Origin of the sequence: Rhizobium sp. SG2393, assembly GCF_042610495.1 — a bacterium.
In the GTDB taxonomy this organism is placed as follows: Bacteria; Pseudomonadota; Alphaproteobacteria; order Rhizobiales; family Rhizobiaceae; genus RU20A.
The window spans coordinates 565,325-678,290 of the sequence record NZ_JBHGAP010000001.1 but is presented as its reverse complement, the minus strand read 5'-3'; the positions used below and the strand labels follow the sequence as shown (position 1 = coordinate 678,290).

At 63.9% G+C, this 112,966-nt stretch carries 108 protein-coding genes, 2 tRNA genes and 1 riboswitch (2 of these 111 cut by a window edge); of the genes, 74 read left to right on the top strand and 36 right to left on the bottom strand.

All coding sequences use genetic code 11. From position 1 onward, the window contains the following. Positions 1–999: the 3' portion of a chloride channel protein gene (locus tag ACED18_RS03245; protein ID WP_377288940.1), read on the top strand. The gene continues 789 nt to the left of window position 1, outside the view; 999 of the gene's 1,788 nt are visible here — the last part of the coding sequence; the start codon falls outside the window, past its left edge; the stop codon is at positions 997–999. Between the two features lie 285 nt (positions 1,000–1,284). Beyond that, a complete protein-coding gene (locus ACED18_RS03240; RefSeq protein ID WP_377288938.1) occupies positions 1,285–1,785 on the top strand; it encodes a DUF4864 domain-containing protein in 501 nt (166 codons plus the stop codon). Between the two features lie 9 nt (positions 1,786–1,794). On the opposite strand, the gene ACED18_RS03235 is transcribed toward ACED18_RS03240, so the two are convergent. Beyond that, positions 1,795–3,018: a D-alanyl-D-alanine carboxypeptidase family protein gene (locus ACED18_RS03235; RefSeq protein ID WP_377288936.1), complete on the bottom strand. Its 1,224-nt coding sequence runs from the start codon at positions 3,016–3,018 to the stop codon at positions 1,795–1,797. A 122-nt stretch (positions 3,019–3,140) separates the two neighbouring features. After that, entirely contained in the window at positions 3,141–4,226 is a 1,086-nt protein-coding gene (locus tag ACED18_RS03230; RefSeq protein ID WP_377291003.1) for a septal ring lytic transglycosylase RlpA family protein, read from the bottom strand. A gap of 255 nt (positions 4,227–4,481) precedes the next feature. Here ACED18_RS03230 and ACED18_RS03225 point away from each other — a divergent pair. From ACED18_RS03225 to ACED18_RS03155, 15 genes are all read left to right on the top strand, one after another. Continuing rightward, a tRNA-Ser gene (locus tag ACED18_RS03225) sits at positions 4,482–4,571 on the top strand. A 228-nt stretch (positions 4,572–4,799) separates the two neighbouring features. Continuing rightward, positions 4,800–5,102, top strand: coding sequence for a hypothetical protein (locus tag ACED18_RS03220; protein WP_377288934.1), 303 nt, complete (start codon positions 4,800–4,802; stop codon positions 5,100–5,102). Beyond that, positions 5,099–5,698, top strand: a complete 600-nt coding sequence (locus tag ACED18_RS03215; protein WP_377288932.1) for an ANTAR domain-containing response regulator — start codon at positions 5,099–5,101, stop codon at positions 5,696–5,698. Before ACED18_RS03220 ends, ACED18_RS03215 begins: the two co-directional genes overlap by 4 nt. A 34-nt stretch (positions 5,699–5,732) precedes the next feature. Further along, positions 5,733–6,995 carry a CmpA/NrtA family ABC transporter substrate-binding protein gene (locus ACED18_RS03210; RefSeq protein WP_377288930.1) on the top strand — a complete coding sequence of 421 codons (1,263 nt, stop codon included), beginning with the start codon at positions 5,733–5,735 and terminating at the stop codon, positions 6,993–6,995. Positions 6,996–7,345: 350 nt separating this feature from the next. Further along, positions 7,346–8,644, top strand: a complete 1,299-nt coding sequence (locus tag ACED18_RS03205; RefSeq protein WP_377288928.1) for a CmpA/NrtA family ABC transporter substrate-binding protein — start codon at positions 7,346–7,348, stop codon at positions 8,642–8,644. Between the two features lie 90 nt (positions 8,645–8,734). Continuing rightward, positions 8,735–9,637, top strand: a complete 903-nt coding sequence (gene ntrB / locus ACED18_RS03200; RefSeq protein ID WP_377288926.1) for a nitrate ABC transporter permease — start codon at positions 8,735–8,737, stop codon at positions 9,635–9,637. A 13-nt stretch (positions 9,638–9,650) separates the two neighbouring features. After that, on the top strand, positions 9,651–10,448 hold the full coding sequence (locus tag ACED18_RS03195; protein ID WP_377288924.1) for an ABC transporter ATP-binding protein: 798 nt from the start codon (positions 9,651–9,653) through the stop codon (positions 10,446–10,448). Positions 10,449–10,461: 13 nt separating this feature from the next. Further along, the gene (locus tag ACED18_RS03190) at positions 10,462–10,896 is read left to right on the top strand and encodes a globin family protein (protein WP_377288922.1); all 435 of its coding nucleotides are present in this window, start codon (positions 10,462–10,464) and stop codon (positions 10,894–10,896) included. Continuing rightward, positions 10,893–13,343: a nitrite reductase large subunit NirB gene (gene nirB / locus ACED18_RS03185; RefSeq protein ID WP_377288920.1), complete on the top strand. Its 2,451-nt coding sequence runs from the start codon at positions 10,893–10,895 to the stop codon at positions 13,341–13,343. The genes ACED18_RS03190 and nirB overlap by 4 nt, the downstream gene beginning before the upstream one ends. Before the next feature lie 4 nt (positions 13,344–13,347). Further along, positions 13,348–13,686, top strand: a complete 339-nt coding sequence (gene nirD, locus ACED18_RS03180) for a nitrite reductase small subunit NirD (RefSeq protein ID WP_377288918.1) — start codon at positions 13,348–13,350, stop codon at positions 13,684–13,686. A gap of 224 nt (positions 13,687–13,910) precedes the next feature. Then, complete coding sequence (locus ACED18_RS03175) at positions 13,911–16,568, top strand: molybdopterin-dependent oxidoreductase (protein ID WP_377288916.1); 2,658 nt, start codon at positions 13,911–13,913, stop codon at positions 16,566–16,568. Continuing rightward, positions 16,540–18,015 (top strand): siroheme synthase CysG, encoded by a 1,476-nt coding sequence (gene cysG, locus ACED18_RS03170; protein ID WP_377288914.1) that lies wholly within the window; start codon positions 16,540–16,542, stop codon positions 18,013–18,015. The genes ACED18_RS03175 and cysG overlap by 29 nt, the downstream gene beginning before the upstream one ends. A 201-nt stretch (positions 18,016–18,216) precedes the next feature. Beyond that, positions 18,217–18,579 (top strand): hypothetical protein, encoded by a 363-nt coding sequence (locus tag ACED18_RS03165; RefSeq protein WP_377291001.1) that lies wholly within the window; start codon positions 18,217–18,219, stop codon positions 18,577–18,579. A 438-nt stretch (positions 18,580–19,017) separates the two neighbouring features. After that, positions 19,018–21,615, top strand: a complete 2,598-nt coding sequence (mprF, locus tag ACED18_RS03160) for a bifunctional lysylphosphatidylglycerol flippase/synthetase MprF (protein ID WP_377288912.1) — start codon at positions 19,018–19,020, stop codon at positions 21,613–21,615. 8 nt (positions 21,616–21,623) lie between these two features. Continuing rightward, positions 21,624–23,012, top strand: coding sequence for a virulence factor family protein (locus ACED18_RS03155; RefSeq protein WP_377288910.1), 1,389 nt, complete (start codon positions 21,624–21,626; stop codon positions 23,010–23,012). A gap of 92 nt (positions 23,013–23,104) precedes the next feature. Here the strand turns inward: ACED18_RS03155 and ACED18_RS03150 are convergent, their stop codons facing one another. Continuing rightward, positions 23,105–23,446 (bottom strand): hypothetical protein, encoded by a 342-nt coding sequence (locus tag ACED18_RS03150; protein WP_377288908.1) that lies wholly within the window; start codon positions 23,444–23,446, stop codon positions 23,105–23,107. Positions 23,447–23,606: 160 nt separating this feature from the next. Here ACED18_RS03150 and ACED18_RS03145 point away from each other — a divergent pair, with 160 nt between their 5' ends. The 6 genes from ACED18_RS03145 (at position 23,607) to gcvP (ending at position 31,000) form a co-directional block, all read left to right on the top strand. Then, positions 23,607–23,951 carry a BON domain-containing protein gene (locus tag ACED18_RS03145; RefSeq protein ID WP_377288906.1) on the top strand — a complete coding sequence of 115 codons (345 nt, stop codon included), beginning with the start codon at positions 23,607–23,609 and terminating at the stop codon, positions 23,949–23,951. Positions 23,952–24,056: 105 nt separating this feature from the next. Then, positions 24,057–25,370: a hypothetical protein gene (locus tag ACED18_RS03140; protein WP_377288904.1), complete on the top strand. Its 1,314-nt coding sequence runs from the start codon at positions 24,057–24,059 to the stop codon at positions 25,368–25,370. A gap of 12 nt (positions 25,371–25,382) precedes the next feature. Next, the gene (locus ACED18_RS03135) at positions 25,383–26,183 is read left to right on the top strand and encodes a hypothetical protein (RefSeq protein ID WP_377288902.1); all 801 of its coding nucleotides are present in this window, start codon (positions 25,383–25,385) and stop codon (positions 26,181–26,183) included. 129 nt (positions 26,184–26,312) lie between these two features. Then, a riboswitch (glycine riboswitch) is annotated at positions 26,313–26,414 on the top strand. A 141-nt stretch (positions 26,415–26,555) separates the two neighbouring features. Then, positions 26,556–27,695, top strand: a complete 1,140-nt coding sequence (gene gcvT, locus ACED18_RS03130; protein WP_377288900.1) for a glycine cleavage system aminomethyltransferase GcvT — start codon at positions 26,556–26,558, stop codon at positions 27,693–27,695. A 72-nt stretch (positions 27,696–27,767) separates the two neighbouring features. Continuing rightward, entirely contained in the window at positions 27,768–28,130 is a 363-nt protein-coding gene (gcvH, locus tag ACED18_RS03125; protein WP_377288898.1) for a glycine cleavage system protein GcvH, read from the top strand. Next, positions 28,130–31,000 carry an aminomethyl-transferring glycine dehydrogenase gene (gcvP, locus tag ACED18_RS03120; RefSeq protein WP_377288896.1) on the top strand — a complete coding sequence of 957 codons (2,871 nt, stop codon included), beginning with the start codon at positions 28,130–28,132 and terminating at the stop codon, positions 30,998–31,000. The genes gcvH and gcvP overlap by 1 nt, the downstream gene beginning before the upstream one ends. Positions 31,001–31,066: 66 nt before the next feature. Here the strand turns inward: gcvP and ACED18_RS03115 are convergent, their stop codons facing one another. The 10 genes from ACED18_RS03115 to ACED18_RS03070 form a co-directional block, all read right to left on the bottom strand. Next, the gene (locus ACED18_RS03115; protein WP_377288894.1) at positions 31,067–32,935 is read right to left on the bottom strand and encodes a PAS domain S-box protein; all 1,869 of its coding nucleotides are present in this window, start codon (positions 32,933–32,935) and stop codon (positions 31,067–31,069) included. Between the two features lie 158 nt (positions 32,936–33,093). After that, on the bottom strand, positions 33,094–33,492 hold the full coding sequence (gene sufA, locus ACED18_RS03110) for a Fe-S cluster assembly scaffold SufA (RefSeq protein WP_377288892.1): 399 nt from the start codon (positions 33,490–33,492) through the stop codon (positions 33,094–33,096). Positions 33,493–33,627: 135 nt separating this feature from the next. Further along, a complete protein-coding gene (locus tag ACED18_RS03105) occupies positions 33,628–34,008 on the bottom strand; it encodes an SUF system Fe-S cluster assembly protein (protein WP_377288890.1) in 381 nt (126 codons plus the stop codon). A gap of 10 nt (positions 34,009–34,018) precedes the next feature. After that, positions 34,019–35,278, bottom strand: coding sequence for a cysteine desulfurase (locus tag ACED18_RS03100; protein WP_377288888.1), 1,260 nt, complete (start codon positions 35,276–35,278; stop codon positions 34,019–34,021). Between the two features lie 109 nt (positions 35,279–35,387). Then, the gene (gene sufD / locus ACED18_RS03095) at positions 35,388–36,665 is read right to left on the bottom strand and encodes a Fe-S cluster assembly protein SufD (RefSeq protein WP_377288886.1); all 1,278 of its coding nucleotides are present in this window, start codon (positions 36,663–36,665) and stop codon (positions 35,388–35,390) included. Between the two features lie 24 nt (positions 36,666–36,689). Next, positions 36,690–37,445, bottom strand: a complete 756-nt coding sequence (gene sufC, locus ACED18_RS03090; protein WP_377288884.1) for a Fe-S cluster assembly ATPase SufC — start codon at positions 37,443–37,445, stop codon at positions 36,690–36,692. Positions 37,446–37,519: 74 nt separating this feature from the next. Continuing rightward, positions 37,520–37,933, bottom strand: a complete 414-nt coding sequence (locus ACED18_RS03085; RefSeq protein WP_377288882.1) for a HEPN domain-containing protein — start codon at positions 37,931–37,933, stop codon at positions 37,520–37,522. Then, positions 37,930–38,313, bottom strand: a complete 384-nt coding sequence (locus tag ACED18_RS03080; RefSeq protein ID WP_377288880.1) for a nucleotidyltransferase domain-containing protein — start codon at positions 38,311–38,313, stop codon at positions 37,930–37,932. Before ACED18_RS03080 ends, ACED18_RS03085 begins: the two co-directional genes overlap by 4 nt. After that, positions 38,313–39,782, bottom strand: a complete 1,470-nt coding sequence (gene sufB, locus ACED18_RS03075; protein ID WP_377288878.1) for a Fe-S cluster assembly protein SufB — start codon at positions 39,780–39,782, stop codon at positions 38,313–38,315. Before sufB ends, ACED18_RS03080 begins: the two co-directional genes overlap by 1 nt. A 146-nt stretch (positions 39,783–39,928) precedes the next feature. After that, a complete protein-coding gene (locus tag ACED18_RS03070) occupies positions 39,929–41,095 on the bottom strand; it encodes a cysteine desulfurase family protein (protein WP_377288876.1) in 1,167 nt (388 codons plus the stop codon). 235 nt (positions 41,096–41,330) lie between these two features. On the opposite strand from ACED18_RS03070, the gene ACED18_RS03065 reads away from it, so the two are divergent. Both ACED18_RS03065 and ACED18_RS03060 read left to right on the top strand, forming a co-directional pair. Further along, complete coding sequence (locus tag ACED18_RS03065; protein WP_377288874.1) at positions 41,331–42,008, top strand: alpha/beta hydrolase; 678 nt, start codon at positions 41,331–41,333, stop codon at positions 42,006–42,008. Positions 42,009–42,042: 34 nt separating this feature from the next. Next, a complete protein-coding gene (locus ACED18_RS03060; protein ID WP_377288872.1) occupies positions 42,043–42,900 on the top strand; it encodes an urea carboxylase-associated family protein in 858 nt (285 codons plus the stop codon). Here ACED18_RS03060 and ACED18_RS03055 read toward each other — a convergent pair whose 3' ends face one another. Beyond that, entirely contained in the window at positions 42,901–44,031 is a 1,131-nt protein-coding gene (locus ACED18_RS03055; protein ID WP_377288870.1) for an anhydro-N-acetylmuramic acid kinase, read from the bottom strand. A gap of 107 nt (positions 44,032–44,138) precedes the next feature. Here ACED18_RS03055 and tyrS point away from each other — a divergent pair, with 107 nt between their 5' ends. After that, positions 44,139–45,395, top strand: a complete 1,257-nt coding sequence (tyrS, locus tag ACED18_RS03050; RefSeq protein ID WP_377288868.1) for a tyrosine--tRNA ligase — start codon at positions 44,139–44,141, stop codon at positions 45,393–45,395. Positions 45,396–45,458: 63 nt separating this feature from the next. Here the strand turns inward: tyrS and ACED18_RS03045 are convergent, their stop codons facing one another. Continuing rightward, a complete protein-coding gene (locus ACED18_RS03045) occupies positions 45,459–48,872 on the bottom strand; it encodes a DUF3971 domain-containing protein (protein ID WP_377288866.1) in 3,414 nt (1,137 codons plus the stop codon). Between the two features lie 252 nt (positions 48,873–49,124). Here ACED18_RS03045 and bcp point away from each other — a divergent pair, with 252 nt between their 5' ends. From bcp to ACED18_RS03020, 5 genes are all read left to right on the top strand, one after another. Then, on the top strand, positions 49,125–49,595 hold the full coding sequence (gene bcp / locus ACED18_RS03040; RefSeq protein ID WP_377288864.1) for a thioredoxin-dependent thiol peroxidase: 471 nt from the start codon (positions 49,125–49,127) through the stop codon (positions 49,593–49,595). A 4-nt stretch (positions 49,596–49,599) separates the two neighbouring features. Further along, on the top strand, positions 49,600–50,466 hold the full coding sequence (locus ACED18_RS03035) for a ferritin-like domain-containing protein (protein WP_377288862.1): 867 nt from the start codon (positions 49,600–49,602) through the stop codon (positions 50,464–50,466). Positions 50,467–50,579: 113 nt separating this feature from the next. Continuing rightward, complete coding sequence (locus tag ACED18_RS03030; protein WP_377288860.1) at positions 50,580–51,986, top strand: M23 family metallopeptidase; 1,407 nt, start codon at positions 50,580–50,582, stop codon at positions 51,984–51,986. Positions 51,987–52,258: 272 nt separating this feature from the next. Beyond that, on the top strand, positions 52,259–53,791 hold the full coding sequence (locus ACED18_RS03025; RefSeq protein WP_377288858.1) for a DEAD/DEAH box helicase: 1,533 nt from the start codon (positions 52,259–52,261) through the stop codon (positions 53,789–53,791). A 13-nt stretch (positions 53,792–53,804) separates the two neighbouring features. Continuing rightward, positions 53,805–54,233 carry an NUDIX domain-containing protein gene (locus ACED18_RS03020; RefSeq protein WP_377288856.1) on the top strand — a complete coding sequence of 143 codons (429 nt, stop codon included), beginning with the start codon at positions 53,805–53,807 and terminating at the stop codon, positions 54,231–54,233. Here ACED18_RS03020 and ACED18_RS03015 read toward each other — a convergent pair. After that, positions 54,195–54,569, bottom strand: coding sequence for a TfoX/Sxy family protein (locus ACED18_RS03015; RefSeq protein WP_377288854.1), 375 nt, complete (start codon positions 54,567–54,569; stop codon positions 54,195–54,197). The two genes, ACED18_RS03020 and ACED18_RS03015, sit on opposite strands and share 39 nt — an antisense overlap. A gap of 144 nt (positions 54,570–54,713) precedes the next feature. Continuing rightward, positions 54,714–55,163, bottom strand: a complete 450-nt coding sequence (locus tag ACED18_RS03010; RefSeq protein WP_377290999.1) for a flavin reductase family protein — start codon at positions 55,161–55,163, stop codon at positions 54,714–54,716. Positions 55,164–55,426: 263 nt separating this feature from the next. On the opposite strand from ACED18_RS03010, the gene ACED18_RS03005 reads away from it, so the two are divergent. The 7 genes from ACED18_RS03005 (at position 55,427) to ACED18_RS02975 (ending at position 60,914) form a co-directional block, all read left to right on the top strand. Further along, positions 55,427–56,443, top strand: a complete 1,017-nt coding sequence (locus ACED18_RS03005; RefSeq protein WP_377288852.1) for an ABC transporter substrate-binding protein — start codon at positions 55,427–55,429, stop codon at positions 56,441–56,443. Positions 56,444–56,517: 74 nt separating this feature from the next. Then, complete coding sequence (rpe, locus tag ACED18_RS03000; RefSeq protein WP_377288850.1) at positions 56,518–57,195, top strand: ribulose-phosphate 3-epimerase; 678 nt, start codon at positions 56,518–56,520, stop codon at positions 57,193–57,195. After that, entirely contained in the window at positions 57,192–57,935 is a 744-nt protein-coding gene (locus ACED18_RS02995; protein WP_377288848.1) for a DUF2259 domain-containing protein, read from the top strand. The genes rpe and ACED18_RS02995 overlap by 4 nt, the downstream gene beginning before the upstream one ends. A 119-nt stretch (positions 57,936–58,054) precedes the next feature. Then, positions 58,055–58,468, top strand: coding sequence for a hypothetical protein (locus ACED18_RS02990; RefSeq protein ID WP_377288846.1), 414 nt, complete (start codon positions 58,055–58,057; stop codon positions 58,466–58,468). Positions 58,469–58,559: 91 nt separating this feature from the next. After that, positions 58,560–59,861, top strand: coding sequence for an adenylosuccinate lyase (gene purB, locus ACED18_RS02985; RefSeq protein ID WP_377288844.1), 1,302 nt, complete (start codon positions 58,560–58,562; stop codon positions 59,859–59,861). Positions 59,862–59,991: 130 nt separating this feature from the next. Continuing rightward, positions 59,992–60,297, top strand: a complete 306-nt coding sequence (locus tag ACED18_RS02980) for a PilZ domain-containing protein (protein WP_377288842.1) — start codon at positions 59,992–59,994, stop codon at positions 60,295–60,297. Between the two features lie 62 nt (positions 60,298–60,359). Then, on the top strand, positions 60,360–60,914 hold the full coding sequence (locus ACED18_RS02975) for an RBBP9/YdeN family alpha/beta hydrolase (protein WP_377288840.1): 555 nt from the start codon (positions 60,360–60,362) through the stop codon (positions 60,912–60,914). Between the two features lie 15 nt (positions 60,915–60,929). Here the strand turns inward: ACED18_RS02975 and ACED18_RS02970 are convergent, their stop codons facing one another. After that, entirely contained in the window at positions 60,930–61,244 is a 315-nt protein-coding gene (locus tag ACED18_RS02970) for a DUF1476 domain-containing protein (RefSeq protein ID WP_377288838.1), read from the bottom strand. Positions 61,245–61,514: 270 nt separating this feature from the next. Here ACED18_RS02970 and purC point away from each other — a divergent pair, with 270 nt between their 5' ends. The 5 genes from purC to ACED18_RS02945 all read left to right on the top strand — a co-directional run bounded on the left by purC (position 61,515) and on the right by ACED18_RS02945 (position 64,109). Then, on the top strand, positions 61,515–62,279 hold the full coding sequence (gene purC / locus ACED18_RS02965) for a phosphoribosylaminoimidazolesuccinocarboxamide synthase (RefSeq protein WP_149737086.1): 765 nt from the start codon (positions 61,515–61,517) through the stop codon (positions 62,277–62,279). Positions 62,280–62,296: 17 nt separating this feature from the next. Next, the gene (purS, locus tag ACED18_RS02960) at positions 62,297–62,539 is read left to right on the top strand and encodes a phosphoribosylformylglycinamidine synthase subunit PurS (RefSeq protein WP_377288835.1); all 243 of its coding nucleotides are present in this window, start codon (positions 62,297–62,299) and stop codon (positions 62,537–62,539) included. Between the two features lie 70 nt (positions 62,540–62,609). Beyond that, positions 62,610–62,867 carry a hypothetical protein gene (locus ACED18_RS02955; RefSeq protein WP_377288833.1) on the top strand — a complete coding sequence of 86 codons (258 nt, stop codon included), beginning with the start codon at positions 62,610–62,612 and terminating at the stop codon, positions 62,865–62,867. Then, positions 62,864–63,535, top strand: a complete 672-nt coding sequence (purQ, locus tag ACED18_RS02950; protein WP_377288831.1) for a phosphoribosylformylglycinamidine synthase subunit PurQ — start codon at positions 62,864–62,866, stop codon at positions 63,533–63,535. Before ACED18_RS02955 ends, purQ begins: the two co-directional genes overlap by 4 nt. Before the next feature lie 211 nt (positions 63,536–63,746). Continuing rightward, entirely contained in the window at positions 63,747–64,109 is a 363-nt protein-coding gene (locus ACED18_RS02945; protein WP_377288829.1) for a hypothetical protein, read from the top strand. Here the strand turns inward: ACED18_RS02945 and ACED18_RS02940 are convergent. Further along, positions 64,075–64,320: a DUF1127 domain-containing protein gene (locus tag ACED18_RS02940; protein WP_377288827.1), complete on the bottom strand. Its 246-nt coding sequence runs from the start codon at positions 64,318–64,320 to the stop codon at positions 64,075–64,077. The two genes, ACED18_RS02945 and ACED18_RS02940, sit on opposite strands and share 35 nt — an antisense overlap. Before the next feature lie 172 nt (positions 64,321–64,492). Between ACED18_RS02940 and ACED18_RS02935 the strand changes: the two genes are divergently transcribed. The 9 genes from ACED18_RS02935 (at position 64,493) to ACED18_RS02895 (ending at position 73,815) form a co-directional block, all read left to right on the top strand. After that, positions 64,493–65,911, top strand: coding sequence for a PLP-dependent aminotransferase family protein (locus tag ACED18_RS02935; protein WP_377288825.1), 1,419 nt, complete (start codon positions 64,493–64,495; stop codon positions 65,909–65,911). Positions 65,912–65,999: 88 nt separating this feature from the next. Next, a complete protein-coding gene (locus tag ACED18_RS02930; protein WP_377288823.1) occupies positions 66,000–67,004 on the top strand; it encodes a tetratricopeptide repeat protein in 1,005 nt (334 codons plus the stop codon). A 141-nt stretch (positions 67,005–67,145) separates the two neighbouring features. Then, complete coding sequence (locus ACED18_RS02925) at positions 67,146–68,294, top strand: hypothetical protein (RefSeq protein ID WP_377288821.1); 1,149 nt, start codon at positions 67,146–67,148, stop codon at positions 68,292–68,294. A gap of 113 nt (positions 68,295–68,407) precedes the next feature. Next, on the top strand, positions 68,408–70,642 hold the full coding sequence (gene purL / locus ACED18_RS02920) for a phosphoribosylformylglycinamidine synthase subunit PurL (RefSeq protein ID WP_377288819.1): 2,235 nt from the start codon (positions 68,408–68,410) through the stop codon (positions 70,640–70,642). A 168-nt stretch (positions 70,643–70,810) separates the two neighbouring features. Next, positions 70,811–71,053 carry a BolA/IbaG family iron-sulfur metabolism protein gene (locus ACED18_RS02915; protein WP_149737077.1) on the top strand — a complete coding sequence of 81 codons (243 nt, stop codon included), beginning with the start codon at positions 70,811–70,813 and terminating at the stop codon, positions 71,051–71,053. A 5-nt stretch (positions 71,054–71,058) separates the two neighbouring features. Next, complete coding sequence (locus tag ACED18_RS02910) at positions 71,059–71,316, top strand: hypothetical protein (RefSeq protein WP_377288817.1); 258 nt, start codon at positions 71,059–71,061, stop codon at positions 71,314–71,316. Between the two features lie 136 nt (positions 71,317–71,452). Further along, positions 71,453–71,896, top strand: coding sequence for a hypothetical protein (locus ACED18_RS02905; RefSeq protein ID WP_377288815.1), 444 nt, complete (start codon positions 71,453–71,455; stop codon positions 71,894–71,896). Between the two features lie 179 nt (positions 71,897–72,075). Next, positions 72,076–72,411: a Grx4 family monothiol glutaredoxin gene (grxD, locus tag ACED18_RS02900; protein ID WP_149737074.1), complete on the top strand. Its 336-nt coding sequence runs from the start codon at positions 72,076–72,078 to the stop codon at positions 72,409–72,411. A 198-nt stretch (positions 72,412–72,609) separates the two neighbouring features. Beyond that, complete coding sequence (locus tag ACED18_RS02895) at positions 72,610–73,815, top strand: multidrug effflux MFS transporter (RefSeq protein WP_377290997.1); 1,206 nt, start codon at positions 72,610–72,612, stop codon at positions 73,813–73,815. A gap of 79 nt (positions 73,816–73,894) precedes the next feature. Here ACED18_RS02895 and ACED18_RS02890 read toward each other — a convergent pair whose 3' ends face one another. From ACED18_RS02890 to ACED18_RS02855, 8 genes are all read right to left on the bottom strand, one after another. After that, positions 73,895–74,719: an inositol monophosphatase family protein gene (locus ACED18_RS02890; RefSeq protein WP_377288812.1), complete on the bottom strand. Its 825-nt coding sequence runs from the start codon at positions 74,717–74,719 to the stop codon at positions 73,895–73,897. Next, positions 74,716–75,594, bottom strand: a complete 879-nt coding sequence (gene ttcA / locus ACED18_RS02885) for a tRNA 2-thiocytidine(32) synthetase TtcA (RefSeq protein WP_377288810.1) — start codon at positions 75,592–75,594, stop codon at positions 74,716–74,718. Before ttcA ends, ACED18_RS02890 begins: the two co-directional genes overlap by 4 nt. Before the next feature lie 128 nt (positions 75,595–75,722). Next, entirely contained in the window at positions 75,723–76,673 is a 951-nt protein-coding gene (locus ACED18_RS02880) for a glutaminase (RefSeq protein WP_377288808.1), read from the bottom strand. A gap of 120 nt (positions 76,674–76,793) precedes the next feature. Further along, entirely contained in the window at positions 76,794–77,411 is a 618-nt protein-coding gene (rpsD, locus tag ACED18_RS02875; protein WP_377288806.1) for a 30S ribosomal protein S4, read from the bottom strand. Between the two features lie 285 nt (positions 77,412–77,696). Next, positions 77,697–79,199, bottom strand: a complete 1,503-nt coding sequence (locus ACED18_RS02870; RefSeq protein WP_377288804.1) for a helicase HerA domain-containing protein — start codon at positions 79,197–79,199, stop codon at positions 77,697–77,699. Positions 79,200–79,322: 123 nt separating this feature from the next. Further along, on the bottom strand, positions 79,323–80,138 hold the full coding sequence (murI, locus tag ACED18_RS02865; RefSeq protein WP_377288802.1) for a glutamate racemase: 816 nt from the start codon (positions 80,136–80,138) through the stop codon (positions 79,323–79,325). Then, entirely contained in the window at positions 80,131–80,979 is an 849-nt protein-coding gene (locus ACED18_RS02860) for an RNA methyltransferase (protein ID WP_377288800.1), read from the bottom strand. Before ACED18_RS02860 ends, murI begins: the two co-directional genes overlap by 8 nt. Positions 80,980–81,189: 210 nt before the next feature. Next, a complete protein-coding gene (locus tag ACED18_RS02855; protein WP_377288798.1) occupies positions 81,190–81,756 on the bottom strand; it encodes a hypothetical protein in 567 nt (188 codons plus the stop codon). A 320-nt stretch (positions 81,757–82,076) separates the two neighbouring features. Between ACED18_RS02855 and ACED18_RS02850 the strand changes: the two genes are divergently transcribed. Beyond that, entirely contained in the window at positions 82,077–83,291 is a 1,215-nt protein-coding gene (locus ACED18_RS02850; protein ID WP_377288796.1) for an NADP-dependent isocitrate dehydrogenase, read from the top strand. A 688-nt stretch (positions 83,292–83,979) separates the two neighbouring features. Further along, entirely contained in the window at positions 83,980–87,774 is a 3,795-nt protein-coding gene (locus tag ACED18_RS02845; protein ID WP_377288794.1) for a vitamin B12-dependent ribonucleotide reductase, read from the top strand. A gap of 98 nt (positions 87,775–87,872) precedes the next feature. On the opposite strand, the gene ACED18_RS02840 is transcribed toward ACED18_RS02845, so the two are convergent. After that, on the bottom strand, positions 87,873–88,259 hold the full coding sequence (locus ACED18_RS02840; protein WP_377288792.1) for a GFA family protein: 387 nt from the start codon (positions 88,257–88,259) through the stop codon (positions 87,873–87,875). 215 nt (positions 88,260–88,474) lie between these two features. On the opposite strand from ACED18_RS02840, the gene gpt reads away from it, so the two are divergent. Both gpt and ACED18_RS02830 read left to right on the top strand, forming a co-directional pair. Beyond that, positions 88,475–88,972: a xanthine phosphoribosyltransferase gene (gene gpt, locus ACED18_RS02835; protein ID WP_377288790.1), complete on the top strand. Its 498-nt coding sequence runs from the start codon at positions 88,475–88,477 to the stop codon at positions 88,970–88,972. 59 nt (positions 88,973–89,031) lie between these two features. Beyond that, complete coding sequence (locus ACED18_RS02830) at positions 89,032–89,679, top strand: hypothetical protein (protein WP_377288788.1); 648 nt, start codon at positions 89,032–89,034, stop codon at positions 89,677–89,679. Positions 89,680–89,834: 155 nt separating this feature from the next. Here ACED18_RS02830 and ACED18_RS02825 read toward each other — a convergent pair. Beyond that, positions 89,835–89,919: transfer RNA gene (locus ACED18_RS02825), tRNA-Leu, on the bottom strand. A gap of 194 nt (positions 89,920–90,113) precedes the next feature. Here ACED18_RS02825 and lipB point away from each other — a divergent pair. The 8 genes from lipB (at position 90,114) to fghA (ending at position 95,428) form a co-directional block, all read left to right on the top strand. Further along, the gene (lipB, locus tag ACED18_RS02820; protein ID WP_377288786.1) at positions 90,114–90,827 is read left to right on the top strand and encodes a lipoyl(octanoyl) transferase LipB; all 714 of its coding nucleotides are present in this window, start codon (positions 90,114–90,116) and stop codon (positions 90,825–90,827) included. A gap of 179 nt (positions 90,828–91,006) precedes the next feature. Further along, positions 91,007–91,450 carry a helix-turn-helix domain-containing protein gene (locus tag ACED18_RS02815; RefSeq protein ID WP_377288784.1) on the top strand — a complete coding sequence of 148 codons (444 nt, stop codon included), beginning with the start codon at positions 91,007–91,009 and terminating at the stop codon, positions 91,448–91,450. A 202-nt stretch (positions 91,451–91,652) separates the two neighbouring features. Then, positions 91,653–92,780, top strand: a complete 1,128-nt coding sequence (locus tag ACED18_RS02810; protein WP_377288782.1) for an S-(hydroxymethyl)glutathione dehydrogenase/class III alcohol dehydrogenase — start codon at positions 91,653–91,655, stop codon at positions 92,778–92,780. Then, positions 92,777–93,241, top strand: coding sequence for a GNAT family N-acetyltransferase (locus ACED18_RS02805; protein ID WP_377288780.1), 465 nt, complete (start codon positions 92,777–92,779; stop codon positions 93,239–93,241). Before ACED18_RS02810 ends, ACED18_RS02805 begins: the two co-directional genes overlap by 4 nt. After that, positions 93,238–93,453 (top strand): type II toxin-antitoxin system RelE/ParE family toxin, encoded by a 216-nt coding sequence (locus tag ACED18_RS02800; protein WP_377288778.1) that lies wholly within the window; start codon positions 93,238–93,240, stop codon positions 93,451–93,453. Before ACED18_RS02805 ends, ACED18_RS02800 begins: the two co-directional genes overlap by 4 nt. 3 nt (positions 93,454–93,456) lie before the next feature. Continuing rightward, positions 93,457–93,903: a YaiI/YqxD family protein gene (locus ACED18_RS02795; protein ID WP_377288776.1), complete on the top strand. Its 447-nt coding sequence runs from the start codon at positions 93,457–93,459 to the stop codon at positions 93,901–93,903. Then, the gene (locus ACED18_RS02790) at positions 93,900–94,565 is read left to right on the top strand and encodes a DUF1345 domain-containing protein (protein ID WP_377288774.1); all 666 of its coding nucleotides are present in this window, start codon (positions 93,900–93,902) and stop codon (positions 94,563–94,565) included. Before ACED18_RS02795 ends, ACED18_RS02790 begins: the two co-directional genes overlap by 4 nt. Positions 94,566–94,594: 29 nt before the next feature. Beyond that, positions 94,595–95,428 carry an S-formylglutathione hydrolase gene (fghA, locus tag ACED18_RS02785; RefSeq protein WP_377288772.1) on the top strand — a complete coding sequence of 278 codons (834 nt, stop codon included), beginning with the start codon at positions 94,595–94,597 and terminating at the stop codon, positions 95,426–95,428. A 128-nt stretch (positions 95,429–95,556) separates the two neighbouring features. On the opposite strand, the gene ACED18_RS02780 is transcribed toward fghA, so the two are convergent. Next, positions 95,557–95,877: a DUF1883 domain-containing protein gene (locus ACED18_RS02780; RefSeq protein WP_377288770.1), complete on the bottom strand. Its 321-nt coding sequence runs from the start codon at positions 95,875–95,877 to the stop codon at positions 95,557–95,559. Positions 95,878–96,049: 172 nt separating this feature from the next. Between ACED18_RS02780 and crcB the strand changes: the two genes are divergently transcribed. From crcB to ACED18_RS02760, 4 genes are all read left to right on the top strand, one after another. Then, entirely contained in the window at positions 96,050–96,427 is a 378-nt protein-coding gene (gene crcB / locus ACED18_RS02775) for a fluoride efflux transporter CrcB (protein ID WP_377288768.1), read from the top strand. A 73-nt stretch (positions 96,428–96,500) separates the two neighbouring features. Beyond that, positions 96,501–97,496, top strand: a complete 996-nt coding sequence (locus tag ACED18_RS02770; protein WP_377288766.1) for an RluA family pseudouridine synthase — start codon at positions 96,501–96,503, stop codon at positions 97,494–97,496. Then, positions 97,493–98,158: an HAD-IA family hydrolase gene (locus ACED18_RS02765; RefSeq protein WP_377288764.1), complete on the top strand. Its 666-nt coding sequence runs from the start codon at positions 97,493–97,495 to the stop codon at positions 98,156–98,158. Before ACED18_RS02770 ends, ACED18_RS02765 begins: the two co-directional genes overlap by 4 nt. Further along, the gene (locus ACED18_RS02760) at positions 98,151–98,936 is read left to right on the top strand and encodes an ATP12 family chaperone protein (RefSeq protein WP_377288762.1); all 786 of its coding nucleotides are present in this window, start codon (positions 98,151–98,153) and stop codon (positions 98,934–98,936) included. The genes ACED18_RS02765 and ACED18_RS02760 overlap by 8 nt, the downstream gene beginning before the upstream one ends. Positions 98,937–98,963: 27 nt before the next feature. On the opposite strand, the gene ACED18_RS02755 is transcribed toward ACED18_RS02760, so the two are convergent. The 3 genes from ACED18_RS02755 to ACED18_RS02745 form a co-directional block, all read right to left on the bottom strand. Beyond that, entirely contained in the window at positions 98,964–100,274 is a 1,311-nt protein-coding gene (locus tag ACED18_RS02755) for a replication-associated recombination protein A (protein WP_377288760.1), read from the bottom strand. Further along, positions 100,271–101,563, bottom strand: a complete 1,293-nt coding sequence (locus tag ACED18_RS02750) for a DegQ family serine endoprotease (RefSeq protein ID WP_377290995.1) — start codon at positions 101,561–101,563, stop codon at positions 100,271–100,273. The genes ACED18_RS02755 and ACED18_RS02750 overlap by 4 nt, the downstream gene beginning before the upstream one ends. A 606-nt stretch (positions 101,564–102,169) precedes the next feature. Next, positions 102,170–102,712: a single-stranded DNA-binding protein gene (locus tag ACED18_RS02745; RefSeq protein ID WP_377288758.1), complete on the bottom strand. Its 543-nt coding sequence runs from the start codon at positions 102,710–102,712 to the stop codon at positions 102,170–102,172. Positions 102,713–103,019: 307 nt separating this feature from the next. Between ACED18_RS02745 and uvrA the strand changes: the two genes are divergently transcribed. After that, positions 103,020–105,941, top strand: a complete 2,922-nt coding sequence (gene uvrA, locus ACED18_RS02740; RefSeq protein WP_377288756.1) for an excinuclease ABC subunit UvrA — start codon at positions 103,020–103,022, stop codon at positions 105,939–105,941. 10 nt (positions 105,942–105,951) lie between these two features. Beyond that, on the top strand, positions 105,952–106,767 hold the full coding sequence (locus ACED18_RS02735) for a DUF72 domain-containing protein (RefSeq protein WP_377288754.1): 816 nt from the start codon (positions 105,952–105,954) through the stop codon (positions 106,765–106,767). Between the two features lie 29 nt (positions 106,768–106,796). On the opposite strand, the gene ACED18_RS02730 is transcribed toward ACED18_RS02735, so the two are convergent. Continuing rightward, a complete protein-coding gene (locus tag ACED18_RS02730; protein WP_377288752.1) occupies positions 106,797–108,278 on the bottom strand; it encodes an NAD(P)H-hydrate dehydratase in 1,482 nt (493 codons plus the stop codon). A 394-nt stretch (positions 108,279–108,672) separates the two neighbouring features. On the opposite strand from ACED18_RS02730, the gene ACED18_RS02725 reads away from it, so the two are divergent. From ACED18_RS02725 to ACED18_RS02715, 3 genes are all read left to right on the top strand, one after another. Further along, positions 108,673–109,011: a P-II family nitrogen regulator gene (locus tag ACED18_RS02725; RefSeq protein ID WP_038542987.1), complete on the top strand. Its 339-nt coding sequence runs from the start codon at positions 108,673–108,675 to the stop codon at positions 109,009–109,011. A gap of 68 nt (positions 109,012–109,079) precedes the next feature. Further along, positions 109,080–110,489, top strand: coding sequence for a type I glutamate--ammonia ligase (gene glnA, locus ACED18_RS02720; protein WP_377288749.1), 1,410 nt, complete (start codon positions 109,080–109,082; stop codon positions 110,487–110,489). A 154-nt stretch (positions 110,490–110,643) separates the two neighbouring features. Continuing rightward, positions 110,644–111,651, top strand: coding sequence for a bile acid:sodium symporter family protein (locus ACED18_RS02715; protein ID WP_377288747.1), 1,008 nt, complete (start codon positions 110,644–110,646; stop codon positions 111,649–111,651). A gap of 22 nt (positions 111,652–111,673) precedes the next feature. On the opposite strand, the gene ACED18_RS02710 is transcribed toward ACED18_RS02715, so the two are convergent. Beyond that, positions 111,674–112,417: a hypothetical protein gene (locus ACED18_RS02710; protein ID WP_377288745.1), complete on the bottom strand. Its 744-nt coding sequence runs from the start codon at positions 112,415–112,417 to the stop codon at positions 111,674–111,676. Positions 112,418–112,535: 118 nt separating this feature from the next. Between ACED18_RS02710 and hspQ the strand changes: the two genes are divergently transcribed. Then, the gene (gene hspQ / locus ACED18_RS02705) at positions 112,536–112,865 is read left to right on the top strand and encodes a heat shock protein HspQ (RefSeq protein ID WP_377288743.1); all 330 of its coding nucleotides are present in this window, start codon (positions 112,536–112,538) and stop codon (positions 112,863–112,865) included. 81 nt (positions 112,866–112,946) lie between these two features. Here the strand turns inward: hspQ and ACED18_RS02700 are convergent, their stop codons facing one another. Continuing rightward, on the bottom strand, positions 112,947–112,966 hold the 3' end of the coding sequence (locus tag ACED18_RS02700; RefSeq protein ID WP_377288741.1) for an invasion associated locus B family protein. Its footprint extends 610 nt past the window's final position; the window shows 20 of its 630 coding nt (coding positions 611–630); the start codon falls outside the window, past its right edge; it ends in the stop codon at positions 112,947–112,949.

Sequence of the window (112,966 nt, the reverse complement as noted above, 5' to 3'; positions counted from 1 at the left end):
ATGCAGGCCGTGTCCTCGGTCGAAGCACTTGCGCGCCGCAGCCGGCTGCCCACGGCTGTGCGTCCCGCCCTTGGCGGCCTCGTGGTCGGTCTTCTGGCGCTGATCTCGCCGCAGGTTCTGTCGGCCGGCCACGGCGCGCTGCACATCAACATGGAAGCCTCCGTCGGCGTTGCCACGCTTTCCGGGCTGCTGCTGCTCAAGGCCACCGCCAGCGCCGTTTCCCTTGGCTCTGGTTTTCGCGGCGGCCTGTTTTTCGCATCACTGCTGATGGGCGCGCTGATCGGCAAGATCTTCGCACTGATGCTCGGCGCGCTCGATCCGGCGCTTTTCCTGCCGGTCCAGGTCTATGCCGTCATCGGCATGAGCGCCTTTGCCGCCGCTGTCATCGGCGGCCCGCTTGCCATGACCTTCCTGGCGCTCGAAATGACCGGTGATTTCGAGATCACGCTGCTGGTGCTCGCCGCCGTCATCGCGGCCTCGCTTCTGGTGCGCATCACCTTCGGCTATTCCTTTGCCACATGGCGCTTCCATCTGCGTGGCGAAACGATCCGCAGCGCCCATGATGTCGGCTGGGTGCGCGACCTGACCGTCAGCCGCCTGATGCGCGCCGATGTCCGCACGGCAGAGCGCAATCTCGACCTCGAAACCTTCCGCACGCTGTATCCTCTCGGCTCGACCCAGCGCGTCGTCATCGTCGACACGGACGGCCGTTACGCCGGCCTGATCCATGTCCCGGAAGTCTATACCGACCTGACCGACCGCCCGGACACCAATCCGTCGCTCGACCGCTTCATCAGCCACACCGACGATCTGCTTCTGCCCGGCATGAACATCAAACAGGCCGCCGCGCTCTTCGAGGAAGGCCAGAGCGAAGCACTCGTCGTCGTCAACAACCTGATCGACCGCAAGCCGATCGGCTTGCTCACCGAAAGCCACACGCTGCGCCGCTACAGCGAAGAACTCGAACAACGCCGCCGGGAGGTGTCGGGCGAGATGTGACGATGCGCCGGGCGACGACGGTTCGAGGCTCAAACGGGCGTGAAAGCCGGCGGCGGGGCCAGCAAGCCGATATCAACCAGTTCCATAATCTATATTATCTGATTTTTGGATTTGGCTGGGTACATTCTATTTTCAAGTGCGACATGCAAATGCGTTCAATGGCGTGACTTGGGTACAGCGCGCCCGTTGCAGATGCTGCAGTCTCGCCTCCTGATCCATCCCGACGCTGGCTGCGTACCGTTGATACCCGCGTCTGCTTCGGACGCGCCCTGTCGCGAGGTTTTCATGCACCTGTCCCGGCATTCTCGTCTACCGCACCATGCCCGCGCCGTCACCATCGCGCGATCGGTCGCTAACCGTCACAGCCTCATCCTGCTCGTCACCGGCGTCCTCCTGACGCTGCTGGCGCTTATCTACACCCCGCGCGCCTTCGCCGGTCCCGTCGAGGACGGCCAGAAGATCATTGCCGCACAGGTCCAGGCCTTCCTCGATGACGATGCCGAGACGGCCTATGGCTTTGCCTCGCCGGCGATCCGGACGCTCTATCCGGACAAGGACCGCTTCTTCGCCATGGTCAAGCGCGGCTACGGCCCAGTCTACCGGCCGGACAATTTCAGCTTCGGCCGCTCCAAGGTCGATGGCGACAGCATCGTTCAGGAAGTGCTGATCAAGGGCCCAGACGGCAAGGACTGGACGGCGCTCTACCAGTTGCTGCGCCAGCCGGATGGCAGCCTGAAGATCAACGGCGTGCAGATGCTGACGGGTGTTGCCGGCGCGCCGATCTGACCGCGCATCCTACAGCCAGAACAGCACCAGTTCCTTCAACGCATCGAAGGAACGGTCCGTCAGTGTTCCCGAAGCAATGTCGGCGCTGGTCTTCAGCGGCACGGAGCGCAGTTCGGTGTCCCCGAGGAAGACCTTGAGATCACCGACGGGCTGGCCCGCCTTGACGGGTGCCGAGAGCGGCCAGCGGTAGACGACGCGGCCCGACAGCCGCTCCGTCGTCTCGTGCGGCACGAGCACTTCCACCGGACCGTCGGTGACGAGCGGCACCGTACCCGTCGCGCCACCATAGACGGAGGCTTCTGCGACCGTCTCGCCGGCCTTGAAGAGCAGGCGCTTCGCAAAGGCCGAGAGCGACCATTCCAACAGGCGTTTGGCCTCCTCCACCCGCTCCTTCTCGCTTGCCAGACCGCCGATCGCCAGATTGACGCGCCGGCCGTCGCGCGCCACGGAAACGACGGCGGAAAAGCCGTAACCTTCGGCAAAGCCCATGGCGAGGCCGTCCACGCCGGGTACGGCAGAGATCAGCGCATTCTTGTTGCGCTGGCGGATCTTGTTCCACTCGAAATCGGCGAGTGCATAAAACGGATAGCGGTCCGGATAGGTCGTCTGCAGATGCGCGGCGAGGCTGACCAGATCACGTGGGCTGATGCGGTTGCCGGGGTCTTGCGGGTTGGTTGGCAAGCCGGTCGGATTGGCAAAGGCCGCACTCTTCAGGCCGAGCGTCCCTGCCCGCGCCATCATCTTCGCTGCAAAGGCCGCCTCGCCCGCCGGCCCGCCCGTCCCCGTCATGCCCTCGGCAAGGATCAGGCAGGCATCGTTGGCGAGATCGACGGTCATGCCCTTCAGGAGATCGAGAACCGGCACCTCGGATTTCAGCGCCGCGAACATTGTCGCCGTGCCGGCCGGCGCACCACCCGTGCGCCAGGCGTGTTCCGAGACCCTGTAGGCGGTCGTCTCGCTGATTTCGCCCCGCTTCAGGGCATCGAAGACCACCTCGGCCGTCATCAGCTTGGTGAGCGAGGCCGGCGGCAGCGGCTGGTCGGCATTCAGCGAAAACAGCACCGTGCCGGTCTCGGCATCCACCATGTGGACCGCCTTGGCCTTGGTCTCGATACCGGCGGCGCGGGCTGGCGACAGGCCCGCCATCAGCGCTGCCGGCGGCACGAGGCCCAGCGCTGCAAAACGCGAAAGCCCGAGCAGGCGGCGGCGGGAAACGGGGAAATCGTCTGTCATCGGGCAAGGCTTTCCGGCGGCCGGCCGCTCAAAGCGGCATGGCACCTGATCATCGTGACCGATTCATCGGCGCTTGGCGAGGGTCTGGGCGCCCTCGCCCATTCGGCTGGCCGTTGCGGCCGTTACCGCGCCGCGCGCTTGGCATAGGCGCGGATAGCGTCTTCGGTCAGCGGCTTCTCCTTGCCGAGCACGAGAGCAAAGGGCGAATCCCCCTCGCCCACCTGCACTTCCATATAGGCAGAGGCGTAGGAGACGCCGGCGCCATTGCCCGGCCGTTCGCGCGGGATCGGGCCGATCGCCGGCAGCGCGGCAAAGCCGTCCGCGCCGGAGAAGACGGCGTTCGGGAATGTTGCTCCGCCGGTCTCGGCGAGTGCCGTGACCGGCACGCCGCTTTCCAGATTGGACTTCTTCGGAATGGTCAGCGTTCCCAGATTGCCGGCGGATGCGTCGCGCGCCACCTTCGCCTGGATGGCGGCCGGCTCGTTGGAGGCGACCATCACGCCGCTGGCAATCTGACCCTCGGGATTGATGCCGGGAACGCGGCTGCCCTTCGGCACGTAGGAGGCCATCAGATAGGGCATGTCGTTGCCCTCGAGCGGTGCGCGGCCGATATAATCGACGCGCACTTTGGCCGAGCCCTTGCGCTTCATGTCCAGCAGATCGGCAGTCTTGGAGGAGACGTCGATGATGCGGCCGTATTCATACGGTCCACGATCATTCACCCGCACGATAACCGATGTACCATTCTCCGTGTTGGTGACACGGGCGTAGCTCGGCAGCGGGAAGGTCGGATGGGCAGCGGAGAGATGATACTTGTCGTAGACTTCGCCATTGGCCGTCAGGCGGCCGTGGAAGGCGGAGCCGTACCAGGAGGACATGCCGACCTTGCTGTAGCCCGGCTCTTCCTTCGGCGTGTACCACTTTCCCTTGACCATGTAGGGCTTGCCGGTCTGGAAACGGCCGCCGCCCTTCGGGATGTTCTTGCCGTCGGCAACGCGCGGGCTGGCCTTCACGCCGTAGACGGATTCAGCGAAGTATTCCTTCGGGCGCTGTTTCTTGTCGGTTTGCGCCGTTTCGGTCGTCTTGCAGGCTGCAAGGCCCACGCAGAGAATGGCGAGCGTGCCGAGCTTCACACCCGCCGCCGCGGAAAAGCCGAGCCGTGCCGTGAACCGAAGCGCCGCAACCTGCGCATCCGTCGTCGTCATCATCTGTCCCATCGAAGTCCCGTCATCCGCCAAGGCGGGCCATTCATCGCGCGAAATCCCCGTCGCATCGATGAACCTGCCGCCGCAAGTCATGGCCAATACGTTCATGACAGGAACGTGGCGGAAATGCGAAGCAAGGTTGTGCCGGAACGGAACAGTTTGGCGACATGGTTAACGCTTGGTTTCCAGCGCTTTTTCACCGCCCTCGCCCGCCCCACCTTGCCAACGGCTCCGCTTCACGCAATAAGGCTTCTCACCGGATGGGTGGCCGAGCGGTTTAAGGCACCGGTCTTGAAAACCGGCGTGCGTGAGAGCGTACCGTGGGTTCGAATCCCACCCCATCCGCCAGCTTTCGTTATAAATTATTGTTTTCATTTTATTTCTTATAAATTCCGGCTCTGCGTCGCTGTGGTCGCTTCCGGCCACGATGTTCTCCGCGCCGCGTGCTGTCGAGCCGGCAGCCCAGCGCATGCCGATCGCCTGGAGAAGACCTTGAGACGGCCGAGCGCCGATTTTGTCGGCATGAACCGGCACAGGAATTGCGTCTCTCCTGCTGCAAGAAAGCAGGAGACATCCTTGGAAGACCGCACATTTCTTCTCTGCATCGTGCTGGGGCTGAGCTGGAAAGATTTTAGCGCGACCTGGCGCTTGGCCGATTCCATGGCTCCCTCGGCCACAATCCGGATGACGATCGCGTCGGCTCTCTTTCTCACGTCCGTCGGTCTGATGTTCACGATTGCCGATCTGTGGATCGGTCTGGCGACAGCTTTCCTGGGTACGATGCTTGCACTTCTTGCCTGGCAGCGGATGGGCTCGAACATTGCGCTTCTCACAGCCGCCGCGTCCTTTGCGGTCTATCTTGATGGTATGACGTCTTGAGCAACCAGAAAGCGTCAACAGATCTCTCCATTCTTGTCATCGATGAAAACGCGATACGCGCGTCGATCATTGAAGAAGGGCTCAACGACGCGGGCCATCTCCATGTCCGGGTGATCCATGAGATGCAGGGCGTTGCGCGTCTGATCGAGACGATGGATCCTGATGTCATCATCATCGACATCGAAAACCCGAACCGCGACATGATGGAGCATATGTTTCAACTCAGCCGGTCGGTGTCGCGACCTATCGCCATGTTCGTCGACCGGTCCGACTCCGCTGCCATCGAAGCTGCGGTGGATGCCGGCGTATCGGCCTACGTGGTCGATGGCCTGAAGAAAGAGCGGATCAAGCCTATCCTCGACATGGCCGTCAGCCGGTTCAACGCTTTCAGCCGGCTGCAACGCGAACTGGCCGAGGCGCGCAACGCGCTCGAGGAACGGAAGGTCATTGAACGGGCAAAGGGCATTCTCATGAAAATGCGCGGGCTCAGCGAAGAGCAGGCCTTTGCCCTGCTTCGCCAGACGGCGATGAACGAAAAGAAGAAGCTGGCGGATATCGCCCAGAGCGTTGTCACCGCAGCGGGATTGCTGCTGTGACGGGAGCGCCGGACGACAGGGGCTGGAGAGAAGAATGATGACCCTATCGATTGGTCGCGACGCGCTGAAAACCCCGGCTACGGTGCGCGATCGCGAACAGAAAACACTCCGCGCCGGCTTCATCCCGCTCATGGATGCCTCAATTCTGATCGTTGCAGCCGAACTAGGCTTTGCCGATCAGGAAGGCCTGACGCTGGATCTGGTGCGCGACGTGTCCTGGGCCAATGTGCGCGACCGGCTCGCCTTCCGCCAGTTCGACATCGCCCACATGCTCTCGCCGATGCCTGTGGCGTCCATGCTGGGGCTCGGGTCCAACCCGTCGCCGACGGTGGCGCCCTTCTCGCTCGGGCGCGGCGGCAATGCGATCACGCTGTCGGCGCGGATCTTCGAGCACATGCAGGCCCTGACGGGGCTTGCCGACGATGCCGGCGCGCTTGCCACGGCCGAAGCGCTCGCCGCCGTGCTCGCCGACCGGAAGGCACGCGGCGAGATGCCGCCGACCCTTGGCATGACCTATCCGTTTTCCTCGCACAATTACGAGTTCCGCTACTGGCTGGCGGCCGGCGGCATCGATCCGGACCGCGACGTGAAGCTCGTCGTCGTGCCCCCGCCGCTGACCTCGGATGCGCTGGCGGCCGGCGCCATCGATGGCTTCTGCGTCGGCGCGCCCTGGAACATGATCGCCTCCGAGCGCGGCACGGGCCGCATCGTCGCGGCCAAGCAGGACATCTGGCCGCTGGCGCCGGAAAAGGTGATCGGCATGCGCCCGGAATGGGCCGAGGCCAATGCCGGGACCGTTTCGCGGCTGATCGTGGCGCTGGACCGGGCGGCCCGCTGGTGCGACGATCCGGCTCACCGCGACGATCTCGCCGAAATCCTGAGCGCCCCGCGCTTCATCGCCGCTCCCCGCGACATCATCCGCCGGGTGCTCGACGGCGAATTCTCGCTCGATGCCCGGGGCACGAAACGGCACATTCCGGACTATTTCCTCTTCCACCGCGGCGCGGCCAACTATCCCCGCCCGAACCAGGCGCTGTGGATCTACAGCCAGATGATGCGCTGGGGCCAGGCGCCCTTCGGTGAGGCGCATGTCGCTGAGGCCACCGCTGCCTTCCGGCCGGATCTCTACACGGCCGCCCTCGGGCCGGAGGCCGGGCTGCCCGGACCGGAAGAGGCCGCCGCCCTCGACACCTTCATGGACGGTCGGCGCTTCGATCCCTCCGATCTCGCCGCCTATGTGGCCGGTTTTCCCGTCCGCTCGCCGGCCTTGGCGGGCATGGGCACCGATGAGGGCTGATTCCGTGCACTGCACAAAAGTGCGGCATCTGCGCGTGAGATAAGGCTGCGGAAGAAGCAGATCGCAAGACGCCGTGGCCGCACCCCGAGCGCGTGGAGGGCCGAAAGACGCATTCTTTCAAGGGCGGACGAGCGTTTTTTCAAACTGGCACGCCGCTTGCTTATTCTATCTCGTCCGCGGTCAACGGCGATCGCAGGACGGATGAGCGCCCATGGTGGCGCAGATAACCATCAGACACCGACGTCGCAGGCTTGTTTGCTGCCCGGCTCCTCCCGCCCGGCTCCAGCAGATCGGCACGCGGCGTTTTTTGTTTCCGGATCTCCGTCGAACGCCAGAGGGACCAAAGCACCATGACGAAGAACACAGGAATGCACATCACCCGCCGCCAGATCCTCAAGGTCAGCTCCGCTGCCGCTGTCATCAGCGCCGCACGGCTTGCCCTCCCCTCCGGCGCCTTCGCCGCCGGCAGCGGCCCGGAAGTGAGCGGGGTCAAGCTCGGCTTCATCGCGCTGACCGACGCCGCCCCGCTTGTCATCGCCAAGGAGAAGGGCCTGTTCGAAAAGCACGGCCTGCCGGATGTCGAGGTGCTGAAGCAGGCCTCCTGGGGCGCCACGCGCGACAATCTCGTGCTCGGCGGTGCTGCCAACGGCATCGATGGCGCGCATATCCTCACCCCCATGCCCTACCTCATCTCGACCGGCAAGGTGACGCAGAACAACGTGCCTGTGCCGATCTCCATCGTCGCGCGGCTCAACCTCGACAGCCAGGGCATTTCCGTTGCGAAGGAATATGCCGAAACCGGCGTTCAGATCGACGCCTCGAAGCTGAAGGAGGCCTTCGCGGCCAAGAAGGCGGCGGGCAACGAGATCAAGGTCGCCATGACCTTCCCCGGCGGCACCCACGACCTCTGGATCCGCTACTGGCTGGCCGCCGGCGGCATCGATCCCGACAAGGACGTTTCCACCATCGTCGTGCCGCCGCCGCAGATGGTCGCGAACATGAAGGTCGGCAACATGGACGCCTTCTGCGTCGGCGAGCCGTGGAACGAGCAGCTCGTCAACCAGGGCATCGGCTTCACCGCCTGCACGACCGGCGAACTGTGGAAGGGCCATCCCGAAAAGGCGCTGGGACTGCGCGCCGACTGGATCGAGAAGAACCCGAACGCCGCCAAGGCGCTGATGATGGCCGTGATGGAGGCCCAGATGTGGGCCGACAGCATGGACAACAAGGAGGAACTCGCCACCATCCTCGGCAAGCGCCAGTGGTTCAACGTGCCGCCGAAGGATGTGGCGGGCCGCCTCAAGGGCACTATCAACTACGGCAACGGCCGCGTGGCGGAAAACACAGGGCTTGAGATGAAGTTCTGGAAGGATCACGCCTCCTACCCCTTCAAGAGCCATGACGCCTGGTTCCTGACCGAGAATGTCCGCTGGGGCAAGTTCGCTCCCGACACCGATATCAAGGGCCTCGTCGACAAGGTGAACCGCGAGGACATCTGGCGCGCCGCCGCCAGCGATCTGGGCGTGGCCGCCGCCGACATCCCGGGCTCGACCTCGCGTGGCGTCGAGACCTTCTTCGACGGCAAGGTCTTCGATCCCGCCAATCCGCAGGCCTATCTCGACAGCCTCACGATCAAGGCAGCCGCCTGAGGCCACTCTGCCCCCGCCATGCCGGCGGGGTCAGAGACCCGTTTCGCGACCAGAACCGCCAGCGTCCGACCGCTCGAAAAGGACCAACCCATGACCGCAACCGCCCGCAAGAGCATCACCGAGGCGCCCCTGGCCGCCGTCCCCGCCAAAGGTGGCGGCACCGTCGTGCAGATGGCACGGCGCCCGCATGCCCGCCGCACCCTCTCCGGCATCGGCCGGTATCTCCTGCGCACCGTCCTGCCGCCGCTGGTGGTGCTGGTGGCACTTCTCGGCATCTGGCAGGCCCTCTGTTCGGGGCCGGGGGCCACGCTGCCGCCGCCCTCCCAGGTCTTCACCGACAGCTATGACCTGATCGCCTATCCCTTCTTCGACAACGGCTCGCAGGATATCGGTCTCGCCTGGCGGGTGCTGGTCTCGCTGGAGCGCGTGGCGATCGGCTTCGGTCTGGCCGCGGTGGCCGGCGTCCTGCTCGGCGCGGTCGTCGGCCAGTCCGTCTGGGCCATGCGCGGCCTCGACCCGATCTTCCAGATCCTGCGCACCGTTCCTCCGCTGGCCTGGCTGCCGCTGTCGCTGGCCGCCTTCCAGAACAGCAACCCCTCCGCCGTCTTCGTGATCTTCATCACCTCGATCTGGCCGGTCATCATCAACACCGCCGTCGGCGTGCGCAACATTCCCGAGGACTACCGCAACATCGCCCGCGTGCTGCGCCTCAATCCGCTGGAATTCTTCATCCGCATCATGGTGCCGGCCGCCGCCCCCTACATCTTCACCGGGCTTCGCATCGGGGTCGGCCTCTCCTGGCTCGCCATCGTCGCGGCCGAGATGCTGACGGGCGGCGTGGGCATCGGCTTCTTCATCTGGGACGCCTGGAACTCCTCGCGCCTCTCCGACATCATCGTGGCGCTCGCCTATATCGGCGTGACCGGCTTCGTCCTCGACAAGCTCGTCGCCCTCCTGGGCAGCGTCGTCACCCGCGGCACGGCCCGCAACTGAGGAGACGACAGTCATGACCGCCTATCTGAAGATCGACCACGTCGACAAGAGCTTCGAACGCGCCGGAGTGAAGACCGAGGTGCTGAAGGATGTGACGCTCACCATCGGCAAGGGAGAATTCGTCTCCATCATCGGCCATTCCGGCTGCGGCAAATCCACCCTGCTCAACCTGATCTCCGGCCTCACGCGCGTGTCGTCCGGCGCCGTTCTCCTCGAAAACCAGGAGGTCAACGCCCCCGGGCCCGAACGCGCCGTGGTGTTCCAGAACCACTCGCTGCTGCCCTGGCTCACCGTCTACGAAAACGTCAACCTCGCCGTATCCAAGGTCTGTGCGGGCAGGAAGAGCAAAGCCGAGAAGCATGACTGGGTGATGCGCAATCTGGACCTCGTGCAGATGGCCCACGCCCGCGACAAGCGCCCTGCCGAAATCTCCGGCGGCATGAAGCAGCGTGTCGGCATTGCCCGCGCGCTTGCCATGGAGCCGAAGATCCTGCTGCTGGACGAGCCCTTCGGCGCGCTCGATGCGCTGACCCGCGCCCATCTTCAGGACGCGGTGATGGAAATCCATGCGCGTCTCGGCAACACGATGATCATGATCACCCATGATGTGGACGAGGCCGTGCTGCTCTCCGACCGCATCGTGATGATGACCAATGGCCCGGCCGCCCGCATCGGCGAGGTTCTCGATGTGCCGATCCCGCGTCCGCGCGACCGCATCGCCCTTTCCGCCGACCGCACCTACCTGAAATCCCGCGAGGCCGTGCTGAAGTTCCTCTACGAACGCCACCGCTTCGTCGAAGCAGCAGAATGAGAGGAAGCCGACCATGACACCCACCGATATCGATCTCGTCCAGTCTTCCTTCGCGAAGGTCCTGCCCATCAAGGAAACGGCCGCCGAACTCTTCTACGGCAGGCTTTTTGACATCGCACCCGAGGTGAAGCCCCTCTTCAAGGGCGACATGAAGGAGCAGGGCCGCAAGCTGATGATGACGCTCGGCGTCGTCATCAACGGCCTCAAGGACATTCCGAGCATCGTGCCCGCCGCCGAAGCGCTGGCCGTGAAGCACAATGCCTATGGCGTGCAGCCCGCCCATTACGAGGTCGTGGGTGCGGCCCTTCTCTGGACGCTGGAACAGGGTCTCGGGCCCGATTTCACCCCGCAGACCAGGGAGGCATGGACGAGCGCCTACACAACGCTGTCCGGCGTGATGATCGCCGCGAGCACGCGCAGCCTGAACGGGACGGAGCAGACGGCATGACGCAGAAACTCGTCATCATCGGCAACGGCATGGCCCCCGGCCGCATGCTCGAGCACCTCTTCGAGCAGGCCCCCGGCCTCTACGATGTCACGATCTTCAACGCCGAGCCGCGCGTCAACTATGACCGCATCATGCTCTCGCCGGTGCTCTCGGGCGAAAAGACCTTCGAGGACATCATCATCCATGGCGATGGCTGGTACATCGACAACAATGTGACCCTCTACAAGGGCCACCGTATCGTTGCCATCGACCGCCGCGCCCGCACCGTCACCTCCGACCACGGCGTGACGGAAAGCTACGACAAGCTGGTGATCGCCACCGGCTCGGTTCCCTTCATCATCCCGGTTCCGGGCAAGGAGCTGCCCGGCGTCATCACCTATCGCGACCTCGATGATGTGGACGCCATGCTGCTCGCCGCCCAGTCGCGCGAGAAGGCCGTGGTCATCGGCGGCGGCCTGCTGGGTCTGGAAGCCGCCGCAGGCCTTGCGCTGCGCGGCATGGATGTGACCGTGCTGCATGTCATGCCGACGCTGATGGAGCGACAGCTCGATCCCGCCGCCGGTTATCTCCTGCAAAAGGCCGTCGAGGAACGCGGCATCAAGGTCATCACCAAGGCCAATACCAAGCGCATCATCGGCACGGATCGCGTCGAGGGCATCGAACTCGATAACGGCACGATCATCCCGGCGACGCTGGTCGTCATGGCCGTCGGCATCCGGCCGAATGCCGGGCTTGCCAAGGATGCCGGCCTTGCGGTCAATCGCGGCATTGTGGTCGATGCCGGCATGCAGACCTCCGACGGCGATATCCTCGCGGTCGGCGAATGCGCCGAAGTCGACGGCATGGTCTATGGTCTCGTCGCGCCGCTCTATGAGATGGCCCGCGTGGCCGCCGCCCATCTTGCCGGCGACACCAAACCCGCCTTCGTCCACTCCGACACGCCGACCAAGCTGAAGGTCACGGGCATCAACCTCTTCTCGCTCGGTGATTTTGCCGATGGCGACGACCGCGAGGAGATCGTGCTGCGCGATGCCACTGCCGGCATCTACAAGCGCGTCGTCATCAAGGACAATCGCATCATCGGCACGGTTCTCTATGGCGAGACCTCCGATGGGGCCTGGTTCAACGACCTGAAGAAGAAGGGTACCGACATTTCCGCCATGCGCGACACGCTGATCTTCGGCCAGTCGTTCCAGGGGGGCGCTCCCCTGGACCCTATGGCGGCCGTTGCAGCCTTGCCGGATGATGCGGAAATCTGCGGCTGCAACGGCGTGTGCAAGGGCAAGATCACCTCGACCATCACGGCCAAGGGCCTGACGACGCTCGACGGCGTGCGCGCCCATACCAAGGCGTCCGCCTCCTGCGGCTCCTGCACCGGCCTTGTCGAGCAGCTGATGTCGCTGACGCTCGGCGATGCCTATAACCCCGCCGCCGTCACGCCCATGTGCACCTGCACCGAACTCGGTCACGACGACGTGCGCCGCCTGATCAAGGCCAAGGGGCTGAAATCCATTCCCGCCGTCATGCAGGAACTGGAATGGAAGACCTCCTGCGGCTGCGCCAAATGCCGCCCGGCGCTCAACTATTACCTCGTCTGTGACTGGCCGGACGAATATGCCGACGACTACCAGTCGCGTTTCATCAACGAGCGCGTCCACGCCAATATCCAGAAGGACGGCACCTATTCGGTCGTGCCGCGCATGTGGGGCGGCGTGACGAACTCCGCGGAACTGCGCGCCATCGCCGATGTGGTCGACAAGTTCGAAATCCCAATGGTCAAGGTCACGGGCGGCCAGCGCATCGACCTGCTGGGCGTCGAGAAGGAAGACCTGCCCGCCGTCTGGGCCGATCTCGGCAAGGCCGGCTTCATCTCAGGGCAAGCCTATGCCAAGGGCCTGCGCACCGTGAAGACCTGCGTCGGCTCCGACTGGTGCCGCTTCGGCACGCAGGATTCGACCGGGCTCGGCATCCGCATCGAGAAGTTCATGTGGGGCTCGTGGACACCGGCCAAGCTCAAGCTCGCCGTCTCCGGATGCCCGCGCAACTGCGCGGAGGCGACCTGCAAGGACATCGGCGTCATCTGCGTGGATTCCGGCTTCGAAATCCACTTTGCCGGCGCCGCCGGCCTCGACATCAAGGGCACGGATGTTCTGGGTCTCGTCAAGACCGAGGACGAGGCGCTAGAGCATATCGTGGCGCTGACGCAGATGTATCGCGAGCAGGGCCGCTATCTGGAACGCATCTACAAGTGGGCCAAACGCATCGGCCATGACGAGATCCGCCGGCAGATCATGGAGGATGGCGACAAGCGCCGCGCCTATTACGAGCGCTTCGTCTTCAGCCAGACATTCGCCCAGGTCGATCCCTGGTCGGAGCGCGTCTCCGGCAAGGACAAGCACGAGTTCAAGCCGATGGCCACCGTCGGCTTCCCTCAGGCAGCGGAGTGAGACCATGAGCACCAACTGGATCGCCATCGGCCATATCGACGACATTCCGTTGCGCGGCGCGCGCTGCGTGAAGACGCCGGAGGGTAGGATCGCCGTCTTCCGCACCGCCGAAAACGAGGTCTTCGCCATCGAGGACCAGTGCCCGCACAAGGGCGGACCGCTGAGCCAGGGCATCGTCCACGGCAAGGCCGTAACCTGCCCGCTGCACAACTTCGTCATCTCGCTGGAAACCGGCAAGGCGCTCGGCGCCGACGAGGGCGAGGTGCGGACGATCCAAGTGCGCAATGTCGATGGGCAGCTTTCGATTGCGCTTGAGGCCGCGGCTCTGGTTGCGGCGGAGTAAGGTGATGGCAGCCTTTGGCGTACCCCCCTCTGTCCTGCCGGACATCTCCCCCGCAAGGGGGGAGATCGGATGGAGCGCGCTCCGCGTTCCCTCGTCAACGAACAAGCCTTTGGCGTCTACCGTCATGGCCGGGCGAGGCAGCCGCTCCGGTTCAATCTCCCCCCTTGTGGGGGAGATGCCTGGCAAGGCAGAGGGGGGTGCCTCCTCCCAGATGGGAAGAGACGATGCCCGCTGAAACCCGCACCAACTGCCCCTATTGCGGCGTCGGCTGCGGGGTGATTGCCCGCGTCGGGGACGACGGCGCCGTCAGCGTCAGGGGCGACCCGGATCATCCGGCCAATTTCGGCCGTCTCTGCTCCAAGGGCTCGGCGCTCGCCGAAACGCTCGACATGGAGGGGAGGCTGCTCGCGCCGCAGGTGAACGGGCAGGCGACAGACTGGGACGACGCGCTCGATCTCGTGGCGCAACGTTTCCGCGAGACGATTGCAGAACACGGACCGGATTCGGTCGCCTTCTACGTGTCCGGACAGTTGCTGACGGAGGACTATTACGTCGCCAACAAGCTGATGAAAGGCTTCATCGGCTCGGCCAATATCGACACGAATTCGCGGCTGTGCATGGCCTCCTCGGTGGCCGGTCACCGGCGCGCCTTCGGCTCCGACACGGTTCCCGGCTGCTATGAGGATCTGGAGCTGGCCGATCTCGTGGTGCTGACCGGCTCCAACATGGCCTGGTGCCATCCGGTGCTCTACCAGCGGCTGGTCGCCGCCAAGGCCGCGCGGCCGGGCCTCCGAGTGGTCGTCATCGATCCGCGCCGCACCGCCACCGCCGACATCGCCGACCTCCATCTGCCCGTCCGCCCGGATGGCGACGTCGCGCTTTTCAACGGCCTCTTCGCGCATCTCGCCGAGACAAACCGGATCGACCAGACATTCGTCGGGAAACACACGGCCGGCCTTGGCGATGCGCTGGTGGCGGCCGGCCGGCTCGACATGGTGGCCCTTGCCGAGGCCACCGGCCTTTCCGGCATGCTGCTGCGGCAGTTCTTCCGCCTCTTTGCCGAGACCGAGCGGGTGGTCACCTGCTACAGCCAGGGCGTCAACCAGTCGGCCGCCGGCACCGACAAGGTCAATGCCATCCTCAATTGCCACCTTGCCACCGGCCGCATCGGCCGGCCCGGCATGGGGCCTTTCTCGCTGACGGGCCAGCCGAACGCCATGGGCGGACGCGAGGTCGGCGGTCTCGCCAACATGCTCGCCGCCCATATGGCGATCGAGAACCCCGTGCACCGTGATCGCGTGCAGCGCTTCTGGAAGGCGCCGGCCATGGCCGGCAAGCCGGGCCTCAAGGCGGTCGAGATGTTTGAGGCCGTGGCGGACGGGCGCATCAAGGCCATCTGGATCATGTCCACCAACCCGGTCGTCTCCATGCCGGAGGCCGACAAGGTGCGCGCGGCACTCGCCGGCTGTCCCTTCGTCGTCGTCTCCGACATGCAGGCCGATACCGATACGGCGCGGCTCGCCCATGTGCTGCTGCCCGCTGCCGGCTGGGGAGAGAAATCCGGCACCGTCACCAATTCCGAACGGCGCATCTCGCGCCAGCGCCCCTTTCTTCCGGCCCCCGGCGTGGCGCGGCCCGACTGGTGGCATCTTGCCGAGGTCGGCCGGCGCATGGGATTTTCGGCGGCCTTCGACTATGCCGGCCCGGCCGCCATCTTCGCCGAACATGCGGCCCTCTCGGCCTTCGAAAACGACGGCGAGCGCAGCTTCGACATCGGCGCGCATGCCACGATCGACGCAGACGGCTATGATGCGCTTGCCCCCTTCCAGTGGCCGCAGCCGGAAGGCGCGCCGCCCGCAGACAGGCTCTTTGCCCGCGGCGGTTTCCAGACCGGCGACGGCAGGGCGCGCGTCGTGCCGGTCAGGGCAGCCCCGGCCCCGGTCCGCGATGCCGCAGCCCCCTTCACGCTCAACACCGGCCGCATCCGCGACCACTGGCACACCATGACCCGCACGGCAAAGTCGGCGCGGCTGTCGGCCCACATCGCCGAACCCTTCTGCGAGATCCACCCGAAGGACGCCCGCGCCGCCGGCATTGCCGATGCCGATCTCGTGCGGGTTTCGAATGGCGCCGGGACCGCGATCTTCGTGCGCGCGCTGCTGAGCGAACGGCAGGCGCCGGGCTCGGTCTTCGTGCCCATGCACTGGACGGGCGAGACCGCGCCGAGCGCCCGCGTCGATACATTGGTTGCCGCTGTCACCGATCCGGTGTCCGGCCAGCCGGCGCTCAAACATGCCCGTGTCGCCGTCGCCCGTTACCCCGCATCCGTCCACGGCTTCCTCGTCTGCGCCGGCAAGCCCGCCGATCTGCCCTTCGCCTACTGGGCGATCGCCCGAACCGAGGCCGGCCACCGGCTGGAATTTGCCGGCGCGATGCCGGAGGGCGGCTGGGAGAACTGGCTGCGGCTGAGCCTCGGGCTCGGCACGGGCCTGGCGGTCACGGCCTATGCCGACCGCCAGACTGGCGATCATCGCCTTCTCGTCTTTGACGGCGACCGACTGGCGGCCGCCCTCTTCGTCGCGCAGGCGCCGGTGCCGGTGTCGCGGCAATGGGCGGCGGACCAGCTTGCCCGCTCCCATGCCGATCCGTTCGCCCGCAGCCGTCTCATCGCCGGGCGTCCCGCCATGGACCAGCCGGACAAGGGCGCCATCGTCTGCGCCTGCTTCTCGGTCGGCATCAACGAGATCGCCGCCGCCGTCCGGGGTGGCTGCCACTCGGTCGAAGCGGTCGGCACCTGCCTGAATGCCGGCACCAATTGCGGCTCCTGCCGCCCCGAAATCCGGAGGATTGTCGATGCGACCCATCTCCTTGCTGCCGAATGATACACCGGCGCGCATTGCGCCGCTCGCCAAGCTGCCGGTGTTCTGGAACCTTTCAGGGCAGCGCGTCGTGCTGGCCGGCGGCTCGGACGGCGCGGCCTGGAAGGCGGAGCTGCTGATTGCCTGTGGTGCGGCCGTCGATCTCTACTGCCCGCCCGAGGAAATGGGCGAGGCCATGGCGGAGCTGGTTGCCCGGCAGGCGCTGACGCACCATCCGCATCCCTGGCACATTGGCAGCTTCCGCCATGCGGCGCTGGCGCTCGCCGATTGCGAGACCGAGGACGAGGCCCGCGCCTTCTTCTGCGCGGCGCGCGGGGCCGGTGTGCCGGTCAACGTCATCGACAAGCCGGCCTTCTGCCAGTTCCAGTTCGGCGCCATCGTCAATCGTTCGCCGGTGGTCGTCTCGATTTCGACCGATGGCGCCGCGCCGATCCTCGCCCAGGCCATCCGACGGCGGATTGAGACCCTGCTGCCGCCGGCGCTTCAGCAATGGGCAGCGCTGGCGCAGACGCTGCGCGAGGCCGTCAATGCCCGCCTGTCTCCGGGGCTGGCCCGTCGCCGCTTCTGGGAGCGCTTCGTGGACCGCAGCCTTTCGACCGGCAACGCCCCGGATGCGGCCGATGCGGCCGCGCTCATGGCCGACACCGAGGAGCGCGGGGAGACGCCACCGGCTGGCTCCGTCACGCTGGTCGGCGCCGGGCCGGGAGATGCCGAACTGCTGACGCTGAAGGCCATGCGGGCGCTGCAGGCAGCCGATGTCATCCTTTTCGACGACCTCGTCTCCGCCGAGGTGCTGGAACTCGCGCGCCGCGAGGCGAAACGGTTCCTCGTCGGCAAGCGCGGCGGTCGCGAAAGCTGCCGGCAGGAAGACATCAACGACATGATGGTGCGCTTCGCCAAGGCCGGCAAACGCGTGGTTCGCCTGAAATCGGGAGATCCGATGATCTTCGGGCGCGCGGGGGAGGAAATCGCCCGGCTCGAAAGCGAGGGCATTGCCGTGGATGTCGTTCCCGGCATCACCTCTGCCTCTGCCATGGCGTCCGCGCTGAAGACATCGCTGACCAACCGCGACCATGCCCAGCAGGTGCGCTTCGTCACGGGCCACTCCCGACACCATGAGCTCCCGGAAACCGTTGACTGGGCCTCGCTCGCAGGCCCCAACCAGACCTCGGTGTTCTACATGGGCGGACGCATGGCGGGGCAGATCGAAAAGAGGCTGAAGGAGAACGGCATGGAGCCTCACACACCCGTTGTCGTGGTCTCCTCCGTCAGCCGCCCGCAGGAACGCCGCTGGGCCGGTCCACTGGCCAGCCTCTCGGAAGCGGTGGCCAGGATCGGCGTGGACGAACCGGTTCTGATTGGCGTCGGTTCCGTTTTCGGCAGGGCGGCCCAAGCCGGGGCGCCGGCTTGTGATCGCGCTTGCGCCGATCGGAAGTCCGGCCTGGCCTGACGATGTACGTATATCCCTTCGAGGAACACATGCGCCTTTGCCAATCACCGGGATCCTGATGGCGTCCTGAAGCGGCTGGCGCACGTGGTGGTTCAGGTTCAACCTCGTTCTGTCCGCTATCGGCTCATTGCCTATCCCCGCAAACGCGCTACAGTTCTCCTCGCAAGACTGAAGCTTTGGGAGGAGCGTTTCATGAGACGGATGTGGCCGGATGCGTTTGCTGAGCTGCTGGATAGCGCCGAGGAGGTGGAGCTTCATATACCGCCAATGGCAAGGGATGGTGCACCTGCGGGCAAGGCGGTGAGCCGGAAGGCGCTGAAGGCACGGATCACGGAAGCGGACTTCGAGAAGATCTGGCCGCTGGCTGAGGCGCGTTATCGCCTCGGCGGACGCTTTGCCGGCAAGGCGATCACGCTGATCGCCAACAATCCGCACTACCAGGCCTGGCATCCCTCCGATGGCGGCAGCGTCGAGAGCCGGTCGGACGCAGGCCACGCCTTCACGACGCGCTATGTGATCGTGCACTTCCTTCTCGATGACGTCCGCGAGACGGTCGACGCCTGAGAGGCAGGAATGACGGCAATACGCCCTGCCCTGCGGCAGGGCGGCGACATCACCGAATCACGAGGACGGCGCACGGGATCGCCCGCAAACCGCGCGGCGCCCGCCAAACAGATGCCGTATGCGCATCGTCAGGTCCGATCCGCTCGTCATTGCGGCCTGTTCCGGCCTGTCCCACAACCTGTCGATTTATTAATTTGCGTAGATGTCGGCCTTGGAGTAGGCGTCTCTCACGCTAGTTTCACGCTTCCGTGATCTTATGGAAGCGTAGGGGTCGGCCTGTCCTTTGGCAGACGGCTCCCGCGTCGATGATGTGGTAACCGCCGTGAGAGGCATTCTTGATGGATCGTTGATGCGACCGGCAGGCCTCGCCTGCCCTTCCCGGGTCCGTACCGATCCCGTCCACCCCAGGTTTTTCGTCCGAACTCCCGGAGATCGTCCATGACGACCGAGCAACGGTCCGATGTTGTAGCCGCCAGTGACGGCTGGCGACAGATTTTCCTCACCTATCGCGTCTACTTCACCGCAGCCGCCATCGTGGCGGTCACGGGGCTTATGGCTTTTGCACTCTACCGGCTGACGGAGGAGGTCCGCTATCAGGATGTGGTCGCGGCGCTCTCAGACACGTCCTGGGCCGATATTGGCGCGGCGATGTTTTTCACCGGCCTCAGCTTTCTCTGCCTCATCATGTACGACACAAATGCGCTCGATTATGTCGGGCGCAAGAAGTCCTTCGCCTCCGTTGCGGTCACCGCGTTCACGGCCTATGCGGTCGGCAATACGGTTGGCTTCGGGCCGCTCAGCGGCGGGGCGATCCGGCTTCGCGCCTATAGCCGGCTCGGCCTGACACCCGGCGAGATCGCCCGGGTCATCGGCTTCGTGACACTCTCCTTCGGGCTTGGCCTGCTGGTCGTCAGCGCGCTGGCGACGCTTGCCGTGGCGCCGCGCGTCGCCGGCATTCTCGGCATCGACCCCGTGTGGCTGCGCGTCATTGCTGGCGGCATCATCGCTATCGTGACCATCGTTTTCTGGCTCGGCCGCGAGGGACGCAGCGTCAAGCTCGGCAAGATGCGGCTGCGCCTGCCCGACAGCCGGACGGCCTCACGCCAGTTCCTCGTTTCCGCCGCCGATATCGCGGCTTCGGCCTCGGTGCTCTATGTGCTGCTGCCGGAAACCCACGTCGGTTGGCCGACATTCCTCGCCATCTACGCAACTGCCATCGGGTTCGGCGTGCTGAGCCACGTTCCCGCCGGTCTTGGCGTTTTCGAGGCGGTGATGATGGCAGGCCTGTCGCAGGCGATCAGCCTCGACCAGCTGCTCGGCGGCCTCGTGCTCTATCGCCTCGTCTATTACGTGCTGCCGCTTTTGGTGTCCGTCGTGCTGCTGCTGGTGACAGAAATGCGGGCACTGGCCGGACGGCCGGGTGTGGCGGAAACGGCGGCCGTGGCCGGGCGCCTCGCGCCGACGCTGATCTCAACGCTGGCCTTCATTCTCGGCGCCATGCTGATCTTCTCGAGCGTGGTGCCCTCCACAGACCTGACGCTTGACCTGCTCTCGTCCTACCTGCCGCTGCCGATCGTCGAGAGCGCGCATTTCCTCTCCAGCATCGTCGGCCTCGTCCTGCTCGTCACCGCGCGTGGCCTCAGCCAGCGTGTGGATGTCGCGTGGTGGGTCGCAGTCGTCGCGTCGGCGGCTGCCCTTTTCATGGCGCTCCTGAAGGCCGTTGCCGTGGTGGAGGCCGTGGCGCTGGCGCTTTTGCTCCTCGCGCTCTTCGTCAACAGCAAGGAATATACCCGCCGTGCGGCGCTGCGTCCGCAGACGCTCGGACCGCTCTGGGCCGCATCGATCGGGGTGATCCTGATCTCGGCGCTGGTCGTGCTGCTCTTCATCTACCGCGACACGGAATATACCCATCGCCTGTGGTGGCAGTTCACCTTCGAGGATGACGCGCCGCGCGGCCTGCGTGCGCTTCTCGGCGTGACGCTGGGCGCCGCTGCGCTGACGGCCTACGGCCTCTTGCGGCCGGCCCATATCCGCACGGCGCCGGCCGAGCCGGATGATCTCGGCAAGGCTGTCGATATCGCAATCACGCAGGATTTCGCCGATGCCAATCTGGTGCGCATGGGCGACAAGCACCTGATGTTCTCCGCTTCCGGCAAGAGCTTCATCATGTACGGCATCCATGGCCGCTCCTGGATCGCGCTGATGGATCCGGTCGGCGTGGAAGCGGAATTCCCCGAACTCGTCTGGCAGTTCGTGGAAACGGCACGCGGCTATGGCGGGCGTGCCGCCTTCTACCAGATCTCGCCGTCGCTTCTGTCGTGCTGCGCCGATACGGGGCTTCGCGCCTTCAAGCTCGGCGAACTCGCCATGATCGACCTGCCGACCTTCGAGCTCAAGGGCGGGCGGTTTGCGACGCTGCGCCAGTCGCATGCCCGCGGCCTGCGCGACGGCCTTACCTTCACCGTCGTGCAGCCCGAAGAGCTGGAGCCGATCCTGCCGCAGCTGAAGGCGGTCTCCGATAGCTGGCTGGATCATCACCAGGCACGCGAAAAGACCTTCTCGCTCGGCGCCTTCGACGAGGACTATGTCCGCGCCCAGCCGGTCGCCGTCGTCTGGCTGGAGGGCAAGATCACGGCTTTCGCGACCTTGATGGTGACGAACACCAAGGCGGAGGCCACGGTGGACCTCATGCGCTTCGCGCCAGAAGCCCCCAAGGGCACGATGGATTTCCTGTTCGTCAGCATCCTCGACCATCTGAAGCAGGTCGGCTACCAGCGCTTCAACCTCGGCATGGCGCCGCTTTCCGGCATGGCAAGGCGCGAGGCGGCACCGGTGTGGGACCGCATCGGCGGCCTGCTCTTCGAGCACGGCGAGCGCTTCTACAACTTCAAAGGCCTGCGCGCCTTCAAATCCAAATTTCACCCTCGCTGGGAACCGCGCTATCTTGCTGTGGCGAACGGCGCGGGCGCTGCGCTTGCATTGATGGACGTGACCTTCCTGATCGGCGGTGGCGTCAAGGGAGTGATTTCGAAATGAGGACGTGCATGCTTTCGACGACCGCAACGGCTTTTGCCGCTGCTCTTCTTTCCGGCCTTTCCCTTTTGCCCGCCGCTGCCGGCGCACAGGATACGGCTCAACCGCGCTACGACACCGGCATGATTCCCGGCGATCACATCATGCTGCCGTCCGAGCCCCCCGTGGCCAACGTCGTGCTGATCTCCGACGGGGACGGGTGGAACGAGGCCGAGCAGAAGGAAGCCGAAGCCCTTCTGGAAAAGAACGTTGCCGTCATTGGCATCGACTTCCAGGAATATCTCAAGGCGCTGAAGGCCGATGACGGCGATTGCGTCTACATGATCTCGGATGTCGAATCGCTTGTCCACCAGGTGCAGCGCGTCGGAAAGGCCGAGAAGCTGACGCCGCCGATCGTCGCGGGCATCGGCGAAGGTGGTGCGCTGGCGCTTGCCATGATCGCCCAGAGCCCGGAGGCCACGATCGGCGAAGCCATCGCGGTCGATCCGCTGGCCGGCATTCCGCTGACCAACAAGGATCTCTGCACGCCGGCTGAGAAGACACCGGCCGGCGATCGCGTCATGTACGGCCTGACGGATGGCGACCTCCCCGCCCCGGTGACGGTGCTCTTCACCCCCAAGGCGAGCGCAGACGGCAAGGCGCATGTCGCGGCGATCGTCAAGGATCACCCCGACGTCGTGACGCGCGACAGCGACGACGATGCGATGACGACGCTGGATCAGGCGCTTGATGACAGCATCAATGCCGAGAACCAGACCGAGGATCCGCTCGGCCTGCCGCTCAGCATCCTCGAAGCCAAGCCGACCATGGACACGATGGCGATCATCTATTCCGGTGATGGCGGCTGGCGCGACCTCGACCGCGAGGTTGGCGGCGCGCTGCAGGATCGCGGCATTCCGGTGGTGGGCGTCGATTCGCTGCGCTACTTCTGGTCCGAGCGCAAGCCGCAGGAGACCGCGGACGATCTCACCCGCATCATCGATACCTACCGCAAGCACTGGCGCGTCAAGAATGTTCTTCTGATCGGCTATTCCTTCGGGGCCGACGTTCTACCGGCGACCTACAATCTGCTGCCCGCCGACGACAAGGCCCATGTCGTCCAGCTGTCGCTGCTCGCCTTCTCGAAGGAGGTCGACTACGTGATTTCGGTGGAAGGCTGGCTGGGCGTTGCCGGCGAAGGCAAGGGCGGCAATTCGCTCGACGATATCGCCAAGATCGACCCGAAGCGCATCCAGTGCATCTACGGCACGGACGAGGACGATGATCCCTGCCCCACACTCAAGGACAAGGGCATCGAGACGCTGGGCATCGAGGGCGGTCACCATTTCGACGAGGATTACGAAGCGCTGGCCGACAAGATCGTCGCGTCACTGAAGACCCGCCTGCCCGCCGGCAAGTAATCCGGTTGGTGCCGAACATGAAAAAGGCCGGCGTCGCGCATGCGCGATGCCGGCCTTCGCATCGGCGGGCCCCAGCCCTCCGGCGCAACCTCTTACTTCAGGTGGATCGTGTAGGTGCCGAGCTGGCACAGATCCTGGGAATCCTCGAGATCGTCGATCTTGGAATCTTCCGTGAACTCAAAGCGCATGTCGTACTTGCAGACCGAGCGGCCGTCGGCGATGGTGATTTCCATCGTCTCGCCGGGAGCGACGACCTTGTCGCCGAAAATGTCTTCTTCCCAGTCATCGACGCCAACCGGCGACGAGTAGAAGCGCTCGAGGGTGCCGGGCGTATCGTTGACGATCTTGAATACGAGGTCTTCGGCCTTGGCAGCCGACATGGAAGCGAGCAGGGCCGCGGCGAGTGCAGCGGCCGACAGCAGGGTCTTGCGCATTGGTGTAATCTCTCCCGAAGTCCGATAGTGGACAGACATGGGATAGCAGAGCCTAATAAAGGCGCAATCGCCCTTTCCGGACATATTTGATCGCTCCCAAATTTGGGCGATGAAGTTTGACCCTTTATTTTTTCCATTCATTTCAGAACCTTAACGGCAGATGAACAAAATCGCCTTTCGCGGGTTGTTCGGCTTTGATCCGTCAACCAGGAGAACTGCCATGGTGTTCAAGCCGGACCTCTATAAGGGCGAAAGACCGGAGCGAATTTTTGCCGAAGGCGCGGCCGATCTGGAGCGGGCCGTCGCGAATGCGATTGCCGTGACAGGTGGCCTCCAGGCCGACCAGATCACCGTGACGGAAGCCGAGGGGCGCATCGTGCTCAGCGGCAGCGTTGAAACGCACGCCGAATCCGACCGTGCGGAATCAGCGGCAATCGGTGCGGCGCGCGGTATGGCCATCGAGAACCGGCTGGTCGTCGAGGGACCGGAGCCCCTCGCCGGCTGAGCCAAGCGGCCTGTCCCGACCCCCGCTCCTCCCCAAGCCTTCATTTCGCCGGTATCGTCCACGATCTGTTAACCTTCTGAACAAACAGACTGGGAGATCGACCGCATGGCGCTTGGCGCGGCACACAGGCTTCAGGACGGGATTGCCGCCGTCGAGACCATGACACGCTTCGCGCTCGCCGTCCTTTCGGTCGCTTCGGGCGTCTATACCTATCTCGGTGTGCGCAGCATTCTGGATGGCTCAGCCACGGCAGTGTTCTTCGCGGCGGTGATCTATTCGACCGCCGTCTCGGTCGCGATCTATGCCTTCTGGAGCTACATGGCGCGGTTCTATCCGCATGTGACCAGCGCGACGGGTCGCACCGCCATGCTTGGCGTCATGGCGCTTGGCTGCGCCATGATCATCGCCATGTCGAGCTGGCTGAATGCGGCAGCACTTGCAGGCTCGGCAGCGCTGGAGCAGCATCTCGCGGAAACCATCGAGGATTACACGCAGGATCTGGACCAAGCGCACCAGAACGCACTGGCAGCCCAAAGCCTGCTCCCGGATATCCAGCGCGCCAGCGAGCGCTTCTCGCGCCTTGCCCAGCAGGAGCAGGAAACCGGGGCACTCACTGGAACGACCGGTTCCGGCTCCGTGGTGCAGCTTCTCTCGCAGATGGCCGCGCAGCTCAAGGAACTGGAAAACGGCATCACCGCGTCGCGGGAACGGGTGACCACGCTCTTTGATGACGGGCGCAAGCATCTGGCCACGATGCGCGGTCTCGTCTCCGCTCCCGGCGCCATCGAGCCGCGTGCCGACACCTTCGCAACCGAAGCCGTGGCGCTCTCCGGCGTCATTGCCTCGCTGGAGCAGACATCCATTGCCGCGTCGGTCAAACGCGCCGCCGACGACCTCTCGCTCGGCTTCATCGCGCCTGTAGCGAGCGGCGCGGAAGCAGGCCTTGCGCAGCGGCAGGATCAGGTGATGGAGACGATCCGCACCTCCGTCACCTCGCAGTCCAAGGTACTCTCGGCGGCCGCCGACGAGATTCTCGCACGCAAGCCGGTCGCAGAACGCCGATTCGTGCCGCTATCATCTGCCGAAGCAGTGTTGCGCTATGCCTCGGACTTCATTCCAAGCTGGGCAGGCGCCATTTCCATCGACCTCTTGCCGGCCGTGCTGGTCTTCATGCTTGCCATCGTTCATTCCGCCTTGCGCCGTCAGGAGGATGCCCTGCCGCTGGCCGAACGCATCACCGCTGCCGAGCTGATCGAGGCGCTGCGTGTCAGTCGTGCGGTCACAGCCGGCATGCCTGATCATGCCGAGCGCATGGAAGCGGCACTGGAGGCCGCGACCGACAGCGTTGACGACGCGCCTGCCAATGTCACCAGCCTCGACCTTGCCGGCAAGACCCCGCGCAAGGGACCGCCGGCCTGACGGAGAGACGCCATGGGTCTCAGCGACAGCCTGAAGCGCACCGGCCGGTTCCTCGTCTCCACCGACGACGGCACCTTGATGCGGCATGCCTTTACCGCCGTCCTGTCGGTGGCGGCCATCCTCGTGGTGCTCGACTACCGCGACCTCGTGCTGGAAGCCGATGTGCCGGGCGCTGCGCAGCCGGGTGCCGCCCCGTCCCTGCCCGTGCTTCCGCCCGCGCTGACCGAGGGCAAGCCGGAAGGCGCGCCTGCGGAAATCAAGACGGCCGAGGCCGTGCTTCGAGCGCCGATGCGTTTCGATCTCCAGCCGGGTGGCACGCTTCTGGCCGAAGGCACGATCGACAGCGGCGCGGCAGCGCGCTTTGCGGCCGAGGTCGAGGCGCGCGGCGAGTATGTGAAGACCGTCGTTCTGTCCTCGCCGGGTGGTTCCGTTGCCGATGCGCTGGAGATTTCGAAGCTCATCCGCGACAAGGGCCTCGCCACGGAAGTGAAGGCTGGTGCGCTCTGCGCCTCCTCCTGCCCGCTCGTGCTGGCCGGCGGCGTCAGGCGCAGCGTGGAGGATGGCGCCATTGTCGGCGTCCACCAGATCTATGACGGATCCGGCCGGGAAGGCCGCGCCCCGACGGGGGCCGAGGCAATGGCGACGACGCAGGTAACGACGGCCCGAATCGGCCGTCACCTGCAATCGATGGGCGTGAAGCCCGATCTCTGGCTTCTCGGTCTCGAAACGCCGCCGGACCGCCTGCATTACCTGACGGCGAAGGAAATGACAGAGACGCAGCTCGTGACCCCGCCAGTCCGCCGCAAATCCTGACCTGCCGGCATCTCTCTTCGATTGCGGCAGTCCACGGGCGCCTCCGCACGCGTGTTGTTGACAGCGACTTTTATCTGTTCAGGCGCGACATCCCCTCTTGCCAAACGGCAGGGGAGCCCGTTATCTGCTCTCATCTTGTTGGGAGAAGTCGGGTCGATCGAAAGGTTCACGCCCGGTGCCGAAGGAGCAACCGCCCCGGAAACTCTCAGGCGAAAGGACCAACAAGATGCCGAAAGGACTCTGGAGAGAAGCATCCGCTCGCCGAAGGGATAACAATCTCAGGCAAAGGGACAGAGGGGGCTCACGGCATGCGGACATTCGTCCCCTGCCCGTCATGAGCCGGCGCGTGGCGCCACAACCTGGAGGCAGACCGTGGACACAGCATCCACCCTGTTGACGACCCCGCTTCACGATCTTCACCTGTCTCTCGGTGCCCGCATGGTGCCCTTCGCCGGCTATTCCATGCCGGTCCAGTATCCGGACGGCATCCTGAAGGAACACCTGCACACCCGCGCCGCCGCCGGTCTCTTCGATGTCTCGCATATGGGACAGGTCACGCTCGTGCCGAAATCTGGCCGGGTCGAGGATGCGGCGCTGGCGCTCGAACGCCTCGTTCCCGTCGATGTGCTCGGCATACAGCCGGGCCGGCAGCGCTACGGGCTCTTCACCAATGAGACCGGAGGCATCCTCGACGACCTCATGATCGTCAATCGCGGCGACCATCTCTTCCTCGTCGTCAATGCCTCCCGAAAGCACGAGGACGTGGCCCATATGCGCGCCGCCCTTGCCGACGTGTGCGACATCACGCTGATCGAGGATCGCGCCCTGATCGCGCTTCAGGGGCCGAAGGCGGAAGCCGGACTGGCCGCCCTCTGGCCCGAGGCGGCCGGGATGCGCTTCATGGATGCCCGGCCTGCAACGATTGACGGTGCGGACTGTTTCGTCACCCGCTCGGGCTATTCCGGCGAGGATGGCTACGAGATCTCCGTCCCTGCCGGCGCTGCGGAAAGCCTTGCGCGTGCTCTCCTCGCCCAGGCAGACGTCCAGCCGGTCGGGCTCGGTGCCCGTGACTCGCTGCGCCTCGAAGCCGGCCTCTGCCTCTACGGCAACGATATCGACGAGGGCATCAGCCCCGTCGAGGCCTCGCTGGAATGGGCGATGCAGAAAGTCCGCCGCACCGGCGGTGCGCGGGCCGGCGGCTTTCCCGGCGCAACGCGCATCCTCGCCGAACTCGATCAGGGCGCCGTCCGTCGCCGTGTCGGCCTGAAACCCGAGGGTCGCGCTCCGGTGCGCGGCGGCGTCGCACTCTTTGCAGACGCCGAGGGACAACAGCCGGTGGGCACTGTCACCTCCGGCGGCTTTGGACCGAGCGTCGACTGGCCCGTCGCCATGGGCCTCGTGGACAGCGCCCATGCCGCAGTCGGCTCGCCGCTCTTTGCCGAGGTGCGCGGCAAGTATCTGCCGGTCACCGTCGCCGCCCTGCCCTTCGTTCCGGCGCGCTTCAAGCGCTGAGCCCTGAATACCGCCGTTTTTCCACCCTGTCAGCGACTGACGCTACAATTTCCAGATCAAAGGAATAATCCCATGCTGAAATTCACCCCCGATCACGAATGGCTCCAGATCGACGGCGATATCGCCACCGTCGGCATCACTACCCACGCGGCCGCGCAGCTCGGCGATCTCGTTTTCGTGGAGCTGCCGGAGGCCGGCGCCAGCTTCGGCAAGGGCGACAGTGCCGCGACCGTCGAATCCGTAAAGGCGGCATCGGATGTCTATTCGCCCGTGGCCGGCGAGATCGTCGCGGTCAACGATGCCATCGTTTCCGATCCTTCGCTTGTAAATTCCGATCCGCAGGGTGCAGCCTGGTTCTTCAAGATCAAGCTTGCCGACACGTCCGAGCTCGACGGCCTGCTGGACGAAGCCGCCTATCAGGAGCTCGTCGCCTGATGTCGCTGCCGGTCGATTTCACCTTTACCGATTACAAGCCCTACGACTTTGCCAACCGCCGCCACATCGGACCCTCGCCGGCCGAAATGGACGAGATGCTGAAGGTCGTGGGCTATCCGAGCCTCGATGCGCTGATCGACGATACCGTGCCTGCCTCCATCCGCCAGACCGTGCCGCTGGCCTGGGGGCCTGCCATGACGGAACGCGAGGCGCTCGACAAGCTGCGCGAAACGGCCAACCGGAACCAGAAGCTCGTGTCCCTCATCGGCATGGGCTACTACGGCACGATCACGCCGCCGGTCATCCAGCGCAACATTCTGGAAAACCCCGCCTGGTATACGGCCTACACGCCCTACCAGCCGGAGATCAGCCAGGGCCGTCTGGAAGCGCTTCTGAACTACCAGACGATGGTTTGCGACCTCACGGGTCTCGACGTCGCGAATGCCTCGCTTCTTGACGAGGCGACGGCTGCTGCCGAAGCGATGGCGATGGCGGAGCGCGTTTCGAAGTCGAAAGCGAAGACGTTCTTCGTGGACGAGAACTGCCATCCGCAGACCATTGCTCTCATCATGACCCGCGCCGAGCCGCTCGGCTGGACGGTGACGATTGGCAATCCCTTCGCCGACCTCGATCCGGTCGATGTTTTCGGTGCCATCTTCCAGTACCCCGGCACCTATGGGCATGTTCACGACTTCACCGGCCTGATCGCCCGCCTCCACCAGACCGGGGCCATCGCCATCGTCGCGGCCGATCCGCTGGCGCTGGCGCTCCTGAAATCGCCGGGCGAAATGGGCGCCGATATCGCCATCGGCTCCACCCAGCGCTTCGGCGTGCCGGTCGGCTACGGCGGCCCGCACGCGGCCTACATGGCGGTCAAGGACGCGCACAAGCGCTCCATGCCCGGCCGCCTCGTCGGCGTCTCCGTCGATGCCCGCGGCAACCGCGCCTACCGCCTGTCTCTGCAGACCCGCGAGCAGCATATCCGTCGCGAGAAGGCCACCTCCAACATCTGCACGGCCCAGGTACTGCTGGCCGTGATGGCCTCAATGTATGCCGTCTTCCATGGCCCCAAGGGAATCAAGGCGATAGCGCAAAGTGTTCACAAAAAGACCGTGCGCCTTGCGATGGGACTTGAAAAACTCGGCTACCGCGTTGAACCGGAAGCATTTTTCGACACCATCACCGTCGATGTCGGCAAGCTTCAGGGCATCATCCTGAAAACCGCGGTGGCCGAAGGCGTCAACCTGCGCAAGATCGGGGACGACAGGATCGGGATTTCTCTTGATGAACGCTCGCGCCCGGTCACGCTGGAGGCCGTCTGGCGGGCATTTGGCGGAGACTTCGAGGTCTCGGCCTTCGATCCGGAATACAGACTTCCGGAAAATCTCCTAAGAACAACGGATTACCTGACGCACCCGATCTTCCACATGAACCGCGCGGAAAGCGAGATGACCCGCTACATCCGCCGGCTTGCGGACCGCGATCTGGCGCTTGACCGGGCCATGATCCCGCTCGGCTCCTGCACCATGAAGCTTAATGCGACCGCCGAGATGCTGCCGATCACCTGGCCGGAATTCTCGGAGATCCATCCCTTCGCGCCTGCCGATCAGGCCGAGGGTTACCGCCACATGATCCAGGACCTCGCCGACAAGCTCTGCCAGGTCACCGGCTACGACGCTGTCTCCATGCAGCCCAATTCCGGCGCCCAGGGCGAATATGCGGGGCTCCTGACCATCCGCGCCTACCACGAGGCCCGTGGCGAGGCGCATCGCACCGTCTGCCTCATACCGACCTCCGCGCACGGCACCAACCCGGCCTCGGCCCAGATGGCCGGCATGACAGTGGTTGTGGTGAAGGTCAGCGAGAACGGCGACATCGATATGGATGATTTCCGTTCCAAGGCAGAGGCTTATGCCGACAAGCTCTCGTGCTGCATGATCACCTACCCGTCTACTCACGGCGTGTTCGAAGAGAATGTCCGCGAGATCTGCGAAATCGTTCACACCCATGGCGGCCAGGTCTATATGGACGGCGCCAACATGAACGCCATGGTCGGCCTCGCTCGCCCCGGCGACATCGGCTCCGACGTCTCGCACCTCAACCTCCACAAGACCTTCTGCATCCCGCATGGCGGGGGCGGTCCCGGCATGGGTCCGATCGGCGTCAAGGCGCATCTGGCCCCCTACCTTCCGGGCCACCCGCAGGTGCCAGGTCTCGGCGGCACGGGCGCTGTCTCGGCCGCGCCCTTCGGTTCCGCGTCGATCCTGCCGATCTCCTGGAGCTACTGCCTGATGATGGGCGGCGAAGGGCTGACGCAGGCGACGAAGGTGGCGATCCTCAACGCCAACTACATCGCGGCCCGTCTGAAGGGTGCCTTCGACGTGCTCTATACGTCGTCCAAGGGACGCGTGGCACACGAGTGCATCATCGACACGCGTCCGCTGGCGGCAAGCGCTGGCGTCACCGTGGACGATGTCGCCAAGCGCCTCATCGACAGCGGCTTCCATGCGCCGACCATGAGCTGGCCGGTGGCCGGCACGCTGATGATCGAGCCGACCGAGAGCGAGACCAAGGCGGAGCTCGACCGCTTCTGCGAGGCCATGCTGTCGATCCGCGAGGAGGCACGCGCCATCGAGGAAGGCCGTATGGACCGGGAGAACAACCCGCTGAAGAATGCCCCGCACACGGTCGAGGATCTCGTCGGCGAATGGAACCGACCCTATAGCCGCGAACAGGCCTGCTTCCCGCCCGGCGCCTTCCGGGTGGACAAGTACTGGTCGTCGGTCAACCGCGTCGACAATGTCTATGGAGACCGCAATCTCGTCTGCACCTGCCCTCCGGTGGAGGACTATGCAGAGGCGGCCGAGTAACGGCGGCAAGCAGGCGTCACGCCTCTGAAAATGGTGATGGCCGGGCGTTACATCCGGCCATTCCTCTTACCAGGCACAGCTTCCTTCCGCGCCGGTGGCGTCCGCCGGCAGCGGCGTCGCGTCGGCCTCGGGCGGGAACGTCACCACGAAACGCGCGCCCTCCCGGTAGCTCGTATCAAGGCGGATCGTGCCGCCATGGCTTTCGACGATCCTCTTGGCAATTGCCAGACCGATGCCCGTGCCCTTGTAGACGCTCTCATCGCGATGCAGGCGCTGGAAGAGATCGAAGATCCGCTTCTCGTGGGCAGGCTCGATGCCGATCCCCTCATCCTCCACCACAAGCGTGGAGAACAGCGCATGGCTGCTGCCATAGATGCGGACAACCGGCTGGCGGTCTGGGCGACGATACTTCAGCGCGTTGCCAATGAGGTTCTGCGCCAGCCGCTTCAGGAGTTCCTGATCGCCACTTATCGACGGCAGGCGACCGACCTCGATGCGGGCACCCGTCTCGGAGACCGTCGTTTCCATCAGCGCCATGACATCGCGCACCACGCCGTGCAGGTCCACACAGTGATGCTTGGTGATGCGATGGGCGATCTGGGCATATTCCAGAAGATTCTGGATCAGCCGCTGCATGCGCTCGGCGCTCTGCCGGATGTTGCCGGCATAGAAGGCCAGTTCGCCATGCCTGCCGTCTGCGAGATCTTCCACGAGCATCTCGGAGAAGCTTGCGATGTGGCGCAGCGGCGCCTTGAGGTCGTGGGCCACCGTCGCGGCAAAGAGGCTGAGAGCTTCGTTACGGCGCTTGAACTCCGTCACGTCGCGCCCCACAGCGACGAATTCCGTCGGCTCGTTCTCGCCAAGGACGGCCACGAAGGTCCATTCGACAACGCATACGCTGCCATCCGCCTGCGGATGGACCGCTTCGTAGCTGGCACGGAGCCTGTCGGCAGACAGCCCCTCCAGCGTCCGCCGAAGGATGTCGCGGCGCTCCTCTACAACAAGCTCCAGAATGTTGCGCCCGACATTGTCCTCGATCGGCCGATTGAAGAAACGCGCATAGCCGTCGTTGACGAACAGCACCGTGAGATCCCGCGAAATGCGGCAGACCATCTCGGGTAGGTTTTGCAGGAGCGTCAGATATTCCCGTTCGCGCCGCTCGACCGCCGTCAAGGCGGCCTGAACCTCCGTTACGTCCACGCGCAGCGCAACGGTGCTGCCATCGGGCATGCGGCGGTCCACGCAGCGCCAGAGGCGGCCATCGGCATAGCGCAGGATCTTGAACGGCGACGACACCAGCCGCAACGTCGCCAAGCGGCTATCCGCCCAGGCCAGACGCTCGGCATCGGTGTCGAACTGCCCGAAGGACCCGGACCGGGAGGCGAGATCGATGATCTCGCTGCCGGTCATGCCGGCCTTGATGTCCACATCGCCAAAGAGCCTGCGGTAGGCCGCATTGAAGATCACCAGGCGCTCATCCTTGTCGTAGATGGCGAAACCCTGGTCGATCGTGCCGAGAGCCGCATCCAGCAGACGCTCCGCGTCCTTGTGCTTCTCCTCGAGCCGGATCATCGGCGTCACATCGGTGATGACCCCGATAAAGCCGCTGACGGTGCTGTCTGCGGCGTTGACGAGGGTCGATCGCATCTGGCCCTGGAAAATCGATCCATCCGAGCGCTGAAAGCTGTAGAGAGAGTCGACCGATACCTGCGTGATCGCTTCACGTTCCCGCTTCGTCAGGCAGGTCTGATATTCCTCGTCGGATGCAAACAGCAGGCGAACCGGTTGATCGATCAGATCATCAAGCGCGTAGCCGAACAGCTTCAAAGCCGCTGGATTGGCCGCACGAAGACGCTTCTGCGGATCGGCAAAGAAAACCGCGCTCGGGAAATCCCTGAAAAGGGCCTGGACAACATAGTCCTGCTGAAAGGGCATCAAAGACACCAGGATGGGACGCCAATTCCCTATAAACGGTGCCGGGCCTGTTGCAAACGGCGCGCAACCAGATTTCGCGCCATCCGGGCGTTCGCCCGCAGTTACGGTCTGTGCAATCGTCAATTCTAGCTAGGCTGATGACCGTGCAGGGCGCGCCCTCAGGTGCCGGCAGCCGGGACAACCGGGTTGCCCTGAGCCGCCAGGGCGGCAAGGTCGGCCGGCTTCAGTTCGACAGACTCGCCGCAACCGCAGGCCGATGTCTGGTTCGGATTGTGGAAGGTGAAGCCCGAGCGAAGCGTCGTCACCTCGAAGTCCATCTCGGTGCCGAGCAGATAAAGCACGGCTTCCGGTGCCACCCAGACCTTGGCACCGTCGCGCTCCACAAGGTCGCCCTTCACAGCAGCGTCGGTCACAAGATCGACGGCATATTCCATGCCGGCGCAACCGCCCTTCTTGATGCCGACCCGAATGCCGCGCGCATCGCCGCCGGCATTCTCAACGATCTCCCGCACCCGGCTCGCGGCCGCTTCCGTCAGGCTCATCACTGCAAAGGCCATCTGCCTCTTCTCCTTCGCCGGCCGGGTTCAAGGCCCGGCGGTTCCGTCATGGGCTTCGCAACTTCTATGCGCCGCGAAGCACCTCACCATCCCTAAGGTAATGGCGGATCGTTAATGCTTCAATGGCTTGCCGGCTCAATACCAGCCGACGGCGACCTGTGCCTCTTCGGACATGCGGTCGGGCGTCCACGGCGGATCGAAGGTCATGGCAACCTCGACGCCGGATACGCCTTCGACGGCGCCCACGGCATTCTCGACCCAGCCCGGCATCTCGCCGGCGACCGGGCAGCCCGGCGCGGTCAGCGTCATGTCGATCTTGACCAGACGGTCGTCCTCGATATCGATCTTGTAGATCAGGCCAAGCTCGAAAATGTCGGCGGGGATTTCGGGGTCGTAGACCGTCTTCAGCGCGGCGATGATATCGTCCGACAGGCGGGCCAGTTCCTCGGCCGGAATGGCGGAATGGACGATGCCGTCGCGCACGTCGATCTTCTCTTCGGTGGATTCAAGGCTCATCGGGCATTCCTCAGGAAAAGAAGCGGCGGGCATGTTCCAGCGCCGCGACCAGACTATCGACTTCGGCGCGCGTGTTGTAGAGGCCGAAACTCGCGCGGCATGTGGAGGTGACGCCGAAGCGTTTCAAGAGCGGCTGGGCGCAATGGGTTCCGGCGCGAACGGCAATGCCGGCGCGGTCGATGACCATCGAGACGTCATGGGCATGAATGCCCTCGATCTCGAAGGAGAAGATCGAGCCCTTGTCCGGCGCCGTGCCGAAGACGCGCAGTGCCTTCACGCCGGCCAGCTGCTCGGCCGCGTAGCGGGCCAGATCCGCCTCGTGGGCGGCGATAGCGGCACGGCCGATCCCGTCCATGTAATCAAGCGCATAGCCGAGACCGATCGCCTGTACGATGGGCGGCGTGCCGGCCTCGAAGCGGTGCGGCGGGTCGTTGTAGGTGACGCCGTCCTCGGAGACATCGATGATCATCTCGCCACCGCCCATGAAGGGGCGCATCTCCTTCAGGCGATCCATCTTGCCATAGAGAACGCCGATGCCGGAGGGGCCGTACAGCTTGTGACCGGTCATCACATACCAGTCGCAGTCGATGTCCCTGACATCAACGGGCAGATGCACGGCGCCCTGCGAGCCATCGACCAGCACCGGAATGCCGCGCTCCCGGGCGATGCGGCAGATCTCCTTGACCGGAACGATAGTGCCAAGCGCGTTCGACATGTGGGTGATCGCGATCAGCTTGGTCTTGTCGCTCAGGCACTTGACGAAATCATCGATATGAAAGGCACCCTGATCGTCCACCGGCGCCCAGACAATCTTGGCGCCCTGCCGCTCGCGGATGAAATGCCAGGGCACGATGTTGGAGTGGTGCTCCATGATCGAGATGACGATCTCGTCATCGGGTCCAAGCTTCGGCATGCCGTAGCCATAGGCGACCGTGTTGATCGCCTCGGTCGAGGATTTCGTGAAAATGATCTCGTCCACGGAGCCGGCATTGAGGAAACGGCGCACCTTCTCGCGGGCTGCCTCGTAGGCGTCGGTCGCCGCATTCGAGAGGAAATGCAGGCCGCGGTGCACATTGGCATATTCGTTGGAATAGGCATGGGCGACGGCGTCGATCACCACCTGCGGCTTCTGGGCAGACGCGCCGTTGTCGAGATAAACCAGCGGCTTGCCGTAGACGCTGCGCGACAGGATCGGGAAATCCTTGCGGATCGCCTCCACGTCATAGGCTGCCGGGGCGGCGCCGGGCTGTGCGGGATGAATGCCGGTCATTGCGGATCACCTTGGCCGGAGCCGGAATTGCGGGTCGCCCGCGCGGCTCGTTCAATCACGGGACCGGCCCCTGAAAGGCGGGCCGGTCATCCTCGTCGTTTTTCGCGTGTCAGATCGAATGCCGGTCGAGCCAGGTTTCGATGACGCCTTCCAGCGCCTCCACCAGCGGCTCGTCGTCCAGTTCTTCCACGACCTCGGCCACGAAGGCCTTGATCAGCAGGGCGCGCGCCTTGGGGGCCGGAATGCCGCGAGCCTGCAGGTAGTAGAACTGCGTGGGATCGATATCGGCAACCGTGGCGCCATGGCCGCACTGCACGTCGTCAGCGAAGATCTCCAGCTCCGGCTTGGCCGAGAGATCGGCATCGTCGGAGAGCAGCAGCGTGTTGCACGCCATCTTCGCATCGGTCTTCTGGGCATCCGGCGCAACCCGGATCTGGCCCTGGAAGACACCGCGGGCGCGATCGAACAGCACGTTGCGGATGATCTCCGTCGAGGTCGTGTTCGGCACGTCGTGGCCCATTGTGAAGGTCACGTCGGTGTGCGTCTCGCCGCCCATGAGGTTGACGGCGCGCAAGGTGAGATCGGCACCCTCGCCCACGACGGCGCCATGGATTTCCTGGCGCACCAGCTTGCCGCCGGCATTGATGACGAAGAGCGTCAGCTTGGCCTCTTCGCCGATCGTGAAACGGATCTGGCCGAGATGGCTGTCGGCCTCCCCCTGCTGCTGCACGATGACATAGGTGACATCGGCGCCCTTGCCGACCGTGAGATCGGTGACCGCGGTGACCAGGCTCGGCGCTGTATCGCTGGACACGTGCCGTTCGATCAGGGTTGCCGTAACGCCCTCATCGACGCGGACCGGCAGGCGCGCATGGCTCTGGCCGCGTGCCTGAACCACCTGCACCTCGATCGGATTCTCAAGGTCTGCGTCGCTGCCGATGGTGAGCGAGAGGCCGTCCTTGACGAAGGCACCGTTGAGGCGGCCGATCGCATCGTCCCTGCCGCGGTCGGCAAGATCGGATGCGGCGCTGCCGTCCTCGAGCGCGGCACCATAGGAGGCGACGGCAACGCCCTTCGGGGCGCCCTTGATGCTTGCCTTGCCGTCGAGGATCGACAGCACATGCGCACCATCGACAAGCGGCGCCACCGTTCTGGTGGACGCCGCCGGATCGACGGCCGGCACGGCACGCAGCAGCGCGCGCAGGTCCGTATAGTGCCAGGCCTCGACGCGGCGGGTCGGCAGGCCTTCGACACGCACGGCATGCAGCAGCCGGTCGCGGGCGGAGATGACGGCGGCATCGCCCGGCAGTTCGCCGGCGGCCGCATCGAACGCATCCAGCAGCGCCTGTTCGGCGACCGTCAGCGTGATGGGAGCATGAACATTCATCGGATCAATCCTTCCCCCACCCGATCAGGCGGCCGCACCGATGATGTCGGCATAGCCATTGGCCTCAAGCTCATGGGCGAGCGTCTTGTCGCCGGACTTGATGACCTGGCCCTTGTAGAGAACATGGACCGTATCCGGCACGATGTAGTCCAGCAGGCGCTGGTAGTGGGTGATGACGATGGTGGCGCGATCGGGCGAGCGCAGCGCGTTCACGCCGTCGGCGACGATCTTCAGCGCGTCGATATCGAGGCCGGAGTCGGTTTCGTCGAGCACGCAGAGCTTCGGTTCCAGGAGCGCCATCTGCAGGATTTCGGCGCGCTTCTTCTCGCCGCCGGAGAAGCCGACGTTGAGCGGACGCTTCAGCATGGCGGGATCGATCTGCAGGCCGCCGGCGGCTTCCTTGACGCGGCGCATGAAGTCCGGCGTCGTCAGCTCGTCCTCGCCGCGCGCCTTGCGCTGCTCGTTCATCGCCACCTTCAGGAACTGCATGGTGGCAACGCCGGGGATTTCGACCGGATATTGGAAGGCCAGGAAGATACCCTTTGCGGCGCGCTCGGCCGGATCCAGCTCGAGAATGCTCTCGCCGTTGTAGAGAATGTCGCCGGAGGTGACCTCATAGTCTTCGCGGCCCGACAGGATGTAGGAGAGCGTCGACTTGCCGGAGCCGTTCGGGCCCATGATGGCAGCGACTTCGCCGGCCTTCACGGTGAGGTTCAGGCCACGGATGATCTCCGTCTCGGTGTCGGCGATCTTGGCATGAAGGTTCTTGATTTCAAGCATGGTGGTGTTCCTGAGCATGGGGCGGTTCAAGGGCCGCCTGTTTGATCGTCATACGGGAGACTTGCGCCTCACCGTCAATGTCCTGCGAGACAGTCGTCCATCAACGTCCCCGCCTCTTTCATCAGCGCCTCGATCTTCGGGACCAGGGCGTCAAATTTCGTCTCGTCAAAATCCGCCACTGTCCCTTTCGGGCTTGGATAGCGAAAACGCGTCGCAGCCGGCGACAACTCATCCAGCTCGACAAATGTCTCGAACAGGACGTGGTCCTTGCCGAGAAGTTCGGCCAGCGCACGGATGTTGTGCATGGGACCGGCAGGTATCCCCGCCACTTCCAGTACCCCGCGCAACAGCTTTTCCACCGACTGCTGCAGGAAGTAGGCAGCCTGACGCCGGTGCTTCACTTTAATTTCCAGCGCGACCTCAAACTCTTCCTGTGCCAATTGGCGGAAGGCGCGGATGCGCTGGTGCCGCAGTTCCTCGGGCGTCATGCCGGCACATCTCCATAGAGAAGGCGTCCATGATCGACCACCTGACGCACGAAAGAGGTCTTGAGCCCGAGGCTTGCGTGAAAGACATCGAGATCGCACGGCACGATATCCGCACCGATTCCCGTGCCCTTCAGCGGCGCATAGACCTTGTCGTAGTCATCCCCGTCGAAAGCACCGTTTTCGCGCGCCACGACGAGGATGTCGAAATCGCTATCGGGCCTCGCCCCGCCGCGCGCGCGGCTGCCGAACAGCCAGATCATCTGGGGGTCGAGCGCTCCCACCAGCCGGTGGACAATGTCCGCCAGCGCAGCCTCTTCGCTGCCGAGCGAACCGAAGTTCGCCCGGACGGCAGGCTGAACAGGGTGGGAGAGCGATGCCATCAGCCGACCGACCCTTCCAGCGAGATCCCGATCAGCTTCTGCGCTTCGACCGCAAATTCCATCGGCAGTTCCTGGATGACTTCCTTGACGAAGCCGTTGACGATGAGGGCGATGGCCGCTTCTTCCGGGATGCCGCGCTGGAGGCAGTAGAAGAGCTGATCTTCGGAGATCTTCGATGTGGTGGCTTCGTGCTCGAACTGGCAGGTCGAGTTCTTCGCCTCGATGTATGGCACCGTGTGGGCGCCGCACTTGTCGCCGATCAGCAGCGAGTCGCACTGGGTGAAGTTGCGGGCATTCGTCGCCTTGCGGTGGGCCGAGACCTGGCCGCGATAGGTGTTCGACGAGAAGCCCGCCGAGATGCCCTTGGAGATGATGCGGCTCGACGTGTTCTTGCCGAGATGGATCATCTTGGTCCCGGAGTCGATCTGCTGATGGCCGTTCGACACGGCAATCGAGTAGAACTCGCCGCGGCTGTCGTCGCCGCGCAGAATGCAGCTCGGATATTTCCAGGTAATGGCCGAACCGGTCTCGACCTGCGTCCAAGAGATCTTGGAGCGCGCACCGCGGCAATCACCGCGCTTGGTGACGAAGTTGTAGATGCCGCCCTTGCCTTCCTTGTCGCCCGGATACCAGTTCTGGACGGTGGAATACTTGATCTCGGCATCATCGAGCGCCACAAGCTCCACCACGGCGGCGTGCAGTTGGTTCTCGTCGCGCTGCGGTGCCGTGCAACCTTCGAGATAGGAGACGTAGGCGCCGTCTTCGGCGATGATCAGCGTACGCTCGAACTGGCCGGTGTTCTTCTCGTTGATGCGGAAATAGGTCGACAATTCCATCGGGCAGCGCACGCCCTTGGGAACGAAGACGAAGGAGCCGTCGGTGAAGACGGCGCAGTTCAGCGTCGCGTAATAATTGTCCGTCGGCGGGACCACCGAGCCGAGATACTTCTTCACCAGTTCCGGATGCTCGCGGATGGCTTCGGAGATCGACATGAAGATCACGCCGGCCTTCTTCAGCTCCTCCTTGAAGGTGGTGACGACGGAGACGCTGTCGAACACGGCATCGACGGCGATCTTCGAGGTCTTCACGCCCGCCAGGATTTCCTGTTCGCGCAAGGGAATGCCGAGCTTCTCATAGGTGCGCAGCAGCTCGGGATCGACCTCGTCAAGCGACTTCGGGCCGCTCTGGTTCTTCGGTGCGGCATAGTAGTAGAGATCGTTGAAGTCGATCTTCGGATAATCGACGCGCGCCCAGTCCGGCTCGTCCATGGTGAGCCAGCGGCGATAGGCGTCGAGGCGCCATTCGAGCATCCAGTCCGGCTCCTGCTTCTTGGCGGAGATGAAGCGGATGATCTCTTCGGACAGGCCCTTGGGCGCCTTGTCCATTTCGATGGTGGTCTCGAAACCGTATTTGTACTGGTCCACGTCAATCTGGCGGACCTGGTCGATCGTTTCCTGCACGGCAGGCATGTCGGTCTCCAATCTTGCCGGAGAAAAGGTCCGGCAGCTTGTCGTTCGATACGTCTTTCACGGCGTATCGCTCATGTAGTGGTTAAAAGGATGGATTCACCCCTTTTGCCAAGCGGAAAATTGCATTTCCGCAGGTTCTTTGCCGCTCAGGCGGCCGCATCCGTCTTTCTGCGCCTTGCAGCGATTTTCCCGAAGACGGCCAGAAAGCGCTCGGCATCCGCATCGGACGTCGTGGTACCGATCGACAGCCGAAGCGCGCCGCGCCGGGCATCCTGGCCCATGGCAACCAGCACGTGGCTCTCGCCCACCTTGCCAGAAGAGCAGGCCGAACCGGCCGATAGCGCGACCCCTTCGAGATCGAAGGCAATCTGGCCCGTCTCAGCCGGCAGGCCCGGCAACGTGAAGAAACTCGTGTTGGCAAGCCGCGGACCATCGACGCCATGAATGATGACATCCGGCGCCAGACGTCGCATTCCGGCCTCGATCCCATCCCGGCGAGCGGCGATGGCGGCATTGCGCGCCTCGAGGTTTTCCGCAGCCATCCGTGCGGCCGCGCCGAATCCGGCGATAGCGGCGACATTCTCCGTACCGGAGCGATGGCCCTTCTCCTGACCGCCGCCCGTCACCAGCGGCGGCGGCATCATCACCTCACCGGCCGAGACGAGGGCTCCAGCCCCTTTCGGGCCGCCGATCTTGTGGGACGACAGAATGAGGAAATCGCAGCCGATCGCAGCCAGCGACAGCGGCAGGCGCCCCGCTGCCTGCACCGCATCCACGACAAAAACGCCGCCTGCCCTGCGGACGATCTCGGCGACCTCCGCGACAGGCTGAACGATGCCGCTCTCATTGTTGGCGAGCATCACCGCCACCATCGGCAGGCCAGCGGCGGTATCATGAGCCAAAAGAAGAGCCGACAGTGCGTCGAGATCCACCACACCCGCCGGCGTCACCGGAATTTCCGTTACCCGGTCTGCCGGAAAACGGCCACCGGCGCGGATCGCCGGATGTTCGATGGCGGACACATAGAGGTGACTGACGGCAAGCGGTGCCCGGCCCATCCGCAGCACAGGCGACAGGGCGAGGCTGGAGGCTTCTGTCGCGCCGCTGGTGAAGACCACATGGGCCGGCTTTGTGCCGACGAGCGCGGCCACGTCGCGGCGCGCGGTTTCAATGACGGCACGGGCGGCACGGCCCTCGCGATGAACGGAGGAGGCATTGCCCGGAAGGGAAAGGGCCGACAGCACGGCATCGCGCGCAGCCGGGTCGAGCGGCGCGGTTGCGTTCCAGTCCATGTAAAGCCGTGGTTCCGTCATGTGACCGATCGACACCCTCTCAGGAGCCCTGCCCCCGATCATGTGTCATTTTCCTTGAAATCCGGATGGCGCTTGCCGTAAGACACCACACTCACAACCGAGACCTTCGACGCGTCAGCGCCCGATCCAGTTTTGAATAATTCTAAACTGATTTCTAGGTAACCTGACTGATTTCGTCAAGACTTGTCATGCGGCCGGGATGGCTTATTTCCGGTCGAAAACGCCCGGAGACCCCATGCCCGAAATCATCTTCAACGGACCTGCAGGCCGCCTCGAAGGGCGCTATCAGCCGTCGAAGCAGAAGAGCGCGCCGATTGCGATCATTCTGCATCCGCACCCGCAGTTCGGCGGGACGATGAACAACCAGATCGTCTATCAGCTTTTCTATATGTTCCAGAAGCGCGGCTTCACCACGCTTCGCTTCAATTTCCGCGGCATCGGCCGCAGCCAGGGCGAATTCGACCATGGTGCCGGGGAACTGTCCGATGCGGCCTCGGCGCTCGACTGGGTGCAGAGCCTGCATCCAGATTCGAAGAGCTGCTGGGTGGCCGGCTATTCCTTCGGCGCCTGGATCGGCATGCAGCTTCTGATGCGCCGTCCGGAGATCGAGGGCTTCATGTCGATCGCGCCGCAGCCCAACACCTACGACTTCTCCTTCCTCGCCCCCTGCCCCTCGTCGGGGCTCATCGTGTCCGGCGATGTGGACAAGGTAGCGCCGGAAAAGGATATTCTCGGACTTGTCGAGAAACTGAAGGCGCAAAAGGGTATCCTGATCACCCATAAATCGGTGCCGGGCGCAAACCACTTCTTCAACGGTCAGGTGGAAACACTGATGGCCGAATGCGAAGACTATCTGGATCGCCGTCTTTCCGGCGAACTGGTTCCCGAGCCTGCGGCGAAGCGCATCCGGTAAGAATTCCTTTTCGTTCCTTCAGGCGGGCACCATCATGGTCGATCGTTCCACCGTTCCTGCTCCTGCCGATGCCGAAGCGCGTCGGGCCGTGGCGCCCGTGGTGTGCTACCCGGTCTCGACCCTGCCGCCGGCACCGATGGGCCTGCTGGCGGCGGCACGCGAAACGATGGAGAAGATCGATGCGGTCGTGGTCCCGCCGCGCGAGGGGCGGACCTTCAAGGTGCCGCAGGGCCATTTCTTCCGCATCGTCAGCATCGAGGGGCCGCAGGTCGGCGACCTCAACCTGTGGAACGCCAACGATCTCAAGGAGCGATTCTTCTCCGGCAAGACGCGGGCGCTGCACGCCACACATGTCACGACCGGCGATCGCCTCTGGAGCAACCTGCCGCATCTGCGGCCCATGGCAACCATCACCCATGACACGCTCGGCTGGTACGGTTTTGACGAACATGGCGGCGGTGTGCATGACGTGATCGGCACGCGGTGCGATCCCTATACGCACAAGCTGTTGAGCGGCGGCGGCGATTATCACCACTGCTGCCACAACAACCTGACGCGGGCGCTTGCCGGCGAAACCGGTCTTTCGATCAGTGAAGCCGAGCCGCATGTGCATGACGTGCTGAACGTCTTCATGTGCACCGGCTTCACCCGCGATACGCAGCAGTATTTCATGAAGGCAAGCCCGGTGCGGCCGGGTGATTTCCTCGAGTTCTTCGCCGAGATCGATCTCCTGGGCGCGCTGTCGGCCTGCCCCGGCGGCGATTGCGGCACGGTGCATTCGAGCGACGAGGCGCGCTGCCATCCGCTCCTCGTTGAAATCTACAAGCCCGATCCGGCAAGCCTTGCCGGCTGGACCCCACCGGCGCTGAACGCCTACGACTTCAAAGCCTGATCACGGACGTTCTTCCGGCCGGGCCAGCACGCCGCCTGTCATCGGGGCGGAAACACCCGTCGTGCCGGGATAGGTGAGCGCAAGCCCTTTCAGCGAACGAACCGCGAGATAGGCCCAGGCTTCCGCCTCCATGGCCGCGCCATCGAAGCCGGCATCCGTCGCCGTCACGACGGTGGCGTCGCCGGCAAGGGCGGCCAGTTCCTCCAAGATGACGGGATTGCGCGCCCCGCCGCCGGAGACGATCCAGCATCGCGGCTTCTCCGGCAGACGCCGCGCCGAGGAAAGCACGGCGGCCGCCGTGACATGGGCGAGCGTGCGGGCGCCGTCCGCCAACCCGATCTCTCCCTTGGCGGGCGGTGTGAAATCGCCGCGATCCAGCGACAGCAGGCGGTTCGACGTGAAGAAGGGATGGGCGAGGTAGCGCTGCGCCAGCGCTGCGTCCACCGCCCCGGTCGCCGCCACCTGCCCGTCGCGATCGATGGGGGGCCGGTCATGGGCCGCCATCCACTGGTCGATCAGCATGTTGCCGGGGCCGCTGTCGAATGCTGCCAATGCGCCATCCGTGCCGATAAAGGTCAGGTTAGAGATCCCGCCGATATTCAGGAAGGCAACCGGGCGCGGCAGATCTGCCGGAAGACTGGAGGCGAGTGCTGCATGATAGGCCGGGATCAGCGGTGCACCCTGCCCGCCCGCCGCCATATCGGCGGCCCGCATGTCGTAGACGGTGGCAATGCCGGTTTCCCGCGCCAGCAGCGCGCCGTCGCCGATCTGGACGGTCAGGCGCTCCAGCGGGCGGTGCAGCACCGTCTGACCGTGAAAGCCGATGACATCCACCGCATCTTCTTTGAGACCAAAGGCGGCCAGCGAATCCCTGACGGCGACGGCATGCAGCAGCGTCAGGTCGCGTTCGAGGTCGGCAAGTGCACCCGGCCGGTCGGTGCGGTCACGGATGGCGAGAGCATCCTTCAGGCCGCTCTCCAGCCGGCGGCGAAAGCCGTCCGTATAGGGCGTGTCATGGAAGCCAAAGCGGTCCACAAAGCCCTCCCCGTCGGTGACGATCACCGCGGCGTCGATGCCGTCCATCGAGGTGCCGCTCATCAACCCGAGTGCGGTGAACCGTCCGTCCTTCATGCGCGACTTTTCCAATCCGGGCGCGGTCTTCCGCCTGCCCTTTGCCTGCCTTCCGAAACAGTGCTAAAGCGCCGGGCGTCGAACCGCAACGTCCGAAAGTCTCATCCATGTCCGCATTCAAGTCCGAATTCCTGCACACGCTCAGCGAGCGCGGCTTCATTCATCAGATCTCCGATGAAGCCGGCCTCGACGCCCTGTTCGCCAAGGAAAGCGTGACGGCCTATATCGGTTTCGACCCGACGGCGCCGAGCCTGCATGCCGGCGGCCTGATCCAGATCATGATGCTGCACTGGATGCAGAAGACCGGTCACCAGCCGATCTCGCTGATGGGCGGCGGCACCGGCATGGTGGGCGACCCCTCCTTCAAGGACGAGGCGCGCCAGCTGATGACGGTCGATACGATCGAGGGCAACATCGCCTCCATCAAGCGCGTATTTTCGAATTACCTGAACTACGATGCCGGCCCGAAGGGCGGCGCGCTCATGATTAACAATGCCGACTGGCTGCGTGGTCTCAACTACCTCGAATTCCTGCGCGATGTCGGCCGCCACTTCTCCGTCAACCGCATGCTGTCCTTCGACAGCGTCAAGACGCGGCTTGACCGCGAGCAGTCGCTGTCCTTCCTCGAATTCAACTACATGATCCTGCAGGCCTACGATTTCGTGGAGCTTTACCAGCGCACCGGCTGCCGGCTGCAGATGGGCGGTTCGGACCAGTGGGGCAACATCGTCAACGGCATCGACCTCGGCCACCGCATGGGCACGCCGCAGCTCTACGCGCTGACCTCGCCGCTGCTGACCACCTCCTCCGGCGCCAAGATGGGCAAGTCGGTCAACGGCGCCGTCTGGCTGAACCCGGACATGCTGTCGGCCTATGACTTCTGGCAGTACTGGCGCAATACGGAAGACGCCGATGTCTCGCGCTTCCTGAAGCTCTACACGACGCTGCCGATGGACGAGATTGCCCGGCTGTCGGCGCTGGGCGGCTCGGAGATCAACGCGGTGAAGAAGATCCTCGCCACCGAAATCACGGCCATGCTGCATGGTCGCGAAGCGGCCGAGCAGGCGGCGGAGACGGCGCGCAAGACTTTCGAGGAAGGCGCGCTCGCCGACAACCTGCCTTCGGTCGAGGTGCCCACGGCGGAGCTTGAGGCCGGTGTCGGCCTTCTCGCGCTTATCGTCCGCGCCGGCCTTGCCGCCTCGAACGGCGAAGCCCGTCGCCATGTTCAGGGCGGTGCGGTGCGCGTCAACGATACCGCCATGTCGGATGAACGCCGCCTTGTCGGCACGGCCGATGTGACCGCCGACGGCGTGATCAAGCTCTCGCTCGGCAAAAAGAAGCACATTCTCGTGCGTCCAACCTGATGGATTGACGGCTCTGCCGCGGCACATCAAAGGGTCGGGTGGAAGCCCGGCCCATTTCTTTGTCTATTGAAATTCGAAGATCGAGCGGAAGACGCCGGGCGCGATGATCGAGAGGGGATTGATCGTCAGGCGCGGCTTGTCGAAGGGGCCGTCGAGCTTGAAGGTGATGCCGAGCAGGCCACGGTCGCGGCCGTTGCCGAGGATCACGCCGATCAGTGGCAGTTCGCCGAAGAGACGATTGAGGCCATAGGCCGGCATGAAGGTGCCGGTCATGTCCATGTTGGCGCGCCTGTCACGCACCGTGCCCTGGAAGGTCGCGCCGACATCAACGCCGCGCACCACGCCCGATTCGACCCGCAGCGCACCCTGGTCATAGAGGAGCTCCGCATAGCCGCGCTCGAAGCGGGCGGTGCTGACGTCGATGTCGCGCTTGACGGCCTCGTTCAGGCTGCGTCCGTCGGCGCCTGACGGTGTGGAGACCATGGAGCGCAGCTTGCTCTCGTCCACCAATGCGAACTTGCGGATGTCGATGGCCCCGCGCCACGAATTCGCGCCGCGGTCGCGCAGCTTGAGATTCAACAGGCCGCCCCGCATGTTGCGATAGATATCGGCAAAGCGGGCAACTGCACCCGCGTCACCGCTCGTCATCTCGATGATGGAATCGCCGCCCTCGCTGACAAGGTTCGCGGCGACAGCCTGGCCGCTTCCCGTTTCAGCGGCAAGCTTGAGGCCAGTGATCTCGCCACCGCGTGCGGCATATTTCAGGGTCACTCCCGAGAGGCTTTCCCCATTGAAGCCTGCAAGCCGGTCGAGCCTTGCATTCAGGGCGACGGAGGGGTTGTTGCTGACACTCCCATCCGCCCCGGCGCCAGTTTCATCCGAGGATTTCAGGCGCGCCAGAAGCGTGCGGATATCGGCCGAAGCGCCTGACACATCAACCGCGTATCCATTGGCGGCCCGGGCGATCTCGGCCGCGAAGCTGTCGCCGGTGGTCAGCCGCACGTCCGAGAAACGCGCCTTCTGAAGACCGCCCTTATCGACCGTCATCGCGCCTGCAAAGCCGAAGCCATCACCCTCGAAGTCGACGTCGCGAAGCTCCAGCGCGCTGCCCTCGCCTTTCTCGACGGTGAAATTCAGCCTGGCGCCAATCCCAGCGCCCTTGCGCCAGCCAATGAAGGGCAGCGTGACGCCGGCGCGGCCAAGATCGGCGCTCACCGTCTGCCGGTCATTTTCGCCAAGTGCGACCTCCACCGCGATGCTGCCATCAATGACTTCCTTGAGGGCGGGCACCAGACGATGGAGATCGGCGGCCTTGATCGTACCGCTGGCGGTGCGGCTGCGCTTCACATCAGCCTTGCCGTCGACCGGCTCCACGACGGCCAGGTCAAGCGGCACGCCATCCACCTTGGCGCTTGCATCCAGCGTCAGCTCGCGATTGTCGATCCGCAGGCGGCCGTCGATGGCGCTGAGCGTGCGGCCCGCCAACGGCGTCGCAAGGCTGACGCCGGACAGCGTCATCTCGGTCTGCCACACGGGCTTCGGAGGGTTCTGCGCAGAAACGAGGCCGAAGCGGGCGCCGACCGTGGCGGTCACGGTGCCGGAGAAATCCTCGGGCTTGAACGGGGTCTTTTGCAAGGCCTGGATGGGCCTGTAGGTACCAAGTTCCGCGATCGCATCGGCATTGCCTTCCACGCCGATCTTCATCTCACCCATCAGCGGTTTTTCCGATGTGTCGGGAATGACGAAATCGCCCCCTGTCAGGGCCACGGTGCGGCCGGACGGGAAGAAGGCCGTGCCGGACTTCGCGTTGATCGACAGGCGGGTATTGCTGAGATGGAAGTCGCCGGCCATGTCCCTGACCGGAGGAATATCGCCGGCGACGCTGACGCGCGCACCCTCCATGGCGAAGGTGATGTCGAGATTGGAATTCGGCGCCTCCTTCTGCCCGACCTTGTCGATCGGTTCACCCGGCGGCACATAGACGGAGATGCGACCATTGTTGACCGTGCCGCCATAAATGTTGGCGACGACCCAGCGGCGGCTGGTCTTGCCCATCCACCAGGGCCAGAGCTGCTTGACGGCCGCCGTCTCCAGCCTGTCGGTAATCGCGGCCAGCGACATTTCCGGCGAGGTGTTCGAAAAGCTGAGGGCGAGAGAGCCGAACATCGCGCCAAGCGGCGTCGAAACGGCGAGATCGTTGAATTCGAGACGGTGGTCGGCCGAAAGGTAGCGCCCTTCCGCCTTGGCATCGAAGACGATCGGAGGCTCGTTGACGTCGATCGGCTGGCTGACGCCGCCCTTGACGAGCAGGCTGATCGCAAAGCCCGGCGGTGCACCGACCTCGCGCTGATCGAGATCGACGATCGCCCCGCTCAGCGGAAAGCGTGAAACGCCGAGATTCATCGTTGATGGCAGGATTTCCAGCGAGCGCTTTTCGAAATCGTAGGCCATGGACAGGCGCGACGGTTTGGTTTCGGAATAGGTGCCGCCGGCATCAAAGCGCCCTGCATGGATATCGAGATCCGACGTCAGGACGGCTGGCTTGTCGTTGCCTGCCTTTCGCGCCTCGACCCTCAGGTCTGCAGAGGCATCGAGACCGAAGGCGCTTTCGCTCGCATCCGCGGCACGATGGATGAAGGGCGTCAGCGTCATTCCGGAGACCGTGCCGGACAGCACCTGCATCGCGCCGTCGCGCTGATCGACGTTGAGCGCCAGCAGAGCGGGCACACCATCGACAGAAAAATTGCCGGCAATCCGCATCGACCCATCGGCGAGACGGTCGAAATCGAGGGAGTCAATGTTCAGCGCGATCGGCCTGCGGCGCGGTCCCGCGAAGGTAAAGTCGACATCGGAAATTCGAACCACATGCGTGCCGGAGCGCCCGACGAAATCGGACAGGAGCTCCACCTGCCGGAAGGTTTCATCAAGTACGTCCGGTATGGCAGAGATCTGCGCCTTCGTCAGATCGATCGGCTGGCCGCGCGGCAAGACATCGGGTGACAGCGAAAGCCCGCTGACCTCGATACGGGAAATTGCGATCCTTCCCCGAAAAAGCGCCAGCGGATCGAGCGAAAGCGAAACCGAGTCGGTTTCCAGCATGTTCGTGGCCGAATCAGGCTCCGTGACCGATACATCCCGCGCCTCGAGTGCGAGGGCGCCGGCCGACGTGATGCGCAGAACGGTGCTGCCGACCGATGCCGTCACGTTGCGGCCTATCGCCTTTTCCAGCGCGGTGCGCGCGCGGGCATTCAAGGGTGCATCGAAGGCGCCGGCCTCGATCAGGCCGACCAGCCCTCCGACGGAAACGACGACCAGGATGACGAGCGCAGACAGGAGCTTGACGATGCGCCTGACCATGCGACGGGGCGGCGGACAATCGACGATCAGGGCGTCCTCGGCCTGGGCCGATGGCAAGGCGTCGAGAGCGACAATATCCTGCTTGCGAAAAGCAACCTTCTCGCCGCGAATGTCTCCCATGCCGTCCTGCGTCTCCAAACCCTTATCCCATCTTGTGGCCTGATCCGTCGTCGCGGGCAATCCGTAAAGTTGCCTGCCAGACCGAAAGTGAGCTGCAGCCGGCCCGTCCCCCGAACGTTTGTGGAAAAGCGACCGTCCGAATGGTTCCGTGCTCTTGTCGCGCGGTGTCGGCGCCCTCATTGTGCCGCTGCCAGGCGGCAGCGTCATTTCGGTCCCTCTGTCATCGAAATCCGACCAAAGAAAGGTAACGCCATGACTGAACTGTCGATCGGAAGCCCCGCGCCGGACTTTTCTCTGCCGCGCGACGGCGGCGGGACGGTGTCGCTCGCCGATTTCTCCGGCAAGCGGCTCGTGCTGTATTTCTACCCGAAAGACGACACCTCCGGCTGCACGGTCGAGGCCAAGGCGTTTTCCGAACATGCTGCGGCCTTCAAGGCAGCCGGCGCCGCTATTCTCGGCGTCTCGCCCGACCCGGTGAAGAGCCACGATAAATTCGTGAAGAAACATGAACTTGCCATTCCGCTCGGTGCTGACGAGGATCAGGCCGTCTGCAACGCCTACGGCGTGTGGGTGGAGAAGAGCATGTATGGCAAGAAGTACATGGGCGTGGAGCGCTCAACCTTTCTCATCGGCCCGGATGGCCGCATCGAGAAGATCTGGCCGAAGGTGAAGGTGGCCGGTCACGTCGAAGAGGTTCTTGCGGCTGTCACGGCGGGCAACTGACCGCATGGCGGTGGCTGAAGACCAGCACAGTGTGCCGCGTCCCGATCTGGAGCGGCTGGGGATCGAAAGCCTGCGCGGCGGTGCCGTACAGGCCATCTGCTCGGCCGATCTCGACCGGAAGACCGAGCTTGCGCAGGCGACGGCGCGGCTCTGGCATGCCCGCCGGCTGTCGCTTCGTTCGCCGCGCGATCTGACGGTTCCGGACAGGCCCGGCCGGCCGGACAAACCGGTTCTCACGCCACCGACCCAGGTCAAGAAGCGGTCGCTGCACACGCTGCATGGCCGCATCTCCCTCCTGCACGCGCTCGCCCATATCGAGCTCAACGCCGTCGATCTCGCCCTCGACATCGTGGCGCGATTCGCGACCGAGCGCGTGCCGCAATCCTTCTTTGACGGATGGATGCAGGTCGCCTTCGAGGAAGCCAAGCATTTCCGCATGGTGCGCGACCGGCTGCGCGCTCTCGGCGCCGATTATGGGGATCTTCCCGCCCATGACGGCCTGTGGCAGGCCGCCCACGACACCCGCAACGATCTCACCGCCCGACTGGCCGTCGTGCCGCTCATTCTCGAAGCACGCGGGCTGGATGTGACGCCTTCCCTTCAGGTCGGGCTGCGCGCAGTCGGTGACATCGAGAGTGCCGAGGTTCTGAAAGTCATCTACGAGGACGAGAAGGGCCATGTGGCGGTCGGCGCCAAGTGGTTCCGGTTCCTTTGCGCCCGTGAGCGGAAAGATCCGGCAGCGACCTTCCAGGCGCTCGTGCGCGCGAATTTCCGCGGGCCGCTCAAGGCGCCTTTCAACGACATCGCGCGCGCCGAAGCTGGCCTCACACCCTCGTTCTACCGCTCCATGACGGCAGCTACGAACCACTGAAAGCCCTGAAATACAGGGGTTTCAGGGCGATCGAAAGATTTTGTTAACCTTAACGATGTCTAATCATCCCATCTCGGGACTCGCGAAAACGCGCCACCAGACGGGAGAGACAGGTGTCCTCAAAACGACCGGAAGATCGCGTTTTCGGCAGGCGCGCGACAAGCCATGTGCTGATCCTCGCCAGCGGCGAGAAGGTTCGCCACATGACGGTCCGGCCCTGGATGGCCGCCGTGTCTGTCTGCGTCTGTGCGGCTCTTGCCGTCGGCTATCTCGGTGCGACGGCCTATCTGGTGCTGCGGGACGATCTGATCGGCGGCACGATGGCGCGCCAGGCGCGCATGCAGCATGACTACGAGGATCGCATTGCCGCTCTTCGGGCGCAGGTTGATCGCGTGACGAGCCGCCAGCTTCTCGACCAGCAGGTGGTCGAGGAAAAAGTCGAGACGCTGCTGCGCCAGCAGATGGCTCTCTCCAGCCGCCATGGCAAGCTCGGCGAGCTCATGGACAAGGCCGAAACGATCGGCCTAGACACGGGCGCGACCGACGAAAGCTCCGCCAACGACGGACTGACACCCGGCATCGAACCGCAGGCCTACCAGCCGGACAAGCGCGCGGCCGTGCATGGCGGCGCAGCCGCCATCCAAGGGCTGATCTCCGGACGCGCGCATGCAGATGCTGGGGACGCATCGCCGCCGGCTTTTGATTCGCCGACGCTGCGCAGCGGTACGATCGTCGGCGAGAGTGCGGCCGACAAGGCAGACCGGATGTTTTCCCGCGTGACCCTGTCTCTGAAGTCGATCGAGCGCCAGCAGATGGATCGGATCGCAACCTTGACGGCCAATGCCGACAAGGCCGCATCGGAGATTACCCGCATCCTGCAGCGCACCGGCATCGACCTCCCGGCGCTGCGGACAGCCTCCATCGATACACCCGCCGATGCAGACCCGTCGGTTGAGACCGCCGCGCTCACGACCCAGGATGACGCCGACGCCATCGGCGGGCCGTTCGTGGAGCCGGAGCAGACCGACACATTCAGCCGCTCGCTCGTGGCGCTGGATACCGCGCTGACGCGACTCGATACGGTTCGCAACGAAGCGCGACGGGTTCCCGTCAGCAACCCCGCCCCGACCAGCCCGATCACCAGCCGCTTCGGCAATCGCGTCGATCCCTTCTTCGGACGGCTGGCACTGCATGCCGGCATCGACTTTCGCGCGACGGTCGGCCAGGCCGTGCGGGTGACCGCAGCCGGTACGGTTGTCTCCGCCGGCAAGGCCGGAAGCTATGGCAATATGGTCGAGGTCGATCACGGCAATGGCGTCACGACGCGCTACGCACACCTTTCCGCCATCACGGTCGTCGCAGGCGACAAGGTGCGTCTCGGCCAGACGATTGGCCGTGCCGGCAACACCGGCCGCTCCACCGGCCCGCATCTGCACTATGAGGTCCGCATCAACGGCGAGGCCGTGGATCCCATGCGGTTCCTGAATGCAGGCATCAAGCTTGGGCACTACATCGAGTAGGCCGTGGCTGCAGCAGGTCGTGCGGTTTCACGAGGTCTGCCAGGTCGAATATTCGACTGTTTGCAGTCGTTTTCGTCATTTTTCTTTCGTATTAGACCGCGTTTTCGATGCGAAAAGTGCGAAAACGTCGAAAATTTACTGTTTGGCCGGCTCAACTACCCGGTTTTCTTGACTTCCCGGGCGCTTGGGCTTATGCAGCCCTCACCCGACGGGCCGCTTTCCGCCGGCTAACCAGTGTTCGCTTTCGAACCGGAACGGAAACAGATTTCCCTTTGACCACATTCTCTGATCTTGGCCTGAGCCAAAAAGTCCTGTCTGCCGTCACCGACGCGGGTTACACGATCCCCACGCCGATCCAGGCGGGCGCGATCCCGCCGGCCCTGCAGCGCCGCGACATTCTCGGCATTGCACAGACTGGCACGGGCAAGACGGCATCCTTCGTGTTGCCGATGCTGACGCTTCTCGAAAAGGGTCGGGCCCGGGCGCGCATGCCGCGCACGCTGATCCTCGAGCCGACGCGCGAACTGGCCGCACAGGTGGCCGAAAACTTCGAAAAATACGGCAAGAATCACAAGCTCAATATCGCGCTGCTGATCGGCGGCGTGTCGTTCGACGAGCAGGATCGCAAGCTCGAGCGTGGCGCAGACGTCCTGATCTGCACCCCCGGCCGCCTTCTTGATCACTGCGAGCGCGGCAAGCTGCTCATGACGGGCGTGGAAATCCTCGTCATCGATGAAGCCGACCGCATGCTCGACATGGGCTTTATCCCGGATATCGAGCGCATCGCCAAGCTCATCCCGTTCACGCGCCAGACGCTTTTCTTCTCGGCCACGATGCCGCCGGAGATCCAGAAGCTCGCCGACCGCTTCCTGCAGAATCCGGAGCGCGTTGAGGTATCGGCCCGCTCCTCGACCGCGACCACCGTCACGCAGCGTTTCGTTGCCTGCAACGGCAAGGATTACGAGAAGCGATCCGCGCTTCGCGACCTGATCCGCGCCCAGGAAGACCTGAAAAACGCAATCATCTTCTGCAACCGGAAGAAGGATGTCGCAGACCTCTTCCGGTCGCTGGACCGCCACGGTTTTTCCGTCGGCGCCCTGCATGGCGACATGGACCAGCGCTCGCGCATGACGATGCTGGCCAATTTCAAGGACAACCACATTAAGCTGCTGGTTGCCTCCGACGTTGCTGCACGCGGGCTCGATATCCCCGATGTCAGCCACGTCTTCAACTTCGACGTACCGATCCATGCCGAGGACTATGTGCACCGTATCGGTCGCACGGGTCGCGCCGGCCGGTCCGGTGCCGCCTTCACGCTGGTGACCAAGCGTGACACGAAGTTCTCCGACGCCATCGAGAAACTGATCAATCAGAAGATCGAATGGCTGAACGGCGATCTCTCCGCCCTTCCCGAACCGACGGAACAGGAAGAGCGCGGCCGGCCTGACAAGGGTCGCGACCGCAACAAGCGGAGCGGCGGCCGGGGTCGCGAGAAGGGCGAGCGGGATCGCAGTGATCGCGCGCCGCGCCGGGCTTCGGCCGACGAGATCGTCGCCGAGCTTCCGGAAGTCGCAGTGGAAACGGTTGAAGTCGAACAGAAGGCACCCGACGTGAACGCAGAACGCAAGGCTGATCCCCGCAACAACAATGCACCGCGCTCGGGCCGTCGCGCCCCGCAGCCGGCCGCCAACGACGATAACCGGGATCGCCGCAACCGCTACCGTCGCGACCAGGACGACGGTCCGACGCCGGTTGGCTTCGGCGACGACATTCCGGCCTTCATGCTGATCGCCGGCAAGGCCTGAACCGCCTCCGGCGATGGCCTCCCCAATCACATTGACGCAACGCCCGGGAATCGATTTCCCGGGCGTTGGCGTTGGTCTCGCTATCGTCAGGGATGGCAAGCTCCTGCTCTATCGCCGCCTGCGAGCGCCGGAAGCCGGCTACTGGAACATCGTCGGCGGCAAGGTGGATGCCATGGAGCCCGCCAAGGATGCCGCCCTGCGCGAAGCCATAGAGGAAACCGGTCTTGTGATCGCAGATGCCGAGTTTCTCGGTGTGACGGAGCAGATCATACCGGCCGATGGCCAGCACTGGGTTTCCCTTCTCTACGTCGCGACGCGCTTTTCCGGCGAACCCCGGTTGACCGAGCCAGACAAGCTGTCGGAATTCGGCTGGTTTGCGCTTGATGACCTGCCGACGCCGCTCTCAGCCTTCACGCAGGCCGTCGTTCCGCTTCTTCGTTGACGGTTTGGCGGAAGCGGTCGCTTCATGCCGGACGGCGGCTTCGAAGGCGAGGCGGACCCAGCGCGCCATGTCGTCCGGATCGTCATAGGCGGATTCGGGGATCGACCAGTAGGGCATGTAGGTCTGTTTGCCTGACCTTGCCTGGTAGGCCCAGCGGACGGCGCCGGCATCCTCCAGCGTCGTGGCGCTTTCAGCATCGCCCTTCAGGAGGATGCCACCTTCGAACTCGACGGCAATGATCATGCCCTGGCAGTAGATGCCTTTGCCACCGAACATCCGCCGGATGGAAACGGGCCCCAGACTTTCAAACATCTCTTCGATGGCGGCATTGTCCATCGATGTCTCCCAAGCTTGACGGATACTGTCGACTTCGCAGTTGAGATGCGCAACGCAGGGGCACGAAGGCAGTTCCACCATCCTGACGAAAACGTGAGCGGCTTGTCCACCCCGTAAACCCTTCAAAAACGAGCGAGAATGTCGTCAGAGCGTGTGGTAGGCGCGATTGAGATACAGCAGTGCAGCGTCGGCCTCGCCCAGATGGACGGCCTCGACGGCTCCGATCAGTATCCGATGGGTGCCGACGACTTCGGTCTGCGCCAGGCGGCAATCAAAGACGGCCGGCGCCTGCGCCAGCACCGGCGCGCCCGTGGCAAGCGTGATCCAGTTGCCAAGCGCGAAACGATGCTCGGCAGACAGGCCTTCGCGGCCGGAAAAGGCATCGGCTATCGGCTGCTGGGCAGCCCCCAGCACATGCAGCGCGAAACAGCCCGTTTCGAGGAAGATGTCATTGTTCGGATTGGTCGCGTTGAGGCAGACGAGCACGGTCGCAGGGCTGTCGGAGACCGAGCAGGCGGCCGTGATGGTCACCCCGCGTCGTGTCGCGCCCTCGCCTGTCGTGACGAGTTGGACATGGCCGGCGAGCCGCGCCATGGCGTCGCGGTAAAGCCGCGGGTCGATTTGCGATGATTCCAAAATGTCTCTCCGGATCCTGTCCGGCCTTCTACGTCGCCGCCCTACATAACGGATGTGTGCGAAAGGGGAAGCACATGCGCTTTACCGCAGCATCTTTTCCTTTGACGCCCGTCGTCACACCTTTAAAAAGGCGCCATCCACAACGGAGCAATGCCCTGAAACCGATCCTGCCCATCGCGCTTGCGCTCGGCCTTCTTGCTGGCCCGGCTTATGCCGCGGTGATGCGCGTTGCCGTGGTGGCGCCGCAGTCAGGCCCCTTCCAGATTCTCGGAGACCAGATCCGCGCAGGCGCGACCTTTGCGGCCAAGCAGAAGGATGTGGAGATTGTCGAAATCGACGAAAGCTGCGAGGCCACCGGCAGCGAGGCCGGCGGAAACGGGGATGCGCTCGCCAAGGCTCTCGCCGCCAGTGGCGCACAGGCGGCCATCGGATTTCTCTGCACAGAAGGGCTGGCGGCGGCCCTGCCCGCTCTTGCCGAAGCCGGTATTCCCGCCATCAGCCTCAGCGTGCGATCCGACGTGCTGATGGGCGATGCGCTGAAGAAGGGCTGGCCCTTCTTTCGCCTCGTGCCCGGCCAGGCCGACGAGGCCGAAGCCATTACGGCCTTCATTGCCCGCAACTGGCAGGACGTGCCCTTCGCACTTCTCGACGACGGAACCATCCAGAGCCGCGACCTGACGGAATCGATCCGCAACGGACTGGCCGAAAAGGGCATGAGTGCGGTCTTTACCGATACGTTCCGCCCGGCGCAGGAGCAGCAGATCGCGCTTGTGCGCCGGCTTGCAAAAAGCGGCGCCACCCATGTGTTCACCAGTGGCGATCATAACGACACGGCGATCCTTGCCCGGGACGCGGCATCCGAAAAGCTCTTTCTCCAGGTTCTCGGCGGCGACCAGTTGAACGCTGCCGACCAGACCGTCCCGCTCGCAAACGGCGTGGAGGCCGTCACGCTGCCTGATTACAGCGCCCTGCCCCCGGCAGCGACGATGGTGCAGCAGATGCAGGCAGAGGGCATGGTGGCAGAAGGCTACGTGTTGCCGGCGGCGGCCGCGATTACGCTTGCCGCCGAAGCGCAAGGGTCGGCCGAGGCGACCTCCGTGCCGCTTGCGGAAGCCATCGCCAAGGGTACGTTCCAGACCGCCATTGGCACGGTCAGTTTCACCGGAGCCCGTGACCTTGCACCCTCGCCCTACCGGCTGATGGTCTGGCGAGACGGACGTTTTGTAGAGCCTGATTGATCCGCTGGCGTCAGGCGGCGGTTGTTCGACCCGGTCGCGGATGCTATGCGCGCTGTTGAAGAAGGAGACCCGCCATGAGCCATCCCGTCCGCATCGCGCCTTCGGTCCTTGCCGCCGATTTCTCCCGTCTCGGCGAGGAGGTTCGCGATGTCACGGCCGCCGGCGCCGACTGGATCCATCTCGACGTGATGGACGGCCATTTCGTTCCCAACATCACCTTCGGTCCCGATGTGATTGCGTCTCTTCGCCGCCATACGACGGCAACCTTCGACTGCCACCTGATGATCGCGCCCGCCGATCCCTTCATCGAGAGCTTCGCCAAGGCAGGCTGCAACGTCATCACAGTGCATGCCGAGGCTGGACCGCATCTGCATCGCTCGCTGCAGCACATTCGCTCTCTCGGCCGCAAGGCGGGCGTTTCGCTCAATCCGGGCACGCCGGAAAGCGTCATCGAATATGTGCTCGACACGGTCGACATGGTGCTGGTCATGACGGTCAATCCGGGCTTTGGCGGGCAGAAGTTCATTCCATCGACCGTCGACAAGATCCGGCGTATTCGCAAGATGATCGGTGATCGCCCGATCGAGATCGAGGTGGATGGAGGCATTACGCCGGAAACGATCGGGGCCGCACGGGCGGCCGGGGCGAATGTGTTCGTTGCGGGCTCTGCGGTCTTTTCCGCGGGAACGCCGGCCGGCTACCAGGAGCGGATCGCCGCGCTGCGTGTCGGTGCGGACCGCGCCTTGTCATGAGGCTCGCGCACGCGCTCCTCGCCGCAGTCGCGATGCTGCTTCCGGTCGCCGCCGGGGCGTCGGACGTCTCACAGTTTGCGCCCATCGGCTTTTCCGAGGACGGGAAAATCTTCGCCTTCGAGGAATTCGGCGTCCAGGATGGCTCCGGCTTCCCCTATTCCTCGATCTTCGCGATCGATCTTGTCCGCGATGCCTTCGTTGATGGCAGCCCGGTGCGGTCTGTTGGCGATGACGAGCAGACGCCGCTGGCACGCGCGCGCCGCGATGCGCGCCGCCTGGCCGCGCCGTTGATCGATGCGTACCGTCTGCCGGACCGTCCGGGCTATCTGGTCGCGTTCAATCCGGAGACCGAAGTGGATTCGCCCGCAGACACGCTGGCCTATCGCGCCCTGCCGGGTGCGCCCGACTTCGTCAAGCCTTACCGCCTGAAGCTCGAGACGGTGGATGTGCCGGCCGAGGGGATCTGCAAGGATTTCGTGCCCGTGCTGAAGAGCTTTCGTCTGACGCTGACGGAGGCGGCCGGCACGGCGGTCAGCCGCGTCCTGCATGACGACGCCGGCAAGGTGCCGACGAGCCGCCGCTGCGTCACCGGTTACCGGATCGGCGGTGTCGTGACCTATATGCCCCTCGACATGAACGAGATGCATGTCGTGATGGTCCAGGTTCTTTCCCGCGGTTTCGAAGGCTCGACAGACGGACGCTGGATCGCGGTACCCCTGCCCGTCGGCCCGACGAAATGAGCGGCAGCGCGGAAGGGCACGGGGTGCGAAAGGACAATGCTGCCCGCCTCCGCCTGCCTGCGCGTCGCTTCCCGTCACGGAGATACTGGCTTGGCGGTGCCATCCTGTGGGGCCTTGCGATGGCAGCCGCAGTGCTGGCCGCGCTCTACCTGCGCAACCGGCTGGAAACAGGGCGTCTCGTCCCCATCCTTCTCGTCTATTTTGCCGGTGGGGCGCTGGCATGGATGCCGGCAGGCCTTCTTGCGCATGTCGCGACCCGACGCGCACGGCGCGAAACGCGCTTTGCCGCCCATTTCCTGTGCCTGACGGTCTTCACGGTCGCCGTGACCGCTTTTGTCTTCGCGCTCGACTACCGGACATTCTATGCGCAGTGGCATGCGCCCGTCTTCACCTACATCTGGTGCCTGCAGCAGATCTTCACCATGGCTGGCGCCTCCTACCAGTTCCTGGTGATCGGGGTGCCGCTTTTCCTTCCGCTCGGTCTTCCGCTGCTTCTTGCAACGAGTCTGCTGCTTGCATGGTCCGGGCGCTGAGAAGCCGTAGCGGCGTTGTGAAGCGTGGTCATCTTTGCTAGAGGCTGCGGCAAAACCCGTTCCTCCCACATCGAAGAAAGCTGAAGAGCCCATGATCCCGCGCTATTCCCGACCGGAGATGGTGGCCATCTGGTCGCCCGAAACCAAGTTCCGCATCTGGTTCGAGATCGAGGCGCATGCCTGCGACGCGCTGGCCGAGCTCGGCGTGATCCCCGCCGATGCCGCACGCGTCATCTGGGAAAAGGGTGGCGCCGCCACCTTTGACGTTGCGCGCATCGACGAGATTGAGGCCGTCACCAAGCATGACGTCATCGCCTTCCTCACGCACCTCGCCGAAATCGTGGGTCCCGACGCGCGCTTCGTGCACCAGGGCATGACGTCATCGGACGTGCTGGACACGACCTTCAACATCCAGCTGGTGCGCGCTGCCGACCTGCTGCTTGCCGGCATGGACCGCGTGCTTGCGGCGCTGAAGGCGCGGGCGCTCGAGCACAAGGACACGGTTCGGATCGGCCGCAGCCACGGCATCCATGCCGAGCCGACCACGATGGGTCTCACCTTCGCGCGCTTCTACGCCGAGATGGCCCGCAACCGCGCCCGCCTCGAAGCGGCGCGCGCCGAAGTCGCCACCGGGGCGATCTCGGGTGCCGTCGGCACCTTCGCCAATATCGATCCGCGGATCGAAGAGCATGTCTGCGCAAAGCTCGGCCTTCAGCCCGAGCCGATCTCGACCCAGGTCATCCCGCGCGACCGGCACGCCATGTTCTTCGCCACCCTCGGCGTGATCGCCTCCTCGATCGAGAATGTCGCGATCGAGATCCGCCACATGCAGCGCACGGAAGTTCTGGAAGCGGAAGAGTTCTTCTCGCCGGGCCAGAAGGGCTCCTCGGCCATGCCGCACAAGCGCAATCCGGTGCTCACGGAAAACCTGACGGGTCTGTCGCGGCTCGTGCGCATGGCGGTGGTTCCGGCCATGGAAAACGTGGCGCTGTGGCACGAGCGCGACATCAGCCATTCGAGCGTCGAGCGCGCCATCGGCCCCGATGCGACGGTGACGCTGGATTTCGCCCTGCATCGCCTTGCCGGCGTCGTCGAAAAGCTCGTCATATACCCCGACAACATGATGGCGAACCTCAACAAGTTCCGCGGTCTCGTTCATTCGCAGCGCGTGCTGCTGGCCCTCACGCAGGCCGGAGCAAGCCGCGAGGACAGCTACCGTCTGGTGCAGCGCAACGCCATGAAGGTCTGGGAACAGGGCAAGGATTTTCTCGAAGAACTGCTCGGCGATGCCGAAGTGCGCGCCCTGCTCAGCGAAGAGCAACTGCGCGAGAAATTCGACCTCGGCTACCACACCAAGCATGTGGACACGATCTTCCGCCGCGTTTTCGGCTGATTTTCGGACAGTTTCTGTCTCCAGCGCATGGAAAAGCCCGGCATCGATAAAATGCCGGGTTTTTGCTTAACAAGTCCTTAGAGAATGGGTGTTAAGACTTTCTTCATGATTTGAGCAAGGAGCCCAGACCATGCAGCCGAAGCCCTTCGATCCCCGCAGCCGGAAACGTGTTCTGACGATGTTTGCCTGCGTAGCCCGTTCGAGCGCCGGCGCCGCTCCTGCGACCGTCATGAACCTCTCCACCGAGGGACTTTGCCTTCGGAATGATGGCGCGGCGCTCGCCCGGGTCGGGGACCGGATCGAAGTCGCGTCGGAGCGCGTCGGGCGGCTTTCCGGCACGGTCTACTGGCGTCGCGGCGATACCGTCGGCGTGCGGCTCGATCGCTCGACCAACACGGCCGCCAAGATCGAATCCCACTGCCGCGCCTATTGCTGAGCGCGACTGCGGCACTTGGCCATCCTTGACAATCGGACAGCCTGCCGCCACATGGCGGCATCATGAAAGTCTCTGAAGCTGATATTCTGATCGTACCCGGCTACACCAATTCCGGGCCGGACCACTGGCAGACACGCTGGCAGCAGAAACTGTCCACCGCGCGGCGCGTGGAGCAGGAGGCCTGGGCAAAGCCGGTGCGCGAGGACTGGGTCGCCCGCATGGTCGAGGCCGTCAACGAAGCCGAGCGCCCGGTGGTTATCGTCGCCCACTCGCTGGGTGTCGCCACCGCCATCCAGGCGGTCCCGCAGTTCACCAGACCGATCGCCGGCGCTTTTTTCGTGGCGCCGCCGGATGTCGCCAATCCGGAGATCCGGCCGCGGCATCTGATGACCTTCGGCCCCTATCCACGCGATCCCCTGCCCTTCCCATCGATCACGGTCGCCAGCCGCAATGATCCCTTCGGCGCCTACGAACATGCCGAGGACATGGCCAATGCCTGGGGGTCTTTCCTGGTGGATGCCGGTGAGTCGGGCCACATCAACGCGGAATCCGGCCATGGGCCATGGCCGGAAGGCACGATGGTCTTTGCGCAGTTCCTCAGCCGCCTGAAAGGCTGAAGAAGGTTCGGGTTCTCAACCGGCCTCCACCTGGCGCACGGCCTCGCCCAAGATTTCCGCCATCTTTTCTCTGACATCATCGGCCGACTGGGTAAGGCCGGCGGCCTGGAAATCGGCAGCGATCTTACGGACGACGTCCTCGTTGCCGGCTTCTTCGAAATCGGCGGCCACGACCTCCTTTGCATAGGCTTCGGCGTCGTCCTTGCCCAGAAGTGCTGCTGCCCAGAGGCCGACCAGCCTGTTGCGGCGCATTTCGACGCGGAACTTCAGTTGTTCGTCATGGGCGAATTTCGATTCGAAGGCGGCCTGGCGTTCAGTGAGCGTCGACATGGATGTCTCCCTTTTTTCAAGTGGTTACACGCATATGGGGCGAGCTTCGGCCACTCTTCAAGCGCCTGCTTCGGTAGCCCGCGCTTTTGTGATAGAATGTTATCGCGACAGTCGGCGTGTGCCGAAGCCGGCCGCAACTGTCGCCAAGACGCGCAAATGGTGGACGGTCAAGCCCCAGAGATTGTTAAATCCGTTCATTTCCGATATGGACCCGAATTGAGACTTCAAGCCGTGCTTCCCAAGAGCACGGGCAACTACAGAGAAAACTCCATGAATCGTCGCCGCCGTATTTACGAAGGCAAGGCAAAGATCCTGTATGAGGGTCCCGAGCCTGGCACGCTGATCCAGTTCTTCAAGGATGATGCAACGGCCTTCAACAAGAAGAAGCACGATGTCATCGACGGCAAGGGCGTGCTGAACAACCGTATTTCGGAATATATCTTCACGCATCTGAACAAGATCGGCATTCCGACGCATTTCATCCGCCGGCTGAACATGCGCGAACAGCTGATCAAGGAAGTGGAGATCATTCCGCTTGAGATCGTCGTGCGCAACGTTGCCGCCGGCTCGCTCGCCAAGCGCCTCGGCATCGAAGAAGGCATGGTTCTGCCGCGCTCCATCATCGAATTCTACTACAAGGCCGATGCGCTGGACGACCCGATGGTCTCCGAAGAACACATCACGGCCTTCGGCTGGGCAAGCCCGCAGGAACTCGATGACATCATGGCGCTCGCCATCCGAATCAACGACTTCCTCTCTGGCCTCTTCCTCGGCGTCGGCATCCAGCTGGTCGATTTCAAGATCGAATGCGGCCGCCTCTTCGAAGGCGAGATGATGCGCATTGTGCTCGCCGACGAGATCTCGCCCGACAGCTGCCGGCTCTGGGACGTCGAGACCAAGGAAAAGATGGACAAGGACCGGTTCCGTCGCGACATGGGCGGCCTCGTCGAGGCCTATCAGGAAGTGGCACGCCGCCTCGGCATCATGAACGAAAATGAACCGCCGCGCGGCTCCGGCCCCGTTCTGGTCAAGTAAGCAGGAATGAACGTCAAGTGATCAAGGCACGCGTAACGGTGACGCTGAAGAACGGCGTTCTGGACCCGCAGGGCAAGGCAATCGAGGGCGCGCTCGGCGCCCTCGGTTTCGATGGCGTCGGCCAGGTGCGTCAGGGCAAGGTCTTCGACCTCGAACTGGCAACCGCAGACAGGGCAGCCGCCGAAGCGGATCTCAAGGCCATGTGCGAAAAGCTTCTGGCCAACACGGTGATCGAGAATTATTCTATCTCCCTCGCCTGACGGTTGAGGGAGACCCTTCCCCCCATCAATGCCGTCGGTCGAAAAGGCCACGGTTGTGATGGAGGATGGGATGAGCGATGTCACGCAGGAGTGGATGCACGAACTTCTCCGACGCATGCATGCCCGGTTTGACAAGCTGGATCAGGCAAACGGAGAGCTGCGAGGCGACAATCTGGTGCTTCGCGGACAGCTTCACAATCTGCAAGGCGACCTGAACAACCTGCGCGGCTCGCTTGCCCACATTGAGCAGCGTCTAGACCGTATCGAAAACCGCCTCGAATTGCGCGAGCTTGCCGAGGCCCAGGCAAGGTTTGAACATCAGCCATGAAGTCCGCCGTCGTCCAGCTCCCCGGCCTCAATCGTGACCGTGACATGATCGCGGCACTGACCAAGATCTCCGGCAAGGCGCCCGTCACCATCTGGCAGACGGAGACCGAGATTCCCGATGTCGATCTGATCGTCATTCCCGGTGGCTTCTCCTATGGCGATTACCTGCGCTGCGGCGCGATCGCTGCCCGCATGCCGGTGATGCAGGCGATCCGCGAGAAGGCCGAAAAGGGCGTGAAGGTGATCGGCGTTTGCAACGGGTTCCAGATCCTGCTGGAGGCCGGCCTGCTGCCGGGTGCGCTGATGCGCAATGCCTCCCTGAAATTCGTCTGCCGCGAGATCAAGCTCGAAGTCGTCAATGCCGAGACGACGTTCACGGAAGCCTATGCAAAGGGCCAGATCATCCGCTGCCCCGTCGCCCATCACGACGGCAATTATTTCGCCGATGCCGAGACGATCAAGGCGGTCGAGGGCAATGGGCAGGTCGTCTTCCGCTATGCGGATGGCACCAATCCGAACGGCTCGATCAACGACATCGCCGGCGTCGTGAATACCAAGGGCAATGTGCTTGGCATGATGCCGCATCCGGAAAACCTGATCGAGGCGGCCCATGGCGGTGACGATGGTCGCGGCCTGTTCGCATCGGCGCTCGGTGTCATCGCAGCCTGAGGCTGGTGGCGCACGACCGGGCGATCCTCGTGCAAGGAACTGTAGCTCCGTTCCAACCTCGCCCATATCCGGCGCTGCGCAAAAGCAGCGCCATGGGGCTCGCGCACAGCGACCCCTCAATTTCCCCTGATGTGAAGAAAGCTGCCCGATGCCCGTCCAGACGCTCCGCTCCCGTTCCGTCCGCGTGTCGTCATCGGCAGGCATTGTGGCCTTGGCCGCCGCAGCCCTGGTGCTGACAGCATGCCAGTCGAAGCCGCCGGCTGCGCCGAAGCCGAGTTCAACGGCGCTGGCGACCATGGAGCGCGTCGCGCTCGGGGCGAATGGCTGCTGGTTCAAGGCGAAGGATCCCGCCTTTGCGGACTATCGCCTGGCGCCGGAACTCAACTCCTTCTCGGGCCGCCCGCGCATCCTCATCGTGCCCCGCCACTCGCCGGAATCGCGGCCGCTGCTTGTCGTTCAGGCCGAAGGGCAGCCCGCCCAGTTGCAGGCCTTCGGACCACTCATGTCCGGCCCCACGTCGGCACGTATCTCGACCGATATCAGGCGCTGGGCCGCCGGCGGCGCGGGCTGCTGAACCAGCGGCTTCCGTCCCGCATCGCCTCAATGATCGACGTTGCGCGCATCGCTTCCGCCTGAGCGGCTTCATGGCTGACGCCGATATCCTTCAGCTGGTCGGGCGTCAGGTCGCGCAGCGACAGCCGGCCCGAGCGCCGGATATGCCAGTAGCGCAATCCATCCCAAATCCGCCTCCACCACCGTGTTTCGACCGCGGCCGGCGACAGCATGTCGCCGCTCGAGCGAAACAGGCTTTCGCGCGCATGGCCGTCGGGGAATATTGTATCTATTGTATCGATATAATCCTGCCGTTGCATCATTGCACCTCATTGTCTCGATCTAGCATTGTCGGACAATCGATACAATTGACGAGACACTCAAAACAATGCATAGATTGTCGCCATGACAAATTGGCTTCCCGATCTTTCCGAGGGGCACGGCCCCCTTTATCAGCGCCTCGCAGACCAGATCGAGGCTGCAATTCATTCCGGCGCCCTTGCCGTGGGGGACAAGCTCCCGCCGCAGCGCAATCTGGCCTTCGACATCGGTGTGACAATCGGAACCGTGGGGCGTGCCTATACGATCGTGCGCCAGCGCGGCCTTGTCAGCGGCGAAGTCGGACGCGGCACCTATGTGCTCGACAAGCCGGAGAGCAGGCCCCCGGAGCAGGCCGATCCGCTCACCACGTCCCTGGCGGGCACGCGGCCGATCAATGCACCGGCCGGCAAACTGCGTTTTGATTCGACCGCCGCGCCGGATGTCGGTCAGGGCGCCGTGCTGGAAGAGATTGTCGCGCGCATCACGCGCGATCATTACAGCGAGATCGCCAGCTATACGCGGAATTTCCCCGACCACTGGTTCGAGGCTGGCAGCCGCTGGATGGCGCGCAACGGATTTCGCCCTGCGCCGGGCGATATCGTGCCGACACTCGGGGCTCACGCTGCGATCATTTCCATCATTTCCGCGGTCACCTCGCCGGGCGATCGCATTGCCTTCGAAACCCTCTCCTATTCGCCGGTCAGCCGTGCCGCCGGTCTTGTCGGCCGGCGGTCGGTTCTGGTTGAGATGGATGGCGAAGGCATGATCCCCGATGATTTCGACCGGGTTTGCGCGCAGCAGCATCCGAAGCTCGTCTTCCTCATGCCGAGCGCCCAGAACCCGACGGCGGGCGTCATGTCTGTCGAGCGGCGGCGGGCGCTCGCCGAACTCGCCCGGATTCATGGCGTCTGGATCGTTGAGGACGATCTTTACGGCAGCATGGTCAATGACACGCGGCCGCTGATCGCCGAATTCGCGCCGGAACGCACCTTCGTGGTGAGCGGCCTTTCGAAATCGGTGGCGGCGGGCGTGCGGGGCGGCTGGGTGGCGTGCCCACCCAACTTCGCCAACCGCATCCGCGTCTCCCACAAGATGGTGACGGGAGGCCTGCCCTTCCTGCTGGCCGAGCTTTGCGCGCGCCTCGTGCTCACCGGCGCGGCCAACGATCTGAGGGCGAAGGCAACCGCCGAAATCATGGAGCGCGAGGCGCTCGCGCGCACGCTGCTGTCGGGCCAGGACTTCGTGTCCTCACCGCGCTTGCCCTTCCTGTGGCTGAAACTCCCCGATCCCTGGCTGTCGGGCACGTTCAAGCAGGCGGCGCTTGAGGCGGGCGTTCTCATCGATGACGAGGACGAGTTCAAGGCGGGGCGGACAGAGCGGACCTTCCACCGCATCCGAATCGGCTTTTCCTCTGCCGAGAACCGCGCCGATGTCGTGCGCGGCATATCGAGCCTTCGGCAACTGCTGGACAGCGGACGGGTGGGCTACGACAGCTTCGCCTGAGTCCGGCGCCCTGTTCCCACGGAAACAGAAGGCGCCTACCGGACGCCCTAGGGTGCAGACACATCATACGCACCCTGGAGGTTTTCCGATGTTGTCTCACCGCCTGCTGGTCCTCGCCGCACCGCTTTTCCTGGCCACCGCGCCGCTGGCCCATGCCGAGACGGCGGCACTGCGCTGCGACCAGCTTGCCGCACATCCGGGCGACCCTCAGAAGCCCGCCGGCATTGCCGGCGTCGCCACGGGCGCGATCGAATTCGAGACCGCGATCGCAGCCTGCCGGGAGGCGATCGCTTCCGATCCCGCGCCGCGCTTCCACTACCAGCTCGGCCGCGCGCTCTACGACAAGGACGATACGGCAGGAGCGTTTGCCGAGATCGCAATCGCGGCCGATGCCGGATTGGCGGTCGCGAAGGCGCAGCTCGGTTATTTCTATGATCAAGGAATCGGCACCACGCACGACCTGAAAAAGGCGATCGCGCTCTACCGCGCCGGCGCCGACGCCAATGTCGGCTTTGCCGCCCACAATCTGGCGGTCGTCCTGCGCGATGAAAAGGACGCGCCGATCGACCACGCCGCATCCTTCGCGCTGTTTCAGAAGGCCGTGTCGCTCGGCTACGACCAGTCACTGGTCGATGTCGGCTTTGCCTACGATACCGGCAACGGTGTCACGCAGGATTATGCGGAGGCGCTCGTGTGGTACCGCAAGGCCGCGGAGAAGGACATTCCCGAGGCGCAGAACAACATCGGCGTGCTCTACGAGGAAGGCAACGGCGTCGCGCAGGATCCGGCCGAGGCGCTGGTGTGGTATCGCAAGGCGCAGGCCCAGGACTATCCGCTCGCCGATTTCAACATCGCCCACATGTTTGCCAATGGCGTCGGCATGACGGTGGACCAGGGCAAGGCTGTCGAGCTCGTTCTGGCCGGCTTCGAAAAGGGCAATGCGGACGACGACGCCTTCAACCGCGACTTCCTGTTCGAGGATAGCTGGCCGGCAGCCTTCTGGTCGGCCCTTCAGATCAAGCTCTCGCTGCCCGAAACGGGCACGCTCGATGCCGCGACGCGATCGGCCATAGAGGGTCTGGTCGGCGCCTGACGCGGTCAATCCCGCGACTGCCCATTGACGAATGCACCGCTCTTGCATCAACTCTCAGGTAGCAAGACCTGATACACAGGCCGTTCTTTCCGCGGGGCCCGGGCGAGCAAAGCCTGGCCACGCCTGACACGAGGAATCACCATGCGCGCCTCCCGTGCCGTCCCGCTCCTTCTTTGTCTTGCTGCGGTGGCTCCGCTGCCATTCTCCGCTCCCGCCCATGCGGAAACAGATGTCGAGGCCTGTGACCGGCTGGCGAGCAACCCGGCAGATCCACAGCGCCCGGCGGAAGCGGCCGGGGTGTCACGCGAGGATTTCGATGCTGAGGAGGCGCTGAAAACCTGCACACGGGCGCTCGCAGCCCAGCCGACCGAGCCGCGGCTCCACTATCAGGCGGGCCGCGCGGCCTATGTGCTGGAAGATTACGCGACCGCCCGGGTGGAATTCGAGACGGCAGCAAAGGCCGGCTACAAGATCGCCGCAGCCGGCATGGGCATCCTCTACGATCACGGCTTCGGGCTGCCGCGTGATGAGGAAAAAGCCATCGACTTCTACAAGGCGGCGGCCGACGAAATCGGGATCGCATCCCACAATCTGGCGATCATCTATCGCGACAGCGCCGAGACGCCGCATGATTACGCGGCCTCGATGGCCTACTTCAAGACGGCCATCACGCTTGGCTATACCGATTCCCTGCACGGGATCGGCTATGCCTACGAAAATGGTTTCGGCGTGCCGCAGGACTGGGGCAAGGCCATGCACTGGTACCGGCGCGGTGCGGCAGCCGGCATCGGCGACAGCATGAACAATATCGGCTGGATCTACCAGAATGGCTTCGGCGTGACGAAGGACGCAAAGGTGGCGCTCGACTGGTACCAGAAGGCGGTGGATGCCGGAAATCCGGATGCCGTCAACAATATCGGCAATCTCTACGAGACCGGCGACGGCGTGCCGCAGGATTATGCGAAGGCGACCGAGTGGTACCAGAAGGCTGTCGATGCCGGAAATCCGCTCGCTATGGCCAATATCGCCCTCTTCCTGGCGACCGGCAAGGGCGGCAAGACCGATGTGCCGGCGGCCGTCGATCTGTTTTTCAAGAGCCTCGATGCGGGCGACGCGCCGAGCGACGACTTCAATCGCGACTACGTCATGGAGGGCAACTGGGGCGAGCCTTTCTATACGGCGCTGCAGGAGCGGCTGGCGGTAGCAGGCACCTACAAGGGCAAGCCCAGCGGGGTTGCCGATGATGCGACGCGCGACGCCATCACCGCCTTCAGCCGGCAGGGCAGCTGAACGTCAGCGGGCGGCGCGCCGCCCTGTTGACGCGGGCATTTTTCGGGTGCGCGGCCTGCGTTGATCGGTTATAGGCAGGGCAATTGCTGCCCTCCAACCGTTTCGAGAGCCCGATGACCGTTTCGAATGACCGCCCGATCACCCCTGACCTGATCGCCAGTCACGGGCTGAAGCCCGACGAATACCAGCGCATCCTCTCGCTCATCGGCCGCGAGCCGACCTTTACCGAGCTTGGCATCTTCTCGGCCATGTGGAACGAGCACTGCTCCTACAAATCCTCCAAGAAGTGGCTGCGCACGCTGCCCACCAAGGGTCCGCGCGTCATTCAGGGGCCCGGCGAAAATGCCGGCGTGGTCGATATCGATGACGGCGACTGCGTGGTCTTCAAGATGGAGAGCCACAACCACCCCTCCTATATCGAGCCCTACCAGGGAGCCGCGACCGGCGTCGGCGGCATCCTGCGCGACGTGTTCACCATGGGCGCGCGGCCCGTTGCGGCCATGAACGCGCTGCGCTTCGGCGCGCCGGATCATCCGAAGACGAAGCACCTCGTCTCGGGCGTGGTGGCCGGTGTGGGCGGCTACGGCAATTCCTTCGGCGTGCCGACGGTCGGCGGCGAAGTCGAGTTCGATGCCCGCTACAACGGCAATATCCTCGTCAACGCCTTTGCGGCCGGCCTCGCCAAGAGCAACGCGATCTTCTACTCCAAGGCCGAGGGTGTGGGCCTGCCCGTCGTCTATCTCGGCGCCAAGACGGGCCGCGACGGCGTGGGCGGCGCGACCATGGCTTCCGCTGAATTCGACGAGTCGATCGAGGAGAAGCGCCCGACCGTGCAGGTCGGCGATCCCTTCACCGAAAAGTGCCTTCTGGAAGCCTGCCTTGAGCTGATGGCGACCGGCGCCGTCATCGCCATCCAGGACATGGGTGCGGCCGGCCTCACCTGCTCGGCGGTCGAAATGGGCGCCAAGGGCGATCTCGGTATCGAGCTTGATCTCGACCGCGTGCCGGTGCGTGAAGAGCGCATGTCGGCCTACGAGATGATGCTGTCGGAAAGCCAGGAGCGCATGCTCATGGTGCTGAAGCCGGAGAAGGAAGAGGAAGCCAAGGCGATCTTCGTCAAATGGGGCCTCGACTTCGCCATCGTCGGCAAGACCACCGACGACCTGCGTTTCCGCATCCTGCATCAGGGCGTTGAGGTCGCAAACCTCCCGATCAAGGAACTCGGCGACGAGGCGCCGGAATATGACCGTCCCTGGACGCCGATCAAGGTGGCGCCGCCGCTTGCCGAAAACGATGTGCCGCAGGCCGACATCGCCGATGCCCTGTTGTCCCTGGTCGGTTCTGCCAACAACTCCTCGCGGCGCTGGGTCTACGAGCAGTATGACACGCTGATCCAGGGCAATTCGCTGCAATTGCCGGGTGGCGATGCCGGCGTGGTGCGCGTCGAGGGTCACGCGACCAAGGCGCTCGCCTTCTCCTCCGATGTCACGCCGCGTTATGTCGAGGCCGATCCGTTCGAGGGCGGCAAGCAGGCCGTTGCGGAGTGCTGGCGCAACCTGACGGCCACCGGCGCCCTGCCGCTCGCCGCCACCGACAATCTGAATTTCGGCAATCCGGAACGTCCGGAAATCATGAGCCAGCTCGTCCATGCCATCAAGGGCATCGGCGAGGCCTGCACGGTTCTCGGCTTCCCGATCGTTTCAGGCAATGTGTCGCTCTACAACGAGACCAACGGCCAGGGCATCCTGCCGACCCCCACCATCGGCGGTGTCGGCCTCATCCTGGACTGGTCGAAGATGGCCCGCATCCGTTTCGCCGCTCAGGGTGAGGCAATCCTGCTTGCCGGCGCACCGGCAGGCTGGGGCACGCATATCGGCCAGTCGGTCTATCTGCGCGACATCCATGGCCGCACGGACGGCCCTGCCCCGCATGTCGATCTCGCCCATGAGAAGCGCGTCGGCGACTTCGTGCGCGGCCTCATCGAAGCGGGTCTTGCGACCGCCGTGCACGACTGCTCGTCGGGTGGCCTCGCGCTTGCTGTCGCCGAAATGGCGATGGCATCGGGCATCGGCGCCACCGTCAACGCGCTCGAAGGTCATGACCCGATCCCGGTCTTCTTCGGCGAGGATCAGGGCCGCTACGTGCTGACGGTGCGCGAGGCGGATGTCGATGCCGTGCTCGCCAAGGCGGAAGCCGCCGGCGTGTTTTGCCCGTGGATCGGCCGGACCGGCGGCGAGAGCCTGAAGCTCGGCGCTGCCCGCCCCGTGGCCGTCAAGGCGCTGAAGGCGGCGCATGAAGGCTGGTTCCCGTCCTTCATGGATGGAAAGAGCGACGGCAAGGCCGCCTGATCACAACCGTTTGACGACGGCGTTCATTCACCCCGGTGCCTCGAGGCGCCGGGGTTTTTCGTTATGGTGCGACCATCGACCGAAAGCCAAATACCCGGCGACGCGATTGACCTTAACGGTGCTTCGCACCTATCCTTTCCGGAAAGACCATGAATCGGAGAGACCCCAATGGCGATGGACGCAGGCGATATCGAGGACCTGATCAAGGCCGGCATTCCCGGTGCGAAGGTCGTCATCCGTGACCTCGCCGGCGACGGTGATCACTATGCGGCGGAAGTGGTGGCCGAGGCCTTTCGTGGCAAGAGCCGCGTGCAACAGCACCAGATGGTCTACAATGCGCTGAAGGGCAACATGGGCGGCGTGCTGCATGCGCTGGCACTGCAGACCTCTGCGCCGCCGGCCGCGGAGTAACCGAGATGGCCGACCTGATGAAGGAACTGGTGACGGGCGTCGTCGAAAAGGTCGTCAAGGAGCTGCTGACCAAGGCGGGTGTGACGACGACCACGAAACGCAAGCGCCGCAAGACGCGCGCTGCCGCGAGCGCGGATGGCGAGCCCGCACGCTCGCCCCGCACCGGTCGCTTCGTGAAGAAGAAGGCGCCGGCCAAGCGCCCCCGCAAGCAGGTGAGCCGCCGTCGGACGGCGGCAAGCCGCAGCAAGCAGCGCAGCCGCTGAGCGGCCGGATTCCCTCACGATGCGCATTCCCCCCCTGATCACCTTTCTGGCACTTTGCCCGGCCACGCTTATGACAGCGCCACCATCGTGGGCTGAGGACGCGTCCGATTGTCCGCGCAACAGCCGGTATGTGGTCGTGCCTGAAGCCCATGCCGATGGCCCGGGGGAGCAGTTCGCCATCTACCGCATCGGAAAGACCCGGGAATTCACGCCCTGCCGCTTCGATGCCGGTCGTGCCACGACAGTGATCGGCGAGGCCGGCGATCCGCTCTGGTTCTCCGCCCTTCACGATCACATGCTGGTTCTCACCCGCTCGACAGGGCCGGATGGCGACCTCGTGGTCTATGACCTCGACAACGGCAGGAAAATCCTCGACGTCCCCGCCAATCGTTTCGAAACGACGGCGACGGCCGTGACGTTCTGGGAACGTGTCGGCACGGCGGACGCAAAAAGCTGCCCGGAATTTGCGGAGCACCAGAAGAATGGCTTCGGCTCGGCGCTCACCGCCGAGAAGCGCCTTTCGATGTCGGACGCCACGGTGACGGCGACGGGTCGCACGGCTTGCGAGGCCACACAGTAGCAGGCGCTCAAATGCAGGCTGACCGAACCGAACGTTTCGGCCGGGCCTTTTCTTCCTGCCGCCCCCTTGCTATCTAGGTGGCAGAGGGCGTCGCCATACCGGGGGATTCGAGCCGGAGGCGACACCAGACAACAGCCAAATCAGCGGCTCTTGACGCCGCTTGCAAGAGGACACCGGCCATGAGCGGCATCCACGATTTCATCGACAACGAAGTCAAGACCAACGACATCGTGCTTTTCATGAAGGGCACGCCGCAGTTTCCGCAGTGCGGGTTCTCCGGCCAGGTCGTGCAGATCCTCGACTACCTCGGTGTCGACTACAAGGGCATCAACGTGCTCGCCGACATGGACCTGCGCCAGGGCATCAAGGACTACGCCAACTGGCCGACCATCCCGCAGCTTTACGTGAAGGGCGAGTTTCTCGGCGGTTGCGACATCGTGCGCGAAATGTTCCAGGCCGGCGAACTTCAGCAGCATCTGGAAGAACAGGGCATCGCCGTCAAGGGCGCTGCCTGATCCCTTGACACGATAGGGCCGGTGCAATTACCGCGCCGGCCGATCAACCCTCTGGACTGAGTTTAAAAGCCCGAGCCGTGCTTTTGCGGCTGGTGGGCCTTTTCGTTTTTGTCGCGGGTCCTGCCGTATCAGGCGGCCTGAAAACCGGATTTTGCCATGACGGATCTTTCACCCGAAGCCAAGGCCCGCCTGAAGGGCATGGGCAAGGTCGAATTCATCGCGCTGATGGCGCTGCTGATGGCACTCAACGCGCTTGCCATCGACATCATGCTGCCGGGTCTGCAGGACATCGGCAAATCGCTTGGTGTCGTCGATGAAAATCACAGCCAGTATGTGATTTCCGCCTATCTGATCGGCTTTGCCGTGTCGCAGCTCTTCTACGGCCCCCTTTCGGACCGTTTCGGCCGGCGCATTCCGATGTTTGTTGGCTTCGGCATCTATATCGTTGCCGCCTTCGCAGCCCTCCTGGTGCCGAGTTTCACGGCGCTGCTCGTCCTGCGCTTCGTGCAGGGCATCGGCTCGGCCGCGATGCGGGTCATCACCATTTCCATCGTGCGCGACGTGTTCGGCGGGCGTGCCATGGGCGAGGTCATGTCGCTGATCATGATGGTCTTCATGATCGTGCCGATTCTGGCGCCCGGCACCGGGCAGGTCATCATGCTTTTCGGCAACTGGCATCTGATCTTCGTCTTCATGGGCGTGATTGCCATGGCGATCGTGACGTGGTTCTACCTGCGCCTGCCGGAAACGCTGGCACCGGAGGATGTCCGGCCCTTTACCGTTGCCTCGATCCTCGACGGTTTCCGCATCGTGCTGACGAACCGCATCGCGCTGTTCTACACGCTGTCGAGCACCTTCATCTTCGGCGCGCTGTTTGGCTTCATCAATTCCGCGCAGCAGATCTATGTCGGCATCTACGAACTCGGCGCCTGGTTTCCGGTCGCGTTCGCTGCAGTCGCGGCCTTCATGTCTTCGGCTTCGTTCATCAATGCGCGGCTCGTCGGCCGATACGGCATGCGCATTCTCTCGCACGGCGCGCTGATCGGGTTCCTCACGGTCAATACGCTCTGGCTGGTGCTGGAGATTCTATGGGCGGGCCACCTGCCCTTCCCGCTTTTCCTCGGGCTCTTCGCGCTCGCCATGTTCCAGTTCGGCTGGATCGGCTCGAACTTCAATTCGCTGGCCATGGAGCCGCTCGGCCATGTCGCCGGCACAGCTTCCTCCGTGCTCGGCTTCATGGGCACGGCCGGCGGCACCGTCATCGGCGCGGTGATCGGCCAGGCCTTCAACGGCACGGCGCTACCAATGGTCATAGGCTTCTTCACGGTTTCCGTCATCGGCCTGTTCTTCGTGCTGATCGCCGAGAAGGGCAAGCTCTTCAAGTCTCAGAACAAGCCGGCCTGAAGAGCTGGCTCCTGAGAATGAAAAAAGGCCCGGAGCGCATCTGCACTCCGGGCCTTCATGTTTTTCGCTGTGTGGCTGCTCAGAATGTGAACACTTCGCGGCGCAGCAGATCCCAGCTCGGCTTGTCGACGGCAACCAGCAGGCCGCCATCCACATGGCCGGGGCGATAGACAGACCCGTCGAGGCGGGCGACATGGGCGCCGGCTTCCTCGCAGATGATGGCCCCGACGAGGTGGTCCCAGGGCATCAGCTTCTGGTACATGAGATAGTGGAAATAGCCGCCGGCCATGGTGCGATATTCATGGGCAGCGTTGCGATAGCTGGCGGCAATCCGGACCTTGGCGAGATTGGTCATCAGGCCGACGCGCTCTTCGGGCTTGGCGAAGCTCGTCGAGGCGCAGCCGACCATGTCGCCGAGACCGACGGGCGCGGCGACGGAGAGCTTGGTCTGCGAACCATCGGCCTTGCACAGCCAGGCGCCAGCGCCGCGCTCGGCGATCACCCAGTCATTGCCCATGGGATCGTAGATGATGCCGGCGGTGACTTCGCCATTCACAACCACACTTGCCATGACGCCATAGGCCGGGATGCCGGCGGCGAAATTGAAGGTGCCGTCGATGGGATCGACGACGACGGCAAGGGCGGCCCCTTCAAGCGTCGGCAGCAGGGCCGGATCGGCGGCCACGCTTTCCTCGCCGATGAAGAGTGCGGTCGGCGCGATCTCGGCGACGCGCGCCTTGATCAGCCGCTCGGCAGCCTCGTCGGCTTCGGTCACGAGGTCGATGGCCTCGCTCTTTTCGCGTACGTCGCCGTCGCCGAGATTGCGGAAGCGCGGCAGGATCTCCTTCACCGCCGCCTCCTGGAGGATATTGGCGAGGTCGGCAATGTCGATGGACGCGGTCATGAACGGGTCTCCGGTGTGAGGGCCTTGAAGTCGAAAAGCCTGGGATCGAGCAGATGCGAGGGATTGGCATGGCCGAGCGCGCGCAGCATCGTATCCTTGCGGCCCGGCATGCGGCGCTCGATATCGGCGAGCATGGCCTTCATCGCATTGCGCTCCAGCCCGTCCTGCGAGCCGCAGAGATCGCAGGGGATGATGGGAAACCGCATGGCGCTCGCGAACTTTGCGAGATCATCCTCCGCCGCATAGGCGAGCGGGCGCAGCAGCGTCAGATCGCCCTCGTCATTGAGCAGCTTGGCCGGCATGGCCGCGAGACGCCCGCCGTGGAAGAGGTTCATGAAGAAGGTTTCGAGGATGTCTTCCCGGTGGTGGCCCAGCACCAGCGCATCGCAGCCCTCCTCGCGGGCGACGCGGTAAAGATTGCCGCGGCGCAGGCGCGAACAGAGCGCGCAATAGGTCGCGCCCTCCGGCACCTTTTCCTTCACGATGGAATAGGTGTCGCGATATTCGATGCGGTGCTTGACGCCGATGGACGTCAGGTAGTCCGGCAGCACGTGCTTGGGGAAATTCGGCTGGCCCTGATCGAGGTTGCAGGCGACAAGCTCCACCGGTAGCAGGCCGCGCCATTGCAGGTCGAGAAGGATCGCGAGCAGCGAATAGCTGTCCTTGCCGCCGGACACGCCGACCAGCCAGCGCTTCGTGCCGGTGAGCATGCCGAAATCCTCGATCGCCTGGCGCGTCTGGCGAAGCAGCCGCTTGCGCAGCTTGTTGAAGGAAACGGAGGACGGCATGCCGGCGAAGATGGCGGGACCGCCGGCCGGATCATCGGCCGCGGTGTCGGGGTCTGCATGGGACGGTGAGTGCGTCGCGATATCCATCATGGCATCCGCCGGCATCACGCCGCCGGCCCTGCGTAAGAGGAGACGGTGCAGGACTTGCCCGCCTCGCTGGCAAAGATCAAGTACAAATGTCGAATGTCAGGCGTTTGACGGCGAAGCGGTGATGCTCAGCCCGCAAAGACCGACCAGCCGGTGCGACTGGCGAGCTTTTCCAGCGCCAGCGAACCGAGCAGCGAATTGCCGTTCTGGTTCAGCCCCGGCGACCACACGGCGATCGACGCCTTGCCGGGCGCGACCGCCAGGATGCCGCCGCCGACACCGCTCTTGCCGGGAAGACCGACATGGTAGGCGAAATCCCCCGAACCGTCATAGTGGCCGCAGGTCAGCATCAACGCATTGATGCGCTTGGCGCGCTGGCGCGAGACGACGGAATGACCGGTGAGCGGGCTCGTGCCTCCATTGGCGAGGAACAGGCCGGCACGGGCGAGCTGGATGCAGTTCATGGCAATGGCGCACTGGTGGAAATAGACGCCTAGCACATGCTCGGCCGGATGATCCAGCTTGCCGAAGGAGCGCATGAAATTGGCAAGCGCCACATTGCGAAAGCCGGTCGCGGCCTCGGACTGGGCGACATCCCGGTCGATGACGATCTCGTCGTCATTGGCGAGGTAGCGCAGGAAGCGCAGGATTTCGCCGATCAGTTCCTTCGGCGTGTGGCCGGCGAGGATGAGGTCGGTGATCGCGATGGCGCCGGCATTGATGAAGGGATTGCGCGGCTTGCCCTGCTCGGCCTCTAGCTGGACGATCGAATTGAAGGCCGAGCCCGAGGGCTCGCGGCCGACGCGCCGCCAGATCGATTCGCCGTGCTTGCCGAGCGCCAGCGTCAGGGTGAAGGCCTTGGAGATGCTCTGGATGGAGAAGGGAACGGCTGCGTCCCCGGCACTGTGCACCGTGCCGTCGATGGTAACGACGGCAAGGCCGAACTGTGCGGGATCGACCCGGGCCAGTTGCGGGATGTAATCCGCCACCTTGCCCTCGCCGAGCCGCGGCTTCATCTCCTCATAGATCCCGGCCACGATGGTTGCGAGATCGATCGGCGCTGAATGTGTGTCGTCCATGGCCTGCCCCTATCCGTGCCCAAACGGCGCACTCGCTGTCCCGGCATCCTCCCTGTGCCGGAAATGAAAAAGCCGCCCGTTTCTGGGCGGCTTTTCCGGATTTTGCAAGGATCGAACCGATCAACGCGAATAGAATTCGACGACCAGGTTCGGTTCCATGATGACCGGGTACGGGACGTCCGACAGGGTCGGGACGCGCACATAGGTGGCGACCATCTTGTTGTGATCGACGTCGATGTAGTCGGGAACGTCGCGCTCGGTCAGCTGCACGGCTTCGAGAACCGTGACGAGCTGTTTGGACTTCTGGCGCACTTCGATGACATCGCCGGCCGAGCAACGGTAGGAACCGATGTTGACGCGAACGCCGTTGACCGTGACGTGGCCGTGGTTGACGAACTGACGGGCAGCCCAGACGGTCGGCACGAACTTGGCGCGGTAGACGATGGCGTCGAGGCGCGATTCGAGCAGGCCGATCAGGTTTTCGCCGGTGTCGCCCTTGCGGCGGTTGGCTTCTTCATAGATCGCGCGGAACTGCTTCTCGCGGATGTCGCCGTAGTAGCCCTTCAGCTTCTGCTTGGCGCGCAGCTGCACGCCGAAGTCGGAGAGCTTGGACTTGCGGCGCTGGCCGTGCTGGCCGGGGCCGTATTCGCGGCGGTTGACCGGGGACTTCGGACGGCCCCAGATGTTTTCGCCCATGCGGCGGTCAATTTTGTACTTGGACGATTCGCGCTTGCTCATCGCATTTCCTTTCAAATGGTTTCACCGGTCTGTTGCCAACCCGGATCAAGGAAACACGCCCTCCTCTGAACCCGCCTGAAGGCGGCTCTGACAGGTTTCTCACGGAAAGCACCGAAGAAGCCACGGGACATGTCAATGAAAACACCGGGCGTTACCACCCGGTGCTGGCGGGGTCTTTAGGGGAGCGTCATGGAATTGTCAACAAGGGCGGTGTGATAAGCCTCTGATCACGAAGATGAGCTGTGCAAAGAGCCTTTCGCAGGAACCGCCGATGTTCGGATGCCCCTACTCCGCCGCCGCCCGCAGGTCTTCGCCTGCATTGGCATCGCCCGGTGCCGTTTCCGTGCCGAGATCCGGGAAGGCGACGATGCGGCGGCCGGCGAGGTCGGCATGGACGACGATGAGGCCGCGTTCCTCGAAATAGCCGAGGAGGCGGCGGGCGCGGCGGGCCGAATGGGTGCCGTAGGCGCGTGCGAGCATCAGGTCGGACGGGCATGGCAGCCCGCGCAATGCGGCTTGCGCGACGAGCAGGAAAACGCCCTGCAGATCTTCCGAGACGCCGCGTGAGAGTTCGAGCGCCTTGGCCCAGCCTTCGCCGGCTGCCGTCTCGACATCGACGCCGGAGCGGGCGATCGCCATCTTGCGACGGAAGGCCGAGAGCGTCAGCGCTGCCCCCGGCACACGGCGGATGCGGCAGCGCACGAGGAAATCCTGGAAGAGTTCGGAATCCGGGCGGTAGGCAGACTGCGGATTGTCGAGGATTTCCGTGATCAGGCTGTCGAGGATCGCGTCGCGCTCGGCCTCGTCCATCTCCTGGACGGCCGGCTTCGCCTCGACGGCCGGCATCGGCGGCGGGGCTTTGGAGAGTTCGGCGAGAATGTCGGTCGCCGGACGCGGCGCGGCGGTGACGCGGCGCGGCAGCGGGCGCAGCAGCTCTTCCGGATCCGGCGTGAAGATGATGTCCTCGAGGTCGCGGCCGGCCTCCGGCAGCGGCATCAGCTTGGGGCTGGTGGAGCGGGCCGAGGTTTCGACCGTGCCGATCGTGACCGGCAGCGGGCGGCGCGACAGCGCGGGCCCAAGCGCCACGAAGGAGCCGCGCTTCAAGTCGCGGAACATTTCGGCCGTGCGGCGATCCATGCCGAGCAGGTCGGCGGCGCGCATCATGTCGATGTCGAGGAAGGTGCGGCCCATCAGGAAGTTGGAGGCTTCGGCCGCGACGTTCTTGGCGAGCTTGGCGAGGCGCTGCGTGGCGATGACGCCGGCAAGGCCGCGTTTGCGGCCGCGGCACATGAGGTTGGTCATGGCGCCGAGCGAGAGCTTGCGGGCCTCTTCCGAGACATCGCCGCCGACCGAGGGCGCGAAAAGCTGGGCTTCGTCCACCACCACAAGCACCGGATACCAGAATTCGCGGTCGGCATCGAAGAGGGCATTGAGGAAGATGCCGGCATTGCGCATCTGGTCGTCGATATCGAGGCCTTCGAGCGACAGCACGCAGGAGGCACGGTGCTGGCGGATGCGGGTGGCGATGCCGATCAGCTCGGCCTCGCTGCGCTCGCCTTCCACCACCACATGGCCGAACTTGTCGGACAGCGTGACGAAATCGCCCTCGGGATCGATGACGACCTGCTGCACCCAGGGGGCGGATTGCTCGAGCAGGCGGCGCAGCAGATGCGACTTTCCCGAGCCCGAATTGCCCTGCACCAGAAGGCGCGTGGCAAGCAGCTCCTCGATATCGAGCTTGGCCTCCGACCCGTCGGACGTCCGGCCCATGTCGATGCCGACCTTCATGGCTGTCCTCGTCATTTCCGAAAGATGATTCGCCCGGTCCGCTTCCGGGCGACGGAGAGCCCTAGCACGATCCAGCCGCGATATCCGAGCGCGTTTCAGCCACAACCCACAGGCTTCTCGCCCTCAGGCTTCGGAAATGGTCTTGAGACCGAAACCCTGCATCAGACGGCGGGTGGAGAAATCGGGACGGCCGGAGGTGAAGACGGCAATGTCTTCGCCGGAGGGTTCGGCGGCCTCGGGAAGCGCCGGTGTGAGCCGTCGCGCCTGCCGCGCGATCGCTTCCGCCGGATCCAGCCAGTCCACCGGCCAGGGTGCGAGGCGGCGGAAGACATTGGCCATGAAGGGATAATGAGTGCAGGCGAGCACGACGATATCGGTCTTGCGGCCATCCTTCTCGACGAAACAGGGCGCGATCTCCGCCATGACCGCGTCGTCGGAAACGGTCTCGCCGCGGATATAGGCCTCCGAGAGCCGTGCGAGCTGCGGCGAACCGACAAGATTCACCTCGCATTGCGTGGCGAAGGACTGGATGAGATCACGCGTATAGGCGCGTTTCACCGTGCCGGGTGTGGCGAGAACCGAGACAAGGCCGGAGCGGGTGTGCTCGGCAGCCGGCTTGATGGCGGGAACGGTGCCGACGAAGGGCATGTGCGGAAAGGCGGCGCGCAGATCAGCGCCGACAAGCGTGAAGGCCGTGTTGCAGGCGATCACCACGATTTCGGGCTCAAAGCGCTCCAAAAGCGAGCCGAACAGGTCGAGAATATGGGCTGACAGCGCGGGTTCGCTCCAGGGGCCATAGGGAAACGCCGCATCGTCGGCGACGTAGATGAAGCGGCGTTCTGGGATCAGCACACGCGCCTCGCGCAGCACCGTCAGGCCGCCAATGCCGCTGTCGAAGACGAGAATGGGCCGCGCGCCCTCGCCTGCCGGCTCACGCATCGCCGTCGCCCCCGGTGTCTTCGGAGGCGGGGCGACGACGTCTGGCCGTTTCCTCCGGTGCGCCGGAGCCGCGGGGCGCATCGCGCCGGAAACGGTCGAGGCAGGCGATGACGCCGCGCAGCACGCGGATTTCGCTGGCGGTGAAGCCCGGCCGCGTCAGCACGCCGCGCAGGCCCTCGATAAGCTTCGGCTTCTTGTCGGCCGGGCGGAAATAGCCGCGCGCGTCGAGCGCCTCTTCCACATGGTCGAAAAGGCCCTGCAGATCCTCCTTGGTGGCGGGCGCCATGGGCAGGGCCTGGAAGGCGGTGTCGTCCAACGAGTCGAGACCCGTCTTCATCCATTCATAGGACATCAGCAGCACGGCCTGGGCGAGGTTCAGCGAGGCGAAGGCCGGATTGACCGGGAAGGTGACGATCTCGTCGGCGAGCGCGATTTCCTGGTTGGTGAGGCCCGTGCGTTCGCGGCCGAAGAGAATGCCGACCTTCTGGCCGGCGCGGTGGCGCTGGCGCAGCGTGTTGCTGGCGAAGACGGGGCTGCGCACCGGCTTGTAGCCGTCGCGGTCGCGCGCCGTCGTGGCGTAGACGAAGGAAAGGTCGGCGATCGCGGCTTCCGTGGTCTCGTAGACCTTGGCGGCGTCGATCACGTGGTCGGCACGGCTGGCGGCCGAGACGGCCTTTTCGTTCGGCCAGCCATCGCGCGGGTTTACGAGGCGCAATTCGGCAAGCCCGAAATTCGCCATGGCACGGGCCACCATGCCGATGTTCTCGCCAAGCTGGGGATGGACGAGAATGATCGCCGGTCCGTCCGCTATCAGTTCGCGCTCGCTGTTGGTGCCTGCCATGTCCGTCGTGCTGTCCCTGTCACGGCCTCCTGAAGGCCTTGCAAGAGGCGGCGCGTTTGCCGCCCGTTATCCCTTAGGGTCAAAACCCAATCAGAATAGATGTTTTGATCGGGTTTTGACCCCTAGCGCTCCACTGGCATAAAGAGGGCCGGTTGGAAAGGTGAAGCATGCGCAGCGGCAGAATTCGGGCCCTTCCCGCCGCGCCCTCACCTATTCAGCATCTTGCGGCAGAATGCCCTGCGGGGTTCCGCCAGCGCCGACGCGGACGATCTCCTTCATCTCGTCCTTCAGCGACTGCGGCCCATCCAGCGTGCGAATGATATCGTCGATGACAGGCTTGCCGGCCTCTTCAATCACCTGGAAATGCACCTCGTTCGGCTTCCAGCCCGGTTCGCGCTCGCCGAAGCAATGCGTGTTGTCGAAGGTGACGGTGACATCGGTTCGGCCACCCGTTGTCGGGCCGGGGGTGATGGCAACATCCTTCAGGTCGCATCCGTCCTGCCCCATGATGATGACATCATATTCGAAGGGTGTCGTGCCCTCGTCGAAGGCAGGGTATTTCTGCGCGGCGCGGTAGTTGGTGGTGAAATCGCGGCTGTAGAGGCGGGCGAGGAAATCGTCGCTGAAATAATCGACATCCTCGGGCTTCTGCCCGTCGTCGGCGCTCTTCCAGTTGGCCTCGACGGCGGCCATCACCTCTCTGACGGGGGCGGCGGGATCGGCGGCGCTGGCGGTGACGGGCAGGAGGAAGACAAGTGCCGGAATGATCATCCGCATGAGTCGGGTTCCTTGGACTGGGTTTGTCGGCTGGCGGCCTGTCGCGCCCGGATGGCGGACAGACTCGAAGAAAGCGGCGCGACCATAGCCAGAAGCGACAAAAAACGGCAGGGGTGCGGCATGGGGATGTGAAACGGCAAACCGACCGATTTCGGGCTTGCGTCTGCGCCCTGCCCCGCCTGCTCGCGATATCTTCTTCGAAAGTCTGGCGAAACGGGTGGCAAAGCGGCTTTGCCCGCGCGGCGTGCGATGCTATAGGCGCAAACATTCAAGCTTCCAGATCGGGCCTCCCTGCCCGAACCAACCCCGAAGAGGCACCCATGGCAAAGATCAAGGTCGCGAATCCGGTCGTCGAGCTCGACGGCGACGAGATGACCCGCATCATCTGGCAGTTCATCAAGGACAAGCTGATCCATCCCTATCTCGACGTTGATCTCGAATATTACGACCTCTCGGTCGAGCATCGCGACGCCACCAACGACCAGGTGACGATCGATGCGGCCAATGCGATCAAGAAGCATGGCGTCGGCGTCAAGTGCGCCACGATCACGCCGGACGAAGCCCGCGTCGAGGAATTCAAGCTGAAGAAGATGTGGAAGAGCCCGAACGGCACGATCCGCAACATTCTCGGCGGCGTCATCTTCCGCGAGCCGATCATCTGCAAGAACGTGCCGCGCCTCGTTCCCGGCTGGACCAAGCCGATCATCGTCGGCCGCCACGCCTTCGGCGACCAGTACCGCGCCACCGACTTCAAGTTCCCGGGCAAGGGCAAGCTCACGATCAAGTTCGTCGGTGACGACGGCCAGACGATCGAGCACGACGTCTATGACGCGCCGGGCGCAGGTGTCGCCATGGCCATGTACAACCTCGACGAATCGATCCGCGAATTTGCCCGCGCCTCGCTGAACTACGGCCTGCAGCGCAACGTTCCGGTCTATCTGTCGACCAAGAACACGATCCTGAAGGCCTATGACGGCCGCTTCAAGGACATCTTCCAGGAAGTCTTCGACGCCGAATTCGCCGACAAGTTCAAGGCGGCCAAGCTGTGGTACGAACACCGCCTGATCGACGACATGGTCGCCTCGGCCCTCAAGTGGTCCGGCGGCTATGTCTGGGCCTGCAAGAACTATGACGGCGACGTGCAGTCCGACATCGTGGCCCAGGGCTTCGGCTCGCTCGGCCTGATGACCTCTGTCCTGATGACGCCGGACGGCCAGACGGTGGAAGCGGAAGCCGCCCACGGCACGGTGACGCGCCACTACCGCCAGCACCAGAAGGGCGAGGAAACCTCGACCAACTCGATCGCCTCGATCTTTGCCTGGACGCGTGGCCTCGCCCACCGCGCCAAGCTCGACAACAATGCCGAGCTCGCCAAGTTTGCCGACACGCTGGAGCGCGTCTGCATCGAGACCGTCGAATCAGGCTTCATGACCAAGGACCTCGCGCTGCTCATCGGTCCGGATCAGCCCTGGCTCTCGACCACCGGCTTCCTCGACAAGATCGACGAGAACCTGCAGAAGGCCATGGCTGCCTAATCCTGAGGTTCCATCAGAACCGCTACAAACGTTTGCAAAACCCGGCCACGCGCCGGGTTTTGTCATTTCAGCCCTGCCCCGTCTGCGGGCCGAATCGGGCGATTGTCAGAAACGTTCTCGCGGCGCCATAGCAAAGCCTCGCATGGCTGCCGTTCATCCCCGTTTTTACCCACGATTTTTCGCAGCGTGCCGAAACGAGGCAAGGCGGCTTCTGAAGGCGGCGGGCGAAGTGTCTGATTTTGCTGTCTTCGCTGGCTGTCCCCGTTTTCCACAGGCGGCACCCACTACATCTAGCGTTCACAATTCCGACAAGAACCAGCCCTTGACGATCCATGTTCACCTGTCGTTAATGACGATGCGTTGCGGCGGCGGCGAGACCAGAATGTCACGAGGCTGGTCTTCCATCCGAAAATCGTCGATTGCAGAGCCCGGTCGGTCCTTTCAGAAGCCGATTTCGGGAAAGCTGTGGGCGAGCGATTTTTTGTCTGGCGCAATCGTCATCTGGCTGGTTGAAAGGGCGCATTAACGCTATATTTAGCGCTTAAGACCATCCTAACCACTATATACAGATCTCGCCCTGACGGCGGGTTCGACGTTGGCAAGTTTCAGCGGCCAGGAGACTTCTCCGGCCGGACGGGCATTCTTTGTCTGTACCCAAGAACAGACAAGACGAGAGAGGACAGGGCACATGAAAATCGAGCGGCGCTTTACCAAGCCGGGACAGTCGGCCTATGCGGAGATCGAATTCCGCAAGGCCACCAGCGAGATCCGCAATCCGGACGGCTCCGTCGTCTTCCGCGCCGCCGACATCGACGTTCCCGCGCAGTTCAGCCAGGTCGCGACCGACGTTCTCGCCCAGAAGTATTTCCGCAAGGCCGGCGTGCCGAAGGCGCTGAAGCGCGTCGAGGAAAACGACGTGCCGTCCTTCCTGTGGCGCTCTGTGGCCGACGAAGCCGCCCTTGCCGACATGCCTGAAAACGAGCGTACTGGCTCCGAGAGCGACGCGCGCCAGGTCTTCGACCGTCTTGCCGGCACCTGGACCTACTGGGGCTGGAAGGGCGGCTATTTCGCCTCGGAAGAGGATGCGTCCGCTTTCCGCGACGAGCTCGCCTATATGCTCGCGACCCAGCGCGTGGCGCCGAACTCGCCGCAGTGGTTCAACACCGGCCTGCACTGGGCCTATGGCATTGACGGTCCCGGCCAGGGCCATTTCTACGTCGATCCCTTCACGGGCAAGCTGACCCAGTCTCAGTCTGCCTATGAGCATCCGCAGCCGCATGCCTGCTTCATCCAGTCGGTTCAGGACGACCTCGTCAACGAGGGCGGCATCATGGACCTGTGGGTGCGTGAAGCCCGCCTCTTCAAGTACGGTTCCGGCACGGGCTCGAACTTCTCCTATCTGCGTGGCGAAGGCGAAAAGCTTTCGGGCGGCGGCCGCTCCTCCGGCCTTATGTCCTTCCTGAAGATCGGCGACCGCGCGGCCGGCGCCATCAAGTCGGGCGGCACGACGCGCCGCGCGGCCAAGATGGTCGTGGTCGATATCGACCACCCCGATATCGAGGACTACATCAACTGGAAGGTGAAGGAAGAGCAGAAGGTTGCCGCCCTCGTCACCGGTTCCAAGATCGTAGCCCGGCACCTTAAGGCGATCATGAAGGCCTGCGTCAACTGCACGGCCGACAACGACGCCTGCTTCGATCCCAATGAGAACCCGGCCCTGAAGCGCGAAATCCGCGCCGCCAAGAAGGACCAGGTTCCGGAAAACTACATCAAGCGCGTCATTCAGTTCGCCAAGCAGGGCTACCGCGACATCGAATTCAAGACCTATGACACGGACTGGGATTCGGAAGCCTACCTGACCGTGTCTGGCCAGAACTCCAACAACTCGGTTTCGATCAAGGACGACTTCCTGCGCGCCGTCGAAGCCGATGGCGACTGGAACCTGACCGCCCGCAAGGACGGCAAGGTGATGAAGACGCTGAAGGCCCGTGACCTCTGGGAATCGATTGCGCATGCCGCCTGGGCATCCGCCGATCCAGGCCTGCACTTCAACACGACGATGAACGACTGGCACACCTGCCCGGCGGCCGGCCCGATCCGCGCCTCCAATCCGTGCTCGGAATACATGTTCCTCGACGACACCGCCTGCAACCTTGCCTCGCTGAACCTTCTGCAGTTCAAGGACGCAGCGACGAAGCGCATCAATATCGGCGATTACGAACATGCCGTTCGTCTTTGGACGATCGTGCTCGAAATCTCCGTGATGATGGCGCAGTTCCCGTCCCGCGAGATTGCCGAACTCTCCTACGAGTATCGCACGCTCGGCCTCGGCTACGCCAATATCGGCGGCCTGCTGATGTCGTCCGGCATTCCCTACGACTCGGCCGAAGGCCGCGCCATTGCAGGCAGCCTGACCGCCATCATGACGGGTGTCGCCTATGCGACCTCGGCGGAAATCGCCGGCGAACTCGGCCCCTTCCCGCAGTTTGCGCCGAACCGCGACAATATGCTGCGCGTCATCCGCAACCATCGCCTTGCCGCCCATGGCCAGACGACCGGCTATGAGGGCCTGTCCGTCAATCCGGTGGCGCTGATCCATGGCGATTGCCCGGACCAGGATCTCGTGGCGCATGCCACGGCCGCCTGGGACAAGGCGCTGGAGCTTGGCGAACGGAACGGCTACCGCAACGCCCAGACGACGGTGATCGCGCCGACCGGCACGATCGGCCTCGTCATGGATTGCGACACGACCGGCATCGAGCCCGATTTCGCACTCGTAAAGTTCAAGAAGCTGGCCGGCGGCGGCTACTTCAAGATCATCAACGCGGCTGTTCCGGAAGCGCTGCGCACGCTCGGCTACACGGAAAGCCAGATCGCCGAGATCGACGCCTATGCCGTCGGCCATGGCAATCTCAACCAGGCGCCGGCCATCAACCCGACGACGCTGAAGGCCAAGGGCTTCACGGACGAGAAGATCGCAGCCGTCAACGGCGCCCTGAAGGCTGCCTTCGACATCAAGTTCGTCTTCAACCAGTGGACGCTCGGCGGCGACTTCCTCAAGGAGACGCTGAAGGTTTCCGACGAGCAGCTTTCCGACATGTCCTTCAACCTCCTGGAGCATATCGGCTTCTCGAAGAAGGACATCGAGGCCGCCAACATCCATGTCTGCGGTGCCATGACGCTCGAAGGCGCGCCGTTCCTGAAGAAGGAACACCTGCCGGTCTTCGATTGCGCCAATCCCTGCGGCAAGATCGGCAAGCGCTATCTCTCGGTCGAGAGCCACATCCGCATGATGGCGGCTGCCCAGCCCTTCATCTCGGGTGCGATCTCCAAGACGATCAACATGCCGAACGAGGCGACCGTCGAGGACTGCAAGAACGCCTACATGCTTTCCTGGAAGCTGGCGCTGAAGGCCAACGCGCTCTACCGCGACGGCTCGAAGCTCTCCCAGCCGCTCAACGCCTCGCTGGTCGAGGACGAGGAGGACGAGGATGCCGTCGAGACGCTGATGCAGATGCCGGCGGCCGCCCAGGCCGTTACCGTTACGGAAAAGATCATCGAGCGCGTCGTCGAGCGTGTCATCCGCAGCCAGGAAAAGCTGCCGTCCCGCCGCAAGGGTTATACCCAGAAGGCAAAGATCGGCGGCCACACCATCTTCCTGCGCACCGGCGAATATGATGACGGGCGCCTCGGCGAAATCTTCCTCGACATGAACAAGGAAGGCTCGGCGCTGCGCGCCTTCATCAACAACTTCGCCATCTCCGTGTCGCTCGGCCTGCAATATGGCGTACCGCTCGAAGAATATGTCGATGCGTTCACCTTCACCAAGTTCGAACCTGCCGGCATGGTGACGGGCAACGACGCGATCAAGAACGCGACCTCGATCCTCGACTATGTGTTCCGCGAGCTGGCGATTTCCTATCTCGGCCGTCATGATCTGGCGCATGTCGATACCTCGGACTTCTCCGCGACGGCGCTCGGCCGTGGCGTGTCCGAAGGCAAGGCGGATGTCGTTTCCAAGGGGCTGACGCGCGGCTACAAGCCAACCCTCGTCTCCAGCGCGCCGGCAGCCGCTGCCGAACCGCGGGGTGCCGCCAGCGCCAGCCCGGCAAAGGCCAGCGGCGGTGCGACCGTCACGGCCATCTCGGGCAATACGGTTCGCAAGCTCGAGACGGTCATTGCCAGCTCCGAGGTGGTGGCGTTCAAGCGCGATTATGAAGAGCGCGCGAAGGAGCTCGCCGAAGAGATTGCCGCAGAAGACGCCGACACGGCAACGCTGACCACCCTCTTCACCGAACAGGCCGCCGAGGATGCGGCAAGCGCAAAGGCAGAGGCCAAGAAGGTGGAAAACGAGCGCCGCATGCGCTCCATCGCTCAGGGCTACACCGGCAACATGTGCTCTGAGTGCCAGAACTTCACGATGGTGCGCAACGGCACCTGCGAGAAGTGCGACACCTGCGGCGCGACGAGCGGCTGCAGCTAAAAAGGGCGGTACAGAGGGATCAAAAACGCCCGCCGGCGCAATCGTGTCGGCGGGCGTTTATTTTAAGACCGATATCCATTTGTCGGCCGTCATCCTGTTCAGTCGTCCGCGTCCCGATCCCGTTCGTAGCTCTTCACTTCCGAGAATTTCGGCAAAAAGCTCTCGCGCCGGATCGTCCAGAGTTCGTAGGTTGGGGTAAAGAGACCAGGGTTGTCGAAAGCGCCGAGATGGACCTCGATCTCGGCGTCGGTCAGGGCGAAGACAGACGAGCCGCAGTCGGGGCAGAAGTTTCGGCCCCGAAAGACTTTTGGCTCGCCATCAATTTCCGCAGCAGAGCGCGGGAATATGGCGGCGGCGAAGAACAGAGCGCCGTGGTGCTTGCGGCAGTCCAGGCAATGACAGATGCCGACGCGGCGCGGCTTTCCACTCACCGAAAACCGAATGCGTCCGCAGAGGCAGCCGCCGGAGTTTTGATCTGCGCTCATTCTGTTCGACCCTGACAGTCATGGAGCGGCGGTATTCGGCACGGTCTTCCGGCCTGCCGCGTATCCATTTCGTTTCGATTCATGCGGACAACTGCTGGACAGAGAGACACAACCGCTCTCTTGCGTTTCACGAAGGGCACGCTATCCATCTCCACAAAGGGGATCAAATGTCCCTTCGGATTTTCAAATGAGACAACGACCATACGGAGACGACCATGTCCCTTCCCGAAAAAGCCTTTCCCGTTTCCTGGGACCAGTTTCACAGGGATGCGCGCGCGCTGGCCTGGCGGCTTGCCGATAATGTGCAGGCGTGGAAATCGATCGTGTGCATCACGCGCGGTGGCCTCGTCCCGGCGGCGATCATCTGCCGGGAGCTGAACATCCGGCTGATCGAGACGGTCTGCGTTGCTTCCTACCATGACTATACGTCGCAGGGCGACATGGTGGTGCTGAAGGGCATTGCGGAGGAGTTGAAGGCCGATGGCGGCAAGGGTGTGCTTGTCATCGACGACCTGACCGACACGGGCAAGACCGTGGCGAAGGTGCGGGAGATCCTGCCCGAGGCCCATTATGCAGCGGTCTATGCCAAGCCCAAGGGACGGCCCCTTATCGACACGTTTGTCACGGAAGTAAGCCAGGATACCTGGATCTATTTCCCCTGGGACATGGGCTTTACCTATCAGGAGCCGATCGCCAAGGGCTCGCGGGGCTGAAGCGCCTCCGCCAGGCGCAACGCTTGCGGGTTCGTGCCGTTTTGAAACAACCGTCTTGAATGACGGGCGTTTTGCGTTACGTTAAATTGACGTTTGAACGGCACCACGGGGATTGCATGATCACCTTTACGCGGCGCGGCGCTGTCGCGCTTCTAGCCGGTGCCGGGCTTTGCCTGACGTCCACCGTTCAGGCCCGTCCCTATTACATGACGCATATCCAGGCCTTTGTTGATGCGCATGTCATTCCGTGGCGCGATACGTCTCGAATGGCTGATCTCGTAAAGGCGTGTAACGCATCCCAGGGGATGCTTTCGCGGCCGCAGCTTCTGGAACTCGACAATCAGTGGGCCAGCGAGATTGCGCTGGGTCGCGGGCCTCTTCTGGACAGCGTGCTGAATTCTCCGCTTGCGAAGATTCTTCGGGACTTCCAGTCCGACAATGTCGGGGTCGTCACCGAGCTGTTCGTCATCGGGCGACCGGGGTTCATCTGTGCGAGCACCGAGCCAACCTCCGATTTCTGGCAGGCCGATGAGCCGAAATGGTCGGAAATCTTCGGCGCGAACCGGTCGGACTGCTTCATTGCGCCGGTCGATCGGGATGATTCCGCGCTCGTCAACCAAAGCCAGGTCAGCCTCGTCATTACCGATCCCCAAAGCGGCCAGCGTATCGGCGTGCTCGTCGTCGGCGTCAATATCGAGGCCTTGTGACGGTCTGCGACGAGCAATCGTCGCCTGATCATATCCCCGCCGAAGTGCGGGCAGCAGCATCGAGCGACGGACACACGCGGCAATCGAGCAAGCACCACGCAGCAGAGCCCAAAGCCTTGTCCGGAAAAAGAAAAACCCGGCCGAAGCCGGGTTCTTGGTGCGGTCGAGAAGACTCGAACTTCCACGGGTTGCCCCACAGCGACCTCAACGCTGCGCGTCTACCAATTCCGCCACGACCGCATCGTGGTAGGTCCGACTTGCGCCGGCGAGCGAGCATGTAGCAAAAGGAATCGGGCGACACAAGAGCGTCACAGGAGAAAAACACGGGCCTGTGAAAAACTCTCGGCGGGCTCGATGCGCCATGCCGGCGACGCGGCTTTACAGGGCCACCGCAAGACGCCATCTATGGATAAAACGACAGGAAGTTCAGCGACATGCAGAGAGACGAGATCATCCGATCGATGTGGCCGGCAAAGGGCTCGCCGGCCGCGCGCTGGCGGATTGCGCCCGGTCTCGTGGCCTATGACGAGGCGGTGGCGACCATGGAGGCGACGGTGGCCGAGATTGCCGCCGGACGGGCGGACGAACTTGTCTGGCTTGTCGAGCATCCGCCTCTCTATACGGCCGGCACGAGCGCGGAGCCGGGCGATCTCGTCTCCCCCGATCGCTTTCCCGTGTTCCAGACCGGGCGCGGCGGGGAGTATACCTATCACGGTCCGGGTCAACGCGTGGTCTATGTCATGCTGGACCTCAAGCGGCGCCAGCAGGACGTGCGCGCCTTCGTGGCGGCGCTGGAGGCTGTCGTGATCGAGACGCTTGCGGCGATGAATGTGACCGGAGAACGGCGCGAGGACCGGGTCGGCGTCTGGGTTCGCCGGCCGGAAAAGCCTCCACTTCCCGACGGGCGCATGGCGGAAGACAAGATCGCGGCCATCGGCATTCGCCTGCGCCGCTGGGTCAGCTTTCACGGCTTTTCGTTGAATGTCGATCCGGACCTTACGCATTTTTCCGGGATCGTGCCCTGCGGCATCCGGGAGTTCGGTGTCACAAGCCTTGTGGATCTGGGATTGCCGGTGATGATGCCGGATGTGGACATCCGCATCCGGGCCGCCTTTGAGACTGTTTTCGGGCCGACGCAGTCTGAATGACAGGCGCAGCGAGGCGGATGCTCACGCCATATCGCCGGAATGCGGCGTGATTGACGTGCTGAATGGCGCTGATGGCCCTGCCCTCCTTCCCCGCCTTGGCCTATGGTTGAAACGCTGCCGGACAGTGCGCATGGTTCGCAACGGTCCGGCAAATCGCGACGATCAGAGGAGACACGCGCATGCGGATGTCGGCTGAGACGATGCTCGGGCGGCTGAAAGCCCGGGGGCAGGACGATACGCTTGGTGGACGGATCTGGCGGGCGCGCGATGCCGTGGATCTTTCGCAGGATGCGCTTGCGGAGCGGATGGGACTACCCGAACCCCTGATCGCCTCATGGGAGGCGGATCGTGACGAACCACAGACCAGGAGCCTTTTCCAGCTCGCCGGCGTGCTTGGCGTTTCCCCCGCCTGGCTGATTGCGGGGGTTGGGATGGGGCCGGACGTGCCCGATGCAGATATCAGCGATCCAGACCACGAGGCCTATAGCGAGGCCGCAGCAATCCCAGCCTTGAAGCGTGACCTTGAGCGGCTGAAGCGGCAACATGCGGCGCTCGGCGCAGCTATCCGGGTCATGGAAGAACGGCTGGCCCGGCTCGACGCCCCCCGATCACAGCCGCTCTGACCGGGGAGACTTCGGCTTCGTGGCCCGGGGTCAAAACCCTTTCAGTTTTTGCTTGAGAAGCGCCGCTGCCTATGCAGAGTCCACCACCGATGGCCTGATTGGGGCGGTTGACGCACCCTTCCAGACCGAATCACATTGAATAGCGAACCAAGAACGATCTGCCCGACATGCGGGGCGGGTTCGACAGCAAGGGAGTTCATCCATGGACGTGCGTGCAGCCGTTGCCGTGCAGGCGGGAAAGCCACTCGAAGTCATGACGGTCCAGTTGGAGGGCCCGCGCGCCGGGGAAGTGCTGGTCGAGGTGAAGGCCACTGGCATTTGCCACACGGACGAGTTCACGCTTTCGGGCGCCGATCCGGAAGGCCTTTTCCCGGCGATTCTCGGCCATGAGGGTGCTGGCGTGGTGGTCGATGTCGGTCCCGGCGTGACCTCGCTGAAAAAGGGCGACCATGTCATTCCGCTCTACACGCCGGAATGCCGCTCCTGCCCGTCCTGCCTGTCGCGCAAGACCAATCTGTGCACCGCCATCCGCGCCACGCAGGGCCAGGGCCTGATGCCCGACGGCACGTCGCGCTTCTCGATCGGCAAGGACAAGATCTTCCACTACATGGGCTGCTCCACCTTTGCCAACTACACGGTGCTGCCGGAGATCGCGCTCGCCAAGGTCAATCCCGACGCGCCTTTCGACAAGATCTGCTACATCGGCTGCGGCGTGACCACCGGCATCGGGGCCGTCATCAACACGGCCAAGGTGGAGATCGGCGCGACCGCCATCGTTTTCGGCCTCGGCGGTATCGGCCTCAACGTCATCCAGGGCCTGCGCCTCGCCGGCGCCGACATGATCATCGGGGTCGATCTGAACAACGAGAAGAAGGCCTGGGGCGAACGCTTCGGCATGACGCATTTCGTCAACCCCAAGGAAGTGGATGGCGACATCGTGCCCTATCTCGTCAACATGACGAAGCGCGGAGCCGACCAGATCGGCGGTGCCGACTATACATTCGACTGCACGGGCAACACCAAGGTGATGCGCCAGGCGCTCGAAGCCTCGCATCGCGGCTGGGGCAAGTCGGTGATTATCGGCGTTGCCGGTGCGGGCCAGGAAATTTCCACGCGTCCGTTCCAGCTCGTCACCGGCCGTACCTGGATGGGCACGGCGTTTGGCGGCGCACGTGGCCGCACCGATGTGCCGAAGATCGTCGACTGGTACATGGAGGGCAAGATCGAGATCGATCCGATGATTACCCACCTTCTGCCGCTCGAGGACATCAACAAGGGCTTCGATCTCATGCATGCGGGTGAATCGATCCGCAGCGTGGTCGTCTATTGACGCTCGCCGAGCCCTACGAGATCGACGTGCGGAGACTGGAAGACTTCTCCGCCGTCGATCTCTACGCCATGCTGAGGCTCAGGGTCGATGTCTTCGTGGTCGAGCAGGCCTGCGTCTATCCGGAACTCGACGGCAAGGACATTGACGCGCTGCACCTGCGGCTCCTCTCCGCTGGAACGCCTATCGCCTGCGCGCGGCTGTTTGCGCCGGCGGGCGGACGAGGCGCGCGCATCGGCCGTGTTGCGGTGTCCACCGACCATCGTGGCCAAAGACTGGGTGAAGCACTGATGAAGGCGGCGATCGCGGAATGCGAGCGCCGCTTTGCGGGCCACGCGATCGAGATTTCCGCCCAGAGCTATCTGCTCACCTTCTATCGCGCTCTCGGCTTCGAGCCGGTTTCGCAGGAATACCTCGAGGATGGCATTGCGCATGTGGACATGGTGCGGGCGTTCCAAACATGACCTCGCCGGCTGGTGGCGCGGTTGGAACGATGCGTGCATGCTCGCTGAACAGCCACTCCTCAACGGTGCGCCTTGGCAACGACCCGGACATTCGCCTCTTTTCGTTTCGACGCTATCTGATTATCTACCGCCCGATCGAGACCGGCGACGGCATCGAACTCATCCGTCTTTTGCACGCAGCGCGGGACTACCCCAGCTTTTTTGACGATTGACCCATGCCCGAAATCTATGTCGATGCCGATGCCTGTCCGGTGAAGCCGGAAATCCTCAAGGTCGCCGAGCGGCACGGCCTGCCGGTGACCTTCGTCGCCAATTCCGGCCTGCGCCCATCGCGCGATCCGATGGTGAAGAACGTGATCGTATCCGGGGCCTTCGATGCTGCCGATGACTGGATTGCCGAACGCGCAGGTACGGGCGACATCGTTGTCACGGCGGATGTTCCGCTTGCCGGCCGCTGCGTGGCGACGGGAGCGCTGGTGACGGGGCCGACGGGGCGCGTGTTCGACACGACGAATATCGGCATGGCGACGGCGATGCGCGACCTTGGTGCACATCTGCGGGAAACGGGAGAGAGCAAGGGCTACAACGCCGCCTTCTCGGCACGCGACCGCTCGGCCTTTCTGGAGACGCTCGAACGGCTGTGCCGGAGGATCAAGGCGTGAAGAGATCCTGGAAAGACCGGCGTTATGCCGCCTTCTGCACAGGCCTTGTCGCGGCCCTGCTGACGGCTATCGTCACGGGGCTTCTTGCGCCGCGTTTCCTTGGCGAGACGCCTGCCCTCGCCTTCTTCGCGGCCTATCTCGTCATCACGGGGATCCGCATTCCACGACTGACGGCCGACTATCTGAAACACCGGGCGGCCCAGAACGACCCGCCGGCCGGTGTGATCCTGCTGGTCACGCTGGTTGCCGTCGTCGTTGCCATCGTGTCGCTGTTTCTCGCGCTGAACGACAAGGGCGCCGGCCGCGGGCTGGAAACGCTGATGGCCTTCGTCGCCGTCATTCTCGGATGGCTGACGATCCACACTATGACGGCGCTCCACTATGCCCATCTCTACTGGATGCCATCGACGCTCGGGACAAAGAGCAAGGCCGGTGAGCGTCCCGTATCCGGCGGGCTGGACTTTCCGGGTGAAGCGCCGCCCGGCGCTACCGAATTTCTCTATTTCTCCTTCGTGATCGGGATGACGGCCCAGACATCCGACGTCGCGATCACCACCACGGCCATGCGGCAGCTGAACCTCCTGCATGCCGTCGTGTCATTCTTCTTCAATACCGTGCTGATCGCCGCATCCGTGAATGCAGTCATCAATCTCGCGCAATAGGCTGGCAGGAAAGTCAGAAAGGAATTCCGATGAAGATCATCTCCCAGAACACCGCCTTTGGCGGCATGCAGGGCGTGTTTGCCCATGATTCCGAGGCCTGCAACTGCGAGATGACCTTTGCCGTCTTCGTGCCGCCGCAGGCGATCGCCGAGCCGCGCCCGGTGCTCTGGTATCTTTCGGGCCTCACCTGCACCCATGCCAACGTGATGGAAAAAGGCGAATATCGCCGGCTGGCCGCCGAGCTTGGGCTGATCATCGTCTGCCCCGACACGAGCCCGCGCGGCAATGATGTGGCAGACGAACTGACCAACTGGCAGAAGGGCAAGGGGGCCGGCTTCTACGTTGATGCGACCGAGGCGCCCTGGTCGCAGCACTACCGCATGTACAGCTACATCACCGAGGAACTTCCGAAGCTGATCTTCGAACAGTTCCGCGCCGATCCCGCCCGCCAGGGCATTTTCGGGCATTCCATGGGTGGGCATGGCGCCATGACGATCGCGCTGAAAAATCCGGATCGCTTCAAAAGCTGCTCTGCCTTCGCGCCCATCGTCCAGCCTTCGACCGCAGACTGGTCGATCGGCGCGCTTACCAGCTATCTCGGCGAGGACGCATCGGCGTGGCGAGCCTATGATGCCTGCGCCCTCGTGGAAGATGGTGCCCGTTTTCCGGAATTCCTGATCGATCAGGGCAAGGCTGACGGCTTTCTGGAAACGGGCCTGCGGCCCTGGCTCTTCGAGACGGCGGTGAAGGATACGGGGATCGGCCTCACGCTGCGCATGCACGAGCGCTACGACCATTCCTATTACTTCATTTCCACTTTCATGGACGATCACCTTCGCTGGCACGCGGAACGTCTCGGATAACCGGAAACGCATTTTGGCGGAGAGGAGGAATGCGTATGGCATTCTTCCCTATCCGCCAGGAAGCTTCAGCCATAAATGCCAACCAACCCGGAGCAGCCGCTGCCAGACGATGTGGTTGCTGCGACGCGTTACGTGCGGGCAATGTTGACTGCCTGTGACGTCTGCGGATCGAGGACGCGGATGCTTGATTGCGCGAGGCCATGCAGCCCCTGCATGTCCACAATCAGGTGCCAGTGGCCCGATGCAGGCACGACGAGACGCAAAGGCGACTTCTTGGCAACGCCGCCTACGAACTGGTGCTTGAGAACCTGCTTGTAAAGCTTCAGATTCTGGTCCGTCATCAGGCGGACATTGGCCACGGCCGAAAGCGTGACTTCGACAATGGTGCCGGCACGCTGCTCGCGGAGATCATAGTGGGTGAAATTGAAAGCCTGCATCGTCCATGCCATCTCAGATTGCGCGACAGAGAAGCGTTTTGCACAGCCGACGACAGACTTTCAGCTTCGCCAGACTGCTCAACACGCCTGTTCTCAAGATCGACTGCATATTAGCGCACTGGAACTTAAAAAAGCTTTTCATCCGCGCCATGTTTTACAAATCAACGCACTGTGAGGACTGACCATGCTCAATATCACCCTTGTCGCCCTGGGCGGCGCCATCGGGTCTGTTCTGCGCTATCTTGTTGGCGTGGCCACGCTTCGAAGCTTCGGGCCGGATTTTCCGTGGGGCACGCTGGCCGTCAACCTGGTTGGCGGACTGCTGATCGGCGTGATCGCCGGCGTTTTCGCGCTTCGCGCCGAGGCTCCGCAGGAGGCGCGCCTTTTCCTCATCACGGGATGCCTCGGCGGCTTTACGACATTTTCAGCCTTCTCGCTGGACGCCGTCACGCTCTTCGAACGCGGACAGGCCCTGACGGCGGCCATCTATGTGGCGACCAGCGTCGGTTTTTCCATCGGTGGCGTTGTCGCGGGGCTGGCCCTGATGCGGGCCATTCTGTAGGAACAGGCCAAAGACGGCAGGTGAACGCTGCTTTCAGCATCGCCCATCGGCCGCACCGACAGAAGGAAGAGACATGGCAGGCATCGAGCACAGGACCGTGGAACCGGACGAGGCCGGAATGCGCGTCGATCGCTGGTTCAAGGTCCACTATCCCGGACTCGGCTTCGGCGCGCTTCAGAAGCTGTTGCGGTCCGGCCAGATCCGTGTCGATGGCGGCCGCGTGAAATCCGACAGCCGCGTCGAGCCGGGCCAGACCGTGCGCGTCCCGCCGCTCGGCGTCGATGGCAAGGACCAGAAGACCGGGCCGATCGGCGCGAAGGATCTGCGCCATTCTGAGGATGGAGAGCTTTTGTCGCGCATGCTCCTGCATGAAGACGACAAGGTGATCGTGCTCAACAAGCCGCCGGGCCTTGCCGTACAGGGCGGCTCGGGCGTCAGCCGGCACATCGACAAGATGCTGGAGGCCTGGACCAACCAGAGGGGCGAGAAGCCGCGTCTGGTGCATCGCCTCGACCGTGACACATCCGGCGTCCTGGTGATTGCCCGGACCCGCGGCGCAGCGCAGAAGCTGACGGCCGCCTTCCGCGAGCGCGACACGAAGAAGACCTACTGGGCGATCGTGAAGGGCGTGCCGCGCAAGCGCGAGGACCGCATCTCCACCTGGCTCGTCAAGGAGCAGACGCCCGACGGCGACCGCATGCGGATCGCCAAGCATGGCGAGGACGGCGCCGACCACGCGGTCTCCTACTATCGCATCCTCGAGCAGGCCGGGCAGAATCTCTGCTGGCTGGAGATGGAGCCCTATACGGGCCGGACGCACCAGCTGCGCGTCCACGCCGCCCATATCGGTCATCCGATCCTCGGCGATCCCAAATATTTCGAGGCCGATATCAACTGGAGTTTTCCGGGCGGCATGCAGAATCGCCTGCACCTTCACGCCCGCCATATCGATATTCCCCACCCGTCCGGCGGGCGCCTGCGCGTCAGCGCGCCGATGCCGCAGCACATGGTGCAGAGCTTCAACCTCATCGGCTTCGACGAAAGCAACGGGGAGATCGCGGGCGAATGAGGCTGGTGCTTTTCGATTGCGACGGCACGCTGGTGGACAGCGGCCGGCTGATCCACGAGGTCATGCGCCGGACCTTCCTGAGCTACGGCCTGCCGGAGCCGGATTATGCAGCGACGAAGGCGATCATCGGGCTCACGCTCGACATCGCCATCGCGCGGGTCGCGGGTCGAACGCATGTGGACGACGAGGTGCTGGCCATGACACAGCATTACAAGGACATCTATGGCGGCGTGCGGGCCGAAGCCGGCTTCCAGGAGCCGCTGTTTGCCGGCATCGACACGATGATGGCGACGCTCGAGGCCGACGAGGCCCTGCTTCTCGGCGCCGTCACCGGCAAGTCGCGGCGCGGCCTGAACCTGATCTCCGAGGCACACGGCTTCGGCAAGACCTTCTTCGTCTCGCGCACGGCTGACGACTGCCCCTCCAAGCCGCATCCGGCCATGGTGACGGAATGCTGCGCGGAAGCGGGCATCGATGCGGCGCGCACCATTGTCATCGGCGACAGCGTTTACGATATGCGGATGGCGATCAATGCCGGAGCGATTCCGATCGGGGTCTCCTGGGGTTACGCAAGCGTTTCCGATCTCGCCGATGCCGGAGCGCGCCACATCGTGCGCACGCCGCACGAGATCGTTGACTGGCTGGAAGAGAACAATGTCTGATTTTCGCGACGACCTGAACGGCATGCTGACGGACGCCGACCCGGTGCGCCGGGCGCAGATCCAGATGCAGAAGCCGGCCACCAAGCGCTTCTACAAGCAGGTAACCATCGGCAAGGCGGAGAGCGGCGGTTATGCAGTGCTGCTGGATGGCCGCAGCCTGAAGACGCCGGCGAAGAACACGCTGACGGTGCCGACGGAGGCGCTGGGCGCGCTTTTGCGCGACGAATGGGATGCGCAGGGCGAGACAATCGAACCGGATACGATGCCGGTAACCCGCCTTGTCAACACCGCCATCGACGGCGTGTCGCGCGAGCACCGCGCCGTGTTCGACGAAATCCTGCGCTTTGCCGGAACGGACATGCTCTGCTACCGCGCCGACCGGCCGGAAGGGCTAGTCATCCGGCAGAAGGATAGCTGGGATCCGATCCTCGAATGGATGGCGGTGGCGGGCGGCGCGCCTTTCGTGACCGTCTCCGGCATCATGCATGCGGAACAACCGCGTGCGGCCATCAACGGCTATGCGGAACTGCTGCGCAGCTACGCGACCCCGCTGGGCCTGACCTGCCTGCATACGGTGACGAGCCTAACCGGCTCCGCCATTCTCGCCATTGCCTTTGCCGAACGGTTCCGCACGCCGGACGAGGTCTGGGCGGCAGCGCATGTGGACGAGGACTGGCAGATCTCGCAATGGGGCGAGGATTTCGAGGCGAAGGTGCGGCGTGAACGCCGCCGCATCGAGTTTGACGCGGCCGTGCGCACGCTCGATTCCCTGCGATAAGCCGGAGAACCAGATGCGGGGGGCGGATCAGCCGCCCCGCTCGCGCCGCAGCTTCGACCACCAGTCGAGGCGCTTGCGAATTTCGCGTTCGAAACCGCGCTCCGGCGGATCGTAGAACTGCTGCCGACCCATCTTTTCCGGGAAGTAATTCTGCCCGGAAAAGGCATCGGGCTGGTCGTGGTCATAGCGATAGCCGTCACCATAGCCCTCGCCCTTCATGAGCTTCGTCGGCGCATTCAGGATGTGCTTGGGCGGCAGGAGCGAGCCGTTTTCCTTCGCCGCCCGCATCGCGGCCTTGTAGGCGACGTAGACGCCGTTCGATTTCGGCGCCGTGGCGAGATAGACGCAGGCATTGGCGAGCGCCAATTCGCCCTCCGGCGAGCCGAGGAAGTCATAGGCATCCTTGGCGGCATTGGCGACGACGAGCGCCTGCGGATCGGCAAGGCCGATATCCTCCACCGCCATGCGCACCAACCGCCGACCCAGGAAGAGCGGGTCCTCGCCCGCATCGAACATGCGGCAGAGATAATAGAGGGCTGCGTCCGGGTCCGAGCCGCGGATCGACTTGTGGAGTGCGGAAATCAGATTGTAATGGCCGTCTTGCGCCTTGTCATAGACCGGCGCGCGCCGCTGCACGACCTCCTGAAGCGCTGCGGCATCGAAGATTTCGCCCGACCGCGCGGCGCGCCACACCTCCTCGGCAAGCGTCAGCACGGCGCGCCCGTCACCATCTGCCATGCGGATCAGGCTGGCGCGCGCTTCCTCATCCAGCGGAAGCGCCCTGCCCTCCACCGTCTCGGCGCGCGCCAGAAGCTCCGTCAGGCTCGCCTCGTCATGGGAGCGGAAGGTGAGCATGCGGGCGCGCGACAGAAGAGCGGCGTTGAGCTCGAAGGACGGATTTTCCGTCGTGGCGCCGACGAGAATGACGGTGCCGTCTTCCATCACGGGCAGGAAACTGTCCTGCTGGGCGCGGTTGAAGCGATGGATCTCGTCCACGAAAAGCAGCGTCTGGCGGCCGGACATGCGCCGGGCGCGGGCTGCCTCGAAGACCTTCTTGAGGTCGGCCACGCCGGAAAAGATCGCCGAGATCTGCTCGAAGGCCAGTCCCGCCTCGCCGGACAGCAGGCGCGCCACCGTCGTCTTTCCGGTGCCGGGCGGCCCCCAGAAGATCATCGAGCCGAGAGAACCCGACTCGATCATGCGCCGGAGCACGCCGTCCGGCCCGGTCAGATGCGCCTGACCGCTGACCTCATCCAGCGATTTCGGCCGCAGGCGGTCTGCCAGCGGCCGTTTCTCCAGAACAGTGTCAGGAGCGCCCTGCGCGAAGAGATCGCTCATCGGAAGAACTGCCGGATGAGCTGGCCGTCGCGCAGAATTTCCACGCGCCAGAAGGCGGGGTCGGCGGCGACGGCCGTTTCGAGCGTCTTCGACTTGTCGATCTGCTGTCCGTTGACGGCAACGACGATATCCTTGGGCTGCAGGCCGATCCGGGCGGCGGGAGAGCCGCGCTTCACCTCGACAATCACGACGCCCTCCGTCGTGTTCCCAAGCCGCAAGTCGTCGGCAAGGCGCGGCGAAAGATTGGCGACAACGGCGCCGGAGAAGGGATTGCGCCCCTCGATCAGGCGTTCATCGCGCGGCGTGGTCTCCGGTGCGGCGGCGAGCGCCAGCGTCACCTCGCGGGCGCGGCCATTCTCGCTCACGGTCAGCTTTGCGTCATGGCCGATGCCCACGGTGGTCAGGCGATAGCCGAGTGCATCGGGATGCTCGACGGCGATGCCGTTGACGGCGGTGATCACCTGTCCCGGCTTCAGGCCCGCCTTCTCCGCCGGCCCGCCCGCGACCACGGCCGTGACCAGCGCTCCGCGCGCGCGGTCAAGGCCAAGCGCTTCGGCGACTTCGGACGTCACAGGCTCGAAACTCGCGCCGATATAGGGCCGCACGAAGCTCGGGCTGCCGCCTTCCGCCGAGGTCACGAAGGAGCGCACGAGATTGGCGGGAATGGCGAAACCAACACCGTTCGAGCCGCCGCCGCGCGAGAAGATCGCGGTATTGATGCCGATGAGCTGGCCTTTCATGTCGATCAGCGCGCCGCCTGAATTGCCCGGATTGATCGCCGCATCCGTCTGGATGAAAAAGCCGAAGTCGCCGGAGACGACCTGATTGCGGGCGAGCGCCGAGACGATGCCGCTCGTGACCGTCTGGCCGACGCCGAAGGGATTGCCGATGGCGAGAACGAGATCCCCGACCTCGACGGCATCGCTGTCGCCGATCGGGATCGTGTCGAATTTCGTATCCGACTTGATCTTGAGGACGGCGAGGTCGAGGCGGTCATCCTTCATCACGACGGTGCTGGCGAATTCGCGGCCATCGGCGAGCGCGACCTTGATGTCATCCGCGCCCTCGATCACGTGATTGTTGGTGACCACGATGCCATTGGCGCCGACGATGACACCGGAACCGAGCGAGGACTGTTTCTCGGTGCGGTTCGGCATGCGCTGGCCGAAGAACTGCTCGAAGAAGGGGTCGCCGTCAAAGGGCGAGCGCTGCTGCACCATGCGCTCGGCATAGACGTTGACCACCGCATTGGCCGTCTGCTTCACCAGCGGCGCAAAGGACATCTGCATTTCGGCGCGATCGGCCGGCAGCCGCTTGGTCTCGGCGCCTGTCGTCTGCGCAACGGCCGCGCCCGGAAGCAGGTCCAGCCGTTCGGCGACAAGCGCCGTACCGGCCACGCCGATGCCGAAAAGGCCGGCACAGGCCAGACCGTACAGAAGGGAACGCGGCGAGAAGGTCCTGAAGAATGGCATTGAAGCGATCCTGAAACGATGGGGTCCGGATGCCAGAAATAGGATGGCGGATCGGGCAAGCAAAGTTAAAAGACGGAAAGAATTGCGGATTTAACAGCCGGCCGGCCTGCTAGCGCTGCGCCGGACCGCCGTCCTTCATCCGGTCGGCAGCACCCGTATCGCCCGATATACCCGGCGCGCGGTTCAGACCGCCGCAAGCGTCCATGGCCGCGCCCCGCAGTCAGAACACACGGCATCCGTGACAAGCCGACGCCGCTCACTCCGCCTCACAGCAAGCCCAGCCGGCACCCGGGCCTGCCAAGAACACTACAACAAGCCGCCTGATACGGGCTTCACGCGTCATGCTGTAAAATTCTGTTTTTGCATGTCTTTTCCTGAAACCGCGGCACACTTTCAGGCGACATGCGTCAGGTTCCCGCCGCCTCAGAACGGGATGTCGTCATCCATGTCGCGCGAGAAATTGCTGGCGCCGGAGGAGGACTGGCGGCCGCTGCCGGCGCTGGCACCGGAGGACTGCGGGCGATCGTAATCGTCATAGGAGGGGCCAGACCCGAAGGAGGAGCCGCCATAGTCGTTGCCGCCGCCGGACATGCGGCGGTCGCCGCCGCCTTCGCCACGACCATCCAGCATGGTCAGCGTCGAGTTGAAGCCCTGCAGCACCACTTCAGTAGAATAGCGGTCATTGCCGTTCTGATCCTGCCACTTGCGGGTCTGCAGCGCGCCTTCGATATAGAGCTTGGCGCCCTTCTTGACGTATTGCTCGACCACCTTGCAGAGGCCTTCATTGAAGACGACGACGGTGTGCCATTCGGTCTTCTCGCGACGTTCGCCGGAATTGCGGTCGCGCCAGCTCTCGGAGGTGGCGATGCGCAGGTTGGCGATCGGGCGGCCATCCTGCGTGCGGCGGATTTCCGGGTCTGCCCCGACATTTCCGACCAGAATTACCTTGTTGACGCTACCAGCCATACTCTTCGTCCCTGTTGAGGGGCGCGCCGGAACACCTGCCGGCCGCCCGCCGAAATTGGCGCCATCATAGACATCCGGCCGCCGCACGGTCACCCGCGCAACCCTGCCTCAGGGGTCAATCCACAGCAATAATCCCCGGCGCCGGATAATTTGTTCTTTTTTTGTTCTAAACATCCCCTATTCTCTTGTCAACCGAATCGGAAACGGGCACGGATAGGCGACATTCCTCCCCAGATGACCCCATGCCCGATGGACAGGCGCGGCAGAAACCCTACATGAGGGACTGCCGAAACCGACGCTGGATATCATGAGCGAACTGAAGACCATTTCCATTCGCGGCGCCCGCGAGCACAATCTCAAGGGTGTCGATCTCGATCTGCCGCGCAACAAGCTGATCGTGATGACCGGCCTTTCCGGCTCGGGAAAATCCTCGCTTGCCTTCGACACGATCTATGCCGAGGGGCAGCGGCGCTATGTCGAAAGCCTCTCGGCCTATGCGCGCCAGTTCCTGGAAATGATGCAGAAGCCGGATGTCGACCAGATCGACGGCCTGTCGCCGGCGATCTCCATCGAGCAGAAGACGACATCGAAGAACCCGCGTTCCACGGTCGGTACGGTCACGGAAATCTACGACTACATGCGCCTTCTGTTCGCGCGCGTGGGCGTGCCCTATTCGCCGGCGACGGGCCTGCCGATCGAGAGCCAGACGGTCAGCCAGATGGTGGACCGCATTCTGGATTTCGGCGAGGGAACAAGGCTTTACATCCTTGCGCCGATGGTGCGTGGCCGCAAGGGCGAGTACAAGAAGGAACTTGCCGAGCTCATGAAGAAGGGCTTCCAGCGCGTCAAGATCGACGGGCAGTTCTATGAAATCGCCGAGGCTCCGGCGCTCGACAAGAAGTACAAGCACGATATCGACGTGGTCGTTGACCGTGTCGTTGTTCGGCCGGATCTCGCCGCCCGCCTTGCCGACAGTCTGGAGACCTGCCTGAAGCTTGCCGATGGTCTCGCGGTGGCCGAATTTGCCGACAAGCCACTGCCGCCGGAGGAAACCTCGGCCGGCGGTTCTGCCAACAAGTCGCTGAACGAGACGCATGAGCGGGTCCTGTTCTCGGAAAAATTCGCCTGCCCTGTCTCCGGTTTCACCATCCCGGAAATCGAGCCGCGGCTGTTTTCCTTCAACAATCCCTTCGGCGCCTGCCCGACCTGCGACGGTCTCGGGAGCCAGCAGAAGATCGACGAGAACCTGATCGTTCCGGAAGCGCATCGCACGCTGAAGGACGGGGCGATCGCGCCTTGGGCCAAGTCGTCCTCGCCCTACTACAACCAGACGCTGGAAGCGCTCGGAAAGGTCTATGGATTCAAGCTTTCGAGCCGCTGGAGCGATCTCACGGAAGCCGCGCAGAACGCGATCCTGCATGGCACGCAGGACAAGGTCGAGTTTGACTACAAGGATGGCGCACGCTCCTACAAGACGGTGAAGACCTTCGAGGGCATCGTGCCCAATCTGGAGCGGCGCTGGAAGGAGACCGACAGCGCCTGGGCGCGCGAGGAAATCGAGCGCTTCATGTCGGCCGCCCCCTGCCCGGCCTGCAACGGCTATCGCCTGAAGCCGGAAGCCCTGGCCGTCAAGATCGACAGGCTGCATATCGGCGAGGTCTGCGCCATGTCGATCCGCGTGGCGCGCGACTGGTTCGAGACGCTGCCGGAGCGCATGAACACCAAGCAGAACGAGATTGCGGTCCGTATTCTCAAGGAAATCCGAGACCGCCTGCGGTTCCTCAACGATGTCGGCCTCGACTATCTCTCGCTGTCGCGCAATTCCGGCACGCTGTCGGGCGGCGAAAGCCAGCGCATTCGCCTCGCCTCGCAGATCGGCTCGGGGCTGACCGGCGTGCTCTACGTGCTGGACGAGCCGTCGATCGGCCTGCATCAGCGCGACAATGCGCGCCTGCTCGACACGCTGCGGCACCTGCGCGACATCGGCAACACCGTGATCGTCGTGGAACACGACGAGGATGCGATCCTGACGGCCGATTACGTGGTCGATATCGGTCCGGCCGCCGGCATCCATGGCGGACGCGTCGTGGCCGCGGGAACGCCGGCGGAGATCATGGCCAACCCGGCCTCGCTCACGGGCAAGTATCTCTCGGGCGAACTGAATGTCGCGGTGCCGGCCGAGCGCCGCAAGCCGAAAAAGAAGAAGGAGCTGAAGGTCGTCGGTGCGCGCGCCAACAACCTCAAATCCGTCACGGCCGCCATTCCGCTCGGCGTCTTTACGGCCGTGACCGGGGTGTCCGGCGGCGGCAAATCGACTTTCCTGATCGAGACGCTCTACAAGGCGGCGGCGCGGCGCGTGATGGGCGCGCGCGAACTGCCGGCCGAGCATGAGCGGATCGACGGTTTCGAGCATATCGACAAGGTGATCGACATCGACCAGTCGCCGATCGGCCGCACGCCGCGCTCGAATCCGGCCACCTATACGGGCGCCTTCACGCCGATCCGTGACTGGTTCGCCGGCCTGCCGGAGGCCAAGGCGCGCGGCTACCAGCCGGGCCGCTTCTCCTTCAACGTCAAGGGCGGGCGCTGCGAGGCCTGCCAGGGTGACGGCGTCATCAAGATCGAGATGCACTTCCTGCCGGACGTCTATGTCACCTGCGACGTCTGCCACGGCAAGCGCTACAATCGCGAGACGCTGGACGTGACGTTCAAGGGCAAGTCGATCGCCGACGTGCTGGACATGACGGTCGAGGAAGGCGTCGATTTCTTCGCCGCCGTGCCGGCCGTGCGCGACAAGCTGGTGACGCTGAACCAGGTGGGTCTCGGCTACATCAAGATCGGCCAGCAGGCCAATACGCTGTCGGGCGGCGAGGCGCAGCGCGTCAAGCTTGCCAAGGAACTGTCGAAGCGCTCGACCGGCCGCACGCTCTACATTCTGGATGAACCGACGACGGGCCTGCATTTCCACGATGTCGCCAAGCTGCTCGAAGTGCTGCACGAACTCGTCAACCAGGGCAATTCGGTCGTCGTCATCGAACATAATCTGGAGGTCATCAAGACCGCGGACTGGATCATCGACTTCGGTCCCGAGGGAGGTGATGGCGGCGGCCAGGTGATCGCCGAGGGTACGCCGGAGGAGGTCGTGAAGGTCGAGCGCTCCTACACGGGCCAGTTCCTGAAAGAGCTTCTGGAGCGGCGTCCGATGAAGACGATCGCTGCGGCGGAATAGGAGAGCGACCATGGCGTCCCGGCCTGACAGCGGAACGATTCGCACCGGCATCGGCGGCTGGACCTTCGAGCCATGGGACGAGAGCTTTTACCCGCCGAAGCTTGCGAAGAAAAAGCAGCTCGAACATGCCAGCCGCAAGCTGACGGCCATCGAGGTCAACGGCACCTATTATTCCAGCCAGAAGCCCGAGACCTTTGCAAAATGGGCCTCCGAGGTGCCGGAGGGTTTCGTCTTTTCGCTGAAGGCGAGCCGCTACTGCACCAATCGCAAGGTGCTGGCCGAGGCCGGGCCTTCGATCGAGAAGTTTCTCGGACGGGGCATTGCCGAACTCGGCCCCCATCTCGGCCCGATCCTCTGGCAGTTCATGGCGACGAAGAAGTTCGATCCAGAGGATTTCGAGGCTTTCCTGACGCTGCTGCCGAAGACGCTGGACGGGCGGCCGCTGCGCCATGTGGTCGAGCCGCGGCACGAGAGTTTTTGCACGCCCGCGTTCATCGATCTTCTGGCGAAGTACGGGGTGGCAGCGGTCTGCGCCGATCACCAGGACTATCCGATGTTTGCGGATGTGACGGCGGATTTCGTCTATGCCCGGCTGCAGAAGGGTACCGACGAGACGCCCACATGCTATCCGGCGGCCGAGATCGATGGCTGGGCCGGACGGTTCAAGACCTATGCGGCAGGTGGCGTTCCGGACGATCTGCCGCTGATCGCGCCAGACCGCAAGACCGATCAGAAGCCGCGCGATGTCTTCGCCTTCTTCATCACGGGCGGCAAGGTGAATGCGCCGGAGGGCGCGCAGGTTATGCAGCGGGCGGTCGACGCTTAATCGCTCGGCGCTGCCCTTCACCCGATGGATCACGGCAGCGGCCGGATCACCCCGACCAGATCTTCCGCCGTCAGCCCCTCGCCTGCCAGATGTCCCGCTTCGCCATGGCGCCAGGCGCCGGCGGCAGCCGCTTCGAAGGGCGGCATGCCCTGCGCGAGATGGGCACCGATGATGCCCGCCAGCACGTCGCCGGAGCCGGCGGTCGCCAGCCATGGCGGCGCGGAGATGTTGATGACGGCGCGGCCGTCAGGCGCAGCAATCACCGTATCGGCACCCTTGAGCAGCACGACGGCGCCGCTGCGGGCGGCCGCGGCACGGGCCTTGTCGATCTTGGACAGCGCGTCCTTGGCCGAAAGATCAGGGAAGAGTCGGGCGAATTCGCCGGCATGCGGGGTCAGCACCACCGGCCAGCCATTCTGCCTGACGGCATCGAAGAGGCTTTCCGGTTCGCCGGCAAAGGCCGTGATGGCATCGGCATCGAAGACCGTGGGGCGCCCGACGAGAGCAAGCGCGTAGAGCCGCGTGGTCTCGCTGACGCCGAAGCCGGGGCCGAGCACGAAGGCGGACAGGCGCCGATCTTCCAGCCAGTCGGTGAGACCGGCGAGATCGTCGAGCCGGCGCGTCATGACAGCGGTCAGGTGAGCCGCATTGATGCTCAGGGCATTCCCCGGGCTTGCCAGCGTGACCAGCCCTGCTCCGGCCTTCAGGCCCGCAGACGCCGAAAGGCGCGATGCTCCCGTGTGGGAGGGGCCGCCGGAGAAAACGACGAGATGACCGCGGCTGAACTTGTGGCTGGCAGACCCCGTTTCCTTGCGCCCTGCCGCGAAGATGGCCGGCGTGTTGATGGCAAGCGGGCCGGCCTGCGCCGCCACCAGGCGTTCCGGAATCCCGATATCGACGATCTCGACGACACCGCAATGGTCGCGGCCGGGCAGCAGGACGTGGCCGGGTTTCAAGGTCATGAAGGTCACGGTTCGCCTCGCCCGGAAGGCGCCGCCTCGTACCGCACCGGTGCACCCGTCGATACCCGAGGGCAGATCGACGCTGATCACCGGAAGGTCGAGATCCTTGCACAGTGTCGCGAGCGCCACAACACTCTCGGGTACCGGGCGCGACAGGCCGGCGCCGAAGAGCGCGTCGATCACGACGTCGCCCCGCCTCGGATCGCAGGCTTCGAGGGCGTGGACAGTGTCCTGCCAGCCGGCCGCGGCGCGTGCGGCGTCTCCGGTCAGGCGGTCGGGGGGAACAAGCGAAAAGACAAGAACGGGAGCACCGCTTTCTCTCAGCGCACGCGCGGCCACATAACCATCGCCGCCATTGTTTCCCGGACCTGCGAGAACAAGGAAGCGCAGCGCCTCGGGATGGTCTGCCAGCGCTGCGGCAGCGACCGCCTCGCCGGCACTCTGCATCAGACGGAAACTGTCGATGCCAGAGGCTGCCGCCGCCCGATCGACGCGCGCCATCTCCTCAGGTGTCAGCAGGCGTTGGTTTCTTTGCAATAATTCGAACATGGAGCGAACTTTAGCTGGACTAACACGGCGCCGGTATCACGAACGTCCGCCACGGGAGTCTTTTGACAGTCATATGCAGCAAATCTGCGACGTTCTCGGCGAGCGCAAAATTATGCTTACAAATTAGTCATTTGCATAAATTTAACGCTCAAATATGTTGCTTAACAAAGGCCGCATTCTGCTGCACAGTAGCCTGCGCGCGGAAAATCGGCAGCTTCGCCAAAAAGCAGGCAAATTTGTCGAGGAACGGGCGAAAATGGCGCTGGACGCCGGGGAAAACCTGCCGATTCGGCTCAGATGACGCAGATTTCTGGTGATTTGGCACACAACCTGCATAGACTGGCGCATGCGGGCCAGGCCTGCTGCAACGGGAGAAGCGGAGAGTGTTTTCCTCATGAAAAAGATCGAAGCGATCATCAAGCCCTTCAAGCTCGATGAGGTGAAGGAGGCCCTTCAGGAAGTTGGCCTGCAGGGCATCACGGTGACGGAAGCCAAGGGTTTCGGCCGCCAGAAAGGCCATACGGAGCTTTATCGCGGCGCCGAATACGTGGTCGATTTCCTGCCGAAGGTGAAGGTGGAAGTCGTGCTGGCCGACGAGAATGCCGATGCCGTGATCGAGGCCATCCGCAATGCGGCCCAAACCGGGCGCATCGGCGACGGCAAGATCTTCGTGTCCAACATCGAGGAAGTGATCCGCATCCGGACCGGTGAAACCGGCGTGGATGCCATCTGACTGCAATGATCCCCGGCTACAGCCAAGGCCGGGCAAGAACCGTCAACCAATAAGGGACCGGAAACACAATGACGACCGCCAACGACATTCTCAAGCAAATCAAGGACAACGACGTCAAGTTCGTCGATCTGCGCTTTACCGACCCGCGCGGCAAGCTGCACCACCTGACGATGGACGTGTCCTGCGTCGATGAAGACATGTTCGCCGACGGCGTGATGTTCGACGGCTCCTCGATCGGCGGCTGGAAGGCCATCAACGAGTCCGACATGGTGCTGATGCCGGATCCCGATACGGTCCATATGGACCCGTTCTTCGCCCAGTCCACCATGGTGATCGTCTGCGACATTCTCGATCCCGTCTCGGGCGAGGCCTACAACCGCGACCCGCGCGGCACGGCCAAGAAGGCGGAAGCCTATCTCAAGGCCTCCGGCATTGGCGACACGGTCTTCGTCGGCCCGGAGCCGGAGTTCTTCGTGTTCGACGACGTGAAGTACAAGGCCGATCCCTACAACACCGGCTTCAAGCTCGATTCGAACGAGCTGCCGTCGAATGACGACACCGACTACGAGACGGGCAACATGGGTCACCGCCCGCGCGTCAAGGGCGGCTATTTCCCGGTTCCGCCGATCGACAGCGCCCAGGACATGCGCTCGGAAATGCTGACGGTTCTCGCCGAAATGGGCGTCGTCGTCGAAAAGCAGCACCATGAAGTGGCCGCTGCCCAGCACGAGCTCGGCGTCAAGTTCGACACGCTCGTGCGCAACGCCGACAAGATCCAGATCTACAAGTATGTCGTCCACCAGGTCGCCCATGCCTATGGCAAGACGGCCACCTTCATGCCGAAGCCGATCTTCGGCGACAACGGCTCCGGCATGCATGTGCATCAGTCGATCTGGAAGGATGGCAAGCCGACCTTTGCCGGCGACGAATATGCCGGCCTCTCGGAAAGCTGCCTCTACTATATCGGCGGCATCATCAAGCATGCCAAGGCGATCAACGCCTTCACCAACCCGACCACCAACTCCTACAAGCGTCTCGTGCCGGGCTATGAAGCGCCGGTTCTGCTCGCCTATTCGGCCCGCAACCGCTCGGCCTCGTGCCGCATTCCCTTCGGCTCCTCGCCGAAGTCGAAGCGCGTCGAAGTACGCTTCCCCGATCCGCTGGCAAACCCCTATCTCGGCTTTGCGGCCATGCTGATGGCCGGCCTCGACGGCATCAAGAACAAGATCCATCCGGGCAAGGCCATGGACAAGGATCTCTACGACCTGCCGCCGAAGGAGCTGAAGAAGATCCCGACGGTCTGCGGCAGCCTGCGCGAAGCGCTCGAAAACCTCGACAAGGACCGCAAGTTCCTCACCGCCGGCGGCGTCTTCGACGACGACCAGATCGACGCCTATATCGAACTGAAGATGGTCGAGGTCATGCGCTACGAAATGACCCCGCACCCGGTCGAGTTCGACATGTATTACTCGGCCTGATCGGCTGATGATTTGGAAACCCCGGCGGCTCATCCCGCCGGGGTTTTGCGTTGCCGGTTGAGAGATCGGGCGCCGTCGAAGGTTGCTCCAGGGTTGGCCTTGGCGGTCTCCTCCGCTATTGATCGGCCCAGCGAGACAGTTGCGAAAGTCCACGATGCGTCGTTTCCTGCCTGATACCTTCACCCTTCTTCTGGTTGCCACCGTCGTGTTCGCGAGCTTTCTTCCGGCGCGCGGAGTCATTGCCGACTGGCTTGATGTGCTTGTCGACATCATGATCGGGCTGGTCTTCTTCCTGCATGGCGCGCGGCTGTCGCGGGATGTGGTGATTGCGGGCTTCCTGCACTGGCGGCTGCATCTGGCGATCCTCGGCACGACCTTCGTGCTCTTCCCCGTCATCGGACTTGCGCTCGGACTCGTTCCGGAAAGCCTGCTGCCACGCTCGCTCTATCTCGGCCTGCTCTATCTCTGCCTGCTGCCCTCCACCATCCAGTCATCGATCGCCTTCACCTCCATGGCAGGCGGCAATGTGCCGGCGGCGGTCTGTGCCGCATCGGCGTCGAACATCTTCGGCATGTTCCTGACGCCTTTCCTCGTCGGCCTGCTGTTTTCAGCCGGCGGGCACGGAAGCTTTTCCTTCGATGCGCTACAGCAGATCCTGCTCCAGCTGTTTGCGCCCTTCGTGCTCGGGCAGGTGCTGCAGCCATGGATCGGCAACTGGGTGCGTGCGCGCAAGGCGCTGCTGACGCCCATTGATCGCGGCTCGATCCTGCTCGTCGTCTACCTCGCCTTCGGAAAGGCGGTGCTGGAGGGTATCTGGAGCAACTATACGGTCGCCGATCTCGCCGTTGTCGTCGGCCTCGACATGCTCATTCTCGCCCTTGTGCTGACGGCGACCATGTATGGAAGCCGGAAACTCGGCTTCTCGAAGCCGGACGAGATCACCATCACGTTCTGCGGGTCGAAGAAGAGCCTCGCCAGCGGCGTGCCGATGGCCAATGTTATCTTTGCGGGTCAGCCGATCGGTGCCATCCTCCTGCCGCTGATGCTCTTCCACCAGATCCAGTTGATGGCCTGCGCGGTGATTGCCCAAGGATATGCGCGGAAAGCTCGCCGGGCGGCCGCCGCAAGCGGCGCGGTAGAACCGGCCAAGGTTGCGGCATAGGTCGGGGCGTCCGCCTGCGCGGTCAGGGTTGCGCGGGTGCGGCTTCCGGCGTCTGTCCGGTCGCCGGCGGCTTTGCGTCGGCCCGCGCCCGCAGCACGTCGAGTTCAGCGCTCAGCCGGGCGAGATCTGCTTCAGCGCCCACGATTTCTGCACGCAGCGCCTCTGCGGTCTTCAAGGCGGCATCCCGTTCGGCTGTGCGGGTCGCAAGACTGCCTTCGAGCGCCGTCACTTGCGCCTCCAGCGCCTTGCCGGCTGCGGCGATCCGCGTCGCTTCGGCCCTGGCGGCGGCGGATACCATCTTCTCGCTGTCGAGCGCGCCGGTCAGCTTGGCAAGCCGGGCGAGATAGTCGGCGCTGGCGCGTTGGGCTTCCTCGTTGGCAGCCTTGATCCGCACCTGCAATTCGGACACTTCCGCATCCCGCTTGTCGAGCAGGCGGTTGAGCTTCGGCACCTCGGTCAATTTCAGCGCCGCATAGTCCTTCTCGATCTCCGCAGCCCAGTTGGCCGAATTCTGCCTGAACGCATCGAGCTCGCGCGCCAGCGACTCCTTCTCCAGGTCGGCAGACTGTCGCGCAGAGGTCATGGCGGCAAGGTCTGTCCTCAGCCCGGCCATCTCGCTCGTCAGTCGCTGGCGATCGGCGACAACGAGCAAGCCGCCGGCGACGAGGGCTGCCGCAAGCAACGCGGTCACGATCGTGCGGCCGCTCCCGCGGTGCGCGGAGCCGCGTGCGATCACCTGACTTTTGCGTGCCGTGCGTGCTGCCAAGCTGGTCTCCCCGCAAGCGCCTGTTGCCTTCATTTCAAGTCCTTGCGAGCGCGAGCATGGACCCATTGATGTTACGGCTGTGTGACCCCAATTATTCGCTGAAAGGATGATTGGGGCCATGAAACAGAGAAACGCGAAATTTCAGATCGGACAAGTCGTTCGCCATCGCATTTTTCCCTTCCGCGGCGTGATCTTCGATGTCGACCCGGAATTTGCCAATACGGAAGAGTGGTGGAACGCAATCCCCGCCGAGGTGCGGCCGCACAAGGACCAGCCCTTCTACCACCTCTTCGCCGAGAATGCGGAGACGGAGTATGTGGCCTATGTTTCGGAGCAGAACCTCGTGCTGGATGACAGCGGCGTGCCGGTGCGCAACGCGCATGTGCATGCGCTCTTCACACCGGACGGGGCCGGTGCCTTCAAGCCGAAGGCCGTCGTGCAGCACTGAGGCAGGAGCCGCACATCAAATGCAAAACGGCCCGGACGGTGATCCGGGCCGTTTTGCGTTTCGTCTGTAGCCTGAGCGCGCTTACTGCTGCTTCGCAGCCT

Coding starts and splice junctions, on each gene's coding strand:
- ACED18_RS03240 (WP_377288938.1), top strand. CDS start 1,285: ATGCACCTGTCCCGGCATTCTCGTCTACCGCACCATGCCCGCGCCGTC.
- ACED18_RS03235 (WP_377288936.1), bottom strand. CDS start 3,018: ATGACAGACGATTTCCCCGTTTCCCGCCGCCGCCTGCTCGGGCTTTCG.
- ACED18_RS03230 (WP_377291003.1), bottom strand. CDS start 4,226: ATGATGACGACGACGGATGCGCAGGTTGCGGCGCTTCGGTTCACGGCA.
- ACED18_RS03210 (WP_377288930.1), top strand. CDS start 5,733: ATGATGACCCTATCGATTGGTCGCGACGCGCTGAAAACCCCGGCTACG.
- ACED18_RS03205 (WP_377288928.1), top strand. CDS start 7,346: ATGACGAAGAACACAGGAATGCACATCACCCGCCGCCAGATCCTCAAG.
- ntrB (WP_377288926.1), top strand. CDS start 8,735: ATGACCGCAACCGCCCGCAAGAGCATCACCGAGGCGCCCCTGGCCGCC.
- ACED18_RS03195 (WP_377288924.1), top strand. CDS start 9,651: ATGACCGCCTATCTGAAGATCGACCACGTCGACAAGAGCTTCGAACGC.
- ACED18_RS03190 (WP_377288922.1), top strand. CDS start 10,462: ATGACACCCACCGATATCGATCTCGTCCAGTCTTCCTTCGCGAAGGTC.
- nirB (WP_377288920.1), top strand. CDS start 10,893: ATGACGCAGAAACTCGTCATCATCGGCAACGGCATGGCCCCCGGCCGC.
- nirD (WP_377288918.1), top strand. CDS start 13,348: ATGAGCACCAACTGGATCGCCATCGGCCATATCGACGACATTCCGTTG.
- ACED18_RS03175 (WP_377288916.1), top strand. CDS start 13,911: ATGCCCGCTGAAACCCGCACCAACTGCCCCTATTGCGGCGTCGGCTGC.
- cysG (WP_377288914.1), top strand. CDS start 16,540: ATGCGACCCATCTCCTTGCTGCCGAATGATACACCGGCGCGCATTGCG.
- ACED18_RS03165 (WP_377291001.1), top strand. CDS start 18,217: ATGTGGCCGGATGCGTTTGCTGAGCTGCTGGATAGCGCCGAGGAGGTG.
- mprF (WP_377288912.1), top strand. CDS start 19,018: ATGACGACCGAGCAACGGTCCGATGTTGTAGCCGCCAGTGACGGCTGG.
- ACED18_RS03155 (WP_377288910.1), top strand. CDS start 21,624: ATGCTTTCGACGACCGCAACGGCTTTTGCCGCTGCTCTTCTTTCCGGC.
- ACED18_RS03150 (WP_377288908.1), bottom strand. CDS start 23,446: ATGCGCAAGACCCTGCTGTCGGCCGCTGCACTCGCCGCGGCCCTGCTC.
- ACED18_RS03145 (WP_377288906.1), top strand. CDS start 23,607: ATGAACAAAATCGCCTTTCGCGGGTTGTTCGGCTTTGATCCGTCAACC.
- ACED18_RS03140 (WP_377288904.1), top strand. CDS start 24,057: ATGGCGCTTGGCGCGGCACACAGGCTTCAGGACGGGATTGCCGCCGTC.
- ACED18_RS03135 (WP_377288902.1), top strand. CDS start 25,383: ATGGGTCTCAGCGACAGCCTGAAGCGCACCGGCCGGTTCCTCGTCTCC.
- gcvH (WP_377288898.1), top strand. CDS start 27,768: ATGCTGAAATTCACCCCCGATCACGAATGGCTCCAGATCGACGGCGAT.
- gcvP (WP_377288896.1), top strand. CDS start 28,130: ATGTCGCTGCCGGTCGATTTCACCTTTACCGATTACAAGCCCTACGAC.
- ACED18_RS03115 (WP_377288894.1), bottom strand. CDS start 32,935: ATGCCCTTTCAGCAGGACTATGTTGTCCAGGCCCTTTTCAGGGATTTC.
- sufA (WP_377288892.1), bottom strand. CDS start 33,492: ATGGCCTTTGCAGTGATGAGCCTGACGGAAGCGGCCGCGAGCCGGGTG.
- ACED18_RS03105 (WP_377288890.1), bottom strand. CDS start 34,008: ATGAGCCTTGAATCCACCGAAGAGAAGATCGACGTGCGCGACGGCATC.
- ACED18_RS03100 (WP_377288888.1), bottom strand. CDS start 35,278: ATGACCGGCATTCATCCCGCACAGCCCGGCGCCGCCCCGGCAGCCTAT.
- sufD (WP_377288886.1), bottom strand. CDS start 36,665: ATGAATGTTCATGCTCCCATCACGCTGACGGTCGCCGAACAGGCGCTG.
- sufC (WP_377288884.1), bottom strand. CDS start 37,445: ATGCTTGAAATCAAGAACCTTCATGCCAAGATCGCCGACACCGAGACG.
- ACED18_RS03085 (WP_377288882.1), bottom strand. CDS start 37,933: ATGACGCCCGAGGAACTGCGGCACCAGCGCATCCGCGCCTTCCGCCAA.
- ACED18_RS03080 (WP_377288880.1), bottom strand. CDS start 38,313: ATGGCATCGCTCTCCCACCCTGTTCAGCCTGCCGTCCGGGCGAACTTC.
- sufB (WP_377288878.1), bottom strand. CDS start 39,782: ATGCCTGCCGTGCAGGAAACGATCGACCAGGTCCGCCAGATTGACGTG.
- ACED18_RS03070 (WP_377288876.1), bottom strand. CDS start 41,095: ATGACGGAACCACGGCTTTACATGGACTGGAACGCAACCGCGCCGCTC.
- ACED18_RS03065 (WP_377288874.1), top strand. CDS start 41,331: ATGCCCGAAATCATCTTCAACGGACCTGCAGGCCGCCTCGAAGGGCGC.
- ACED18_RS03060 (WP_377288872.1), top strand. CDS start 42,043: ATGGTCGATCGTTCCACCGTTCCTGCTCCTGCCGATGCCGAAGCGCGT.
- ACED18_RS03055 (WP_377288870.1), bottom strand. CDS start 44,031: ATGAAGGACGGACGGTTCACCGCACTCGGGTTGATGAGCGGCACCTCG.
- tyrS (WP_377288868.1), top strand. CDS start 44,139: ATGTCCGCATTCAAGTCCGAATTCCTGCACACGCTCAGCGAGCGCGGC.
- ACED18_RS03045 (WP_377288866.1), bottom strand. CDS start 48,872: ATGGGAGACATTCGCGGCGAGAAGGTTGCTTTTCGCAAGCAGGATATT.
- bcp (WP_377288864.1), top strand. CDS start 49,125: ATGACTGAACTGTCGATCGGAAGCCCCGCGCCGGACTTTTCTCTGCCG.
- ACED18_RS03035 (WP_377288862.1), top strand. CDS start 49,600: ATGGCGGTGGCTGAAGACCAGCACAGTGTGCCGCGTCCCGATCTGGAG.
- ACED18_RS03020 (WP_377288856.1), top strand. CDS start 53,805: ATGGCCTCCCCAATCACATTGACGCAACGCCCGGGAATCGATTTCCCG.
- ACED18_RS03015 (WP_377288854.1), bottom strand. CDS start 54,569: ATGGACAATGCCGCCATCGAAGAGATGTTTGAAAGTCTGGGGCCCGTT.
- ACED18_RS03010 (WP_377290999.1), bottom strand. CDS start 55,163: ATGGCGCGGCTCGCCGGCCATGTCCAACTCGTCACGACAGGCGAGGGC.
- ACED18_RS03005 (WP_377288852.1), top strand. CDS start 55,427: ATGCGCGTTGCCGTGGTGGCGCCGCAGTCAGGCCCCTTCCAGATTCTC.
- rpe (WP_377288850.1), top strand. CDS start 56,518: ATGAGCCATCCCGTCCGCATCGCGCCTTCGGTCCTTGCCGCCGATTTC.
- ACED18_RS02995 (WP_377288848.1), top strand. CDS start 57,192: ATGAGGCTCGCGCACGCGCTCCTCGCCGCAGTCGCGATGCTGCTTCCG.
- ACED18_RS02990 (WP_377288846.1), top strand. CDS start 58,055: ATGGCAGCCGCAGTGCTGGCCGCGCTCTACCTGCGCAACCGGCTGGAA.
- purB (WP_377288844.1), top strand. CDS start 58,560: ATGATCCCGCGCTATTCCCGACCGGAGATGGTGGCCATCTGGTCGCCC.
- ACED18_RS02980 (WP_377288842.1), top strand. CDS start 59,992: ATGCAGCCGAAGCCCTTCGATCCCCGCAGCCGGAAACGTGTTCTGACG.
- ACED18_RS02975 (WP_377288840.1), top strand. CDS start 60,360: ATGAAAGTCTCTGAAGCTGATATTCTGATCGTACCCGGCTACACCAAT.
- ACED18_RS02970 (WP_377288838.1), bottom strand. CDS start 61,244: ATGTCGACGCTCACTGAACGCCAGGCCGCCTTCGAATCGAAATTCGCC.
- purC (WP_149737086.1), top strand. CDS start 61,515: ATGAATCGTCGCCGCCGTATTTACGAAGGCAAGGCAAAGATCCTGTAT.
- ACED18_RS02955 (WP_377288833.1), top strand. CDS start 62,610: ATGAGCGATGTCACGCAGGAGTGGATGCACGAACTTCTCCGACGCATG.
- purQ (WP_377288831.1), top strand. CDS start 62,864: ATGAAGTCCGCCGTCGTCCAGCTCCCCGGCCTCAATCGTGACCGTGAC.
- ACED18_RS02940 (WP_377288827.1), bottom strand. CDS start 64,320: ATGCTGTCGCCGGCCGCGGTCGAAACACGGTGGTGGAGGCGGATTTGG.
- ACED18_RS02935 (WP_377288825.1), top strand. CDS start 64,493: ATGACAAATTGGCTTCCCGATCTTTCCGAGGGGCACGGCCCCCTTTAT.
- ACED18_RS02930 (WP_377288823.1), top strand. CDS start 66,000: ATGTTGTCTCACCGCCTGCTGGTCCTCGCCGCACCGCTTTTCCTGGCC.
- ACED18_RS02925 (WP_377288821.1), top strand. CDS start 67,146: ATGCGCGCCTCCCGTGCCGTCCCGCTCCTTCTTTGTCTTGCTGCGGTG.
- purL (WP_377288819.1), top strand. CDS start 68,408: ATGACCGTTTCGAATGACCGCCCGATCACCCCTGACCTGATCGCCAGT.
- ACED18_RS02915 (WP_149737077.1), top strand. CDS start 70,811: ATGGCGATGGACGCAGGCGATATCGAGGACCTGATCAAGGCCGGCATT.
- ACED18_RS02910 (WP_377288817.1), top strand. CDS start 71,059: ATGGCCGACCTGATGAAGGAACTGGTGACGGGCGTCGTCGAAAAGGTC.
- grxD (WP_149737074.1), top strand. CDS start 72,076: ATGAGCGGCATCCACGATTTCATCGACAACGAAGTCAAGACCAACGAC.
- ACED18_RS02895 (WP_377290997.1), top strand. CDS start 72,610: ATGGGCAAGGTCGAATTCATCGCGCTGATGGCGCTGCTGATGGCACTC.
- ACED18_RS02890 (WP_377288812.1), bottom strand. CDS start 74,719: ATGACCGCGTCCATCGACATTGCCGACCTCGCCAATATCCTCCAGGAG.
- ttcA (WP_377288810.1), bottom strand. CDS start 75,594: ATGGATATCGCGACGCACTCACCGTCCCATGCAGACCCCGACACCGCG.
- ACED18_RS02880 (WP_377288808.1), bottom strand. CDS start 76,673: ATGGACGACACACATTCAGCGCCGATCGATCTCGCAACCATCGTGGCC.
- rpsD (WP_377288806.1), bottom strand. CDS start 77,411: ATGAGCAAGCGCGAATCGTCCAAGTACAAAATTGACCGCCGCATGGGC.
- ACED18_RS02870 (WP_377288804.1), bottom strand. CDS start 79,199: ATGAAGGTCGGCATCGACATGGGCCGGACGTCCGACGGGTCGGAGGCC.
- murI (WP_377288802.1), bottom strand. CDS start 80,138: ATGCGTGAGCCGGCAGGCGAGGGCGCGCGGCCCATTCTCGTCTTCGAC.
- ACED18_RS02860 (WP_377288800.1), bottom strand. CDS start 80,979: ATGGCAGGCACCAACAGCGAGCGCGAACTGATAGCGGACGGACCGGCG.
- ACED18_RS02855 (WP_377288798.1), bottom strand. CDS start 81,756: ATGCGGATGATCATTCCGGCACTTGTCTTCCTCCTGCCCGTCACCGCC.
- ACED18_RS02850 (WP_377288796.1), top strand. CDS start 82,077: ATGGCAAAGATCAAGGTCGCGAATCCGGTCGTCGAGCTCGACGGCGAC.
- ACED18_RS02845 (WP_377288794.1), top strand. CDS start 83,980: ATGAAAATCGAGCGGCGCTTTACCAAGCCGGGACAGTCGGCCTATGCG.
- ACED18_RS02840 (WP_377288792.1), bottom strand. CDS start 88,259: ATGAGCGCAGATCAAAACTCCGGCGGCTGCCTCTGCGGACGCATTCGG.
- gpt (WP_377288790.1), top strand. CDS start 88,475: ATGTCCCTTCCCGAAAAAGCCTTTCCCGTTTCCTGGGACCAGTTTCAC.
- ACED18_RS02830 (WP_377288788.1), top strand. CDS start 89,032: ATGACGGGCGTTTTGCGTTACGTTAAATTGACGTTTGAACGGCACCAC.
- lipB (WP_377288786.1), top strand. CDS start 90,114: ATGCAGAGAGACGAGATCATCCGATCGATGTGGCCGGCAAAGGGCTCG.
- ACED18_RS02815 (WP_377288784.1), top strand. CDS start 91,007: ATGCGGATGTCGGCTGAGACGATGCTCGGGCGGCTGAAAGCCCGGGGG.
- ACED18_RS02810 (WP_377288782.1), top strand. CDS start 91,653: ATGGACGTGCGTGCAGCCGTTGCCGTGCAGGCGGGAAAGCCACTCGAA.
- ACED18_RS02800 (WP_377288778.1), top strand. CDS start 93,238: ATGACCTCGCCGGCTGGTGGCGCGGTTGGAACGATGCGTGCATGCTCG.
- ACED18_RS02795 (WP_377288776.1), top strand. CDS start 93,457: ATGCCCGAAATCTATGTCGATGCCGATGCCTGTCCGGTGAAGCCGGAA.
- fghA (WP_377288772.1), top strand. CDS start 94,595: ATGAAGATCATCTCCCAGAACACCGCCTTTGGCGGCATGCAGGGCGTG.
- ACED18_RS02780 (WP_377288770.1), bottom strand. CDS start 95,877: ATGGCATGGACGATGCAGGCTTTCAATTTCACCCACTATGATCTCCGC.
- crcB (WP_377288768.1), top strand. CDS start 96,050: ATGCTCAATATCACCCTTGTCGCCCTGGGCGGCGCCATCGGGTCTGTT.
- ACED18_RS02770 (WP_377288766.1), top strand. CDS start 96,501: ATGGCAGGCATCGAGCACAGGACCGTGGAACCGGACGAGGCCGGAATG.
- ACED18_RS02765 (WP_377288764.1), top strand. CDS start 97,493: ATGAGGCTGGTGCTTTTCGATTGCGACGGCACGCTGGTGGACAGCGGC.
- ACED18_RS02760 (WP_377288762.1), top strand. CDS start 98,151: ATGTCTGATTTTCGCGACGACCTGAACGGCATGCTGACGGACGCCGAC.
- ACED18_RS02755 (WP_377288760.1), bottom strand. CDS start 100,274: ATGAGCGATCTCTTCGCGCAGGGCGCTCCTGACACTGTTCTGGAGAAA.
- ACED18_RS02750 (WP_377290995.1), bottom strand. CDS start 101,563: ATGCAGATGTCCTTTGCGCCGCTGGTGAAGCAGACGGCCAATGCGGTG.
- ACED18_RS02745 (WP_377288758.1), bottom strand. CDS start 102,712: ATGGCTGGTAGCGTCAACAAGGTAATTCTGGTCGGAAATGTCGGGGCA.
- uvrA (WP_377288756.1), top strand. CDS start 103,020: ATGAGCGAACTGAAGACCATTTCCATTCGCGGCGCCCGCGAGCACAAT.
- ACED18_RS02735 (WP_377288754.1), top strand. CDS start 105,952: ATGGCGTCCCGGCCTGACAGCGGAACGATTCGCACCGGCATCGGCGGC.
- ACED18_RS02730 (WP_377288752.1), bottom strand. CDS start 108,278: ATGTTCGAATTATTGCAAAGAAACCAACGCCTGCTGACACCTGAGGAG.
- ACED18_RS02725 (WP_038542987.1), top strand. CDS start 108,673: ATGAAAAAGATCGAAGCGATCATCAAGCCCTTCAAGCTCGATGAGGTG.
- glnA (WP_377288749.1), top strand. CDS start 109,080: ATGACGACCGCCAACGACATTCTCAAGCAAATCAAGGACAACGACGTC.
- ACED18_RS02715 (WP_377288747.1), top strand. CDS start 110,644: ATGCGTCGTTTCCTGCCTGATACCTTCACCCTTCTTCTGGTTGCCACC.
- hspQ (WP_377288743.1), top strand. CDS start 112,536: ATGAAACAGAGAAACGCGAAATTTCAGATCGGACAAGTCGTTCGCCAT.